The organism is Ruegeria sp. AH12 (assembly GCF_056541465.1).
In genome coordinates this window covers 57,131-169,676 of record NZ_JBQFYL010000004.1, presented here as the reverse complement: position 1 = coordinate 169,676, position 112,546 = coordinate 57,131, and the positions used below count along the sequence as shown (strand labels likewise).

108 protein-coding genes and 4 tRNA genes (1 of these 112 only partly in view) are annotated in these 112,546 nt (G+C 56.6%); 67 read left to right on the top strand and 45 right to left on the bottom strand.

Translation table 11 applies throughout. From position 1 onward, the window contains the following. A protein-coding gene (gene carB, locus ACR0EL_RS09650) for a carbamoyl-phosphate synthase large subunit (protein ID WP_480499631.1) crosses the window boundary here: on the bottom strand, window positions 1–2,520 show its 5' portion. The gene continues 825 nt to the left of window position 1, outside the view; only the first 2,520 of its 3,345 coding nucleotides appear in the window; its start codon is at window positions 2,518–2,520; its stop codon lies off the left edge, out of view. A 177-nt stretch (window positions 2,521–2,697) separates the two neighbouring features. On the opposite strand from carB, the gene ACR0EL_RS09645 reads away from it, so the two are divergent. From ACR0EL_RS09645 to aspS, 4 genes are all read left to right on the top strand, one after another. Further along, window positions 2,698–3,825: an aminodeoxychorismate synthase component I gene (locus ACR0EL_RS09645; RefSeq protein ID WP_480499739.1), complete on the top strand. Its 1,128-nt coding sequence runs from the start codon at window positions 2,698–2,700 to the stop codon at window positions 3,823–3,825. Next, complete coding sequence (locus tag ACR0EL_RS09640; RefSeq protein ID WP_480499629.1) at window positions 3,780–4,424, top strand: aminotransferase class IV family protein; 645 nt, start codon at window positions 3,780–3,782, stop codon at window positions 4,422–4,424. Before ACR0EL_RS09645 ends, ACR0EL_RS09640 begins: the two co-directional genes overlap by 46 nt. Further along, window positions 4,421–5,092, top strand: a complete 672-nt coding sequence (locus ACR0EL_RS09635) for a CPBP family intramembrane glutamic endopeptidase (protein ID WP_480499628.1) — start codon at window positions 4,421–4,423, stop codon at window positions 5,090–5,092. The genes ACR0EL_RS09640 and ACR0EL_RS09635 overlap by 4 nt, the downstream gene beginning before the upstream one ends. A gap of 79 nt (window positions 5,093–5,171) precedes the next feature. Beyond that, on the top strand, window positions 5,172–6,947 hold the full coding sequence (aspS, locus tag ACR0EL_RS09630; protein WP_480499627.1) for an aspartate--tRNA ligase: 1,776 nt from the start codon (window positions 5,172–5,174) through the stop codon (window positions 6,945–6,947). A 270-nt stretch (window positions 6,948–7,217) separates the two neighbouring features. On the opposite strand, the gene ACR0EL_RS09625 is transcribed toward aspS, so the two are convergent. Next, complete coding sequence (locus ACR0EL_RS09625) at window positions 7,218–7,937, bottom strand: response regulator (RefSeq protein WP_480499626.1); 720 nt, start codon at window positions 7,935–7,937, stop codon at window positions 7,218–7,220. Between the two features lie 135 nt (window positions 7,938–8,072). Here ACR0EL_RS09625 and mce point away from each other — a divergent pair, with 135 nt between their 5' ends. Together mce and ACR0EL_RS09615 are read left to right on the top strand one after the other, a co-directional pair. After that, window positions 8,073–8,477, top strand: coding sequence for a methylmalonyl-CoA epimerase (gene mce, locus ACR0EL_RS09620; RefSeq protein ID WP_480499625.1), 405 nt, complete (start codon window positions 8,073–8,075; stop codon window positions 8,475–8,477). Between the two features lie 22 nt (window positions 8,478–8,499). Continuing rightward, window positions 8,500–8,772 carry a DUF1467 family protein gene (locus tag ACR0EL_RS09615; RefSeq protein ID WP_170536310.1) on the top strand — a complete coding sequence of 91 codons (273 nt, stop codon included), beginning with the start codon at window positions 8,500–8,502 and terminating at the stop codon, window positions 8,770–8,772. A gap of 6 nt (window positions 8,773–8,778) precedes the next feature. Here the strand turns inward: ACR0EL_RS09615 and ACR0EL_RS09610 are convergent, their stop codons facing one another. The 3 genes from ACR0EL_RS09610 to ACR0EL_RS09600 all read right to left on the bottom strand — a co-directional run bounded on the left by ACR0EL_RS09610 (window position 8,779) and on the right by ACR0EL_RS09600 (window position 10,492). Beyond that, window positions 8,779–9,477 carry an EI24 domain-containing protein gene (locus ACR0EL_RS09610; protein WP_353010493.1) on the bottom strand — a complete coding sequence of 233 codons (699 nt, stop codon included), beginning with the start codon at window positions 9,475–9,477 and terminating at the stop codon, window positions 8,779–8,781. Continuing rightward, window positions 9,474–10,052 (bottom strand): nitroreductase family protein, encoded by a 579-nt coding sequence (locus ACR0EL_RS09605; RefSeq protein ID WP_480499624.1) that lies wholly within the window; start codon window positions 10,050–10,052, stop codon window positions 9,474–9,476. Before ACR0EL_RS09605 ends, ACR0EL_RS09610 begins: the two co-directional genes overlap by 4 nt. A gap of 191 nt (window positions 10,053–10,243) precedes the next feature. Continuing rightward, entirely contained in the window at window positions 10,244–10,492 is a 249-nt protein-coding gene (locus tag ACR0EL_RS09600) for a hypothetical protein (RefSeq protein WP_480499623.1), read from the bottom strand. Between the two features lie 121 nt (window positions 10,493–10,613). On the opposite strand from ACR0EL_RS09600, the gene ACR0EL_RS09595 reads away from it, so the two are divergent. From ACR0EL_RS09595 to ACR0EL_RS09575, 5 genes are all read left to right on the top strand, one after another. Then, complete coding sequence (locus tag ACR0EL_RS09595) at window positions 10,614–11,321, top strand: M48 family metallopeptidase (RefSeq protein WP_480499621.1); 708 nt, start codon at window positions 10,614–10,616, stop codon at window positions 11,319–11,321. Beyond that, complete coding sequence (locus ACR0EL_RS09590) at window positions 11,318–11,686, top strand: YigZ family protein (RefSeq protein ID WP_480499620.1); 369 nt, start codon at window positions 11,318–11,320, stop codon at window positions 11,684–11,686. Before ACR0EL_RS09595 ends, ACR0EL_RS09590 begins: the two co-directional genes overlap by 4 nt. A 69-nt stretch (window positions 11,687–11,755) precedes the next feature. Further along, complete coding sequence (locus ACR0EL_RS09585) at window positions 11,756–12,007, top strand: DUF6455 family protein (RefSeq protein WP_480499619.1); 252 nt, start codon at window positions 11,756–11,758, stop codon at window positions 12,005–12,007. A gap of 34 nt (window positions 12,008–12,041) precedes the next feature. After that, a complete protein-coding gene (locus ACR0EL_RS09580) occupies window positions 12,042–12,290 on the top strand; it encodes a DUF6455 family protein (RefSeq protein WP_353010505.1) in 249 nt (82 codons plus the stop codon). Continuing rightward, a complete protein-coding gene (locus ACR0EL_RS09575; protein WP_480499617.1) occupies window positions 12,290–12,568 on the top strand; it encodes a DUF6455 family protein in 279 nt (92 codons plus the stop codon). The genes ACR0EL_RS09580 and ACR0EL_RS09575 overlap by 1 nt, the downstream gene beginning before the upstream one ends. On the opposite strand, the gene ACR0EL_RS09570 is transcribed toward ACR0EL_RS09575, so the two are convergent. Further along, window positions 12,551–12,793 carry a CDGSH iron-sulfur domain-containing protein gene (locus tag ACR0EL_RS09570; RefSeq protein WP_480499616.1) on the bottom strand — a complete coding sequence of 81 codons (243 nt, stop codon included), beginning with the start codon at window positions 12,791–12,793 and terminating at the stop codon, window positions 12,551–12,553. The two genes, ACR0EL_RS09575 and ACR0EL_RS09570, sit on opposite strands and share 18 nt — an antisense overlap. A gap of 227 nt (window positions 12,794–13,020) precedes the next feature. Between ACR0EL_RS09570 and ACR0EL_RS09565 the strand changes: the two genes are divergently transcribed. After that, on the top strand, window positions 13,021–13,209 hold the full coding sequence (locus ACR0EL_RS09565; protein WP_170536329.1) for a hypothetical protein: 189 nt from the start codon (window positions 13,021–13,023) through the stop codon (window positions 13,207–13,209). Between the two features lie 123 nt (window positions 13,210–13,332). Here ACR0EL_RS09565 and rimO read toward each other — a convergent pair whose 3' ends face one another. Beyond that, on the bottom strand, window positions 13,333–14,721 hold the full coding sequence (gene rimO / locus ACR0EL_RS09560) for a 30S ribosomal protein S12 methylthiotransferase RimO (RefSeq protein WP_480499615.1): 1,389 nt from the start codon (window positions 14,719–14,721) through the stop codon (window positions 13,333–13,335). Window positions 14,722–14,815: 94 nt separating this feature from the next. On the opposite strand from rimO, the gene ACR0EL_RS09555 reads away from it, so the two are divergent. After that, window positions 14,816–16,768, top strand: coding sequence for an AsmA family protein (locus ACR0EL_RS09555; protein WP_480499614.1), 1,953 nt, complete (start codon window positions 14,816–14,818; stop codon window positions 16,766–16,768). Between the two features lie 34 nt (window positions 16,769–16,802). Here ACR0EL_RS09555 and ACR0EL_RS09550 read toward each other — a convergent pair whose 3' ends face one another. The 4 genes from ACR0EL_RS09550 to ACR0EL_RS09535 are packed head-to-tail and all read right to left on the bottom strand — an operon-like array spanning window position 16,803 to window position 21,377. Next, window positions 16,803–18,299 (bottom strand): phosphomannomutase/phosphoglucomutase, encoded by a 1,497-nt coding sequence (locus ACR0EL_RS09550; protein ID WP_480499613.1) that lies wholly within the window; start codon window positions 18,297–18,299, stop codon window positions 16,803–16,805. A gap of 15 nt (window positions 18,300–18,314) precedes the next feature. Then, on the bottom strand, window positions 18,315–19,148 hold the full coding sequence (kdsA, locus tag ACR0EL_RS09545) for a 3-deoxy-8-phosphooctulonate synthase (protein ID WP_480499612.1): 834 nt from the start codon (window positions 19,146–19,148) through the stop codon (window positions 18,315–18,317). Window positions 19,149–19,153: 5 nt separating this feature from the next. Next, window positions 19,154–20,740, bottom strand: a complete 1,587-nt coding sequence (locus ACR0EL_RS09540; protein ID WP_480499611.1) for a KpsE/RkpR family capsule polysaccharide export protein — start codon at window positions 20,738–20,740, stop codon at window positions 19,154–19,156. Continuing rightward, the gene (locus ACR0EL_RS09535) at window positions 20,718–21,377 is read right to left on the bottom strand and encodes an ABC transporter ATP-binding protein (protein ID WP_353010523.1); all 660 of its coding nucleotides are present in this window, start codon (window positions 21,375–21,377) and stop codon (window positions 20,718–20,720) included. Before ACR0EL_RS09535 ends, ACR0EL_RS09540 begins: the two co-directional genes overlap by 23 nt. Window positions 21,378–21,527: 150 nt before the next feature. Here ACR0EL_RS09535 and ACR0EL_RS09530 point away from each other — a divergent pair, with 150 nt between their 5' ends. Beyond that, window positions 21,528–22,115: a uracil-DNA glycosylase family protein gene (locus ACR0EL_RS09530; RefSeq protein ID WP_480499610.1), complete on the top strand. Its 588-nt coding sequence runs from the start codon at window positions 21,528–21,530 to the stop codon at window positions 22,113–22,115. Then, window positions 22,108–22,896 (top strand): SseB family protein, encoded by a 789-nt coding sequence (locus ACR0EL_RS09525; RefSeq protein ID WP_480499608.1) that lies wholly within the window; start codon window positions 22,108–22,110, stop codon window positions 22,894–22,896. Before ACR0EL_RS09530 ends, ACR0EL_RS09525 begins: the two co-directional genes overlap by 8 nt. 53 nt (window positions 22,897–22,949) lie before the next feature. On the opposite strand, the gene yghU is transcribed toward ACR0EL_RS09525, so the two are convergent. Beyond that, window positions 22,950–23,828 (bottom strand): glutathione-dependent disulfide-bond oxidoreductase, encoded by an 879-nt coding sequence (gene yghU / locus ACR0EL_RS09520; RefSeq protein ID WP_480499607.1) that lies wholly within the window; start codon window positions 23,826–23,828, stop codon window positions 22,950–22,952. A gap of 249 nt (window positions 23,829–24,077) precedes the next feature. Here yghU and ACR0EL_RS09515 point away from each other — a divergent pair, with 249 nt between their 5' ends. Next, window positions 24,078–24,596: a YHS domain-containing (seleno)protein gene (locus tag ACR0EL_RS09515; protein ID WP_480499605.1), complete on the top strand. Its 519-nt coding sequence runs from the start codon at window positions 24,078–24,080 to the stop codon at window positions 24,594–24,596. Between the two features lie 56 nt (window positions 24,597–24,652). On the opposite strand, the gene ACR0EL_RS09510 is transcribed toward ACR0EL_RS09515, so the two are convergent. Both ACR0EL_RS09510 and metF read right to left on the bottom strand, forming a co-directional pair. Further along, complete coding sequence (locus ACR0EL_RS09510; protein WP_480499604.1) at window positions 24,653–25,318, bottom strand: J domain-containing protein; 666 nt, start codon at window positions 25,316–25,318, stop codon at window positions 24,653–24,655. Window positions 25,319–25,552: 234 nt separating this feature from the next. Continuing rightward, complete coding sequence (gene metF, locus ACR0EL_RS09505) at window positions 25,553–26,419, bottom strand: methylenetetrahydrofolate reductase [NAD(P)H] (protein WP_480499603.1); 867 nt, start codon at window positions 26,417–26,419, stop codon at window positions 25,553–25,555. 94 nt (window positions 26,420–26,513) lie between these two features. Between metF and ACR0EL_RS09500 the strand changes: the two genes are divergently transcribed. Both ACR0EL_RS09500 and ACR0EL_RS09495 read left to right on the top strand, forming a co-directional pair. Then, window positions 26,514–27,419, top strand: a complete 906-nt coding sequence (locus ACR0EL_RS09500; RefSeq protein WP_480499602.1) for a LysR family transcriptional regulator — start codon at window positions 26,514–26,516, stop codon at window positions 27,417–27,419. A gap of 98 nt (window positions 27,420–27,517) precedes the next feature. Beyond that, window positions 27,518–28,303, top strand: a complete 786-nt coding sequence (locus ACR0EL_RS09495) for an inositol monophosphatase family protein (protein WP_353010537.1) — start codon at window positions 27,518–27,520, stop codon at window positions 28,301–28,303. A gap of 5 nt (window positions 28,304–28,308) precedes the next feature. On the opposite strand, the gene ACR0EL_RS09490 is transcribed toward ACR0EL_RS09495, so the two are convergent. Beyond that, the gene (locus ACR0EL_RS09490; RefSeq protein WP_480499600.1) at window positions 28,309–29,052 is read right to left on the bottom strand and encodes a rhomboid family intramembrane serine protease; all 744 of its coding nucleotides are present in this window, start codon (window positions 29,050–29,052) and stop codon (window positions 28,309–28,311) included. Between the two features lie 106 nt (window positions 29,053–29,158). Here ACR0EL_RS09490 and ACR0EL_RS09485 point away from each other — a divergent pair, with 106 nt between their 5' ends. Continuing rightward, window positions 29,159–29,725, top strand: coding sequence for a tetratricopeptide repeat protein (locus ACR0EL_RS09485; RefSeq protein ID WP_480499599.1), 567 nt, complete (start codon window positions 29,159–29,161; stop codon window positions 29,723–29,725). Window position 29,726: 1 nt separating this feature from the next. Here the strand turns inward: ACR0EL_RS09485 and ACR0EL_RS09480 are convergent, their stop codons facing one another. Then, window positions 29,727–30,542: an IclR family transcriptional regulator gene (locus ACR0EL_RS09480; RefSeq protein WP_480499598.1), complete on the bottom strand. Its 816-nt coding sequence runs from the start codon at window positions 30,540–30,542 to the stop codon at window positions 29,727–29,729. Window positions 30,543–30,841: 299 nt separating this feature from the next. Beyond that, entirely contained in the window at window positions 30,842–31,504 is a 663-nt protein-coding gene (gph, locus tag ACR0EL_RS09475) for a phosphoglycolate phosphatase (RefSeq protein WP_480499596.1), read from the bottom strand. 221 nt (window positions 31,505–31,725) lie between these two features. Between gph and hemP the strand changes: the two genes are divergently transcribed. Then, entirely contained in the window at window positions 31,726–31,893 is a 168-nt protein-coding gene (gene hemP, locus ACR0EL_RS09470) for a hemin uptake protein HemP (protein ID WP_170536364.1), read from the top strand. Beyond that, a complete protein-coding gene (locus ACR0EL_RS09465) occupies window positions 31,890–32,366 on the top strand; it encodes a hypothetical protein (protein ID WP_480499595.1) in 477 nt (158 codons plus the stop codon). The genes hemP and ACR0EL_RS09465 overlap by 4 nt, the downstream gene beginning before the upstream one ends. 4 nt (window positions 32,367–32,370) lie before the next feature. On the opposite strand, the gene ACR0EL_RS09460 is transcribed toward ACR0EL_RS09465, so the two are convergent. From ACR0EL_RS09460 to ACR0EL_RS09445, 4 genes are all read right to left on the bottom strand, one after another. Continuing rightward, entirely contained in the window at window positions 32,371–35,436 is a 3,066-nt protein-coding gene (locus ACR0EL_RS09460; RefSeq protein ID WP_480499593.1) for an aminotransferase class III-fold pyridoxal phosphate-dependent enzyme, read from the bottom strand. 109 nt (window positions 35,437–35,545) lie between these two features. Then, entirely contained in the window at window positions 35,546–36,418 is an 873-nt protein-coding gene (locus ACR0EL_RS09455) for an NAD(P)-dependent oxidoreductase (RefSeq protein ID WP_480499592.1), read from the bottom strand. Window positions 36,419–36,523: 105 nt separating this feature from the next. Continuing rightward, a complete protein-coding gene (gene cueR, locus ACR0EL_RS09450; RefSeq protein ID WP_353010549.1) occupies window positions 36,524–36,913 on the bottom strand; it encodes a Cu(I)-responsive transcriptional regulator in 390 nt (129 codons plus the stop codon). Beyond that, complete coding sequence (locus tag ACR0EL_RS09445) at window positions 36,910–39,378, bottom strand: heavy metal translocating P-type ATPase (RefSeq protein WP_480499591.1); 2,469 nt, start codon at window positions 39,376–39,378, stop codon at window positions 36,910–36,912. Before ACR0EL_RS09445 ends, cueR begins: the two co-directional genes overlap by 4 nt. A gap of 214 nt (window positions 39,379–39,592) precedes the next feature. Here ACR0EL_RS09445 and ACR0EL_RS09440 point away from each other — a divergent pair, with 214 nt between their 5' ends. Further along, complete coding sequence (locus ACR0EL_RS09440) at window positions 39,593–40,750, top strand: acyl-CoA dehydrogenase family protein (RefSeq protein ID WP_480499590.1); 1,158 nt, start codon at window positions 39,593–39,595, stop codon at window positions 40,748–40,750. Between the two features lie 209 nt (window positions 40,751–40,959). Then, window positions 40,960–42,231 carry an NAD(P)/FAD-dependent oxidoreductase gene (locus ACR0EL_RS09435; protein WP_480499589.1) on the top strand — a complete coding sequence of 424 codons (1,272 nt, stop codon included), beginning with the start codon at window positions 40,960–40,962 and terminating at the stop codon, window positions 42,229–42,231. A gap of 15 nt (window positions 42,232–42,246) precedes the next feature. Here the strand turns inward: ACR0EL_RS09435 and ACR0EL_RS09430 are convergent, their stop codons facing one another. Further along, window positions 42,247–43,149, bottom strand: a complete 903-nt coding sequence (locus ACR0EL_RS09430) for a LysR family transcriptional regulator (protein WP_480499588.1) — start codon at window positions 43,147–43,149, stop codon at window positions 42,247–42,249. 72 nt (window positions 43,150–43,221) lie between these two features. Here ACR0EL_RS09430 and ACR0EL_RS09425 point away from each other — a divergent pair, with 72 nt between their 5' ends. The 5 genes from ACR0EL_RS09425 (at window position 43,222) to ACR0EL_RS09405 (ending at window position 50,397) form a co-directional block, all read left to right on the top strand. After that, window positions 43,222–46,434 (top strand): reductive dehalogenase, encoded by a 3,213-nt coding sequence (locus ACR0EL_RS09425; protein WP_480499587.1) that lies wholly within the window; start codon window positions 43,222–43,224, stop codon window positions 46,432–46,434. A gap of 127 nt (window positions 46,435–46,561) precedes the next feature. Next, a complete protein-coding gene (locus tag ACR0EL_RS09420; protein WP_480499738.1) occupies window positions 46,562–47,428 on the top strand; it encodes an FAD binding domain-containing protein in 867 nt (288 codons plus the stop codon). Next, window positions 47,425–47,904 carry a (2Fe-2S)-binding protein gene (locus ACR0EL_RS09415; protein WP_353010563.1) on the top strand — a complete coding sequence of 160 codons (480 nt, stop codon included), beginning with the start codon at window positions 47,425–47,427 and terminating at the stop codon, window positions 47,902–47,904. Before ACR0EL_RS09420 ends, ACR0EL_RS09415 begins: the two co-directional genes overlap by 4 nt. Then, on the top strand, window positions 47,904–50,159 hold the full coding sequence (locus ACR0EL_RS09410) for a xanthine dehydrogenase family protein molybdopterin-binding subunit (RefSeq protein WP_480499585.1): 2,256 nt from the start codon (window positions 47,904–47,906) through the stop codon (window positions 50,157–50,159). The genes ACR0EL_RS09415 and ACR0EL_RS09410 overlap by 1 nt, the downstream gene beginning before the upstream one ends. Beyond that, window positions 50,152–50,397 carry a MoaD/ThiS family protein gene (locus ACR0EL_RS09405; RefSeq protein ID WP_480499584.1) on the top strand — a complete coding sequence of 82 codons (246 nt, stop codon included), beginning with the start codon at window positions 50,152–50,154 and terminating at the stop codon, window positions 50,395–50,397. Before ACR0EL_RS09410 ends, ACR0EL_RS09405 begins: the two co-directional genes overlap by 8 nt. Here the strand turns inward: ACR0EL_RS09405 and ACR0EL_RS09400 are convergent. After that, window positions 50,394–51,101 carry a lysophospholipid acyltransferase family protein gene (locus ACR0EL_RS09400; RefSeq protein ID WP_480499583.1) on the bottom strand — a complete coding sequence of 236 codons (708 nt, stop codon included), beginning with the start codon at window positions 51,099–51,101 and terminating at the stop codon, window positions 50,394–50,396. The two genes, ACR0EL_RS09405 and ACR0EL_RS09400, sit on opposite strands and share 4 nt — an antisense overlap. 142 nt (window positions 51,102–51,243) lie before the next feature. Between ACR0EL_RS09400 and ACR0EL_RS09395 the strand changes: the two genes are divergently transcribed. Beyond that, window positions 51,244–51,319, top strand: a tRNA-Trp gene (locus ACR0EL_RS09395). Window positions 51,320–51,345: 26 nt separating this feature from the next. Here ACR0EL_RS09395 and ACR0EL_RS09390 read toward each other — a convergent pair. Continuing rightward, window positions 51,346–52,272: an alpha/beta fold hydrolase gene (locus ACR0EL_RS09390; RefSeq protein WP_480499582.1), complete on the bottom strand. Its 927-nt coding sequence runs from the start codon at window positions 52,270–52,272 to the stop codon at window positions 51,346–51,348. Between the two features lie 171 nt (window positions 52,273–52,443). Between ACR0EL_RS09390 and lptF the strand changes: the two genes are divergently transcribed. Further along, window positions 52,444–53,583, top strand: a complete 1,140-nt coding sequence (gene lptF, locus ACR0EL_RS09385) for an LPS export ABC transporter permease LptF (RefSeq protein WP_480499581.1) — start codon at window positions 52,444–52,446, stop codon at window positions 53,581–53,583. A gap of 44 nt (window positions 53,584–53,627) precedes the next feature. Here the strand turns inward: lptF and speB are convergent, their stop codons facing one another. The 8 genes from speB to ACR0EL_RS09345 all read right to left on the bottom strand — a co-directional run bounded on the left by speB (window position 53,628) and on the right by ACR0EL_RS09345 (window position 64,129). Then, entirely contained in the window at window positions 53,628–54,470 is an 843-nt protein-coding gene (speB, locus tag ACR0EL_RS09380) for an agmatinase (RefSeq protein ID WP_480499580.1), read from the bottom strand. Next, a complete protein-coding gene (gene nspC / locus ACR0EL_RS09375) occupies window positions 54,467–55,636 on the bottom strand; it encodes a carboxynorspermidine decarboxylase (RefSeq protein ID WP_480499578.1) in 1,170 nt (389 codons plus the stop codon). The genes speB and nspC overlap by 4 nt, the downstream gene beginning before the upstream one ends. An 83-nt stretch (window positions 55,637–55,719) precedes the next feature. Continuing rightward, window positions 55,720–56,931, bottom strand: a complete 1,212-nt coding sequence (locus ACR0EL_RS09370; RefSeq protein ID WP_480499576.1) for a saccharopine dehydrogenase family protein — start codon at window positions 56,929–56,931, stop codon at window positions 55,720–55,722. Window positions 56,932–56,945: 14 nt separating this feature from the next. Next, window positions 56,946–58,835 carry a biosynthetic arginine decarboxylase gene (gene speA, locus ACR0EL_RS09365; RefSeq protein WP_480499575.1) on the bottom strand — a complete coding sequence of 630 codons (1,890 nt, stop codon included), beginning with the start codon at window positions 58,833–58,835 and terminating at the stop codon, window positions 56,946–56,948. Window positions 58,836–58,936: 101 nt separating this feature from the next. Further along, on the bottom strand, window positions 58,937–60,022 hold the full coding sequence (locus ACR0EL_RS09360; RefSeq protein WP_480499574.1) for a DUF1513 domain-containing protein: 1,086 nt from the start codon (window positions 60,020–60,022) through the stop codon (window positions 58,937–58,939). A gap of 4 nt (window positions 60,023–60,026) precedes the next feature. Continuing rightward, window positions 60,027–61,037 carry an imelysin family protein gene (locus ACR0EL_RS09355; RefSeq protein WP_480499572.1) on the bottom strand — a complete coding sequence of 337 codons (1,011 nt, stop codon included), beginning with the start codon at window positions 61,035–61,037 and terminating at the stop codon, window positions 60,027–60,029. Between the two features lie 3 nt (window positions 61,038–61,040). Further along, the gene (locus ACR0EL_RS09350) at window positions 61,041–62,657 is read right to left on the bottom strand and encodes a di-heme oxidoreductase family protein (RefSeq protein ID WP_480499571.1); all 1,617 of its coding nucleotides are present in this window, start codon (window positions 62,655–62,657) and stop codon (window positions 61,041–61,043) included. Window positions 62,658–62,857: 200 nt separating this feature from the next. Next, window positions 62,858–64,129 (bottom strand): imelysin family protein, encoded by a 1,272-nt coding sequence (locus ACR0EL_RS09345; protein ID WP_480499570.1) that lies wholly within the window; start codon window positions 64,127–64,129, stop codon window positions 62,858–62,860. Between the two features lie 252 nt (window positions 64,130–64,381). Here ACR0EL_RS09345 and ACR0EL_RS09340 point away from each other — a divergent pair, with 252 nt between their 5' ends. Both ACR0EL_RS09340 and ACR0EL_RS09335 read left to right on the top strand, forming a co-directional pair. Then, entirely contained in the window at window positions 64,382–64,936 is a 555-nt protein-coding gene (locus ACR0EL_RS09340; RefSeq protein ID WP_480499569.1) for a ZrgA family zinc uptake protein, read from the top strand. A gap of 292 nt (window positions 64,937–65,228) precedes the next feature. After that, window positions 65,229–65,861, top strand: coding sequence for a hypothetical protein (locus ACR0EL_RS09335; RefSeq protein ID WP_480499568.1), 633 nt, complete (start codon window positions 65,229–65,231; stop codon window positions 65,859–65,861). 63 nt (window positions 65,862–65,924) lie between these two features. On the opposite strand, the gene ACR0EL_RS09330 is transcribed toward ACR0EL_RS09335, so the two are convergent. The 6 genes from ACR0EL_RS09330 to ACR0EL_RS09305 form a co-directional block, all read right to left on the bottom strand. Continuing rightward, window positions 65,925–66,001: transfer RNA gene (locus ACR0EL_RS09330), tRNA-Met, on the bottom strand. An 85-nt stretch (window positions 66,002–66,086) separates the two neighbouring features. Further along, window positions 66,087–67,061, bottom strand: a complete 975-nt coding sequence (locus tag ACR0EL_RS09325) for an alpha/beta fold hydrolase (RefSeq protein WP_480499567.1) — start codon at window positions 67,059–67,061, stop codon at window positions 66,087–66,089. A 4-nt stretch (window positions 67,062–67,065) separates the two neighbouring features. Beyond that, window positions 67,066–68,535, bottom strand: a complete 1,470-nt coding sequence (locus ACR0EL_RS09320) for a flavin-containing monooxygenase (protein ID WP_480499566.1) — start codon at window positions 68,533–68,535, stop codon at window positions 67,066–67,068. Window positions 68,536–68,670: 135 nt separating this feature from the next. Beyond that, window positions 68,671–68,910: a hypothetical protein gene (locus ACR0EL_RS09315; RefSeq protein ID WP_480499565.1), complete on the bottom strand. Its 240-nt coding sequence runs from the start codon at window positions 68,908–68,910 to the stop codon at window positions 68,671–68,673. A 30-nt stretch (window positions 68,911–68,940) separates the two neighbouring features. Further along, window positions 68,941–70,095 carry an aromatic ring-hydroxylating oxygenase subunit alpha gene (locus ACR0EL_RS09310; protein ID WP_480499564.1) on the bottom strand — a complete coding sequence of 385 codons (1,155 nt, stop codon included), beginning with the start codon at window positions 70,093–70,095 and terminating at the stop codon, window positions 68,941–68,943. 96 nt (window positions 70,096–70,191) lie between these two features. Then, on the bottom strand, window positions 70,192–71,097 hold the full coding sequence (locus tag ACR0EL_RS09305; RefSeq protein WP_480499563.1) for a LysR substrate-binding domain-containing protein: 906 nt from the start codon (window positions 71,095–71,097) through the stop codon (window positions 70,192–70,194). Between the two features lie 464 nt (window positions 71,098–71,561). Here ACR0EL_RS09305 and ACR0EL_RS09300 point away from each other — a divergent pair, with 464 nt between their 5' ends. From ACR0EL_RS09300 to ACR0EL_RS09285, 4 genes are all read left to right on the top strand, one after another. Then, the gene (locus tag ACR0EL_RS09300) at window positions 71,562–73,388 is read left to right on the top strand and encodes a BCCT family transporter (protein WP_353010601.1); all 1,827 of its coding nucleotides are present in this window, start codon (window positions 71,562–71,564) and stop codon (window positions 73,386–73,388) included. A 149-nt stretch (window positions 73,389–73,537) separates the two neighbouring features. Next, window positions 73,538–75,079, top strand: a complete 1,542-nt coding sequence (locus ACR0EL_RS09295; RefSeq protein ID WP_480499562.1) for a trimethylamine methyltransferase family protein — start codon at window positions 73,538–73,540, stop codon at window positions 75,077–75,079. A 141-nt stretch (window positions 75,080–75,220) separates the two neighbouring features. Then, a complete protein-coding gene (locus tag ACR0EL_RS09290) occupies window positions 75,221–75,952 on the top strand; it encodes an SDR family NAD(P)-dependent oxidoreductase (protein WP_480499561.1) in 732 nt (243 codons plus the stop codon). After that, entirely contained in the window at window positions 75,949–76,683 is a 735-nt protein-coding gene (locus ACR0EL_RS09285; protein WP_480499560.1) for an SDR family NAD(P)-dependent oxidoreductase, read from the top strand. The genes ACR0EL_RS09290 and ACR0EL_RS09285 overlap by 4 nt, the downstream gene beginning before the upstream one ends. 4 nt (window positions 76,684–76,687) lie before the next feature. Here the strand turns inward: ACR0EL_RS09285 and ACR0EL_RS09280 are convergent, their stop codons facing one another. From ACR0EL_RS09280 to ACR0EL_RS09265, 4 genes are read right to left on the bottom strand one after another with little or no spacing between them, the layout of a single operon-like run. After that, complete coding sequence (locus ACR0EL_RS09280; RefSeq protein WP_480499558.1) at window positions 76,688–78,028, bottom strand: NAD(P)/FAD-dependent oxidoreductase; 1,341 nt, start codon at window positions 78,026–78,028, stop codon at window positions 76,688–76,690. After that, window positions 78,025–79,521: an aldehyde dehydrogenase gene (locus ACR0EL_RS09275; RefSeq protein ID WP_480499557.1), complete on the bottom strand. Its 1,497-nt coding sequence runs from the start codon at window positions 79,519–79,521 to the stop codon at window positions 78,025–78,027. Before ACR0EL_RS09275 ends, ACR0EL_RS09280 begins: the two co-directional genes overlap by 4 nt. Before the next feature lie 3 nt (window positions 79,522–79,524). Next, the gene (locus tag ACR0EL_RS09270; protein ID WP_480499555.1) at window positions 79,525–80,442 is read right to left on the bottom strand and encodes a dihydrodipicolinate synthase family protein; all 918 of its coding nucleotides are present in this window, start codon (window positions 80,440–80,442) and stop codon (window positions 79,525–79,527) included. Between the two features lie 7 nt (window positions 80,443–80,449). Further along, window positions 80,450–81,160, bottom strand: coding sequence for a GntR family transcriptional regulator (locus ACR0EL_RS09265; protein WP_480499554.1), 711 nt, complete (start codon window positions 81,158–81,160; stop codon window positions 80,450–80,452). Window positions 81,161–81,312: 152 nt separating this feature from the next. Here ACR0EL_RS09265 and ACR0EL_RS09260 point away from each other — a divergent pair, with 152 nt between their 5' ends. From ACR0EL_RS09260 to ACR0EL_RS09240, 5 genes are all read left to right on the top strand, one after another. Next, entirely contained in the window at window positions 81,313–82,263 is a 951-nt protein-coding gene (locus ACR0EL_RS09260; RefSeq protein ID WP_480499552.1) for a GlxA family transcriptional regulator, read from the top strand. Window positions 82,264–82,652: 389 nt separating this feature from the next. After that, complete coding sequence (locus ACR0EL_RS09255; protein WP_480499736.1) at window positions 82,653–83,630, top strand: glycosyltransferase family 2 protein; 978 nt, start codon at window positions 82,653–82,655, stop codon at window positions 83,628–83,630. A 49-nt stretch (window positions 83,631–83,679) separates the two neighbouring features. After that, the gene (locus ACR0EL_RS09250) at window positions 83,680–85,149 is read left to right on the top strand and encodes a hypothetical protein (RefSeq protein WP_480499550.1); all 1,470 of its coding nucleotides are present in this window, start codon (window positions 83,680–83,682) and stop codon (window positions 85,147–85,149) included. A gap of 7 nt (window positions 85,150–85,156) precedes the next feature. Continuing rightward, window positions 85,157–85,882 carry a class I SAM-dependent methyltransferase gene (locus ACR0EL_RS09245; protein WP_480499549.1) on the top strand — a complete coding sequence of 242 codons (726 nt, stop codon included), beginning with the start codon at window positions 85,157–85,159 and terminating at the stop codon, window positions 85,880–85,882. A gap of 4 nt (window positions 85,883–85,886) precedes the next feature. Next, on the top strand, window positions 85,887–86,780 hold the full coding sequence (locus ACR0EL_RS09240; protein ID WP_480499547.1) for a hypothetical protein: 894 nt from the start codon (window positions 85,887–85,889) through the stop codon (window positions 86,778–86,780). A 195-nt stretch (window positions 86,781–86,975) separates the two neighbouring features. On the opposite strand, the gene ACR0EL_RS09235 is transcribed toward ACR0EL_RS09240, so the two are convergent. Continuing rightward, window positions 86,976–87,050 (bottom strand) — tRNA-Thr (locus ACR0EL_RS09235). Window positions 87,051–87,133: 83 nt separating this feature from the next. Between ACR0EL_RS09235 and ACR0EL_RS09230 the strand changes: the two genes are divergently transcribed. The 26 genes from ACR0EL_RS09230 to ACR0EL_RS09105 all read left to right on the top strand — a co-directional run bounded on the left by ACR0EL_RS09230 (window position 87,134) and on the right by ACR0EL_RS09105 (window position 108,333). Continuing rightward, complete coding sequence (locus tag ACR0EL_RS09230) at window positions 87,134–87,289, top strand: hypothetical protein (RefSeq protein WP_353010619.1); 156 nt, start codon at window positions 87,134–87,136, stop codon at window positions 87,287–87,289. A gap of 6 nt (window positions 87,290–87,295) precedes the next feature. Continuing rightward, window positions 87,296–88,564: a UDP-N-acetylglucosamine 1-carboxyvinyltransferase gene (murA, locus tag ACR0EL_RS09225; protein WP_480499546.1), complete on the top strand. Its 1,269-nt coding sequence runs from the start codon at window positions 87,296–87,298 to the stop codon at window positions 88,562–88,564. Continuing rightward, on the top strand, window positions 88,561–89,037 hold the full coding sequence (locus ACR0EL_RS09220) for a DUF2948 family protein (RefSeq protein ID WP_480499544.1): 477 nt from the start codon (window positions 88,561–88,563) through the stop codon (window positions 89,035–89,037). Before murA ends, ACR0EL_RS09220 begins: the two co-directional genes overlap by 4 nt. Beyond that, a complete protein-coding gene (locus ACR0EL_RS09215) occupies window positions 89,038–89,559 on the top strand; it encodes a GNAT family N-acetyltransferase (RefSeq protein WP_480499543.1) in 522 nt (173 codons plus the stop codon). Between the two features lie 61 nt (window positions 89,560–89,620). Beyond that, window positions 89,621–90,922 (top strand): histidinol dehydrogenase, encoded by a 1,302-nt coding sequence (hisD, locus tag ACR0EL_RS09210; protein WP_480499542.1) that lies wholly within the window; start codon window positions 89,621–89,623, stop codon window positions 90,920–90,922. A gap of 98 nt (window positions 90,923–91,020) precedes the next feature. Beyond that, a complete protein-coding gene (locus ACR0EL_RS09205; protein WP_480499541.1) occupies window positions 91,021–91,500 on the top strand; it encodes a UPF0262 family protein in 480 nt (159 codons plus the stop codon). Window positions 91,501–91,503: 3 nt separating this feature from the next. Further along, window positions 91,504–91,956: an arsenate-mycothiol transferase ArsC gene (locus ACR0EL_RS09200; RefSeq protein WP_170536457.1), complete on the top strand. Its 453-nt coding sequence runs from the start codon at window positions 91,504–91,506 to the stop codon at window positions 91,954–91,956. A 3-nt stretch (window positions 91,957–91,959) separates the two neighbouring features. After that, window positions 91,960–92,358: a ketosteroid isomerase-related protein gene (locus tag ACR0EL_RS09195; RefSeq protein WP_480499540.1), complete on the top strand. Its 399-nt coding sequence runs from the start codon at window positions 91,960–91,962 to the stop codon at window positions 92,356–92,358. Continuing rightward, window positions 92,351–92,944 (top strand): GNAT family N-acetyltransferase, encoded by a 594-nt coding sequence (locus tag ACR0EL_RS09190; protein ID WP_480499539.1) that lies wholly within the window; start codon window positions 92,351–92,353, stop codon window positions 92,942–92,944. The genes ACR0EL_RS09195 and ACR0EL_RS09190 overlap by 8 nt, the downstream gene beginning before the upstream one ends. 319 nt (window positions 92,945–93,263) lie before the next feature. Then, a complete protein-coding gene (locus ACR0EL_RS09185) occupies window positions 93,264–94,139 on the top strand; it encodes a carbon-nitrogen hydrolase family protein (RefSeq protein WP_480499538.1) in 876 nt (291 codons plus the stop codon). Between the two features lie 90 nt (window positions 94,140–94,229). After that, window positions 94,230–94,448 (top strand): translation initiation factor IF-1, encoded by a 219-nt coding sequence (gene infA / locus ACR0EL_RS09180; RefSeq protein WP_005978431.1) that lies wholly within the window; start codon window positions 94,230–94,232, stop codon window positions 94,446–94,448. A gap of 11 nt (window positions 94,449–94,459) precedes the next feature. Then, window positions 94,460–95,038: a Maf family protein gene (locus ACR0EL_RS09175; RefSeq protein ID WP_480499537.1), complete on the top strand. Its 579-nt coding sequence runs from the start codon at window positions 94,460–94,462 to the stop codon at window positions 95,036–95,038. Further along, window positions 95,035–96,057 carry a ribonuclease E/G gene (locus ACR0EL_RS09170; protein ID WP_480499536.1) on the top strand — a complete coding sequence of 341 codons (1,023 nt, stop codon included), beginning with the start codon at window positions 95,035–95,037 and terminating at the stop codon, window positions 96,055–96,057. Before ACR0EL_RS09175 ends, ACR0EL_RS09170 begins: the two co-directional genes overlap by 4 nt. Further along, window positions 96,054–96,236 (top strand): DNA gyrase inhibitor YacG, encoded by a 183-nt coding sequence (locus tag ACR0EL_RS09165; RefSeq protein ID WP_480499535.1) that lies wholly within the window; start codon window positions 96,054–96,056, stop codon window positions 96,234–96,236. The genes ACR0EL_RS09170 and ACR0EL_RS09165 overlap by 4 nt, the downstream gene beginning before the upstream one ends. A 79-nt stretch (window positions 96,237–96,315) precedes the next feature. Then, window positions 96,316–96,390: transfer RNA gene (locus ACR0EL_RS09160), tRNA-Phe, on the top strand. Window positions 96,391–96,555: 165 nt separating this feature from the next. Beyond that, a complete protein-coding gene (locus ACR0EL_RS09155) occupies window positions 96,556–97,755 on the top strand; it encodes a tyrosine-type recombinase/integrase (protein ID WP_480499534.1) in 1,200 nt (399 codons plus the stop codon). A gap of 193 nt (window positions 97,756–97,948) precedes the next feature. Continuing rightward, on the top strand, window positions 97,949–98,512 hold the full coding sequence (locus ACR0EL_RS09150) for a hypothetical protein (protein ID WP_480499533.1): 564 nt from the start codon (window positions 97,949–97,951) through the stop codon (window positions 98,510–98,512). A gap of 114 nt (window positions 98,513–98,626) precedes the next feature. Beyond that, on the top strand, window positions 98,627–98,878 hold the full coding sequence (locus tag ACR0EL_RS09145) for a helix-turn-helix transcriptional regulator (protein WP_480499531.1): 252 nt from the start codon (window positions 98,627–98,629) through the stop codon (window positions 98,876–98,878). Beyond that, window positions 98,875–99,183, top strand: coding sequence for a hypothetical protein (locus ACR0EL_RS09140; RefSeq protein WP_480499530.1), 309 nt, complete (start codon window positions 98,875–98,877; stop codon window positions 99,181–99,183). Before ACR0EL_RS09145 ends, ACR0EL_RS09140 begins: the two co-directional genes overlap by 4 nt. A gap of 148 nt (window positions 99,184–99,331) precedes the next feature. Next, window positions 99,332–101,329: an AAA family ATPase gene (locus tag ACR0EL_RS09135; RefSeq protein ID WP_480499529.1), complete on the top strand. Its 1,998-nt coding sequence runs from the start codon at window positions 99,332–99,334 to the stop codon at window positions 101,327–101,329. A gap of 505 nt (window positions 101,330–101,834) precedes the next feature. Continuing rightward, window positions 101,835–103,094, top strand: a complete 1,260-nt coding sequence (dcm, locus tag ACR0EL_RS09130) for a DNA (cytosine-5-)-methyltransferase (protein WP_480499528.1) — start codon at window positions 101,835–101,837, stop codon at window positions 103,092–103,094. After that, complete coding sequence (locus ACR0EL_RS09125) at window positions 103,087–103,545, top strand: very short patch repair endonuclease (RefSeq protein WP_480499527.1); 459 nt, start codon at window positions 103,087–103,089, stop codon at window positions 103,543–103,545. The genes dcm and ACR0EL_RS09125 overlap by 8 nt, the downstream gene beginning before the upstream one ends. A gap of 78 nt (window positions 103,546–103,623) precedes the next feature. Then, on the top strand, window positions 103,624–105,267 hold the full coding sequence (locus tag ACR0EL_RS09120; protein WP_480499526.1) for an ATP-binding protein: 1,644 nt from the start codon (window positions 103,624–103,626) through the stop codon (window positions 105,265–105,267). Then, window positions 105,260–106,090 carry an HNH endonuclease gene (locus tag ACR0EL_RS09115; protein ID WP_480499525.1) on the top strand — a complete coding sequence of 277 codons (831 nt, stop codon included), beginning with the start codon at window positions 105,260–105,262 and terminating at the stop codon, window positions 106,088–106,090. The genes ACR0EL_RS09120 and ACR0EL_RS09115 overlap by 8 nt, the downstream gene beginning before the upstream one ends. Beyond that, window positions 106,077–107,912 (top strand): DEAD/DEAH box helicase, encoded by a 1,836-nt coding sequence (locus ACR0EL_RS09110; protein ID WP_480499523.1) that lies wholly within the window; start codon window positions 106,077–106,079, stop codon window positions 107,910–107,912. Before ACR0EL_RS09115 ends, ACR0EL_RS09110 begins: the two co-directional genes overlap by 14 nt. Further along, window positions 107,905–108,333 (top strand): EcoRII N-terminal effector-binding domain-containing protein, encoded by a 429-nt coding sequence (locus tag ACR0EL_RS09105; protein WP_480499522.1) that lies wholly within the window; start codon window positions 107,905–107,907, stop codon window positions 108,331–108,333. The genes ACR0EL_RS09110 and ACR0EL_RS09105 overlap by 8 nt, the downstream gene beginning before the upstream one ends. 65 nt (window positions 108,334–108,398) lie before the next feature. Here ACR0EL_RS09105 and ACR0EL_RS09100 read toward each other — a convergent pair whose 3' ends face one another. Together ACR0EL_RS09100 and ACR0EL_RS09095 are read right to left on the bottom strand one after the other, a co-directional pair. Further along, complete coding sequence (locus ACR0EL_RS09100) at window positions 108,399–109,553, bottom strand: RES family NAD+ phosphorylase (protein ID WP_480499521.1); 1,155 nt, start codon at window positions 109,551–109,553, stop codon at window positions 108,399–108,401. A gap of 412 nt (window positions 109,554–109,965) precedes the next feature. Beyond that, complete coding sequence (locus tag ACR0EL_RS09095; protein ID WP_480499519.1) at window positions 109,966–112,281, bottom strand: nSTAND3 domain-containing NTPase; 2,316 nt, start codon at window positions 112,279–112,281, stop codon at window positions 109,966–109,968. Between the last annotated feature and the right edge of the window lie 265 nt (window positions 112,282–112,546).

The window sequence follows — 112,546 nt, the reverse complement described above, 5'->3', positions numbered from 1 at the left end:
CGTCTGATCCTTGATCTGCGCGATGATCTCTTTCGATAGCGAATAGGGCGGCAGCGAACAAGCCGAGTCGCCTGAGTGCACTCCGGCCTCTTCGATATGCTGCATGATGCCCGCGACGTGAACGTCGGTACCATCACACAGGGCATCCACATCTAGCTCAACCGCACCTGCCAGGTAGCTGTCCAGCAGAACAGGGCTGTCACCCGAAACCACCACGGCCTCGTTGATGTAGCGTTTGAGCTGGTCCACATCACGAACGATTTCCATCGCGCGGCCACCCAGAACGTAAGAGGGGCGGATCACCAGTGGGAACCCGATCTCATCCGCAATGGCCAGCGCTTCGGCATCGGTCGAGGCAATGCCGTTCTTCGGCTGTTTCAGACCCAGATCGTTCACCAGAGCCTGGAACCGCTCGCGGTCTTCGGCCAGGTCAATTGCATCCGGGGTGGTGCCGAGGATCGGAATGCCTTCGGCCTCTAGCGCGTTGGCCAGTTTCAGCGGGGTCTGGCCGCCGAACTGAACGATGACGCCATGCAATGTGCCGTTTTCCTGTTCCTTCGTTAGAATTTCCATGACGTGCTCGAAGGTCAGCGGTTCAAAATACAGACGGTCCGAGGTGTCATAGTCGGTCGAGACCGTCTCGGGGTTGCAGTTGACCATGATGGTCTCATACCCCGTGTCGGTCAGCGCGAAACAGGCGTGGCAGCAGCAATAATCGAACTCGATCCCCTGACCGATCCGGTTCGGGCCGCCGCCAAGGATAACGACCTTCTTGCGGTCGCTGGGGCGTGCCTCGCACTCAACCTCGCCCATCATTGGCGCCTCATAGGTCGAATACATATAGGGCGTCTGCGCTTCGAATTCGGCGGCGCAGGTGTCGATGCGTTTGAAGACGGCGGTCACGCCCAGATTGCGACGGGCACGGCGGACATTGTCCTCATCCCGACCGGTCAGGTTACCCAGACGCGCATCGGTGAAGCCCAGCATCTTCAGCCTGCGAATGCCTTCTTCGGTTATCGGCAAGCCGTTTTTGCGGACCTCTTGCTCGGCCTCGACGATCTCGCGGATACGGGACAGGAACCAGGGGTCGAACTTGGTAACGCCGAAAATCTCGTCATCGCTCAGGCCGTGTCGCATCGCTTGTGCTATGGTACGCAGACGATCCGGAGTTTGCTGGCTGATCGCCTTGATCACGGCAGCCTTGTCGTCCGCTGCGTCCCAGACACCCACATTCAAACCGGGGATTTCGACCTCATCAAAACCGGTCAGGCCTGATTCCATAGAGGCCAGCGCCTTTTGCATCGATTCGTGGATGGTGCGGCCAATGGACATGGCCTCTCCCACCGATTTCATCGCGGTGGTCAGGTGGGGTTCAGAGCCGGGGAACTTTTCGAAGGCGAATTTTGGTATCTTGGTGACGACATAGTCGATGGTCGGCTCGAATGAGGCGGGCGTGACCTTGGTGATGTCATTGTCCAATTCATCTAGCGTGTAGCCCACGGCCAACTTTGCGGCGATCTTGGCAATCGGGAATCCGGTCGCTTTGGACGCCAGCGCCGAGGACCGCGATACACGCGGATTCATCTCGATCACGACCATCCGGCCATCAACAGGGTTGATCGCCCATTGCACGTTCGACCCGCCGGTTTCCACACCGATCTCGCGCAGCACTGCAATCGAGTGATTGCGCATGATCTGGTATTCTTTGTCGGTCAGCGTGAGCGCCGGGGCCACAGTGATCGAGTCACCGGTATGCACGCCCATCGGGTCGACGTTTTCGATGGAACACACGATGATGGCGTTGTCGGCGGTGTCGCGCACCACCTCCATCTCGTACTCTTTCCAGCCCAGCAGGCTCTCGTCGATCAGGATCTGACCCACGGGCGATGCATCCATGCCCGAGCGGCAAATATGGATATAATCCTCACGGTTATAGGCCACACCGCCGCCGGTGCCGCCCAGCGTAAAGGCCGGGCGGATGATGGCGGGAAGGCCGACCGTTTCAAGGGTCTCCAGGGCCAGCGCCACGCCGGCCTCCAGGTCTTTCTTGCCCTCTGCGTTCTTGGGGGCGGTCACGATCTCGGCCTTGGGGTTTTCGATTCCCAGCCGGTCCATCGCCTCGCGGAACAGTTTGCGGTCTTCGGCCATCTCGATCGCGTCGCGTTTCGCGCCGATCATCTCAACACCGAATTCTTCGAGCACGCCCATTTCTTCCAATGCGAGCGAGGTGTTCAGGCCGGTTTGTCCGCCCATCGTGGGCAGCAAGGCGTCGGGGCGTTCTTTTTCGATAATCTTGGCGACAACTTCGGGTGTGATCGGTTCGATATAGGTGGCATCGGCTAGACCGGGATCGGTCATGATCGTGGCGGGGTTCGAGTTTACCAGAATGACCCGATAGCCTTCTTCACGCAGCGCCTTACAGGCCTGTGCCCCGGAATAGTCAAACTCGCATGCCTGCCCGATAACAATGGGCCCCGCCCCGATGATCATAATCGACTGTATGTCGGTTCTTCTCGGCATGGCTTTGCCCCTTCACAATGTACGAGTCACCGGCACCGCCCCAGTGCCCAAATTGTCCTGCGTTATAGGGTTCGCGCCAAAAGGTGCAAGAGGTATCGGAAATCGAGGCCAAATTGCCGCTTTATTCTCTTTCCATTGGCGGCGTATTCTCTATATCGCGCAGCACTGTTGATGAGGATGCACTTGCGTATTCGTTTCGATCAGGGCCCTGCCGGTCCGGGAACCCGGTTTGACCGGCCATCCCACATCATCCGCGCCGACAGGGCGGATCAGGTGCCGCATGCGCTGGCGGCTTTGGATGAGGCGCGCGCATCTGGTGGGTGGCTGGCCGGCTATGCCAGCTATGAGCTTGGCTGCACGCTTGAGCCCCGTCTGGCTGCGCGTCTACCAGAGGGGCGAAAGCTGCCTTTGCTGTGTTTTGGTGTCTATGACCCGCCAAAGCAAAGCGAATTGCCCAAAGCCTCGGGCGGTATATCAAAGTTTCAGCCGCGTTGGGACGAGGCGCGATACAGCCGGGCGTTCAAATCCGTGCATGACGCAATCGGCGCGGGCGATATTTATCAGGCCAATCTGACATTCCCGATTGAACTGGAAATCGACGGCGACAGCGCCTCGCTTTATGCGGCGCTGACCTCGGGCCAGCCGGTCGGACACGGGGCGTTGGTTCAGCAAGACGGATTGCCCGATCTGCTCAGCCGCTCGCCCGAGTTGTTTTTCCGTACAGATGAGGCTGGGCAGATCGAAACGCGTCCGATGAAAGGCACACAGCCACGTAGCGAGGATATGGCCGAGGACGCCCGCCGCCGAAACTTCTTGTCCAGCGACGAAAAAAATCGGGCCGAGAACTTGATGATCGTTGATCTGCTGCGCAACGATATCAGCCGGGTTGCCCTGCCGGGGTCGGTTCATGTGCCTGAGCTGTTCAAAGTCGAAACCTACGCGACCGTGCACCAGATGGTTTCGCTGGTGCGGGCAAAATTGCAGATTGGTGCTGGGCTGTCGGACATCCTGACGGCTCTGTTCCCGTGTGGGTCTATCACCGGTGCCCCCAAAATCCGCGCGATGGAGATTTTGTCTGAGTTGGAGCCTTGGCCGCGCGACATCTATTGCGGCACAATTGGCTGGGCCGCGCCGGATGGCCGGTCCGAGTTCAACGTCGCCATCCGTACGCTTATGGCGGAGGGTGGCAAAGCGACCCTGAATGTCGGCGGCGGCGTGGTCTGGGACAGCACAGCCCCATCGGAATACGAGGAGGCATTATGGAAAGCCCGCTTTGTCCACCAGTTGAACCTGATTTCCGCCTGATCGAAACGCTGGGCTTTCAGCCCGGGCAAGGGTTCAAGCGGGAGGATCGGCACCTGAACCGTATGAGCCAAACAGCATCGGCTCTGGCCTTGCCTTTCGACCGTGAGGCGGCGCGGGGGATGTTGTCCGAGGTGGAGTGTGATGTCGCCCTTCGGTGCAGGCTAACGATGGATGTCGCTGGCCAGTTCGATCTGACAGCCGCCCCCCTGGCGGACAATCCCTCACTCTGGCGACTTGCCGTCTCTGACACCAAGTTGAGTTCCGATGACATCTGGCTCCGCCACAAAACAACCCGTCGTGTGATCTATGATACTGCGCGCGCGTCGATGCCCAGAGCTGTCGATGAGTTGTTGTTCCTGAACGAGCGGGGCGAGCTGTGCGAGGGGTCAATCACCAATCTGTTCCTTGAAACACGCGACGGTCGTCACTTAACTCCGAAACTATCGAGCGGGTTGTTGCCCGGTATCTTGCGCGAAGAGTTGCTGGAACAGGATTATGCTGAGGCAGTGCTGACGTTGAACGACTTGAAGGATGCGAAAGCGGTTTACATGGGGAATTCCCTGCGCGGTCTGATCCCGGCTGAGTTGGTGAGCTTGTGAATAGGAGCGCGGCATTAACAACCCCTCCGGTCGCGCTGACGCGCTTAAGGTTTGAGTTTTGCCTGTTTTTCATCGTAGCCCCTTTGGCCATCGCGGTTTTCCTGCCGCCCAACTGGATGTTTCCGGCGCTATTCGCCTTCATCGGTCTGGGTATCCTTCTGCTGCACGCGACACCGGGGTTTCGCTGGGCCGAACTAAGATACGGCTGGGCGAACTGGTCGCTGCGTGAACTGGCGCTGTTTGCAGGGGCGACCGCTGCGTTCTGTATCGCGCTGATCTATGTCACACGCCCGGACGCGGCTTTTGCGCTTCTACGGTACCGGCCCGAGTTGCTGGCCTTCATCTGGGTTGGCTATCCGTTGCTGTCTGCATTACCACAGGAGTTGCTGTTTCGGCCGCTATTCTTCCGCCGGTATCACGCCTTGCTACCCGAAGGGCGCCGGGCCGACTTGCTGAACGCAGCCATCTTTTCCTTCGCGCATCTGATGTATTGGAGCTGGATTGTAGCCATCATGACCTTTGTTGGTGGGCTGTTCTTTAGCTGGGCCTATCGCAAGCGCGGTTCGTTCTTCTACGCGGTTTTGCTGCACGCGATTGCGGGGAATATCATCTTTGCCGTGGGTCTGGGTGTGTATTTCTATTCAGGCAACGTGCAAAGGCCGTTTTGACGGGGCGACCTGCCTTGACTTTCCGGGCCTGACGGGGTGTATCGGCGCGACGAATTCTGCGCCCGAAGGGATATGATCGATGCACGCCTATCGCAGCCACACCTGCGCCGCTCTGACCGCCGCCAATGTTGGTGAAACCGTCCGCCTGTCCGGTTGGGTGCATCGTGTCCGAGATCACGGCGGCGTACTGTTCATCGACCTGCGCGACCATTTCGGTGTGACCCAGGTTTTGTGCGACGGCGATAGTGCGGCATTTGCTGAACTGGAAAAGGTACGGTCCGAGTGGTGCATCCGCATCGACGGCACTGTCAAAGCCCGCGACGCTGATCTCATTAACCCGAAATTGCCGACAGGCGAGATCGAGGTTTATGTGCGTGAGCTGGAGGTTCTTGGTGCTGCCGACGAATTGCCGTTGATGGTGTTCGGCGATCAGGAATACCCCGAGGAAACTCGCCTGCGCTATCGTTATCTGGACCTGCGCCGTGAGGCGATGCAGCAGAACATGACCCTGCGCTCGGACGTTGTGGCCTCGATGCGTCGCCGCATGTGGGATCAGGGCTTCCGTGAATATCAGACGCCGATCATCACGGCCTCGTCCCCCGAAGGCGCGCGCGACTTTCTGGTGCCCTCGCGTCTGCACCCCGGCAAATTCTACGCGCTTCCTCAGGCGCCTCAGCAGTTCAAACAGCTGATCATGGTGTCGGGTTTCGACAAGTACTTCCAGATTGCACCATGCTTCCGGGACGAAGACCCGCGCGCGGACCGGTCACCCACCGATTTCTACCAGCTTGACCTTGAGATGTCCTTTGTCGAGCAGCAGGACGTGTTCGACACGATCCAGCCCGTTCTGACCGGCGTGTTTGAAGAGTTCGGCGGTGGCCGTAAGGTCGATCAGGACTGGCCGCAGATTTCCTACAAGGATGCGGCCCTGTGGTATGGCAGCGACAAGCCCGACCTGCGGAACCCTATTAAAATGCAAGTGGTCTCCGACCACTTCCGCGGGTCTGGCTTCGCGATTTTCGCAAAGCTGCTGGAGCAGGAAGGCACCGAAATCCGCGCCATCCCAGCGCCGACCGGGGGTAGCCGCAAGTTCTGTGACCGCATGAACGCCTTTGCCCAGAAAGAGGGTCTGCCGGGGATGGGTTACATCTTCTGGCGGGATCAGGGCGAAGGGATGGAGGCCGCTGGCCCGCTGGCCAAAAACATCGGCCCCGAGCGGACCGAGGCGATCCGTCAGCAGCTGGGTCTAGGCGTCGGCGACGCGGCGTTCTTCCTGGGGGGCAAGCCGAAAGCCTTTGAGAAGGTCGCTGGCAAGGCGCGCGATGTCATCGGCGAAGAACTGAACCTGACGGAAAATGACCGTTTTGCCTTTGCCTGGATTGTGGATTTCCCGATCTATGAACAGGACGAGGAAACCGGCGCCATCGACTTTGAACATAACCCGTTCTCGATGCCGCAGGGCGGTATGGAGGCGCTGAACGGCAATCCCCTGGACGTGCGCGGCTATCAGTACGATCTGGCCTGTAACGGCTATGAGCTGGTCTCGGGCGCGATCCGGAACCACAAGCCGGAAATCATGCTGAAAGCCTTTGAGCTAGCGGGTTATGGCGAGGAAGAAGTCAAATCCCGCTTTGGCGCGTTGTTCAACGCGTTCCACTATGGTGCGCCGCCGCACGGGGGCTGCGCAGCGGGTATCGACCGGATCGTGATGCTGCTGGCCGATGAGGCCAATATCCGTGAGGTCATGATGTTCCCGATGAACCAACGCGCAGAAGACCTGATGATGGATGCCCCCTCTGATCCGAGCTCTGATCAGTTGATGGAACTGGGTCTGCGGATCATTCCGCAGGATTAGATCACCGTGGCCAGACTTTGCTCACGAGCTGGTGAAGCGCGAAACATCGGTCGATTTGCGGCTGAAAGGCCCCTCAATTTGCGATCCCTCCCTCCGCGCATAGCGGGGGAGTAGTGCGCGAGCGGGTAAAACACTTCGGAAACCCACTGCTAGTCGACGAGCTTTTCCAACCGTTCTCGGTTGACGCGAATGGAACGGGCGGTTTGGCGGGTGTGGCGGTACATCCAGACAAACAGCAATGATGCGGTGATAAAATACGCGGTTGCCATTTCAGATTGCCTCTCTCTGTTCCAGGCGGCTTTGAACAAGGCCCGCAACCTGCGCAGCCAGTGCAGTGATCGGGGTGCCTTGAACGCGCGAATGGGCAAGCTTGCGCGCGGCTTCTGCAAGGACAGTATCTTCGGCCTCACGCGCAACGCCCTGCAGAAACTGGGCGGCATAATCCAAGGTGCGTGGATCGGTGGGTCCGGCCAGAACATCTGCGATATGGGCCATGTCATCTTGATAAGCTAGGGGGTCGGGCTGGATCACTTCATCCCGGACCGAATGCAGGCCACTGGGGCGTCGATCCTCGGGCAGGCATTCGAGGATAGATTTCTGAAAATAAGACATGGATTTTAAAGGCTTGGGCAGGAAGCCATCCGCCCCGACGCTCTGAGCTACAGCCTGATTTCCATCATCGCCTGACATGCCCAGAATCACGCTGATCCGTGGGGAGGCCGCGCTGAGTTCAGCGATCAAATCTGCGCCCGAGCCGTCCGGCAATCCCATATCGACCAGAATGACAGACGGGCGATAGATCTGCAGATGACGGCGAGCGGATTTCAGACAGTCTGCGCGCCTGATCCTTGCCCCGCTGTGCAGGCACATCAAACGAATGGCATCGCAGGCGTAGCGACTGTCTTCGACGACCAAAATGGTTTGTCCCAGCAGCGGCCGCGTTGCCGTGGGCGCGGCGATGGTTGTGGCGAAGGGGACCGAATCGTCCATGTCAGCTCTCCTATCCAACAGATGGTTTACGCTAGGAACTTCTGGCTAACACAGGGTTAACGGGCGATTTGGCGCACTTGTTCTTTGCGGGGGCTACCCCCATAACCCATGTAACTCAAGCCATAGGAGACTAATATGATCGGACGCCTGAACCACGTCGCCATCGCCGTACCCGACCTAGAAGCTGCATCCGAGCAGTACCGTGCTGCGCTGGGCGCTAAGGTGGGTGCACCGCAGGATGAGCCGGATCATGGTGTCACGGTTGTGTTCATCGAGCTGCCCAATACCAAAATCGAACTTCTGTATCCGCTGGGCGATGATAGTCCGATCAACGGGTTCCTCGAAAAAAACCCCTCAGGGGGCATTCACCATGTGTGCTATGAGGTCGAAGATATCATCGCCGCCCGCGATCACCTGAAAGAAACCGGTGCGCGTGTGTTGGGCAGTGGCGAGCCAAAAACTGGCGCGCATGGCAAACCCGTTTTGTTCTTGCATCCCAAGGATTTCAACGGCTGCCTGGTCGAGCTAGAGCAGGTATAACGCAAAGCCCGGAGGGCCCGAAATGACCATCACCGCTGCGCTGGTGCTGTTTGCAGTCATCTGGTTTTTGACGCTGCTTGTAGTACTTCCCATTCGCATAAAAACGCAGGGCGATCTGGGCGATATCGTACCGGGCACCCATGCGGGCGCGCCAGAAGTGCACTACATGAAGAAAAAGATGTGGATCACGACCGGTATCACGTTCGTTCTGTGGGCGATCATCGCAGGGATCATCCTGTCCGGATGGATTTCGGTGCGGGATTTCGACTGGCTGAACCAGCTGGAACCCCGCTGATTGGCGTTAGGCTGTGCGGGCCGACACAGCGTGATAGATGTGGGTGAACGTCGCGGCCCCGATAATTGGGATCACCAAATTCACCAGCGGGACCGAGAGCGGGATAGCCATGAGTGTACCTGCAAGCCAGATCGTGGAGGCATGCTTCGCACGCAACTGACGCGCCCCGTCGCGCCCCAACCGGCGCATGGCTGCCAAGGTAAAGTACTCGCGCCCTAGCAGGAAGCCGTTCATTGCCCAGAAGATGAAAGGCGCGAATGGGGGGAACATGGCATAGAGGATCAGCGCCAGAAGGTTTGCCAGAATCAACACACCCATAAAGCTGAGACCGTCCATCACCGCTTCGCTGAACGGGATGCGAGGGACGGGCGGCAGGTGGGTATAGTGCTTGTCTTCAACCGCTTGCGCCACCTCCTCCAGAAAGATCGAGGTGATGGCCGAGGCCACGGGCACCATCAGGAATACGGGCAATATCATCACTAAAAAGATGCCCGAGTAGTTGAGCACATCGTTCAGCCAAGACACCTCGCCGACAAAAGGCAGCGAGATTTCACTGCCGGATAAGGAATTGATGAACCAGATCGCGCCCGCACAGGCAAGAAAGAGCAAAAGGATCGTCAGGCCGATCCCACGCAGCAAAACCGACCGGAACTTGGGGTCGCCAATCTGACCGAGCGCTGCAAAAAACGCGTTGAGGATGATCATTCAGAAACCCAGTCGGTCAGTGCATCAATGTCAGGGCGAGGGCGTTCAGGCGGGATGGCCCCTTCGGTGGCGATATGGATCAGCCCGGCCAGACGTTCGTTACCGGCCAACCCGAACGCTGCTTTACAGAATGCGGGGTCATGAGATTGCCAGCCAGACAACCAGTTCGCACCCCAGCCCGCGGCCAATGCGGCGTTCAGCAAGGCAAGGCAAACAGCCCCGGCAGAATAGGTCTGTTCAATCGCCGGGATTTTTTCCGAAGGTTTTTGAACCTCGACAACAGCGACGGCCAGATGTCCAAAGTCAAACTGACTGCGGGCCTTGGCAATGTCTTCCGGGGTTTTCCCAAGCGACTGGCCACATGTCTCGGTCAACTCCGCCAGACGAGCCATCGCGCCATTTTCGATCACGATAAAGCGCCAGGGCTCCAGCTTACCATGATCCGGGCTGCGCGCAGCGGCGGTCAGCAAAGGCACTAGCTGATCCCGCGTCGGGGCCGGAGCGACCAGCGTCTTTGCAGGCCGAGACCGGCGCGACAACAAAAACTCCAAAGCAGCAGGGTTTTTCAGGGACATATGTTAACTTCCTTTACATCAGCTCTGCCTATCTTGGGCGCTGTGGCTGGCGTTTCAAGGGCGTGCTTATGTATTTGGCGGATCAATTTCACCTCAACCTGTGCTGTGCAAGTGGAATAGCGCACAAAAAACCGGCTGCGCCGCCTGAACGCGGCGCGGGTTTTTAGGGCTGGGCAGATTGGTTCGAGGGTTTATTCACGCTGATCCAGTGTTTCTCGGATCTGATAAACACCTTCGGGCAAATCCAGGGCCGCCGCCAGATCACGCACCTGTTCGGGCGACAGGGTAATCTTCTGAATTTGCTCGGTCCGGGGGTCCAGTTGTTCCAGAGTCACACATTCGGCGAAACTGTTGATGACCACATCCTCTTGCAAAGGCTTGGGGCCTTCATCCACCAGAGTAATGACGGTCGAGTCGAATTCATGCTCAATCGAAAACATGATGTCAGAGTGCAGTCCAGAGCCTCTCAATGCAACCCGCAACTGATCGAAACCGCAGTGGTACTGACCGCCAGGTATGACTATGTTGGGCTGAAAGCCTGATTGGCAAAAGGAACAATCCATGCATCGCTTTGCTCTGCTTATGTCGGCCGTGTTTCTTGCGGCGTGCTCAACAGGCGAGTTGCGTTTGGTTCCTGCTGAGGATTGGCGCGGGCTGAAGCCCGACGAGGCTGCTAGTGCTGCGGCCTTTCGGACCGTGAGTCGAGAAGTTGGTCAGGAGGCGCGTACGCAATGCAAGCGGTCCGCCAGCGCAGAGAATTGTGATTTCGGCATTTTTGTCGATTTGAATCCGTCTGCCCCACCAAATGCATTTCAGACTTTGGATGATCAGAAGCAGCCTGCCATCATCTTTACACGTTCAATGATCGAATCGACCCGGAACACTGATGAACTGGCCTTCGTGATGGGACATGAAGCGGCGCACCACGTGCTGAACCACATTGCCCGACAAAGTAAGAACGCCAGCATAGGTGCTGCGAAATTTGGTGAGGCGGAACGTATACGAGGTAAGGGGGACGCCGCTGTGGAGCGGGCGCAGAAGCTGGGGGCGAAGGTCGGGGTGCAGGCCTATGTGCAGGACTTTGAGCTTGAAGCAGACCAACTGGGAACGATCATAACCTTCAACGCTGGTTACAACCCGTTGGTTGGCGCAAAGTACTTTGATCGCATCCCAGATCCCGGAGACAGCTTTCTGGGAACTCACCCGCCGAATGCCGAGCGGGTTCAGATCGTTCTGGAAACCTCTCGCAAACTGGGCCTGTCGCCGTGACCGAACTGGTGCGGCTGGGTGTGATCCTGACGGATCGCGGATCAAAATACGCGGTGTCAGGTGCGGCGGTATCGTCACGTGCACAGGTCGATGCGGTACTGACCGCGTTGAAACGTGATAAGTCCTACGCCAAAGCCACTCACAATATCTGGGCCGCGACCCTACCGACGGGGTCACTCAAAGCCGATGACGGGGAAAGCGGCGCGGGCATGGTCATCCTACGGATGATGGAGCGCGAAGAGCTGCAGAATCACGTGATCATCGTCACCCGTTGGTACGGCGGGAAAAAGCTGGGCGGTGATCGTTTTCGGCGTGTTCAAGATGCAACGCGCGCCTATTTTAACCATATCGCGGCCTCTGCTTGACCTGAATCAAGGTTTTACTTTGGCCAGCAGATACCTTTCCCTCATGGCGCGACAGGGAAAGGACAGGACATGCCCAGCCGAGAGACTTTGCGATTGCACGCCGGATTGGTCGACGACATGGCGCGGATGCTGGATATTGACCTGCAGGAAACAGCGATCGAAGGCAGGATATCGATTGATCAGATTTCGGATGCTGTTGTTCGGTGTGCCGATTGCCCGAACCCGAAACACTGCCAACACCTGTTGCAGCATGCCGATGCGCTGGATCGTGCGCCGGAATATTGCCGCAACCAAGATTTGCTGCACAAGCTAAGACGCTAACTACGGTGATCTGATGCCACTGCTCGGAGATATCATGACCCACCTCCGTCTGGTCCTGCGGATGGGGCAGGCGACCGGCACCGATCTCGTTACCGCGCATCGCACAGGTCATCTCAGTCAGGAAGACTGGGCCGAGATGATCCGGTGTTGCCGTGGTTGTATGTGGGCAAAGCAATGCCCTGAATGGCTGAACGAGCGCGAAGTCGCTGCAGCCGCCCCCAACAGATGTCCAAATCGAGCACGATTTGCGGCGCTGAAACGCGCGCAGATGGAAGACGCCTGATGCCCCGTCAAATGCTGGGCCAGATTGAAAAGCACTTCTGGTTGACACGTTCTGTAGCGCGTTCAATGGGTATTTCTTTCACCGAAGTGATGGCCGAAGGGCGACTTTCCGCCGAAGGATATGCGGCATTGGTGACGCGTTGCAGGGCAGCGGGTTGCAGCAAGGAATGCGCGATCTGGTTGGCTAAAAACCGGGGCCTCACAACGTCGGCGCCCGAGTTCTGTGCAAATGCCGATCAGCTTGCTGCCTTGCGCCAACGGTCAAATCTTCGAATGTGATCCATCGCACAAAGGTGCTTTCTGGCTGTGCTTGCAGCAGCAGAAGAACACCTTTTTGTTGGATTCAGCCGTGTATTTCAGGGGTTCAAAGTCCGTACCCTTGTGCGATCCATCGCAAAATGGCTGCTTCGCTGATCGGCCGCACGCGCACCAGAAATAGGTCTTGCCCTCGACAACATCGATGGGAACGGGTTCCTTTTTGGCAATGATTGGTGCGTCTGACATGTGGCTACTCCGTTATTGGCTAATGTCACCTGAAAGAGTAAGGCAATGCCTCAGAAAGGGTAGAGCAAATGCAAATCGCTTGCAGATAAGCGGTTCCACAGGCATAGGTTCGCTGCCGGTCACCGGTTCGTGATCGATTCTGTTGCCAGAGTGTTTTTCTGACTTTATCCTGATGATGGCCCCGAAAAACTGGGCAATATCAGAAAAGTAATAGAGGAAAGACGGACATGAAACTGAAACTCGCTGCTGTTGGCGCCTTCGCACTGATCCTGACTGCCTGCGCGCAGCAGGAAGAACCTACGCCTGTCTACGTTCAGCCAAGCTATGACAAGGCTGGCACACCAAGCTGCCCGGGCGGGTATGACCTGGCGACAACCGAAGCAGGTGAGACCGTCTGTAATCCGGTTACACAATAAGCTTTCTGCAGGCGGTCCGGTCTGGGCCGCCTGTCCCCCAAGCGAATGAAGCCGCCTGACAGGCGGTTTTTTGTTTTGTGCTGAACATGGACATACGAGCGGCCCGGTCACGAATGACGCTGCTCAGCTGATCTTTCCCCACAGGTCATATTCACCGGCTTCGTCAACCGTTACCTGGACAATGTCGCCTGGTTTAAGGTCTTCGAACCTCTCGTCAATGAACAGGTTCCCATCAATCTCTGGTGCATCCGCTTTGGTGCGGCAGGTGGCAGCCTCGGCATCCACTTCGTCTACGATCACCTGGATCGTTTGCCCGACCTTGGCCTGAAGCTTCGCCTCGGAAATCGCCTGTGCTTTCTCCATAAAGCGCTCCCACCGGTTTTGTTTGATTTCGTCGGGAACATGATCCGGCAGGTCGTTCGAGCGTGCGCCAGCGACGTTTTCGTATTGAAAACAGCCAACGCGATCTAGCTGCGCCTCATCCATCCAGTCCAGCAACGTTTGAAACTCGGCCTCTGTCTCGCCCGGGTAGCCAACGATAAATGTCGAGCGCAGGGTTATGTCAGGGCATATGGCGCGCCAGGCCCGGATTTCATCCAGGGTTTTTGCGGCTGCCGCAGGGCGCGCCATGCGTTTCAGAACATCCGGGTGCGCGTGTTGGAACGGGATATCCAGGTAAGGCAGCACGTTGCACCCGGCATCCGCCATCAACGGGATCAACTCGCGTACATGCGGATAGGGGTAGACATAGTGCAGGCGCACCCAGGCATCGAGCTCTCCCAACTCACGCGCCAGATCGGTGATATGGCTGCGGACCTCGCGACCTTTCCAAGGATTCACATCGTATTTCCGATCCAAACCATAGGCCGAGGTATCCTGCGAGATCACCAGCAACTCGCGCACACCGTTATCGACTAGTTTTTCTGCCTCGCGCAGCACCGCATGGGCCGGACGGCTGGCCAGCTTCCCACGCATGTCGGGGATGATGCAGAACTTGCATTTGTGGTTACAGCCTTCCGAAATTTTCAAATAGCTGTAGTGGCGCGGGGTTAGTTGCACGCTGCTGGCAGGTAGCAGGTCGACGAACGGGTCCGGGTCCGGCGGAACCGCCGAATGTACCGCATCCAGAACCTGTTCGTATTGATGGGGTCCGGTGACTGCCATAATGCGCGGGTGATGTTCGCGGATATAATCCGGTTCCGCCCCAAGGCAGCCGGTGACGATCACTTTGCCGTTTTCAACCAGTGCTTCGCCAATCGCATCCAGGGACTCGGCCTTGGCACTGTCCAGAAACCCGCAGGTGTTCACGATCACGGCATCGGCCCCTGAATAGTCGGGTGAGATGCCGTACCCTTCGGCCCTCAGACGGGTCAGGATACGCTCACTATCAACCAGCGCTTTCGGGCATCCCAACGACACCATGCCAATGGTTGGCTGGTTTGAACGGGAGGTCTCAGGCATCCGGGCGGTGGGCGCCAGGTCGGGGCGCAGATTTGGCGGGTTCGTGGTCATGGCGCGGCATATAGTGGGGAAAGCTTCCCCTTGCAAATGTCGCGATGCATTTGGATGATGAAATCAAACAGGCCAGCAGGTGGAGAGCAGACACATGAAATGGCTAATACGCATCTTGTTCATTCTTGTCGCTGTTGTTGGGCTGGTCATTGGCGCCTTACTGCTGATGCCTGGCGACAAGCTTGCGGCAATCCTGTCCGAACAGGTGAAGGCCCAAACAGGCCGTGATCTGACCCTGACAGGTGACGTAAACCTGTCGTTCTGGCCGGTTTTGGGGATGGAGACCGGTCCGGTGACATTCGGCAACGCCTCTTGGGCCGGTCCCGAACCGATGCTAAGCGCGCAAAGCCTTGCAGTGGGTGTTGATGCCGCCGCTCTGCTGGCGGGGGATTTAAAGATCAAACGTGTCTTTGCGGATAATCCCGTTCTGCGCCTCGAACTGTCGGAGGGGCGGGGAAACTGGGTGTTGGGCGCGCCTTCTTCTGCATCGTCCGGAGGTGGCAGCACCTCTGGCACAGCACCAACCGAATCGAGTGCAGCGGTGACGCTGGAACGGTTAGAGCTTACGGATGCGCGCCTCATCTACATTGAAAACGGCGAAACCCAGATGGATTTCTCGGGTGTGACGCTGTCGGCCAGCTGGCCTGATGTGTCGGCCCCTATGGTCATGCAGGCCAACATGGGTGTGCCGGGCGGTGCGGTGCAGGTGGACCTGAAGATCCCCGATCTTCCCGCGTTTTCCGCTGGTGAGGTGACGCCCCTAGAACTGTCATTGAAAGCGCCTGGTGGCGAGATAGGGTTCGACGGTCGGGTCAACCTGTCCGGAGAGATGGACGGAAAGACGCAAATCACCACCCAAAGCACTGAAAAGATGTTAGCCGCTTTTGGGCAGGGAGGTGTCGGCGTTCCCTATGGCTTGGGCCAGACGGCGGATATCTCGACCCAGATGACCTACACAAAAGACGGCAAGGTGTCGTTGCGCGATATGGTGGCCCAGCTTGACAACAACCGTTTTGCGGGCGAAGCCGATATCACGATTGCCACGACGCCGAACATCGTCGCCCGGTTGGACGCGGGGGCGTTGGATCTCACCAAAGCAACTGGTGCGGTGGAGGGATCGGATGGGGGCTCGGCGCCCTCGGCCAGCGAAGGCTGGTCCAAAGACCCGATTGATGCATCGGCCTTGTCTCTGGCGAATGGCCAAATTCGCCTGACCGCGAAGTCTATTGCGGTTCCGGGGATGGAGTTTGGCGCGTCGGACCTTACACTTAATCTGGATCGCGCGCGCGCGGTGTTGGAAATGCACCCCGCGACGTTGTTTTCCGGTCAGCTTAACGGGCAGGTGGTCGCGAACAATCGAAACGGCTTGTCCGTGGGCGGCAACCTGAAAGCCAGTGGCCTCAATCTGCAACAGGCGTTAACGACACTGGCGGGGGTAGAACGCCTGTCCGGTACCGCATCAGGGGCGGTCGAGTTTCTGGGGGTGGGGCAGACCGAAGATCAGATCATGCGCTCACTTAGTGGCAAGGGCAACGTAGATGTTGAGACTGGTGTGATCTCAGGCTTTGATCTGGATCGGCTTATGGGCCGCGGCACAGGATCAGGCGGCACAACGGTGTTTAACAGCCTGACCGCCAGCTATGTGATCGACAAAGGTGTACTGACCAATGATGACCTGTTGATGTCGCTTAAGAATTTCCGCGCCGATGGCAAAGGCAGCGTCAATCTGGGTGCTCGTAGCATCGACTATCTGTTCACACCAACCGCGCTGCGGGCCAATTCTGGCGATGGTATTTCGGTGCCGGTGCGTATTGAGGGGCCGTGGAGCAACCCCTCGATCAAACCCGATCTGACGAAAGTCATCGAGGCTGCGGCTGAAGGGAAGGTCAAGGAACTGGAAGACAGCGCCAAACAGAAGGTATTTGACAAGGTTGGGCAAGAGCTGGACACAACAGTCACCGATAGCGATCAGATTGAAGATGCCCTGAAGAACAAGCTGGAGGAAGAGGCCAAGAAAGGCCTGCTGAAATTGTTCGGCGGTGATTGAGAGCTAACGGGTAGGGGCTTTGCCCCCAACACCCTCAAATGGTCTGATCGTAGTCGCCGACACCGGGTTCTGATCGGATGACAGCATCGATATCCGCGAAGATGGCGCGCATTTCGGCCTCGCTTTTGCTGCTTTCGCAAACAACCACCAAGTTGGGTGTGTTCGAAGACGCACGCACCAATCCCCAGCTACCATTATCCAGAATGACGCGGGCACCGTTGACGGTCACCACCTCTTTGATCGCGCGGCCCGCAAGGCTTTCGCCCGCTTCTGCTTTGGCGACCAGCTTGTCGACCAGCCGGTTCAGAATATCGTATTTTTCGGTATCCGACGCGTAGGGCGACATGGTTGGTGTGGACCATGTCTTGGGCAAGGCCTTGCGCAGGTCCGACATGCTTTGGTCCGGGTTGCGATCCATCAGCTTGCAGATCTCAACAGCGACGCGCATGCCGCAGTCGTAACCACGCCCGACCGGTTCGGCCAGAAAGTAATGCCCGGATTTCTCAAACCCTGCTAAAGCGCCAATCTCTTTGACGCGCCGTTTCATGTGGCTGTGCCCGGTTTTCCAATAGTCGGCTTTGACCCCCATGGCCTGTAGTTCTGGGTCGCTGGCGAACAGGCCAGTGGATTTCACATCCGCAACAAAGGTCGCACCTGGATGTAGTTTGGCAAGATCACGGGCCATGATGACACCGACCTTGTCGGCGAAAATCTCTTCGCCTTCGTCATCGACAACACCGCAGCGATCGCCGTCCCCGTCAAAGCCAAGCGCCAGATCGGCACTGCTTGATTTAACGGTATCGGCCATGTCGTGCAGCATCTCCATGGCTTCTGGATTGGGGTTGTAGTTGGGGAATGTGTAGTCCAGCCGGGTGTGGCTGGGCACGACTTCAACCCCGATCCGTTCAAGGACTTCGGGCGCGAATGCTGAGGCTGTGCCGTTGCCGGTGGCGCAGACCACTTTCAGCGGGCGGGTCATTTTGAAATCACCGACAAGATCATCGATATAGGCGTCTTTCACGCCATCGACGAATTCATATGATCCACCTGATTGGGGCTGCCCTTCGCCGCTCAGAACGATGTCACGCAGTTCGGCCATCTCATCCGGGCCGTGAGTCAGCGGACGCTCGAACCCCATTTTCACACCGGTCCAGCCGTTTGGATTGTGGCTAGCCGTAACCATGGCTACGGCCGGAACATCCAGGTGGAACTGCGCGAAATAGGCCATTGGGCTAAGCGCGGGGCCAATATCCTTGACCTGAATGCCCGCCTGCATCAGCCCCAGGATCAGTGCGTTTTTGATCGATAGGGAGTAGTCGCGGTAGTCGTTTCCAACCGCTATGACAGGCTCGATCCCGCGCCGCTGAATTTGTGTGCCCAAACCCAGGCCAAGCGCCGTCATCCCGGGCAGGTTGATCTCTTCGGGATATTTCCAGCGCGCGTCGTATTCCCGAAATCCTGTGGGCTTGATCATCGCGTCGCGCAGAAAGCGCCAGGTGTTTGGGGACACCTTGGGGATGGGTTTGGTCACAACAGTACTCAATCGTTAAATCTGGATGGGGTTCGCTTTGGCAAGCGCATCGAAACGCATCAATGTGTCGATGAGTTTTGGCATTTGGTCCAGATAAATCATGTTCGGACCATCGCAAGGCGCATTGTCCGGATCCTGGTGCGTTTCCATGAAAACTGCCGCTGCGCCGACTGCCACCGCTGCGCGCGCCATCACGGGCGCGAATTCACGCTGGCCGCCAGATGACCCGCCTTGGCCGCCTGGTTGCTGCACCGAGTGAGTTGCATCCATGACGACGGGGTAACCGGTCTGAGCCATTTGAGGCAGCGAGCGCATATCGGCCACCAAGGTATTGTAGCCAAAGGATGTGCCACGCTCGGTCAACAAGATGTTCTGATTGCCGGTGCTTTCGATCTTCGAGATGATGTTCGGCATTTCCCAAGGGGCCAGAAACTGCCCCTTTTTAACGTTGATCACAGCGCCCGTATTTCCTGCAGCCAACAGCATATCCGTTTGGCGGCACAGGAAGGCCGGGATCTGCAATACATCCACCGCCTCTGCTGCGATGGCGCATTGGGCTTCGGTGTGGACGTCTGTCAACACCGGCACACCGATGGTTTTGCGAATGCCGTCCAGAACCTTCAGCCCCGCATCAATACCCATGCCACGTTTGCCCGACAGCGAGGTCCGGTTGGCCTTGTCATAAGAGGCTTTGAACACGTATTGCGCGCCCGCGGCGTCGCAGGCTTCTTTCATCTTGCCCGCAATCATCTGGGCATGATCGGCTGTTTCAAGCTGGCACGGACCGGCAATAATGGTCAGCGGAAGATCGTTGCCGACCGTCAGGTCGGAGATTTTGACATGTTTCATGTGTTTTACGAGGATACCTGTTCACGAAGGACCGACGCGGTAAGCGAGATCATCAGGTAGATACCAGCAAACAACAGGAAAGCCAAAATCGTATTTTCGAACTTGCGCGGATAGCTGGGATCTTGGCTTGGTACGGGATTGACCGAGACGGTCAGATACCGCACCTGCCGGTTGGCCTCGGTTCGTGTGGTTTCCATGTACTGCATCGCGGTTTGCAGCAACATATCCCGTGCGACCAAATCAGCCTGTGCCATTTGAATCCGAACGCTGAGGCGGGCTAGCGAGTTTTCGCCTGCCGAGACATCCAGCATCTCGGCATTCAGCTCGTCAAGTACGTTTTCCAGCCGGGCGATATCGCCGTTCACTCCGTCGACCTTGGCCTGGTTGGGGCGCAGATTGTCCAGCAGGGCGGCCAGCTCAAGGCGTTTGTCCTGCAGCAAAATCTCGATCTCGTTAATCCGACCACGCAGACCTGCAAGAACGTTTTCGGGGTCAAGAACCGCGCCTTGAAGCTGTAGTTCGATCAGGTCTTCCTGGGCTTGCCTGCGCGCCTCTTGCGCGGCCTCGAAACTTTCAAGCGCATCGCGCATTTGGTCATCACGCTTTTCACCAGACAGCGTGTTCACACGACTTTCTGCGTAGGAAATCAGGCGCTCAGAAAACTCGGTCGAGGTTTGCGGGTCCGGGGCGATGATTTCCATCCGGATAATTCCGTCGGTAGGATCGTATCCGATCGTTACGATGCGCTTATAAAGCTTATATGCCTCTTCAAGTGTCGCGTCTGGGGCCAGACGTTGGACCGGATCGATCCAATCCTGCTTGAACACTTCAGTGAACCCCGCATCCCGGTCCAACAGCAGCAAAGCTTCTTTTGATTCCAGAAAATCCTGCACTGAAACCGAATCCTGTGCCGTGGCGAATTGTGTGCCCGACAGCAGGCCGCCTACAGAGCCGCCCGCAGCATCCGCTTGCAGGATCGAGAACGAGGAGTTGCTGGCATACATCGGCGTCGCGATGCGGTAGAAATAGAACCCTACGACAAAGGTAGGCAGCAGAACAAACGCGGCCAATCTGGCGAATAGGGTGAACAGCTTGATGCGCCGCCTGCGCGCGATCTCTTTCTGAATTTGCCCGATTTCCAGGTTGCGCCGCTCGGCCGGGCTCATTTCAGGGCCCGGAACACTGTACTGTTTTTCCTGCGTGGTTTGGGGCAGCTGAACCCGGACCTTGTCTTTGGGCCTGCCGGGATTTGCGTCTGCACCCGGCTCTTTTGCGGCGGCAAGTTCGAGCAGATTGGTCCGCTCGAACGGATCAATGCCCTTTTTGCGCAGCAGGCGCACAGCGTCATAGTCCGAGGACGCTGCAAGCCCGTGCTTTTGGGCAAGACGTCGTGCGATGCGCAATTGGCGCCCGGTCAGACCTTCGCGCTTTATGTCGTCCAGTTCTGTTCCGGGCTGGGATTCATTGGCGGCGGCGGGGCTTTGTGTGGCGTTTCGAATGCGCGCAATAGCGTCCGCGCGCGCCTCGGCCGAGGCATCGACCTGCCGCTTGCGGCCCAGATTGTACTTTCTAACCTTGGGTTTCGTAGTCATATAGCTGTTTTGCCTCTTCCAAGGTTTCAAACATGTAAAGCTGCCCGTCCAACAGAACCGCTGCCTGTTGGGCAAACTTCTCTAGTGTTTCGGGGCTGTGCGATACAATCACCAAGGTCGTCGTGCGCAGACGCTCCTGTAAGATGTCCCCGGCTTTTTTGTTGAACTCAACATCCGTGGAGGAGGGCATCCCCTCATCAATCAGATACATGTCGAAATCCAGCGCCAGCAGCAGCGAAAAGGTGAATCGCGCCCGCATCCCCGAGGAATAGGTCGCAAGCGGTTGGTTAAAGTATTCACCCAAACCGCAAAGCCAACTGCAATAGGCCTCAACATAATCGGGGTCCATGCCGTAGATTTTGGCGATGTAGCGCGCGTTTTCTAACGCCGACATTTTGCTGGACACACCGCCAGTAAATCCCATTGGAAAGGACACTTTGCAGTCACGGCGAATGACCCCTTCATCCGGCTTTTCCAACCCGGCCATCATATTGATAAGTGTGGTTTTTCCGGTTCCATTGGGGGCGAGGACACCAAGCGATTTTCCCAGCTCAACCCGGAATGAGACCTGATCCAGGATCACCTTTCGGCTGGTCCCGGTCCAGAAGGATTTGCTGACATTCTCGAACTCAAGCATCTGCTCTCTGCTGCTCAATCCAGTATTGTGTCGCTCTTATCACATGGCGATGAGGTGCATTTCCTATCGGTCCATGTTGGCTACATTATGTCGAATTATGAAACAAATCATCAATATGCGCCAGCGGTTGGAAGGGACAGGTTACATTCCATGGTCAATCTGATCGATGAGATTCAAGCTTGCCGCCTTTGCGCCGATCAATTTGCGCAAACCGAGACGGCCCATTCGCCGCGACCGGTCGTTTGGTTTAAGCCGGGTACACCTATCCTGATAGCGGGGCAGGCGCCTGGCGCCCGCGTACACGAGTCGGGCCGCCCGTTCACGGATCCCTCTGGGGATCGATTACGCGCTTGGTTGGGCATTGATGATTCCGTCTTCTACGACCGGGCCAAGCTGTCCATTGTGCCCATGGCCCTTTGTTTTCCGGGCTATGACGCCAAGGGCGCGGATTTGCCGCCTCCTGCGATTTGCCAAAAGACATGGCATGATCGCGTGGTCGAGACGCTTGGCAAGGTCCCGCTAACGGTTCTTGTAGGTGGCCATGCCCATAAGTACCACCTTGGTGCGCGTAGTTCCGTCACAGATACGGTCAAAGATTGGAAGTCCCACGCACCACATGTCTTCCCCTTGCCTCATCCGTCCTGGCGCAATACGGCATGGTTAAAGAAAAACCCGTGGTTCGAAGCCGAGCTGCTGCCAGTTTTGCGGGCCAGGGTGCAAGAGGTACTGGATGACTGAAACAACGGCATTGGATACGGCCCACGCCGCGATGCACGCCGCCCCGAACGATGACAAAGCCCGGCTGAGGTTTTTTGAGCGTTTGGCAGATAGTGAACTGTTCCTGATGCTGACCGAAGAGGCCCAGGGCGACAACATCTCACCCGAGGTGTTCGACGTAGCGGACGGGCAATTTGTGCTGGCGTTTGATCGCGAAGACAGGCTGGCACAGTTTGCGGATCGTCCGGTGCCCTATGTTGCGTTGTCCGGTCGGGCGCTGTCATCGATGCTTGCGGGGCAGGGGATCGGCCTGGGCCTGAACCTGGAGTTGGCCCCGTCATCGATGTTGATCCCGGCCCAGGCGCTGGGCTGGTTGGCGACGACCTTGCAGCACGGCCCGGAAGAAGTGCAGGAGAGGATTGCTGAGTTTCTGCCACCCAAAGGGCTGCCCGACAATCTGCTGACCGCACTGGATACAAAGCTGGCCACCGCCGGTGGGTTGGCCCAGTCGGCCTATCTGGTCGCGACGAAATCAGAACACGGTGCAACAGGGCATTTGCTGGGGTTCGTAGGCGCGATTGAGGGGGCGGAGGCGGCTCTGGCAAAGGCCGCATCCGAGGCATTGACCTTTTCAGGTGTCGAGGCGGGTGCGATGGATGTTGGGTTCTTCGCCATGGATGACGTCGCGGCTGGGCTGCTGGCAAAAACAGGCTTGCGGTTCGACCTGCCACAGCCGGAACAACCGGATACTATACGCCCCGCCCCGGGGAGTGACCCCGAAAAGCCGCCAATCCTGAAGTAACGGGCTACGTCTTACGCGGCGCTGTGACAGCACCGCGTAAGACGTGATCTGTTTTATTCGGACGCTGCTTCCAGCTTGTCCTGCGTGCGTGTTTCGAAATCGCTGGCCTCATGCCGTTCATGCAATTGGGTATGCGGCTCACCAAACGGGCGGTTGACCATGCGGCCTCTTTGAACCGCCGGACGCGCGTCAATCGCTTTGGCCCAACGCATGACGTTTTTGTAGGATTCGACATCCAGAAACTCTGCAGCGTCATAGAGGCGGCCCAGAACAAGTTGCCCATACCAGGGCCAGATGGCCATGTCGGCGATGGTGTAATCTTCGCCCGCGATATAGGTTTTTTCTGCCAGTTCCCGGTCCAGAACGTCCAGTTGGCGCTTGGTTTCCATTGCGAACCGGTCGATCGGGTATTCCCATTTTTCAGGCGCATAAGCGTAGAAATGGCCAAAACCGCCGCCCAGATATGGCGCACTGCCCATCTGCCAGAACACCCAGTTCATCACCTCGGTCCGTTCCGGGCCGGACTTGGGCAGGAAGGCGTCGAACTTCTCGGCCAGATGAAACAGGATCGAGGCGCTTTCGAAAACGCGGAGCGGTTCGTCGCCGGAGCGATCCCAAAGCGCAGGGATTTTCGAGTTCGGGTTGGCCCCAACAAATCCCGAGCTGAACTGATCACCCTCTCCGATATTGATCAACCAGGCATTATATTCGGCACCTTCGTGACCCAGCGCCAACAGCTCTTCCAGCATCACGGTAACTTTGACGCCATTTGGCGTGGCCAGCGAATACAGCTGCAAAGGATGGCGTCCAACGGGAAGATCCTTGTCATGGGTCGCGCCCGCGATAGGCCGGTTGATGTTAGCAAATCGCCCGCCGCTTTCGCTGTCCCATGTCCAGACCTTGGGGGGAGTATATGTGGATTGATCGCTCATCTGGTGCCTTTCTTACCAAATCCGGGTGCCCGCGCGCCCGATCCTCCTACAGCTAATGTTGCAATCTTCCGAGTCCAACCCCGCCTATCGGTGCTTCCTGTAATATTCCCCGGCGAACATCTCACGATTTCTCGTTCTGGGTCACAGCGGCGCGAGCAGGGCTACGACGGGAAACAAATTCGCTTATTGTTAGCGCAGTCCCGCCAACACGGCGCCCTTGGGCACATGACCTAGAAAAGGAATGACCATATGAAACGCTTTGCTTTGAATTTCGCTGCGGCCATGACACTGGCTGTTCCGGCCTTCGCCGGCCCGCAATACGTTGACGGCACCGGATTTGCCGTCTCGGGCTATGACGTGGTTGCCTATCGCAACCTGGATCAGGTTCCTGTTGGCCAAAGTCAGCCATCAGGCGTTCGTGGAAACGCGGATATTACAGCTGAATATAACGGTGCGACCTGGGCGTTTTCCACCGAAGAGAACCGCGACAAGTTTCTGGAAAACCCGGCCTACTATGCGCCCCAGTATGATGGCCACTGCGCTTATGGCGTTTCAAAAGGCGGCAAGGTCCCGGCGAACCCGAACCTGTGGCGCATCGTTGATGACAAACTGTATCTGAACATCACGGATGTTGTGGTCGGCTTCTGGGAAGAAGATGTGCCGGGCAATATCAATCTGGCCGAAGGCAACTGGCCGGGCATTGAAACCGGTGATGCGTCGACCAGTGTTATCCCCAAATTCACCTCGGAAGGTCCGGTTAGCAACTAAACGACCACTCACGAAACAAGGCCCGGCTTACCCCCACAAGCCGGGCCTTATGCTGATCAGCTGGCAAGCCAGTATTCGTTCCGGATCGCCTGATCAGCTTCGAACCGAATGCGCACGCTTTTCGCGCCGGGGAATTTGCTTTCGCAGATCGTATCCGGAATGACGACCTCACCAGCGCCTTGGTCGTTTGACTGAAAGCTCAGAACCTCGGTTTCGCTGTTTCTCGATGAGCTTAGAACCGAGGTCGGCAGAGCAATACGATTTGCGCCTTCACACACTGGCGTTGGCACAAAATAAGTCAGATTGCGCCCATAGTATCCAACTGCGTCAGGGACATGATCCGATTCCGCAAGCGTGGCCGCGTCAGGGTCAGTGGCACTATGCGATTCCGCACTTGGCAAGGCACGGCTCGGGTCCAACATGGCCACACAATTGGCGATATCTTCGGGCTCCAGCTCGATAATGCGCCGCCGCAGACGTGGTCGCCGCGGTTGGCTGGGCCCGTTGTTGGCGCCTTTGACGGTCAAGCCTTCTTTGCGCAGATAATCATAGGCCGCTTTGGCCCGTGCGAAGTTTGCAGAATCCCCACCCGTGTGATCGGGATGGGCGTGAAAGGCGATGCGCCGCCACGCATCCCGGATATCATCCGGAGCGGCATTGGGGTCCAACCCGAGGTCCGCGAGTGCGTCCCTGCGCGCCTTTACCTTATCAGTCTGTTCCATACTCAATACACTCTTTACAAACACATGATCCGAGTTTCAGGATCGTCACATTTTTGTCAATTTTTACAGAGTATTGGGCTGTTCAGGAATGACAATACGTGCATGGTTTGTGGATTGTTTTGAATTCAGCGCTAGCCTTGGGCAGAGCCACAATGCGGCAGCAACTGAGCCTTAGAATACAAAAAGCCCAGACCGCGATGCGGCCCGGGCAGAAATCCAAAAGAAACGGGTTTGTTAGGCGACGTTTTGAAGCTCGGTTTTCGGGTTGATCCCCAATGCAAAGCAGACATCGCGGGTCAGTTCCGGACGGTTCAGCGTGTAGAAATGCAGCTTGTCCACGCCGCCTTCAATTAGGTCAGAACACAGCTCGGTGCACAGTGCAGTGGCCAGCAGATCTTCGCGGTCATCGCGCAGGGCTTTTTCGAAAGCGTTTTCGACCCATTCCGGGATATGCGCGCCGCAGCGCTGGGCGAAACTGCGTGCGCCCTTCCAGTTTTCAATCGGCAGGATGCCCGGCACGATGGGCTTGTCGATCCCGGCCTTCTCACACGCATCGCGGAAGCGGAAGAAGGTCTCGGCCTCAAAGAAGAACTGGGTCAGCGCCTCATCTGCACCAGCATCCAGCTTTGCCTTTAGCCAGTCGATATCAGCCGCGAAATCCCTGGCCTCGGGATGTTTGTCGGGATAGGCTCCAACGCGGATGCTGAACATCTCGGTCTCGGCCAGCGCTTCGATCAGTTCGACAGAATGGGCGAAGCCGTCGGGATGAGGGACGAACTTGTTCTGCCCTTTTGGTGGATCACCGCGCAAGGCCACAATGTTCTCGACGCCCGCGCGGGCGAACCTGTCTGCGATCTCCAGCGTTTCCTGACGCGACGCATCAACGCAAGTCAGATGCGCCGCAACCGGCAAGCCAGACGACTTGTGCAACGTCGCAACTGCATCCCGCGTCAGCTCTCGTGTGGTGCCACCGGCGCCATAGGTGACTGAGATAAAGCGAGGCTCTAACGGGGCCAGTGTCTGCACCGTGTCCCAAAGACGAAATGACGCCTCAAGTGTTTTCGGCGGAAAGAACTCAAATGAAATTTCAGGTCTGGTCATCACGGCCTCGTAGGATCAATTGAACCTCTTGTGCCATGTGAAGCGATGTGAGACAAATTCATATTCTTCAAGAACAACATGAGTTGCGCGACATATGCATATCGAGTTCCGGCACCTGCGGACCATCAAAGCCATCCATGAATGCGGTGGCCTGGCGCGTGCGGCCGACCAGCTGAACATCACACAATCTGCGCTGAGCCATCAGATCAAAGGGTTGGAGGATCAGGCCGGGGTCGAGCTGTTCCTGCGCCGGTCGAAGCCGATGAAACTGTCTGCTGCCGGTCTGCGCCTGTTGCGGTTGGCCGAACAGATCCTGCCGCAGGTCGAAGCCGCGCAGCAGGAATTCACGTCGCTGCGTGATGGGCGCACAGGTCGCATGCATATCGCGATCGAGTGCCATGCCTGTTTCGAATGGCTGTTTCCGGTGCTGGAATCGTTTCGGAAATCCTGGGGCGATGTTGATGTGGACATTCGCCCCGGTCTGGCCTTTGACGCCTTGCCCGCTTTGCAGAAGGAAGAGGTTGATCTGGTCGTCTCTTCCGACCCCGAAGATCTGCCGGGTGTCGAATTTGTCGAACTCTTTGATTACAATGCTGTATTTGTCGCCGCCTCGTCGCATCCGCTGGCCGATAAGGACTATATCGAGGCTGAGGATTTTCGGGGTCAGACCCTGATTACTTATCCGGTCGAACGCACACGTCTGGACGTTTTCAGCCAGTTGCTGATCCCAGCGCGGGTCGAACCGGCCACCATCAGGCAGGTCGAGCTGACCGCTGTAATCCTACTGCTGGTCGCCTCGAACAGGGGCATTTCCGTCCTGCCGGATTGGGTCGTGCGCGAGGTCAAATACAACTCGGACTACGTTACCCGGCCATTGACGAAAGAGGGGATCACCCGCCGTCTGTATGCCGCTGTCCGCTCGGAAGACCTTGAAAAACCCTTCGTGCAGGAATTGGTCAAATTGGCGCGGGACGAGGCGCGGAAGTTGCAGGCTCAGTAGCAGCATTTTCGGCGGGGCTGCTATGCGCATCATTCCTCTTGGCAAGGGCGCATTGCATCAGTATACGCGCGGTTTGACCGGACAGGAGCCTTTTCACAATGGTTGGCAGTGCAAATCTCAACATCATGATCAAAGCCGCGCGCAAGGCGGGGCGGTCTCTGGTCAAGGATTTCCGAGAAGTCGAGAACCTGCAGGTGTCGATGAAGGGCGCGGGCGATTTTGTGTCCAAGGCCGATATCGCTGCTGAAGCCATTCTGAAAGAGGAACTGCTGGGCGCGCGTCCGACCTATGGCTGGCTGGCCGAAGAAGGCGGTTCGATAGATGGTGAAGATCCGACTCGCCGCTGGATCGTCGATCCGCTGGACGGTACAACCAACTTTCTGCACGGGCTGCCGCATTGGGCGGTCTCGATCGCGCTGGAGCACAAAGGCAAGATCGTTGCCGGTGTGATCTACGACGCCGCCAAGGACGAGATGTTCTTCGCCGAAAAAGGCGAGGGCGCCTGGATGAACGACATGCGGATTCGCGTCTCCGGCCGTCATCGCATGATTGAATCGATCTTCTCGACAGGTTTGCCTTTCGGTGGCCGGTCCGACTTGCCGGCGACCCTGCAAGACCTTGCGCGCCTGATGCCCGCTTGTGCCGGTGTGCGCCGTTGGGGCGCTGCTGCGCTCGATATGGCCTATGTGGCCGCCGGTCGCTACGAAGGCTTCTGGGAGCGCCGCCTGAACGCATGGGATCTGGCCGCAGGCATCATCATCGTGAAAGAGGCCGGTGGATTTGTTCAACCTCTGAACCCCGAGGGCAGCGTTCTGGACGATGGCGAAGTGATCTGCGCCAACGAGCCGATCTTTGACAGCTTTGCCAAGGTGATCCGGGGCTAAACCTCTTACCTGCGCGGTATACGCGGGATGCGGGATTGTGACAGTTTGTATTTCGCTTCGGGATGCGGCGGATGGCCATGCGTGCGATCCCAATATGCCGCGCCACCGCGTTTCAACCATAGTGGAATGCACAGGATCAGCCCGACAAAGAACCCTCCAGTATGGGCCCAATAGGCAACGCCGCCTTCGTCGGGGTTGCTGTTCAGGCTGCCCATAAATTGCATTCCCAACCAGACACCTAGCATTACAAAGGCCGGGATCGAAAACACGCGGAAATACACGATCAGGATCAGCAGGATGTCGACGCGGGCCTTTGGGAACAGCAGAAGATAGCCACCCATCACCCCGGCAATTGCGCCAGACGCGCCGATCGTTGGCACCACCGAATCTGGCGCGGTGATGACATGGATCAACCCGGCGCCGACTCCGGTCACAAGGTAGAACAGGAGAAAGGGAAGATGACCCATCTCATCTTCCAGATTGTCGCCGAAAATCCATAGAAACAGCATGTTGCCCGCCAGGTGCATCCAACCGCCATGCAGAAACATGGATGTTAAAAAGGTTTCGAATGCATAGCCATCCGCGATCCGCGCGGGAATGATCGCGTAGTCGTAGTACAACCGGTTGATCAGCGGCGCGTCATTCATGATCCCCACATAGCTAACAAAGATAAGGATATTGGCGGCCATGAGTGTGTAGACGACATAGGGTGTACGCCCCGAGGGGTTATGATCGCGGATCGGAAACATGGCGCGACGCTGGGCTTTTCCAGGCCCAACGTCAAGAACAGCTTATGCCGCACCGGGTCATTTCCCTGCAACTTGACAGAACGCGGAACAGGGCCATCCTTGCTATATGACACAGATGGTCCACAGCCTGATCATTGGCGCCGCCCTGACAACATCCGCAGCCGCGCAAACCTGCCCGGATGCTCCGGATCATACGCAGGGGGTGAGCGATCTGATTTCACAGCTTCAACAAGCCGAGTCTGAGGTTTTGGCGCGTACGTATTCCAACCAGATGTGGGAGCTTTGGACAGATGCGCCTGACGCAAAGTCACAGACCCTGCTGGATCGTGGTATGGCACGGCGCGAGGCATGGGATCTGGTCGGAGCTTTGGAGGAACTGAATCAGCTGGTTGAATACTGCCCGGAATTTGCCGAAGGCTACAACCAGCGGGCCTTTGTGAACTACCTCAGGCAGGATTTCGGATCGGCCTTGCAAGACCTTGATGTGGCCATTGAATTGTCGCCGAACCATGTTGCCGCAATCAGTGGGCGGGCGTTGTCTTTGATGGGTTTGAAACGGCTGGACGAGGCCAGGGCCACACTGAAACAAGCGCTGGAGCTTAATCCATGGCTGTCAGAACGCGCCTTGTTGCAGCCGGGTGGTTTGCTGGACCCTCCAGGGCAGGACATCTGAACTATCGGGGGCGCCCGCCGACCGCCAAGGTAATATCGCGCGCGGCTTCGGCAACCAGCCTGCCAAGGTTCTCAAATGTATCAGGGTTGAAGCGGACCGTCGGACCAGAGACTGAAATCCCGGCGCATGGACTGTTCTGTTCGTTGAAGATCACCGCGCCGATGCAGGACATCCCTACATAGCGTTCTTCTATGTCATAGGACCACCCACGCTGCCGTGTGGTTTCAAGATCAGCCATCAGCGCCTTGGGATCACTTAGCGTTCGGTTGGTAAAAGTCTTGGGTTCACTCGCCGCTAATACCCTTGAAACGGCCTCAGGCTCCATCGCTGACAGGATGGCCTTGCCGATGCCCGAGGCATACATTGGTGACCGTGCACCGGGCGGAAAGAACGCGCGGATCGGGTTTTTGGTTTCGATCTGGCCGACAAATACAACGTCACTCGCATCGGGTACTGCCAGATTTGCCGTTTCTCCGGTATCGTTCATCAGTCGGTGCATGATGGGCTGCGACACCTCGATCACGCTATTGCGCTTGAGGAACGAAGCCCCGGCGCGATAGGCTTCGATCCCAATCATCCATTCCTGGCGCATATCGTCGAACCGGACAAAGCTGTGCTTGGCCAGCGTGGTCAGGATGCGGTGAGTGGTTGCGGTGGGTATTCCCGTTTCGCGGCTGAGATCGCTGAGGGTGCAGCGTTCAAGCCGGGCGAGGGTGCTGAGCGCCTCCAACGCGCGATCCAGAGATTGCAGCGTCCCAGCGGAACTTTCCTTGAATAGCGATTTGGGCCTGCCGCGCGGTCGTTTCTGAATGTCCAAATTCGGGCCCTCCTTCATCTTTCGCGAACGGTACGTGGAATTCAGGATTTTTCATATGGCGAAAAATATTTTTAGTAGCTTCGCGGATGTACGATGAAATGGAATTTAGGCCCTGACACGGCGCCCCAATCCAACATTTTTTATGTTTTTTGTTTCCCTACGGGAAACCCCCAATATCGCGTCAGTTTGTGATGCTGTATCAAGGTGAAGTCTATCAGGTCCTACGCGACCAAATAGTTTTTCCCCGATGAGGGGCTGGCCTATACCCCCTTCTGGCCGGCCCCTCACTTAGTTTGGGGTCACTTCACCTCAAGCAGTTGGGCGACCCGCGATGGCAACTCTGCTGCGTGATCATAGGCCGCTGTGTGTGGAATCTTTACAACGGGTGTTTTTCGATAGCCCTGCGTGAACAATAGAAACGGAACGTCAGCACGGACTGCTGTTTCTGCATCAACCTCGCTGTCGCCGACAAACAGGCGCGGCCCTGCGCTGTCTAAGGCGTCAAAGCTGGCCAGCAGATGCCGAGGATTCGGTTTGCGCATAGCCATGCTGTCTCCGCCCAGGACCACACCGAAGAATCGCGACAGACCCAGCGCATCTAGAATGTGGCGTGCAGGGGCTTCGGGTTTGTTCGTGCAGACCCCGAAGGTATGGCCCTCGGCCTGCAACTCTTCTAGCGCATCAGGGATGCCCGGGTAAGGAACTGTCGTGCTGCTGGCAGCGGCGTCGTAATGGGCGCGCATGCGTTTGTTCAATTCGGTGTGTCTTTCTGCAGGAAGTCCCACATGCCGGATCATACGTTCTACCAGTTTGGGCAGGCCATTGCCTACGAAAGAGGCAATGACTTCTTTCGGTATCGGCGGAAAATCGATGTCCTCCAGCGTACGGTTGGTCGCTGTTGCGATATCTCCAAGGCTGTCGACAAGCGTTCCATCAAGGTCGAAAATGATTGCCGCTGCCATAGGTCAAATTCCTTCATTGCCGTTTGATTTGCTGTTTAGCGCGCCGGTTCTTGGGCGGTAAACCATCAATCTTTGGCGTTGTGAGATTGGGTGCTTGACATACCTTACTAAATTAATCAGATTAATGAGCAAGACAGAGAGCCAACCCGGTTTCGGGTCAGCCAGAACCTGAGAAACGCGAACAGACCAGACGTTTGCCTTGAACCTTCTGGAGTTGACCGATGAACGTGCAGAACCCGAATCCTAGCCAGTCTTATTCAATGTCCATCTTGCCATCCTACAAAGCCGATGATCTGACCAAAGGCGGCAATCTTGCGCATATCGAGCTGGGGGACCAACTGTATACGCTGCGGATCACCCGCGCGGGTAAGCTGATCCTTACGAAATGAACGGCGCATCACCTCGGGGCGGTGCAGCTGTTGGCAGGCTGTCCGACCTGAGCCCAATCGAAGCAGGTGCGGTGATGTATTTGCGGCTGTGGGGTGATGGCCCTGCAGGCCGTGCAGACGCCGCAAGCGACTTTGATATTGCGCTGGGCGCGGATCAGGGACAGGCCGCGATGCTGACGCTGGACAGGCTATGTTCGCTATGCGCCAATCACGGTCGCCGCCCTCTGGTGCGGCATGGCCTTGGATGCGCTTGCCTTGGTGCTGATGAGAGCTGTTTCGCGCAGATGATCGGGGCGGCGGCTGATGGTGCACGCGAGGATGCCATGATGATGGCGTCTTTGATCGTGCGTCCGGATTTTGCCCCCGCTTTGGCGTCATTGTCCGAGGATTTGGGGTTTGCCCTGCGCCGGATGACGAAATCTGTACCGCTGCCAAGCACCGGTCATCAGACACCGTCAACCGTTTTGCACTAGTCCACTAACAACACCCGCATCCGGCGTGATGGTGATCATGATCGCACGCCGGTGCAGGAGTATAATCTCCAACCTCTGACAAGACATCCCGCAGAGCCCATAGGATCATATCCACATCTTCGGCCTCGATTGTGAGAGGGGGGCGAATTTTCAGGATGTTGTCCTTGGGCCCCTCGCTGCCGATCAGGATGCGGTGATCACGCATCCGGTTTTTGACATATTGGCAGATCTCTGTGCTTTCCGAGCCATCAGGGTTGATCAATTCAACCCCCAGGAACAGCCCCATTCCGCGTACATCCCCGACGGAGGCGAAATCAGATTCGATTTGTTTCAGCCCTGCGATCAACCGTGCGCCCATGTCCCGTGCGTTGCCCTGCAGGCCTTCGTCATCGACGATATCCAACACTTCTTTGCCGATCCGACAGGATAGGGTTGAGCCGCCGAAGGTCGAAAAGAACTCGATGCCGTTGTCGAAGCTTCGGGCGATCTCTTTTGTGGTGACCACAACGCCTAGGGGGTGGCCATTGCCAATGGGTTTGCCTAACACGACGATATCGGGCAAAGCCCTCTGATGTTCGAAGCCGAAGTAGTATTCCCCCAAACGGCCAAGTCCCGTTTGCACCTCATCGGCGATACAAACGCCCCCGGCGGCGCGGATTTTCTCGTAAACCGCAGGCAGATATCCTTTCGGAGGGATGATTTGCCCCCCAACCGAGGGGAAGGTTTCAGCGATAAAGCCGGCTATCCCATGGTCTCTGTCACGCAGTGCGGCAATGGCTGGGTCCACAAGCGCGGCGAATTTTGAGGCGCGGTCGGGGTCGTCTCGTTTGAAAGATCCGCGAAAGTCGTCAGCCACCTCAACCAGTTCGACCCAATCGGCCTGCCCAACACCGCCGGGTTTGTTGAACTTGTAAGCGGAAATCGCCACCGCTGCATTGGTGTTGCCGTGATATCCATGATTCGGTGTCACGATCCCTTTGGCGCCGGTATGGGCACGGGCCAGTCGCAGGGCAAGCTCATTGGCTTCGGTGCCGGAATTGACGAAGAAACAGACCTGCAAATGATCGGGCAGTTTGGACAATATCTTATCTGCAAACTCCGTTTGTGCCGGATGCAGATAGCGCGTGTTTGAATTCATCCGTTTCAGCTGATCCGCAGCAACGGCCTGTATCCGCGGATGCGCATGCCCCACATGCGGGACGTTGTTGTACGCGTCCAGATAGGGGCGGCCCCATTCGTCGAATAGATGATGTTTCCAGCCCCGCACCAGCATGACCGGGTCATCGTAAGTCAGGCTGAGGTTGCCGCCGAAATGATCATGCCGACCCTGCAAAACAGTGCTTTTGTCGGTTGGCTGATAGAAGACCTTATCGTCCGGCAGATTCAGCAGCGCCGCTGGATTTGGGCAGAGCTTATGCCATAGGAACATTTCGTCGGGATCACCAACGCCGGGCCAATCGCTCTCCATCCCGTCCGTGGTCAGCGCCAGCTGGAAATGGACATGCGGGGCCCATCCGCCATTCTGGCTGGCATCCCCAAGCTGGGCAAAAGCGGCCCCTTGTGCCACCGGGTCGCCGGGCTGCAGCCGCTCACAAATCTCAGGGTCCAGATGACCGTAGAGCGTGTAAAACGGATCGCCCTCGGGTGTTTCATGACGCAGGATTACAACGCCGCCATAGTCCAGATGCATGTCGCGGTTCTCTGCGACCTCAACCCGCCCGCTCAGTGGCGCATGCAGCGCAGCACCGGCCGGGGCGAATACATCCACGGCCAGATGCACGGTCCGCCGGTCCGAGGCTTTCCAAGGACCCTTGCGAAACCCTGGCTCTGCATAGATCAGACGCGGTTCGTTATAGTAGCCCAGCCAAAGCCCATTCCCGAACTCCTCCCCCACGCGCGCCGCTTCTTCCAGCGGCATATGGAACGGGTTCTGTGGCCAGACCGAGTTTTCAACCGACAAGGACCCCATAGAGGCGTCGCTCAGATCTTCCCCGAACATCGGGGCGAACCCGCCGCGATGTTCGGCAAGGAAGGCCAGAACACGATCGGCCCCGTCGGTCACGGGCAGGTCGCAGGCTGCGCGCAGGCGTGCAGACATCAGGCCGCCATTGACGGATGCGTTCTCCAAGAACCGCCATGCGGGCGCTTGCGAAATCGTGACATAAGGGTCGTCCGGATTCTCGGCGGCCATCAGGGTCGAGTTTACGACCGACACCGCCAGACGCATGCGCAGCAGCGGCCAGATCAGATCGATCTCCTGAGTGCTCAGGCGGTTTGCGGCATGGTATCCGCGCACCAATGCGGTCAGCGCGCGTTCGGGTTTGGGGTGGTCCAGAACGACATAGGCACCCGCAATCGCCAGATCGCAAACCCGAGGGGCCGCACACATATCGCCCAGATCGATCAGGCCCGAAACCGTATGACGTTGCCCAAAATCGCCATCGATCAGAATATTGTAGTCATTTGCGTCATTGTGAATGGCCTGCTTTGGCAAGCGGACAAGCTGATCAGAAAGCGCCTTGAACCGCTGTGTTATCTCGGCGAGCAACCCACGCCGATCCGGGTCTGAAATAGCATCCAGATGCGCTTCAATCCAACCCGCTTGCATGAGGTCCCATTTGAAATCCGGTCGCTCCAAGGCTTCATGTGTGAACCCCTCCAACGCACGATCTGTCGCGCCCAGAACACGCCCCAGTTTTAGGATCAGCTCCTCGCTCTTGGGCGCGGTCTTGGCGTAGCATTGACCGGGCAAGCGCTCCAGCAACCAAACAAGCCGGGGGGTGCCTGCTTCGTCCTGAATTTCGGGCAAAAGGTCCCCATTCAGATCGGCAAATACCTTTGGAAAGGGCAGCCCTGGCGCGGCGGCGGCAATATGCGCCAATGCCTTGATTTGCAGTTCCACAAGGCCGGTTTCACATCCTGCACGCATGATCTTGAGCACATAATCCTGCCCGTTCTTGGCCTCGACCAGAAAGTTCAGATCATACTCGCCATCCAAGCGCGTCAAACGCGCCTCAAGCCCCCATTGCACGCGCAAGGCCGAAGTCCAGAAAGCACCTATGTCGCTCATATCTTATCCTTCTGACCGAAGGATCCATCCTTCATCTGGCCAAAAAATATCTTCGGGGGGAGACGCGCCAACAGGCGCGGCCGGGGGGTAGACAGCCCCCCCCTCCGCGTCAATCCAAGGCGCGTAAACGTTTGAACAGAGAAGACGTATCCCACCGTCCACCGCCCAGCTTTTGCACATCCTTGTAGAATTGATCAACCAAAGCCGTTACAGGCAACGACGCCCCGGTTTCGTTGGCGGTATCCAGGCAGATTCCCAGATCTTTACGCATCCAATCCACGGCGAATCCGTGATCAAAATGATCGTCAAGCATGGTTTCATACCGGTTGGCCATCTGCCAGCTGCCCGCCGCGCCCTGGCTGATCACCTCGACCACCGAACGGCCGTCCAGCCCGGCCTTTTCGGCAAAATGCAGCGCTTCGCTGAGGCCCTGAACCAGACCGGCGATGGCGATTTGATTGCACATCTTGGTCATCTGTCCTGCGCCACTGTCACCGATCCGACGGCAGATTTTCGAATAGACCTGCATGATGGGTTCGGCAGCTTCGTAAGCGGTCTGATCCCCGCCACACATGATGGACAGAACGCCATTCTCGGCGCCGGCCTGACCGCCCGAGATTGGGGCATCCACAAAGGCGATGCCCTTGCCTTGACCCGCCGCATACAGCTCGCGGGTCACTTTAGTAGAAACCGTGGTGTGATCGACAAACGTTGTGCCTGAGGCCATACCGTGAAAGGCCCCATCATCGCCTGTGCAGACCATACGCAGGTCATCATCATTGCCGACACAGGCCATGACAAACTCGGCCCCCTGCGCGGCAGCTTGCGGAGTGGTCGCCATTGACCCACCATGTTGGTCCACCCAGGCTTGGGCCTTTGTAGCGGTGCGATTGTAGACGGTTACGTCATGACCGGCAGCCTGCAAATGCCCAGCCATGGGGTATCCCATGACACCCAGGCCTAGAAAAGCGACTTTTGCCATTTTGAAAAACCTCTCTGATATCGGGCCTGGAGGCCGGCGACGTTCCGCAGGCAAGACCAGTTGGGCAGAGACAAAGCAAAGCTGCGCACAAAGGGCAACCCCGTGTCAGGATTTGCCGCCAAGATCCTGCAAGATCGGACAATCGGGCCGATCATCCCCAGCACAGGCATCGATCAGATGGCCTAGCGTATCCCGCATGGCTTTGAGATCCGCGATTTTCGCATCGATCTGCGCCAGATGATCTCGGGCGACGTGTTTCACGTCTGCGCTCGCGCGGGTCTCATCCTCATACAAGGCAAGCAGGGTCCGGCAATCCTCAATCGTGAAACCCAACGCGCGGGCACGTCCGAGGAAATTCAGCTTATGCAAATCCTGCGCGCGAAAAACACGATAGCCATTGTCGTCGCGCAGCGGTTTGATCAGATCGATCTCTTCGTAATAACGGATGGTCTTCGCGGGCAGACCTGTGCGGGTGGCGACATCTCCAATATTCATGCGGTTGCCTCTTTCGATGTGCTGGTCCTGACATAGGGTAAATCAGCCCTGACCCGGCGAAGGCGCAGGGCATTGGAAACGACAAAGACGCTCGACAGGGCCATGGCCCCGGCGGCCAATGCCGGTGACAGTAGAGGCCCCCCAAAGGGATAGAGGACACCCGCAGCGACAGGGATCAGCAGAATGTTATACCCGAATGCCCAACCCAGATTCTGGCGAATGTTGCGCAATGTCTGGCGGCTGATTTCGACAGCGTTCGCAACTCCGCGCAGATCGCCAGACATCAGGACCACATCAGCGGTTTCGATTGCCACATCCGTACCGGTCCCAATCGCCACGCCGATGTCTGCGGCTGCGAGGGCGGGGGCATCGTTGATACCATCGCCGACAAAAGCCACCGTGCCAAACTTGTCACGCAACTCTTCAATCGCGCCTCTTTTTCCGTCGGGCAGAACCTCCGCCGTGACGTGATTGATGCCCAAACGATCCGCCAGTGCCTGAGCCGTGCGCGCGTTGTCGCCCGTGACCATGGCCAGGGTCACACCTGTTTCGCGCAAGCGCGCCAGCGCCTCGGGCGTGCCGGGTTTGATCGGGTCCGAGACATAAATCGCTGCCGCCAACTGCCCGTTAATGGCCATGTACAAGGGTGTTGCGCCTTCGGCGGCACGGGTATCGGCCTCTGGCTGCAGGTCACCTACCGAAATCCCAAGCTGATCCATGAGTGATTGCGAGCCAATTGAAACGGATTGACCTTCGACCCGCCCCTGCAGGCCAAGGCCGGTGAGCGACTGAACCTCTGAGGCCTCGGGTAAATTGGCGGGGCCAGCGCGAGTGATTGCGGTTGCAATAGGGTGTTCAGACCGCGCCTCCAAAGCCGCGGCAATCCGCAGAACATCAGACGAGGCAAATCCATTGACTGGGGTCACGCTGTCCAGTTCGGGACGTCCAAGGGTCAGCGTCCCGGTTTTGTCCAAAGCAATCACCTTTGCCTGCTGCAATTGCTGCAAGGCGTCGCCTTTGCGGAACAGCGCGCCCAGTTCAGCCGCGCGGCCCGTTCCCACCATGATCGAGGTTGGTGTGGCCAGACCCATGGCGCAGGGGCAGGCGATAATCAGAACCGAAACCCCCGCGACCAGAGCGTGTGATAAGGAAGATGCCGGGCCGAATAACAGCCACGTAGTCACCGTCAGTAACGCAATGACCATAACTGCAGGAACAAACCGATAGGTGATTTGGTCGACCAAACCCTGAATTGGCAGTTTGGCCCCCTGCGCCTGTTCTACCATTCGAATGACCTGCGCCAATACGGTGTCAGCCCCCACATGTGTGGACTCAACTCTCAATGCTCCGGTTCCGTTGACGGTTCCGCCGACAACAGGATCACCGGCAGTTTTGCCCACAGGGATGGGCTCGCCCGTGATCATGCTCTCGTCGACATAGGTGCTGCCTTCCAGTATCTGCCCGTCGACCGGAATGCGCTCTCCCGGGCGGATGTGCAGGATATCACCGGCGGCTATCTCAGCAATTGGGAGGTCTTGGGTCTCGCCCTCAATCTCGACACGAGCGGTTTTGGGCTGCAACCCGACCAGCCTGCGAATTGCAGCGCCGGTCTTGCCTTTTGCTCGCGCCTCTAGCCAGCGACCGAGAAGGATCAACACCACGATCACGGCGGCAGACTCGAAATAGATATTGGCTGACCCCTGAGGCAACAGCCCAGGCGCAAAAACGGCCGTGACCGAATACAGATAGGCAGCACCCGTTCCCAACGCGACCAAGGCATTCATGTCTGGCGCGCCGCGCAGCAGCGCTGGAATACCCTTTTGATAGAATATGCGCCCCGGTCCGATCAGCAGGGCAGAGGTTAGTGCAAACTGAATTAGCTGGCTGGTCTGTACCCCGATTGTTCCGTGAACCAAATGATGAAAGGCGGGGACCAAGTGACCACCCATTTCAAGGATAAACACCGGTAGGGCTAGGACTGCCGCAAGAAGCGTCGCACGGCGCAGGTCGGTCGCCTCAGTCGTGTTCGAACTGTTATTCGCCTCTGACGAGTTCGCCTGTGTGGGATAGCCTATATCGGTAACGATCCCTGCAAGAATGGCGGGCGTGGTACTTCCCTCGGCATAGGTTACAAGCGCTGTCTGGGTGGCCAGATTGACATCGGCGCGAACAACGCCCGACGCTTTGGCCAGCGACCGTTCGATCTTGGAAACGCATGACGCGCAGTTCATGCCGTCAATCTTTAGAACGCTGTCTGCGAGGACGGCAGGATACCCGGCCTGTTCCAATGCGTCACTCAATACAGACATAGCTGTATTGCCGGTCACCTGCGCTGACTGTGTCGCAAAATTGACCGTGGCGGTTTCGACACCTTCGCTGCCGGATAACGCGGCTTCGACCCGCGCAACGCAGGAGGCGCAGTTCATTCCTGTAATTTTTATCTTTATCTGTTGAGCGTCCGCCATCCGACTCATCCCAATCCTACGCTAATGCCTAGATGAGGGTTCCAGTGACAGGAAGGTCAAGAGGCGCGTGGTATTTCTTTGTAAACACGACGCGTTCCCGCTTGGTTTCTGCAAGAACGCAACGTTGAAACCGCCAGAAACGCCGCGTCACATGGATTGGCGGGACGCACGCAGACCTGTAGCCTTGGGATAACCACTTATCGGAGAGCTTAAGATGTCGCTTTTTTCCTCATCCGCCGCCTGGGTCACTGACGAACACCGCATGTTTGCCGATATGGCAGGCCGTTTCATGGACGATGAACTTGTTCCCAATATCGAAACCTGGGTCGACAATGGCGTGGTAGATCGCGCGTTCTGGCACAAAGCAGGGCAAGCGGGCCTGATGGCTGGTGCAATCCCCGAGGAATATGGTGGCGTTGGCGGTGGTATGGGGTTTGATGCCGTTACCATCTACGAACAAACCGCAAGGGGTGATGCGGGTTGGGGCTATGGCATCCAATCCATTGTGACGCACTACATCACGGCCTATGGCAGCGAAGACCAGAAACAAAAGTGGCTGCCTAAACTGGCATCAGGAGAGATGGTTGGGGCCCTTGCCATGACAGAACCCAGCACCGGGTCTGATGTTCAGGCCGTGCGGACGTTGGCAGAGAAGGACGGCAATTCCTACAAGCTCAATGGCTCAAAAATCTTTATCACCAATGGTCAGTCGGCGGATCTGGTGATCGTCGCGGCGAAGACGGATAAATCTCTGGGTGCCAAGGGTGTTTCTCTGATCGCGGTTGAGACAGAAGGGGCCGAAGGGTTCCGCCGCGGTCGGAACCTCAAGAAACTCGGTATGAAGGGCAACGATACCGCCGAGCTGTTCTTTGAAGACGTCAAGGTGCCAATGACCAATCTGCTGGGTGCGGAAGAAGGTCAGGGGTTCTATCAGCTGATGAAGCAGTTGCCGTGGGAGCGGTTGACGATTGGTTTGATGGCCTTGGGTGCGATCGACTTCGCCATCGCTGAAACAGTGAAATATGTGCAAGAGCGCAAAGCCTTTGGGCAGCGCGTCATGGATTTCCAGAACACACGCTTCAAGCTGGCAGAGTGTAAGACCAAAGCCGAAGTGCTGCGCAGTTTCGTAAACGACTGCATCGCCAAGCTGGAAGCTGGTGAGTTGGACGCTGCCACGGCTTCGATGGTCAAATATTGGGGCTCGGAGGTGCAGAACGAGATCATGCACGAATGCCTTCAGCTGTTTGGCGGCTATGGTTTCATGATGGAGTATCCGATTGCGCGCCTCTATGCCGATGCGCGTGTGCAAATGATCTATGGCGGCACCAATGAGGTCATGAAGGAACTCATTGCACGGTCTTTGGATGTGTAGGGAAGGCTTCCACCCATCTTCGCTGTTTCTAGCGAAACGACTGTTATGGTTGGGCCGGGCCGGTGTGGGCAATGCCCGCGCCGGCCCGGCCCCTGCCGTCCGCAGGACGCAAGGCCGAAGGCCGCGCAGATTTTCGATCAGGTTTGATCTTTGATTGGTAACGGTCGCATGGACGCGCTAAGGCTGCGCAGAATGATTGAAAGCGCGCCATGACCAATCCCGATGAACCTCTTTGGCGAACCACCTGCCGTGAAACTGTCACGGCGGCACCGTTGTCGTCTAACATAAGTGTAGACCTTGCGATCGTAGGAGGTGGCTATACGGGCTGTTCGGCGGCCTTATATGCGGCGCAGCAAGGTGCATCTGTTTGTCTGCTCGAAGCAAAGAGCATCGGGCATGGCGGCTCTGGGCGCAATGTGGGGCTGGTCAATGCAGGCCTTTGGCTACCGCCTGACGATATCCGCAATCATCTTGGGCAGGAAACCGGTGACCGACTGATCGATCTGTTGGCGCAGGCACCTGCGGATGTCTTCGATCTGATCGATCAAAATGGGATCGATTGTGAACCGGTACGGCAGGGCACGCTTCACTGTGCACATTCCGGGGTAGGGCGCCGCGATCTGCAGAAACGACATGCGCAGTTGGTTGCCAGCGGTGCGCCAGTTGAGTTGCTAACAGCGCAGGATGCATCACAAAGAACCGGCAGCACAGCGTTCCAAGGAGCGCTATACGATCCGCGAGCGGGAACCATCCAGCCGATGGCATACGTCATGGGCCTGGCGCGGGTGGCCGCAGAGTCAGGAGCGCACATCTATACGGAAAGTCCGGTCCGAAGTCTGCGCCGCGAAGGCAAGGAATGGTTACTTGAGACACCTCAAGGGAATGTGCGGGCGCGGGCTGTCATTCAGGCCACCAATGCGTATCATCAGGGCCCTGAAGAAACTGCACCTGACTATGTCCCTGTCTACTACTTCCAATATGCGACCACCCCCCTGTCACACAATCTGCGCGCCAGCATTTTACCAGCTGGTGAGGGGTGCTGGGATACGGGTCTGATCATGACATCGTTCCGTCTGGATGGCGACGGGCGGATGATCATCGGTGGCATGGGTGATTTGGGTCATGCCGGGTGCGGAATACACTCAGCTTGGGTAAGACGAAAACTGGATCGGATATATCCGCAACTCTCAGATCAGCCCCTTGTCGAAGGGTGGCACGGTCGCATTGCCATGACGTCTGATCATATCCCGAAGATCACGCAAATTGGCCCCAATGCCTTGTCGGCGCATGGGTTTTCTGGTCGGGGTATCGGACCCGGTACGGTGTTTGGACGTCTGATGGCGCAAAGTCTTCTGACGGGTGATCCATCCTGCCTGCCTGTTCCAGTGGTGCCCGAACACCACGAGCGATGGCCTCGCCTGCGTCGGGTCTATTTTGAAACGGGTGCTGCACTGACACATCTGATCAAAGCGCGGTTCTGACGGGGTGCTTGACGATCAGCTTCGCAGCCGAGCGACAATCTCTTCGATCCGTTTGCGCAGCCAACGATGGGCAGGGTCGTTGGCCATCCGTTGATGCCAAACCATGTAGATCGACACAGGCTCGCACTCAAAGGGTAATGGCGCGCAGTCCAGCTCGGATAGTGGGCCTTGTTTCATCAACGCCGTATCGGTCGATATGAGGGGGCTGCCCTTCACGAATGAGGGAATGGCGTTGAAATGGGGCAGGGTCACGACGGGTGGTCGGATTTGGTTCTGGTCGACCCCACGCATCACGGCGCGCGCGCTGCGGCCATCGGGGAAGCGCACTTCGATATGGTCGCTTTCGCAGTAGCCTTCCCAACTGTTGGGCGCATCGCGCTGGGTTCCATCAAAAAATACCATCAAAGGGCTTTGCATCAGGCGTTTCTGCAGAATATCCGGCCCGTCCGGGGGCAGCGGAGTCAGCATCAATTGGCACCTGTCACTGCGCAGCACGTCTGGGTCTGGCACGCCTGACGCGATGAAGTCGATCCTCAGCTGAACCCCCTCGGCGCGGGTTTCGCGCAGGAGGTCGGGAAAGATCAACTCGCGCGGCAGATCATTGGTTGCGATGGAAATCTCGATCTCTTCTGACTGAGGATCAAATGGGCGTTCATCGGTCAGCGCACGCATGCCGTCGAGGACGGCCTGTACCGGTTCTTTCAGTGACAAAGCGCGTTCTGTCGGCGTCAGCCCCTGTCCCGATCGCACTAAGAGCGGGTCCCCAAGCACTTGGCGTAGCTTGCCCAATGTGTGGCTGATCGCGGATTGGGTTACGCCCAATCGGTCGGCAGCTTTCGAGACGGAACTCTCCTCGAGGATCGTCAGAAACGCGCGGAGAACCTTACCATCAAGGTCAGAAAAATCGATTTTCTTCATATGATTTATGATTAGGCATGAATGGATTTGCTGTCCACCGGGCGCTAGACAGAATTCAGGCGGGGAGGCTTCATGGGCATTCGTTTTTTCTCGGACAAGAACCGACCAGTGCATATGGGTCCATATCCGCTGGAACGTCTGGCGCGCCAAAGCACCATTCCCGACCTATCAATACTGCCTGAAATGCCGCAGCTAAGCTTTCACCGGAATAGACAGCCCGAAAGCATTGTCAATGCGATGGGTGAATTTCAAGCGATGCTGGATACGATCCGCGATGGTCTGGTGAACCCGACCGTCTCGGATATTCCGGCTGATCCTGAGACCCGCGCGAACCATCTGAAAGCGTTTGGATATTTTAACGACGCGTCAATGATGGGTTGCGGGCCTTTGCCGCGCGATGCCTTCTTGGAGCAGCCCCGCCGTAACCCGGATATCGACCGTTTGGCGCAAGCTCTGCGCAGTCGTCAGACAAAGACGCTTGCCTCGGGCATTGATGTGATCATGGCGGACCTGAAAGACAGCGTCGAAGCGACGCCCGGTCCGATTGATAACCATCGCCACGCCATCGTCTTTCTGTACGAGTACAACCGCGATCCTGATCCAGATGAACCCGGCGCGGATTGGATCATGGATGCGCAGGACCACCGTGCTTGCCTTCTGGCGACTGAAAACGCGACGGTTATTGCGAACTACATCCGATTGCTTGGCTTTGATGCACGAGCGCATTCGGCCATGTCGTCTGAGGTTGATTTGGGCAAGCTGGCGGTGGCCGCAGGATTGGCGACGGTTGAAAACTCTGTGTTGTTGGCCCCTTGGCTGGGGCGGCGTTTTGGTCTGGCTGCGGTCACGACCGAGATGGAGATTGCCCATGATCTGCCCTTGGTCCCAATGGCAGAACAACCCTGGTTTCGCACGCAGGGTCCCGCCTGGTGGCTGGGGGCTGGGTTTGCCAAGAATGCAATGAACCGCGACCCATATGCCAAACGGCGCTATGTGGACGGCGCTCATCCGTTTGAGACGCTGAAACGGGTCGAAACGCCAACCACCTATATCGACGAAGAAAATGTCGCCCGCGTTCCTAAACGCGCGGACATGTTCGCTCGCGCCCAGTTCGGGGATATGGGCAAACATCTGCAAGATGCCGCAAAGGGTGGATACTACGTGCGCAAATCCGCCCCGAGTTTTGCCCAACGCCGGGCCCTTGGTGCATTTGTTCTTTTGCAGGATGGCGACAGTGCAGATGTGCCCAAACCCTCGGACGCCGCGCGCAACGCGGCCAACATCAAGGCGGCTAGCTACTTTCTGGGCGTTGATGCGGTTGGCCTGAGCCGCTGCCCGTGCTGGAGTTGGTATTCCCACGACGCGACAGGCGAAGAAATTGACCCGCCCCATGATCAGGCCGTTAGCATGATCATCGATCAAGGCTATGAAACGATGGAAGGCGCAAGCGGCGATGACTGGATCAGCGTCGCGCAATCTATGCGGGCCTATCTGCGGTTTTCGCTGCTGGGTGGGGTGATCGCGCAGCAGATCAGGAACCTGGGCTACAAGGCCAAGGCGCATACGGTGATGGATGGCGAGGTGCTGCAACCACCGTTGTTGTTGCTGTCCGGATTGGGTGAGGTCAGCCGCATCGGGGAGGTCATCTTGAACCCCTACTTGGGTCCGCGTCTGAAATCAGGGGTGGTGACGACCGATATGCCGGTCGATCACGACAAGCCCATCGATTTTGGCCTGCAGACCTTTTGCGAATCCTGCAACAAATGCGCGCGTGAATGCCCCTCGGGTGCAATCACCGCCGGACCTAAATTGATGTTCAACGGCTATGAAATCTGGAAGTCCGACAGCCAGAAATGTGCAACTTACCGGATCACCACACCCGGCGGGTCAATGTGTGGGCGCTGTATGAAAACCTGCCCCTGGAACCTTGAAGGCATCTTCAAGGAACGCCCCTTTCGCTGGGCTGCGATGAACATTCCGCAAGCGGCCCCCGCATTGGCCAGACTGGATGACGCAGTTGGAAATGGCGGGCTGAATGACACCAAGAAATGGTGGTGGGACATCGAGTTGCAGGGCGATGGGTCTTATCGACCCTCAACCCATCCACTTAACCGCCGTGATTTGCAACGGGACCTTGACCTAAAGTACGAGGATCAGACTTTGGCGGTGTACCCCGCCAATCTGGCCCCACACCCGTGGCCTTATCCCTTTGCCATGGACCGAGAGGCCGGGATCGCCGCGTATCAGGCGATGGTTTCGGCAGACGAATACAAATCCCGCAAGGCTGAGGGGGATCGATCTGTTGTACATCGCTATCAGATCGCTGGCGACGCACCTGTGATGCGGGTTGCGGTGACCAAGGTCGACAAGATGACAGCGGATGTTACCAAATACGAGTTCGCATCGCTGGACGGTGCGCCCCTGCCGGGATGGACAGCGGGCGCACATCTGGACGTGCTGGTCGCGCCCGAATTCCTGAGGCAATACTCGATGTCGGGCAATCCATCGGATCGGGCAACCTATCAGATCGGCGTGCTGCGCGAGGATGAGGGGCGCGGCGGGTCCGCTCTGTTGCACCGGATCTTCAACGAAGGGCGCAAGGTTTTCATCTCAAAACCGATCAACCATTTCGAACTGGACGAGACGGCGACCAAGACCTTCCTGATGGGTGGCGGCATCGGGATCACGCCGATGATTGCCTTTGCCCACCGCCTATATACGCTGGGCCGAGAATTCGAGTTGCACTACTCTGCCAGCGCACGCGACAGCGCCGGGTACCTTGAAGACCTGGCCACAGCCCCTTGGGCAGATCGCGTTTACAATCATTTCTCGGACGAAGGAACCCGTGCCGATCTGGATGCTATCCTTTCGGGCTATCACGAGGGATGGCACGTCTATAGCTGTGGGCCGGATCGCTACATGGACGGGGTGATGCAAGCGGCCGTTCGACAAGGTTTCCCTGATAATGCGCGGCATCTGGAGTATTTCTCAGCTCCGGAAACGCCCGAATATGAAAATCACCCCTTCCGCCTCAAGCTTGCGCGTTCGGGTCAGGTTTTGTCTGTCCCCGCAGACAAGGATGCGGCTCAGGTCCTGAACGAGGCCGGCTTTCACGTGGATGTGAAGTGTTCGGACGGGATTTGCGGGGTTTGCAAATGCGGCGTTCTGACGGGTAAAGTTGACCACCGTGATTTCGTTCTGTCAGCGAAACAACGCGAAAACGCGATGATCCTGTGCCAAAGCCGCGCGGCAGATCCGGACGGCGTGATTGAGATCGACTTTTGACTACGGTCTGAAAGCGACATGGTTTGACATCAAAATAGGTCGTGCGGGCCATGGACGCCGGAGGATGGCTGAACTAACGTCCATCCGAACCCCAGTGAATCCTGACCCACAGGCGCGAGGTAAAATCATGGATTATCACAGCCCTGCCAGCTTTGCCGAAGCTTCGGCTCTGGCCGCAAAAGCAACGGGCATCACACGGTTTCTGGCTGGCGGCACCGATGTCTTGGTGCAGCTGCGCTCGGAACTGGTGACACCCGACACGCTGATCGATATCAAGAAAATCAACGGTGTACACGACATCACCCGCAACGCCGATGGCAGTTGGACCCTTGGCGTCGCCACCACCGGTGCCGAGATGAGCGAGCATCCCGAGCTTGGACGTGATTGGCCCGGTGTGGTCGAGGCGATGGACTTGATCGGATCGACTCAGGTGCAGGGGCGCGCAACGCTGACTGGGAACCTCTGCAACGGCTCTCCGGCGGCTGATTCTGTGCCTGCCATGGTTGCCGCTGGCGTGACCGTTTCGGTCACCGGACCGGATGGTTCGCGCGAAGTGGCGGTCGAAGAAATCCCGACCGGCCCGGGTAAGACCTCGCTGGCGAAGGGGGAGGTGATTTCTGCGGTCAACATCCCGGCGCGGGGCGAGAATGCGGGCGACGCCTATCTGCGGTTTATTCCTCGAACCGAGATGGATATCGCGGTTGTCGGCGTGGGGGTGAGCCTGCATCTGGATGGGGACACGGTCTCCGACGCCCGCGTATCACTGGGGGCCGTCGCCCCAACCGTTTTGCTGGTAGAAGACTGTGCGAACGCGATCATTGGCAGCACGCTGGATGATGCGGCGTTGGATGCGCTGGGCGCGGCGGCCTGTGCCGCCTGCAACCCGATTGACGACAAGCGCGGTACCATTGCGTTCCGTACCGAAGTGGCCGGTGTTTTGACCAAACGTGCCGCAAAAATCGCCTATGCCCGCGCAAGGGGAGAAAACGTATGAGCAAGCTCCACGTATCAACCACCGTCAATGGGGACGCGGTCGATTATCTGTGCGACCCGCGTGAAACTCTGCTGGATTGTCTGCGCGACAAGCTGAACCTGACCGGCGCGAAAGAAGGCTGCGGCACCGGCGATTGTGGCGCCTGTTCCGTCACGGTCGATGGTCGTCTGGTGTGTTCTTGCCTGATGCTGGGTGTCGAAGCAGAGGGCAAGCAGATCGAGACGGTCGAAGGCATCGCGGACGGGGATGTTCTGCACCCGTTGCAGAAAAAGATGATTGAATATGCCGCCCTGCAATGCGGCATCTGCACTCCGGGCATTCTGGTCGCGGCCAAGTCGCTGCTGGAAAAGAACCCCAACCCGACCGAAGAAGAAACCCGATATTGGTTGGCGGGCAATCTGTGCCGCTGTACCGGCTATGACAAAATCATTCGCGCTGTGATGGACACGGCGGCTGAGATGCGGGAGGCGTCATAATGGCTCTGGACGATCGCAAATCTGAATTCACTTTTGTTGGGACGCGACCAAATCGCCCGGACGGTCTGGATAAGGTGACAGGCCGCGCCAAGTTTGGTGCGGATATCACCGCGCCCGGCATGCTACACGGCGCGATCCTGCGTTCTCCCCATGCCCATGCGCGGATCATCAAGATCGATGCGTCCAAGGCCGAGGCGCATAAGGACGTCAAAGCCGTCATCACCCGCGCCGATTTCGCCGATGTCCCGTTCAAGCCCGGTCTGGAAGGCGAATTCTGGAACGTTTTGGAAAACGTCATGGCGGGCGAAAAGGCGCTCTATGATGGTCACGCAGTGGCAGCTGTGGCGGCGACCTCTGCCCTCGCGGCGCGTGATGCGTTGAAACTGATCGAGGTTGAATACGAGGTCCTGCCCCATGTCACCGATGTGGACAAGGCGATGGCACCCGACGCGCCGGTCATCCGGGAAGGAGCGGCGGATTACTCCGTACCCGACGGGATGCACCCCAACGTAGTGCGCTACCACGAAAGCGGCCATGGTGATGTCGAGGTAGGCTTTGCCGAGGCTGATCTGGTGATCGAAGACAGCTTTGGTACCGAGGCGACCCATCAGGGCTACATTGAACCGCACGCCTGTCTGGGCATGCTGGGCAATGATGGCAAAGGTGAGTTGTGGTGCACCACCCAAGGTCACTGGATCGCGCAGAAAACCTGTGCCGCACTGTTGGGGATCGAAACCTCGCAACTGCGGGTGACGGCCTCGGAAATCGGCGGCGGCTTTGGTGGCAAGACCACCGTCTTCATTGAACCTGTCTCGCTCGCACTGAGCCGCAAAGCCAACCGTCCGGTCAAGATCGTGATGACCCGGTCAGAGGTGTTCCGCGCTACGGGGCCGACGGCCTCGGCGTCGATGGATATCAAGATTGGGATGAAGAAGGACGGTACGATTTCGGCAGCGCAGGGTGTGTTCCGCCTACAAGGTGGCGCTTTCCCGGGTGCGCCGGGTGACATGACCGCCATGTGCGCCTTTGCGCCTTATAACCTGACCAACGTCAAGCAGATCGGGTATGACGTGATGGCCAACCGCCCGAAACAGGCGGCCTATCGCGCGCCGGGCGCCCCAATGGGGGCCTTTGCCGTCGAGTCGGTGATTGATGAGCTGTGTAAAAAGCTTGGTCTCGACCCCGTCGATGTGCGCCTAAAGAACGCAGCCCACGAGGGGACCAAGGCCAGCTATGGCCCGACCTACGAACGCATTGGTCTGGTCGAAACGCTGGAGGCCGCCAAGGCGCACCCGCACTATTCGGCACCGCTGAAGCCGGGGCAGGGGCGCGGGATTTCTTGCGGGTTCTGGTTCAACCATGGCGGTGAAACTTCGGTGTCGCTCGCACTGTCCGAGGATGGCTCGGCCCAGCTGATGGTTGGAACGCCTGATATCGGTGGCTCGCGCGCGTCGATGGCGCTGATGGCGGCCGAGGTTTTGGGTATTCCCTACGAGAACATCCGTGTAACCATCGCGGATACCGCAACACTTGGCTACAACGACGTCAGCCACGGCTCGCGTGTGACCTACGCGTCGGGTCTGGCGACGATCAAGGCGGCCAAGCACGCGGTTGAAAAGCTCTGCGAACGCGCGGCAGCCAAGTGGGGTATCCCGGTTGAGGCGGTGAAATGGGAAGACGGTTGCGCCGTGCCCTCAGGCCCCAATGCCGGTGATTTCGAACCGCTGGCCCTGTCCGACATCACGGCGGATATGGGGCGCACCGGTGGCCCGATCTCGGGCCATTTCGAGGCAACTCCAGAAGGTGCGGGTGTGTCCTTCGGTACCCATATCGTCGATGCCGAGGTCGACCCGGAAACCGGCAAGACCAGCGTGACCCGCTACACAGTCATTCAGGACGCCGGCAAGGCGATCCACCCGACATATGTCGAAGGCCAGTTCCAAGGCGGTGCCGCGCAAGGTATCGGCTGGGCGCTGAACGAGGAATATATCTACGGCGAAGACGGGCGGCTACAGAACTCGATCTTCCTCGACTATCGCATCCCCGTCGCAAGTGACCTGCCGATGATCGACACGGTGATTGTCGAAGTGCCCAACCCCGGCCACCCGTTTGGCGTGCGTGGTGTGGGCGAAACCGGCATCGTTCCGCCCCTGGCCGCCATCGCCAACGCGGTGTCAAACGCGGCTGGTGTTCGGATGAAGCAATTGCCAATGTCTCCGCCGCGCATTCTGGCGGCGCTTAAGGATAATGGTTGAGGTCCACCTTTGGTCCGGCCTCCGGTCACTGACTGGGGGCCAACAGGTGGTTGAGGTCGACGCCAAGACCACCGGAGAGCTTCTGCAAGCTTTGGTCGCCGCTCACCCTCAGTTGCAGGCGCCGATTGATGCAGGCGTTTCTATTGCTGTCGACGGGCGCGTCATTGCCACGGGGCTAACCGAACCCATCCCTGAAGGCAGTGAAATCTACCTGATGCAACGCTTAAGGGGCGGCTAGGCCTCGGGCGACCATGGCGTGCGCCCGACCATCCGGTCGGCCTCGGCCGTGATATCGTTCATATGTTGCTCAAGGCTCAGCCGCAGTGCCTCGATTTCTTCTTCACTGGCCTTGCGCGGTACCGTTTTGGTCCACTCGCGGCACAGAAACACGCCCTCATTGCGCCAAGGGCGAGGCATCAGCAGGCGGTCCCAGGTGCCGGCCTCTCGCCCGTGTTTGGCAGAGAAGGTAATGCCAAAAACCCGCTTGCCCGAAGTGCGCGCCCAGACCAGAGGCACGGTCGACAACACCCGTTCCGGGCCCCGGGGGCCATCGGCTGCGATCCCAATGGAAATGCCCCGTTTGATCTTGCCGATCACTTCGCGCGACACCGCGATATTGTTCGCGTTCTTGCTGGTCATGGCGATCGTGTCCATGCCAAACAGTTTCTGCACTCTGCCCACCATGCTGCCCGCGCGTGCCGAGGATGTGATCGAACAGATTTCTCCCTTGTCCAGTGGGAAAAAATAGGGCGATTGGGCCAGTCTTTGGTGCCAAAGTACGACGATGACCGGCTCACCCTGTTCGGCCAGTTGATCCAGCGCGTCATATCCGATGCGCTGCCAACGCGTGTTGCGGTTGACCAACCGGATATAACTGGCGATCCGCCGTGCAGCCCAATTCAACAAAGCTTCGCTGTCGGCGATTTTCGTGCGGAGGCTCAAACTGGGTTCCCTTTGTTGCCCGACCCTTGTCTTACCGCACTGCGCGCGCCGCGCAACTTGTTTGTCTGGTGAAGAACTAACGAGGATTGCAAAAAAGCCTCTTGAGTCCGTCGCGCGGCTAGCATATCTGGTGGCGCACCACAGGGGTATAGCTCAGTTGGTAGAGCGACGGTCTCCAAAACCGTAGGTCGCGGGTTCGAACCCTGCTGCCCCTGCCAATTCAACAAAATGTAGCGACGCTGATTCAGGCCAATAACAACTGGTCTCCGATATTTGTCTTGTGCCGGGTCGGCATAGTTTTGGCATCCCGCCCGTCGATCGTTAGAGCCAGATCTTTGTAGAACCCCTTGCTATCGAACCACCAGCGATGGGATTTGGCCATCTTGCGCTGCCCTTTTGGGACGTCGCGCTTGTATTGTTCCTCGCAATAGATGTCCCAATGCCCTTTTGAGGTTAGCTTGGGCATTCCAACGCGGCCGACACGTTCCCTGCCACCGTTCACAAGGCCGCCGGACAGCGCCAGAACCTTGTCCTTGCCACTGTAATAGTTGGTAAACCGCTTGCTGCGCTTTTTCAGGACCAGATCGCCCCAGGCGCCTTTTTCCAGCCATTCCGCATCCACATCACCCGAGGCGAAGGTGACCTGATCCGCCGACCAGATTTTATTGCCGGGTCCTGCGGAATCACCGAAGTCAGAGAAGGCGCGCAAGACCACCAAAGCCCCCATGGAGTGGGCCAGAATGTGCACTTTGGGCTTTGGCGACATGCCGAGAAGTGGCAACATGCCATCCCCAACCAAATGCGGGGCCACAGCTTTGGCATCTGCGCGGTCGCTGTCATAGGTATGCAGCGACCCGTCGCTGGGCCAGTCAAAGGCGACAACCGTGCCCTTAAATCCATTGGCCCGGACACCCTTCTCAATCTTGTCCAACCGATCCAGCATATCCTTCTGGCTGGTATTGAAGCCGTGAACATAGATCAAAACGGCAGAGTCTCCGCCTTGCTGCCGCACGAGCTCCAGCCATTTCGCCTTTTTGATGATACCGCCTTTGCGGATGCGCCCGTCGGCGGTCTTCTGAGTGATATGGACGTAGCGCGTTTTTGCTGCGGGCTTTAAGGTGAATTTCTTTTTCTGGGCGTTGTAGGTGCGCCGTGAGAAAAATAAGGCCATTTGTTAAACTCCTTTATTCATAATCTGCTGAGTGTCGCACGAACTTGAGAGTTCACAAAACGCAATCTCGCAAGGATTGGAATGGGCGAAGCATAAGGAAGGGCGACAGGTTCCCTCTGCCAATCGAATGGCCTATGGTCAGGCCCGGTAGACACAGACACACGAGGACCCATGTCGCGCTTTGATGGATATTTCCTGCGGCAGTTGCTGATTCTGTTTGGCTTTTTCACTTTGGTCCTTGTCGGGGTATTCTGGATCACCCGATCCGTCAGCCTATTTGATCGGGTCATCAGCGGCGGGCAATCGGCGATGGTGTTTCTGGAGTTCACTGCCCTGACACTGCCAACCCTGATCCGCACGGTGATGCCCATGGCTGTGTTTGCGGCGGCGGTTTACGTCACCAACCGATTGAGCCGGGAAAGCGAGTTGACAGTGATGCTGGCGACCGGGTCCAGCCCCTGGAGGTTGGCGCGCGCTGTGGTTCTGTTTGGCCTTATCACGGGTCTGATGATGGCGATCATCAGTGTCTTCCTGCGCCCGGCCTCGGTCGAGCAGCTTGAGATCAGACAAGCCGAGGTTGCCGGGGATGTGACGGCGCAGCTGTTGAACGAAGGCGAATTTATGCACCCGGCCGAAAATGTAACAGTCTATATCGGGGGCATTGATCTGGATGGAACACTGCAAGAGGTGTTTGTGTCCGACCGGCGTGATCCAGAGAATGCAGTCAGCTATTCCAGCGCCACGGCCTATCTGGTGAACAACAGCACCGGTATTCATCTGGTGATGGTCGATGGCGTGGCTTTGCGGCTGAATGCCGAAGGGCGGACGCTGTCCTCGACCTTGTTTCAAGACGCATCCTACGACATCTCGGAACTGGCCAATACAGGCGGCATGACCCGGCGCAGCCTCGAGGCGATTTCAACGGTCGAATTGCTCTATTCCATGAAGACTATCGAGGAAACGGAATTGCACAGCCGTGGGCACCTGATCGAAGAATTGCATCAGCGCTTCTCGTGGGTAGCGATCTGTATTGCGGTGTCGCTGGCGGGGTATGCAACGCTCATGCTTGGCAGCTTCTCTCGTTTTGGGCTATGGCCACAGATCCTGGGGGCCTTCACGATACTGGTGCTGTTGGAAGGAGTTAGAGGGTTCGTGTCACCGGTTGTGATCGAAGATCCACGGCTTTGGGGATTGCTTTATCTGCCAGCGGTGATCGGGATACTCATTTCGGTCTTATTTCTGCTTGTCGCGGGTCGACCGGTGTTGAAAAAACGCGCCAGACCAGAGGGGGCTTTGGCCTCTCCGGCATGAGCACGTTTACCAAGCGGGTCCAAGCTTGGCGGGGCGCTCGAAATCTAGCAGGATGCCATAAGTCGATAGACGATCTGTGCGGCGGTGAAATCCCATGCAGCGTTGCCATCAGGTGCCAGTTCGACCACGTCAAAGCCAACGCACTTACGGCCTTTGAGCGCGTGTTCAACAAGGTACAGTGCCTGGTAATACCCCAAGCCGCCCGGGACAGGCGTGCCGGTCGAGGGCATTTGTGAAGGGTCCAGGCCGTCGACATCAAAGCTGACATAGATCAGCTTAGGGAAGTCCTCGGGCAAGTCGACGGCGTGGATGTTGCCGGTCACCAACTCTTCGGCATCCACGTGGAAGATTTTGTTCGTTAGGCGGCTTTGCGTCTCTTCGGTCGAGAAGGCGCGGACACCGAACTGGGCCAGTCGGACGCCTTCTTCGGCCAGCAGATGCATCACCGAGGCGTGGGAGTGTTTCTCGCCCTGATAGGCATTGCGCAAGTCGGCATGTGCGTCGATCTGGACGATCCCGACGGGTTGGTTCAGCGCCCGCGCCACACCCATCACCGCGCCGTAGCTGAGGGAATGTTCTCCGCCCAGTGTCACAGGCACCTTGCCCGCGCGAATGGCGGCCTCGGTCCGTTGGGCGAGGCGTTCCATAACCTCTGGTAAGGGGCCGTCACAATCCAGCGGCGTTTCGGTAAAAATACCTTCGACGCAGGGTTCTGCATGGCCAGTGATGCGTTCCAGCTCATTGCTGGCCTTGATGATCGCGTCAGGGCCCTTCGCTGTACCTGATCCGTAGGAAACGGTACGTTCCAGCGGCACTGGGATCACACGGAACCGGGCGTCCTCGCTGCGTTCGGCCTCAGTCAATTCACTGTCGAGGAAAATGCTCATGAGAGGCGGTCCTTAAAGTCGTCATAGCCGAATCGTTTGATGATCTTCAGCTCGTCCGTTTCGCTGTTCCACAGGGCAATGGTCGGCAAAGGAACACCGTTGAACGTGTTGGTTTTGACCATGGAATAATGCGCCTGATCGAGGAAGGCAAAGCGTTGCCCGATCTCCAGCGGCTGATCCCATGTGTAGTCGCCGATCACATCGCCCGCGAGGCATGATGGTCCGCCCAGACGGTAGGTATGGCCCGCCTCGGCCTCGTCCATCAGGGCGGGGCGATAGGGGGCCTCGATTACGTCGGGCATGTGGCAGGTGGCCGAGATATCGGTGATGGCGAGGGTCATGCCATTGGTGGGCAGGTCGAGGATTTCCCCGACCAGAATGCCCGCGTCCAACGCGACGGCCTCGCCGGGTTCGAGATAAACGTCGACATCGTATTTCGCGCGGATGGATTTAATGAATTCCACCAGCCCGTCACGGTCGTAGTCATCGCGGGTGATATGGTGACCGCCGCCGAAATTCAGCCATTTGAGTTGCCCAAGGAAGGGTTTGAGTCTTGGTTCAACGGAAGCCCACGTGCGTTGCAGCGGTTCGAACCCTTGTTCGCAGAGCGTGTGCATGTGCAACCCGTCCACGCCGATCAGAGTGTCTTCGGATAGTTGGCTGACGGGTGTTCCGAGGCGTGAGCAGGGTGCGCAGGGATCATATTTGGGAATCTCGCCTTCGGAATGTTCTGGATTGATGCGTAGGCCGATCTGCACATTGGCCGCTTGGGCTCTGGCGAGGAACCGGTCTTTTTGAGCGGGCGAGTTGGAGATGATGTGGTCGGAGAGCGACAGGATTTCATCGATATCCGCATCCTTGTACCCGGCGCAGAACGTGGCAACTTCGCCGCCATATTCCTCGCGGCCCAGTCGCGCCTCATAGATGCCGGACGCGCAGGTGCCGCCGAGATGTTGGCGTACAAGTGGGGCAAGTGAGAACATTGAAAACGCCTTGAGCGCGCTCAGTACATGCGCGCCGGAGCGGTTGCCGATCTCGGAAAGGATGGTCAGGTTCCGTTCGACCGCTTTTTCATCGACCACAAAGCAGGGTGTGGGGACGCGGCTGAGGTCGAAGTTGCGGAAGGCGCCGGCGTCACCGGCTTGGGTCGTCATCATGTCGGACATGTCCGGCGTCTCCGATTTTGGAGAGGCCGGGGGCGCTGCCCCCGGAACCCCCGGGATATTTATGGCCAGATGAAGTTCTGGATCTAGAATTCTACGGGACCGTCGAGTTCGTGGACTTGCCATGGCAGACCGTGGGTGTTCAGCATGTCCATGAAGTCGTCGGGATCCAGCTGTTCCATGTTCCACACGCCCGGCTCGCGCCAGTTGCCTTTCAGCACCTGTGCTGCGCCGATCATGGCGGGGACGCCGGTGGTGTAGCTCACGGCCTGTGAACCAACCTCAGCGTAGCATTCCTCGTGGTCGCAGACGTTGTAGATGTAGAAGGTCTTCTCGCCTGAGCCGTCCTTGGCCTGACCCGTGGCGATGTCGCCGATGCAGGCTTTGCCTTTGGTTTCCGCGCCCAGATCGCCGGGGTCGGGCAGCAGGGTTTTCAGGAACTGGATCGGGATGATTTCCTTGCCGTCATGCATCACCGGGTCGATGCGGGTCATACCGACGTTTTCCAGCACTTTGGCGTGGGTGATATAAGCGTCGCCGAAGGTCATCCAAAAGCGGGCGCGTTCGATCTCGGGGAAGTGGGTGCTGAGCGACTCCAGTTCCTCGTGATACATCAGGTACATGCTCTTGGGGCCGATGGCAGGAAAATCGAACTCAACCTTGTGGGTCATCGCCGGGCTATGCTGCCACGCCCCGTCTTCCCAGTGGCGGACCTCGGCCAGCACTTCACGCAGGTTGATTTCCGGGTTGAAGTTGGTGGCGAATTCCTGATCGTTACTGCCGCCATTTGCGTCCAGCACATCGATCTGCCGGATGGTGTCCAGCTTGTGTTTTTTGAGCCATTTGGCGAAGACGGATGTCACGCCCGGATCAAAGCCAGAGCCGAGAATTGCGGTCAGGCCTGCCGCTTTGAACCGCTCTTGATAGGCCCATTGCCAGTGGTATTCGAACTTGGCCTCATCTTCGGGCTCGTAGTTTGCGGTGTCGAGGTAGTGGATACCGGCCTCAAGGCAGGCATCCATCAGGACCAGATCCTGATAGGGCAGGGCCAGGTTTACGAGGATTTCCGCGCCGGTTTCTTTGATCTGCTTAACTGTGTCTTCGACCTTGTAGGCATCCAGTTCTGCGGTCGCGATATCCACGCCGACACGCTCCTTCACGGCCTTGGCGATGGCATCGCATTTTGATTTCGTGCGGCTGGCCAGTGTGATCTCGGTGAAGACATCCGAGTTCATCGCCATCTTGTGTACAGCCGCGTGGGATACGCCGCCTGCGCCGACAACCAGTGTTTTGCCCATGGTCTGTCTCCTTCTTATTCGTAATAGGTGTAGCCGTTGATCGAGTCGCGATAGGCGCTCATCAGGGTTTTGCGGTCCTTGGCTTGCAGAGTACCGGTCGAGATCGCCTCGTCCACCATTTTGCGGAAGGCGGCGACGCAATCCTGTGGATCGAATTCCACGTAAGACAGGACCTGGCTGATCGTGTCGCCCTCTTGCTCATGCAGCAGGTCGAACCCGCCATCGGCGCGCAGGTCGATGGTAACGACGTTGGTGTCGCCAAAAAGATTGTGCAGGTCGCCCAGCGTTTCCTGATAGGCGCCGACAAAGAAGACGCCCATGAAGTACTCACCCTCATCCGGCAGCGAATGCACTGGCAGGCTGGGTGAGACCCCGTCGGCCAGAATGAACTGGTCGATCTTGCCGTCGCTGTCGCAGGTTATGTCAGACAGCACGGCGCGGCGGTCGGGCGTTTCATTCAGACCTTGCAGCGGTACGATCGGGTGCAGCTGATCGATGGCCCAGACATCGGGCAGGGATTGAAACAGCGAGAAGTTGCAGTGGTAGATATCCGCCACTTTCTCAAGCTGGTCATCCACATCCGTTTCCAGATCATCACTGGCGGCCAAAGCCTTGAGGCGGGCCATCAGCGACAGATAAATACGTTCGGCGCGAGCCATCTGGCGCAGGTCGACATAGCCCCGGCGGAACAGGGCGCGCAGTTCGTTGCGGTAGAATGTGGCGTCGTTCCAGCATTCCTGCAGGCGGTCTTTGCTCAGGTAGCCGTGTACGGCGGCAAGGTCCGAGACCAGATGGTTGTCATCGGGCTCCACATCCGGTGCGGTGGGCGCATCGTAGAGCGTGGTTTCCAGCACGTTGAACACCAACATGGATGAAGTCGCCACCACGGCTCGGCCGCTTTCGGTGACCAATGTCGGGTGGGTGATTTCGGCCTCGTCCATTGCATAGGCCACGGTTTCAACCACGTTGCTGCAATATTCCTCGACTGTGTAGTTGATCGAGTTCTCGGCAGCCTTCTTCTCGCCTGTATAGTCCACGCCCATACCGCCGCCGAGGTCCAGATGGGTCAGCGGCACGCCTTCGCGCGTGAGTTCGGTGTAGTAGCGACAGGCCTCACCCACGGCGCGGCGCACATCGTTCACGTCCTGCACTTGGCTGCCCAGATGCGAGTGCTGCAGTTTCAGGCAATGCAACAGGCCAGCCGCTTTCAGCTTGTCGACCGTCGCGACAAGCTGGTCCGTGTTCATGCCAAAGGCGGATCGGTCGCCCGAGCTTTCTTCCCATTTGCCGCTGATCTGGTTGGTCAACTTGACGCGCACGCCGATCAGAGGTTCGATACCGAGCTCTTTGTAGACCTCGATCACCGTATCCGCCTCTTTCGGGCTTTCCAGCACGATGACGGTGTTGAACCCGATCTTGCGGGACAGGATCGCCAGTTGGATGAACTCGGCATCCTTGACGCCGTTGCAGACGATCAGCGCCTCAGGGGCCAGACGATGCGCAAGAGCTACGACCAATTCGGGCTTTGATCCGGCCTCGAGGCCATAGTTGTATTTCTTACCGAACTCGGCGATGCGGTCGACCACCTGCGCTTGCTGGTTCACCTTGATCGGAAACACGCCACGATAGGGGCTTTTGTAGCCCACCCGCGCGATCGCGTCGGCGAAGCTCTCGTTCAGCTGAGCGATCTCATGTTCCAGATAGGACGTGACGCGCAAAACCATCGGCGCCTTGATCCCACGGTCATCCAGATCGCTGAGGATACCGGGAAGGCTGATCGCCGCCGTGTACGGTGCCATCGGATTGCGCAGACCGACCTCGCCCTGCTCCGTCACCTCGATGAGGCCTTTGCCCCATTTCTCAACCCCGTAGATGGAATGCGGTGCGTCGGGCGTCTGTTTCAATCAGGTCGATCCTTAACATAAGCGTGCCAGTTTCGCGCCCGCCAATACGGCAGCAGTTTGATTCTTCCAAGTGTAAACTATGTGAAGGGGATTGCCGAATTTCACGCGAAGGTACGGATCGGGATCAGATGGTTGTCCCATTGGCAATCCGAACGCGTCAGAACCTTTGGTTCTGCTTGATTTAATGCGCCAAATAGCCCGGTTCCAGTTGTGAAGATCAACCCATCGGGGCCTGCGCCAAGCCCGCAAACGTCTTGCAGTGCTGAGGCATCCTCGAAATTGGCGGACTGCACATCGAACCGGTGCAGCGCATTGCCGCGCGGGCAGGTGATGGCGATCGTTGCGCCATCGGTCGAGAAGGCAATGCTGCCTGCATAACCCTGTAGATGGCGTTGGTTTGCAGCTGGGGCGGACAGCAAGACAGGGTCTCGGCCCATTCGGTGCAGACCCAGTAGCGGCGGATGCTCGGTCCGGTTGCCTTGCCACTGCATGGCAAATCCGACTAGGCCATCGCCGCGCACGGCCAGATGCCGGATCGAGTTCTTGTGCAATGCGCTGGGCAACTCCATCTGCTCTAGCAGCCCGCCCTTCAGGCTCACGTAGCTAAGGTTCGGGCGCATCACTGGCAGATTCAGCTTGGTACGACCGGTCTCGGGGTGGGTTTCAATACCGCCATTGGCTATCACGAGGGTCTGCCCATCCGGCATCACGTGCATGTCGTGGGGGCCAATGCCACCTGATGAGAATTCTCCGAGTCGTTCAAAGGTTTTTGCATCCCAGACACTGATGCGGCCTTCTCCGGTTTCGAAGTTGTTTTCGGTTGCGAAGAACTTGGAACCATCTGCTGAGAACGTGCCATGCCCATAGAAATGATGGCCTTCAGGCGCCTGAAGCCGGATCCGTTCTGTACCACCGGCGCAATCGATGACGACTGCAAAGGTTCCGGGGCGGCGCGCGAAGGCCACGGCCAGCGGCTCCGTCGGATGCGCGGCGGCGGCGTGACCTCGGGCGGGTAGGGGCAGGGTGAACAGGATATCGCCTTCAACGCTTAGGCCCGCCAGTCGAAAAGACCCATCCGGGAACAGCCCTGCCGCCAGATAGTCTGGTGCACCTGCCGCGGCCCATCCCCGGATCGGGGCGATGCTGGCGGCGGCGAGACCGGCAAGGAATTGCCTGCGGCTGGTCAAGGGCTCAGTCTCCGTCCAAAGAGTTGAAGCCGGCACTGATTCCAAGTGTCGGGCCAAGTTCAGTCGCTGCAATCTGGCGGATATCATTTATCGACTGTTGCAGCGCTTCGATCCGAAAGCGGCCTTGGGGATCCGCAACACCGGCCAGAGCCGGGTCGTCGATAGACCGAGCACTTTCGATCGCGCGGTTAAAAACTGTTTCCAGATCGGCGGCGATTTCCGGGTGTTCGGCAGACAGGCGCGCCGCAAGATCGCGCGTGGAGACAAGTGAAAGTTCAACATGGCGTAAGGACCGTTCGGAACGGCGCGCCTCGGCCCGTTTGGGGCGCGGTCGGTCATATGTACCCAGTGGACGACCCAAGCGTGTCTCGGATGTGAACTGCAGCCCGCTCGACAATGCCTTGAACAATTCCTGCAAGGCCTCATCTTGCGTGCGATAGAGGCCATCTGCCCCCGGTTGCGTCAGTTCAGGCACATAGGTTTGCCAGTCGGCCACCATAGCATCGGCATTTGCATCAATATCAGCGCTGATCGCCTGGATCAGAGTGCATCGATATGCAGCGCTGCCTTGCTGGGCAAACTCAAGGTCATATAGCATCCGTTCCAGTGCAAAGAACCCGCGCCCGGCGATCGAGGTTTCGGCATAGGCATCAGGTGAGGCGACGGCGCTATCTTCGACTGCAATGTGTTTTGATAGGGCCTTGGGCGTAAAGCCCTTGGTGTCCGGCCAGAAAGCCATCGCAAAGGCGCGATCATCGGTTTCGGTAGGCCCAAATCGTAGGTGGCTGGCCGAAATCCACGCGTCGAATGCGGTGCCGTAAGCGGTCCGCAGGTCTTGCGATTCTGGGGCACAATCCTCCTGCGCGGTCGCATTCAGAACCTCTGTCGCTTCGGCAAGCATAGTGAAGCGAGGCAGGATGTGGTTTTCGGTCACGTCGATCAGTGTGGGCGTGTGGTCCTGCGCCGCTGAGGACAGCGGAAAAACCAAGGCTGCGATCAGGGCGAGTTTATGCATGTGTCACAGGCTCTCCAAAAAACGGATAAGGGCGTCCCGGTCGGATTTGGGCATAGAAACGACCTCGTCTCGGGCACCCTGAGCTTCACCGCCATGCCAAAGGATGGCCTCTAGCAAATTGCGCGCGCGACCATCGTGAAGGAATTCTGTATGGCCCGAGACGCGTTCAGTCAGGCCAATGCCCCACAGCGGAGGCGTCCGCCACTCGCGGCCTGTTGCGCGCGCTTCGGGGCGGTTGTCGGCCAGACCTTCGCCCATATCATGTAGCAGAAGGTCGGTGTAGGGCCAGATCAACTGGAAACTATGTTCTTCGCGGTCTTCCATGCGGTGTGTGACATAAGACGGTGTGTGGCACGAAACACATCCAGAGCTATGAAACACTTCTTTTCCGCGCAACACCTCTGGATCATCTACATCGCGACGACCGGGTACGCCCAGGTTACGGCTGTAGAAAGCCACCAGATCCATCCCGACCTGATCAATCTCAAAACCTCTGTCGTCATCATCGCCGTGGGGCGCTTGCACGCAATCGATCTGTGTATCGGTGCAATCCCCGTAAGGTGTAGGGAACAGAGGACTGGCGATGCCAATATCGCCCGCAAAGGCCGCTGCAGATTGTTCCATGACGGTTGGCATCCCGGCCTTATGGCCAAACCGCCCCATCATCGGCGCGTCATATTCCGCAGACCAAACGATGTTCGGGCGGCCTGATATCCCATCCCCATCCGTGTCGTCCGGATCGGCCTTGGCCAGCAGGTCGGCGACCGGGATTGCCTCCAGCAATCCTAGGCCGATCATCTGCGGCGCGAGCCGGGGGCTGAGCATGGCATCCGGGTGCAAGGGACCATAGCCCAGATCGGCGGCTTGGTAGGTTGGGCTGCGCAGTGACGCGGTTTCGCCCTCCGAGAGCGTGATGGGAATCTCTTCATATGTGATATCCAGCCGGTATTCTGCCGGATGCCCCGCCAGTGCGAAGTCCTGCATCTGACCGCCATAGGTAGGCTCAGGTAAGGTTGCGATATAATCCGCGATCTCGGCATAGCCGTCTTCCGCCGCGCCGGGGATGGAAACCCGCAGAAACATCGAAATCGCGGTGTCATCCGGCCCGTTCGGTGTATGCCCGCGTCCGTCCTTGATATGACAGCGCTGGCAAGAGCGCGCGTTGTAGAGCGGCCCCAACCCATCTGAGGCGAGCGTCGAGGAGGGTGACGAAACCCAGATTTTCCTGAACAACCCGTTTCCGACTTTGAAATCCAGCTCCTGTTCAAAGCTCAGATTGCGCGAGGGCTGGGAAAATGCGTTGGCATCATTGCGCACACGAACCGTCGCAGCCCCTCCGGGCAGGTCTTCAAAGCGTTGCGGAGCGGAAAAATCCAGCGGTGGCGTAGTAACTTTGGAAATGCGATCCTGTTCTTCGGCGGTGCGAGGAATGACGTTCAGGTGCAGATCTTGCAGTTGGTTTGGCACTGCGGGAGTGGCGACCAGTGTGCAGAGGGTCAGCACGATAACGCTGGGCGCCTTTGCCCAATTCTGCGGTATTGAGTTGTGCGTAGATGGCTGTGCTGTGCCGCTCAGGCAGATCAGTTGGCGTTTCCAAAGCATCGATGTGACTTTCTTCATCAGCGATCAATTGTTTGATCAGCACCTTACAGATGGGATCGATTGCGTTCGTCCGCCAATCGCATATCCACGCGAAAGGCTTTTGTAGTGATCTCATTTGGTCGCAGCGTAGGATTCGAGATCAAGATCAACGACTTGGCACATAGCAGCGCCAACTTGACCAGAGACGCGTTTTTGCGTCTCTGGTCCCGGGGTTAAGCTTATTGGAAAACCGCGTCCGGGTTGTCCAGGCTGTCCGATCCTTCGAATTCAATATTCTCCAACTCAAGCGCGGTAACGATACGTTCGATCGTTTTGGTCTGGTCGATCAGGCCGTTCACACCCCCCATGATCAACGCTTCGCCACCGGCATTGCCCCGTTCCAACATCTGGTCATAGGCGAACCCGGCTTCGGCGGTGGATTTCATCACGCCCAGAGCAAGCATGGTATTCGCCAGTTTGGCTTTCATCTCGGTATCCAGCGCAGGGTCGGTTGCGATGACCAAATCGGACAATGACGCACCATTGACCGGGGTGCCATCGATCCGTGTGTAGCTGCCCAGATAGACGTTCTGGATGCCAACGCCATTATAGTAGTGGTCGTTATGAGTGTTGTCGGCAAAGCAGGAATGCTCTTCCTCTGGGTCGTTCAGCATCACGCCAAGACGCATCCGCTCACCTGCGGTTTCACCATAAGACAGCGACCCCATGCCGGTCAGGATCGCACTGATACCGGCATCTTCGTTCTGGGTCAGTGCGACGCGGGCGTCACCACCCCCGGCCCATTGTGCGGTTATCCATTCCAGATCGCTAACCAACAAGTCTGTTGCGACGCTCAGGTACTGGACGCGACGGTCGCAGTTTCCATTGGTACATTCGTCCCCTTGTGCAAAGTCAGTCCAAGGGCGGTTGCCAGCGCCGGCGCCGTGGCCGTTCAGGTCCTGACCCCACAGCAGGAATTCAACCGCATGGTAGCCGGTTGCTACATTGGCTTCGATCCCATCAGCTTCGTGCAGGGTTTCTGCCAGCAGTTCAGGGGTGATTTCAGAGGCATCAATCGCATTGCCAGACAGCTCAAAGCTGGGGTTTGCGATGACGTTCAGAGCGGCAAACTCATTCTCGTCGCTTGGGCCACCGTAGGACGCGTCAACATAGTCAATCAGACCTTCATCCAGCGGCCAGGCGTTCACCTTGCCTTCCCAGTCATCGACGATGGCATTGCCAAAACGGTAAACCTCACTTTGCTGATAAGGTACGCGCGCGGCAAGCCAGGCGGCACGGGCCGCGTTCAGGGTGGCATCCGATGGCGCGGCGATCAGAGCGTTCACGGCCGCTTGCAGTGACTTGGCAGCGATCAGGCTATCGTCATACTTGGCTTCAGCAATATTCGCGTAGGTGTTCAAGACATCTGCTTTCGCAGGAGCATCGGCAGCCGATGCGGTGGTTGCGGCGCAGAGGGCCAGGACGCTGGCAGCGGCAATAGATTTGGACATGTGGTTTGATCTTTCCTGTCAACAAAAGGCGGTGCGGGCTGAGTGGCCACACTATTTTTACACCCAAAAAGTTGAGTGAATAAGTCAGAAATGTCAACCTGAGTTTTATTGTCAGATATACGCTCGCGCTTGGGCAAACTGCCGCACATCCCCATATCTGGCGATACTTGCCGTAGCGACCTGCGTTGCGCACCTTGCGATTCGGGTTAAACTCGGCGTCGTGATTCTATTTTTGGTGGTACGTGGTTGATGATGCGCCTGTTTCTTTTCTTGTCTTTGTTGTCGACGGGCGTGATGGCCCATGCAACACAGCAGGACAACCAACACAAACATGGCACTGGGCAGTTGAGCATGGTGTTCTCAGGGGCGGAATTCTCACTGTCACTAACCGCTCCCAGCGCGGATATTGTCGGGTTTGAAAGCCATGCCGAGACAGATGAGGATCGCGCTAAGGTTGCGGTCGCGATTTCGGATTTATCTAAGCCATTGGAGTTATTCGTCCTTGCCGAAGACGCGGGCTGTTTTACCGCATCGGCCAATGTGGCGCTGACATCAGAGGGGATCGTTGATCAAACACAGGTTGCTGAATCCAGCGACGCGCCGGATGAAGATGCCGAACATTCAGAGTTTCGGGCCGACTATGTAATCCAATGTCAGGACATCGCAGCACTGACGACCATCGAGTTTGCATATTTCAGCCGCTTTGAACGTGCTCAGAGCCTTGAGATCAGCATTAACCTGCCCGATAGCTCGCACGAGTTTGAGGTAACGCGCGCGACCCCGTTGATCGATTTGACGGGTCTTTAGAGACAATACCGGATATCTTCTGGCCATTGTTTGCAATTGGTCATCGCTTGGGGTCTTTATCAGTCGCTCACAAATGTGTTTCAGGCCCAGTAGAGTTTGGCTTCTCAGGCCGTTGTGCAGTGCAGACTAGGGTGCTGGCATGAGGGTGGTTATTCATCAGGGTTTTCACAAAACTGGAACCAGAACCTTTCAATCGATGCTTTTCCGAAACCGGGAGCTTCTAAAAAAACGCGTTAACATCCTTCTGCCGCGTGATCTGAAAGAGGCCGGGTTTTCGGCGCGCCGATACGCCGTGCTGCCGCAAGACCGCGTACTCCAGGGTTTTCGCACAAAACTGCGCGCGGCGCTTGAACCCTTTGTAGATCAGGAAGATAATCCCCTGCTGATCAGTAGCGAAGAATTCGCAGGCATGATCCCGGGGCGTAAGAATGTCTGGTCATATACACAAACCCATGTCCTTGCTCAGGTTCTCTTGGAAGAAGTGCGACTGTTCGCCGGCGGCAAAGCCCGTGTGACCTTTTTCTACACAACCAGAAACCCATCTGACTGGATCAAAAGTGTTTATTGGCAAAACATTCAATCCAACAGAATTCTGGAGGACCTTTCAGATTATACCCAACAGCTCAAACCTGCATCCGATCTGGATGCCGTTGTGAGCAGGGTTGAACAGAAGGTTTCTGCGCAAGCGCGTGTCGCACGGATCAATGTCTCAGACACCGACGACCGTTTCCTGGCACTTACCAAGGTGCTGTCCGTCATAAATGTGCGGTCGGATGATCTGATTCCTGTCAAGAATGCGAATGTCCAACCCTCTGGGGCTGCTGCATATTTTCTTGAGCTCAACCGGTCAGATTTAAGTGACGAAGAGGTCCAGATCGAAAAACGAGCTTATCTGGATGGTTTGAAGGTACATAAAGTGGGTTGATAGCAGCATAATTGCGCAGCTGCGTATGGATCTTTACTTCATCAATCGATGTTGTTGGGGATCTGGTAGCGGAGGAGGGACTTGAACCCCCGACACGCGGATTATGATTCCGCTGCTCTAACCAACTGAGCTACTCCGCCATGAGTGAGTGGCGATGTAAGCGAGCCGTTGGAGAGGGTCAAGGGGGAAATGGTCGGTTCGACAGGGAATTTTTCTGATCTAGCCTCAACCGATATCAGTTGATGTATTGTCTGCCTTCGCAGCGTTTTGGATCACCTTGCGTATGAAATCGGCGCATGCTTCTGGCACGGTGATGGGCGTCATATGACCCAGGCCGTCAACCTCTTGATACGTCAGTCCGAACTGCTGCATTTGCGGCCCATGCATTGCAGGGGACAGGATCGTATCCTGCGCCCCGTACAAAACGCCTCCGGGTGTTTTCAGCTCGGGATAGCGCGCGCTTTGGGCTGCGATGCTGTCATCTACCCCGACAAGATCCTGGGATGCGGTGATAAAGGCTGATGGGCGCAAGCCAAGCGCGCCACCAGCACGTTCCAGGAAATCATCAGGGGCTGTTTCGGGGTCAAAGGCCACCTGTAAGACATGGGGTGCGGTTTTGGACGCAATGGGAACAGCCAGGGTGTTCCCGATCAGGTGACGTATCCAAGCCGTGCGGATTTCGAGGGACTTAAACACCTCTGGTGGCTTTGGCATTTGATGGGTCAAGGGCGCAAGCAAGGCCAGGCTAGACACGCGGTCCGGATAGTCCAGAGCGATGGCAAGCGAGACCGCCCCGCCCAGTGAATGCCCGACCAGTACGGCGTCAGTGACGCCCTTGGCATCGAGGAACTCGGTGATCATGCGGGCCTGTTCCGGCAAACGGCCCATCTCGGCCGCGTCGCGGGTGGAATATCCACAACCTGATCGATCCAAGGCGATCACGTGATACTCATCCGCAAGCTGGTCCATCAATCCATAGGTGAAGTGCTGCAATTGCCCGGCCAGCCCGTGGATCATCACAATCGTTTGTGCGTTGGGGTCGCCTTTTTCGACGTAGTGAATACTACCGCCTGAGACCGGGATGATCTGGCCCAATTGAGGAACGGTCTGAAGGCCAACCTTGGTCAGATGCCGTGTCCAAAGGTGCATGCCCAAAAGAAAGACCACGAGAAGTGCCAGCAAGCTTAGAACAATTGTCATCTCATCAGTCTCCTTTTGCGTCGGGCAAGGGTGTATAGTGTTCGATGCCCGCAGCGGCCATGCGTCTCTGGAACTCAGCAGCGGTTCCGGGCCACAGGGCTGTATTGTGGCCTTTGGCATCCTGATACCACGATGTGCAACCACCGTCTTGCCAAACAGCGCCTGCGTGCCGGTCTTGCATTTCCTGTGTAAATGCGGCCTGCTTTTCTGCATGCGGGTTGATCGTGCGAAGGCCTTGATCCGACATCGACGTGAGCACTTCGCCGATATGGCGCACCTGAGCCTCGATCATCAAAATGACCGAGTTGTGGGCCAGCGTTGTATGCGGTCCCAAAAGGATGAAAAAGTTCGGGAACCCTGCGACTGCAGTGCCCAGATGGGCTTGCATCCCATCTAACCAGGCGTCGCGCAGCGTCAGATCGTCTGCGCCTGTAATGTCCAGACGTTCCGCAATATCGGTTACGTGAAAACCGGTCCCCCAGACCAGGACATCGGCCTGTACTTTTGTCCCGTCGCTGGCCGTGATCGTATCACCCTCAATCGACGCAACGCCGGATGGGATGACATCGACATTGTCGCGCATTAGGGCTGGATACCAATCATTCGAACTTAGGATCCGTTTGCATCCGATTTGGTAGTTGGGTGTCAGCTTCTCCCGCTCTGCCGGGTCCGAAACTGCAGAGTGTAACGCCTTATGCCAAAGGTGCATGGCGTATTTCACCATTAGCCTCTCGCGTCGGAGCACGCGGTGGCGGAATTCGAAATAGGCAAAGATCAGGCTTCGCCTTATCCGCGCCAGCAGCGGAACCCGCCGATACAGCCGTCTGACCCATGGCGCGACCGGTCCATCCATGCGCGGCAGCACGTAAGGGGCGCTGCGTTGGAAGACTGTTACCTGCTTCGCGATCTTGGCTATTTCCGGGACGAACTGGATGGCTGAGGCACCGGTGCCAACAACAGCTATATTTGCGTCAGTCAGATCGACATCGTGATCCCACTGGGCGGAATGAAAGCTGGGTCCTGTAAAACTGTCGGCGCCCGGAATTTTGGGGATTTTGGGAATGTGCAACGCTCCGATGGCCGAAACCAGAAACTGAGCGGTCCAGCTCTGCCCTTCATCGGTTTCAACGTACCAATGATCGCCGCGCCATTCAGCGGATTTCAGGCGCTGGTTGAATTGGCAGAGGTCATACAGCTTTTCTTTTTGTGCAATGTCTCGCAGATAAGCCTGTATTTCGGCTCCTCCTGCATAAACCTGGCTCCACTCCGGGTTAGGATGAGATGCCATGCTGTAAAGGTGCGACGGCACATCGCAGGCAACACCGGGATATGTGTTTTCGCGCCATGTCCCACCGATATCATCGGCCTTTTCCAGAATGGTGATGTCGCGGATGCCCAGTTTGCGCGCCTCAAGCGCCATGGTCATCCCGGCGATGCCGGCGCCTATGATCAACATATCCGTTTTTTGATCCAAGCCCTCGCCCCTTAGCACAACCATATGGTGATCATCCCAGCATAGATAAGGATGCTGAGGTAAGAAGCAAGCTGTCGTTTGTTCGGGCTAAAACGCCGGGCGTATCTCAAAGTGCGGCGGGCGGCGGCGCGGATATCAAAGCTTCAGGCGATCAGCCCGACCATGGCGCACCAGACGCTGATTGAGACCGTCGGCCTCGGGCGCGCCATGCTCAAGCGCGAAAACAAAGGCGTGGGTCAGGAAAAAACAGGCCGCATCGATGTCACCTGCGGCTTCGCGCTCATCTGCGGCCATCGTGTAATATGTGACAAGGGCAGCTGGATCATTGCGCGCATGCGCGTCCAGCAACAAGTCATCCAGCGTTGCCCTGTCCATTTTCATAAAGCTCCGCTTTCGAATTCGCGTCTATTCAGAGCGTCCGTTCTCAATTTGTGTCGCCACCCAGTGGTGGAAGTTGTGCGTTGGACCATCCATCGCGGGCGAGAACCGACCGCCGTCAAACAGCATACCATGACGACCCTTTTGCATGCCTTCGACGACAAAGACGTCCTCTTCGAAAACCGTTTTCCAAAGTTGTGCATTCGAGGCGCGCAGCCCGTCATGCTCGGGGGTCTCGGCCTCGCTTTTGGCATAGTAAAGCTCGATATGCTCGACGGTATTGCCTTGATCGACAGGTTCCAGGATGATTGCAAAGCTGTGATCGCGCTGAACGCCCAGCAAGACGTTCGGGTATAGCGCGATGTATTCCGCGCCTTCATCCCATTTGCCGCTGAGGCCCGGAAAATCGGGCATTGTTGCGCCATCCTGATCGGTCAATTGCCGATAGACCAACGTGCCCTGACCCGAATAATGCCCGCGCTTTTCGATGTTGTAGTGATCTTCCAGCCGGGAATAGCTGTTAAGCCCCGGATGGACCCACGGCAAGTGATAGCTTTCGCAATAGTTTTCAACCGCCAGCTTCCAGTTGGTTTTGACCTCAAGCTTGAACGAGGATTCATCGCCGCCATGGAACAGTGGAGTTTCGAATTCTTTCCAGCGTTCCAGCAATTCTCCATGCGCATCCTCAAAGGCCGGGGCATTGCCGTCGACATTCACAAAGATCACATCGCGCCAGACATGCGAACGGATACGCACCAGCCCAAGGTCTTCGTTTTTGACATCTTCATGTTTGTTCTGGCCAGGGCCGCCGACATGGGGTGTCGCACGCAGCTCGCCTTTCAGGCTGTAACACCAGCTGTGATATGGGCAGCGAATAGCGCCGCCGATTTTCTTCGGTGCATCCACAAGGATCATCCCGCGGTGGCGGCAGGTGTTTTGAAACACACCAATTTCACCGTCGCGGTCGCGGACGATCAGCAGGGGCATGCCTAGAAAATCCACCGGTTTTGCATCTCCGGATTCCGGGACATCTTTGCCGAATCCGATGCCGGACCAGTTTGCATAAAGAACCGATTGCCGTTCCTCGGCGAAAACGCCGGGGTCGACGTAGTGTTCGTTTGGCAGACCGTTGGCTGTGTTCACATCGGCCAGAACCGACGAAAGCGGGCTATGTTTATTCATCAGGCTCTCCTGCGGCTGGATTGCATTGCAAATCCTATTGGCGGACAGAATGGGTTTTCATCAATATCAGAAAACCTCATCACAGGTTGAGTTGAATTAAACCGTGCCTTCGCGTACCTCTTGAATGATCCAATCTTTGAGCGCTCGGGCGTTCTCGGACAGCTCATCATCTGGCCGCCCGACAAGATAAAACTGGTTGGGTGCCGTCAGATAATGTGAGCCGATGGGAACAAGTTTGCCCGACTGCAACATAGGCTGAATCAACCGCTGCCACCCCAGAACCAGACCTGCCCCCTTGCGGGCCAGCTGCAAAGCGACCGAATAGCTGTTGACCCGCGCCTCGGATGTCAGCCGTTCCTCGTAGCCCAGTTCGCGGAACCAATCTGGCCATGTGGTCCAGCTGTTGTCTTCGGAATCAAGATGTATCAGGCGTTGGGCTGCAATATCTCTTAACCCTGTTCGGTTCAGGCGCTCGGCCAGTTCCGGGCTGCCGACCGGGATCAGGTTGTCACGATATAGCGGGGTGTGGTCCAGGCTGGGATCGCTGTCGCGCCCGTAGCGGATAAAGAAATCCAGGTCAGGACGATCCCGAAAAGGCCTGTCCTGCGAGATCTGGTCAACGCTGATCTCGGGCGCGTCTCGCCAGAACCTGATCACCGATGGGGACAGCCAAAGGGCTGCAACGGCAGTGGTTGAGCCCACGGTCACTTTTCCGCCAAGCGAGCGATCCCGTATGGTAGACAGGGTCTTTGAGATGCGGGCGAATGAGGTCGACAGCGCCTCGTACAATGCTTTGCCATCATCGGTCAGATCAACGCTGCGGTGTTTGCGCTGGAACAGCGGTGCCTCCAGATAGCCTTCGAGTGCTTTGATCTGATGGCTGACCGCGCCGGGCGTCACCGAAAGCTCTTCGGCGGCGTTTTTAAAGCTGAGGTGGCGCGCGGCAGCTTCGAAAGCCGCAAGGGTGGTCAGGGGCGGCAGTTTGTAGTGGCGTCGGGACATCAGGACCTGGCTGATTACGGATTAGTCTTGTTCGCGTGACTATGAAAATTTTTGCCATTGAAAGAAAGCAATTGATGCATCGAGAATACTGTAAATTGCCGGAACCGCGACCCAGGGGTCGTCTAAATCTGTAAAAAGGTCGGTTTTGGTGCGACAATTTGGCAAGGGGCGCTTTACGCAGACAAATGAACTTGGATCACATTCGGCAGACAACTCGAAACACATTCGCCGAAACTGTGGGCCGCCTCACCAAAGACCCGAAGAGTGCGGGTCTGAATTGTCGCGATAGCGAATCAAGGAACGGTGAAGCCTCGTGGGCGTATTCCAGGAAAATAAGAATTGTTTGCGCGTCTGAGCACACGGCTTGGGAAGCAGTAAGCAAACCATAACCTAAAGAATAATGAGAGGGCATCGCTCCTGCGGCAGCTCTCCGCCCCCTCGGATCGACAACACGGAGGAGAGATATGTCGGTACCTGAACCATTCACGGATCTTGAGATAGAAACGGCAGATGCCGGTTTCTATGAAAATTACAGCGTGCCGATCGCGCTGATCAGTAAGGGCATCATGGTGGCCCTTGTGCTGTGGGCGCTGGTTTTTCCCGCGAATGCCAACAGCACACTGGGCAGCTGGAACGGCCGCTTGCTGGAAAGCTTCAATAGTTTTTATGTGATTATTGTTGGCCTGTTCTTCTTCTTCCTGGCGATCGTCGCCATTATTCCATCAACCGGTAAGCGGATCATGGGTACACCGGGTGAAAAGCCCGAGTTCTCAAACTTCTCATGGTTTTCGATGATGTTCGGCGCCGGTTTGGGCGTCGGGCTGATGGTCTTTGCAACGGCTGAACCGCTGGGTCTGTGGGGATCGAACCCTGTTGTTGTCTCGGGCGCGGTCGAGGGTAACAGCCCCGAAGCGCTGCAGTCGGCTTATCGCTTCACCTACCTGCATTATGGTTTCCATGCCTGGGCCATTTACGTGGTGACCGGCCTCTCGCTGGCTTACTACGCCTATACCCGCAACATGCCACTGACCATCCGGTCGGCGCTGACACCCTTGTTCGGTCGCCTGATGAACGGGTTCCTGGGTCATGTGGTCGACGTTCTGGGGGTTGTGGCGACAATCCTCGGCGTTTCAGTGACGATTGGATATGGCGTCAGCCAATTCATCGATGGGGTATACGCGATCACCGGCATGCAATGGGTGATGGACCTGGGTGGCGAAGTCCCGACCCCAAGCAAAGTGGGTCTGATCTCGGGTCTGCTGGTCATCATGAGCTTGTCGATCATCTCGGCGGTTTCAGGTGTTGGGCGCGGGGTTAAGTACCTGTCGAACCTCAACCTGGTTCTGTCGATCATCCTGTTGGGAACATTCGTTGTGTTTGGGTCGTTCGTCTTCGCGATGACCACCTATGGTACGGCGATGGTGGACTACATCCTGCACTTCCTGTCGCTGAGCTTCGGCGCCTACGGTCCGATGTCTGCAGAAACTTTCGCAGCGGCGTTGCCAGCTGAAGCGCAAGCCCATGCAAACGACCTGTTCGGCGGTGCCACCAACGCCTGGGGCAGCTTTGATGGCTTCAAAAGCGGTCTGGAAGGTGCTGCGGCCGAGTTGGACGAGGCCACTTTGACCGCGGCATATGCTGCTGGTGAGCAGGGCCGTCAGTTCGGATGGCAAGCAGGTTGGACCACGTTCTACTGGGCCTGGTGGATTGCGTTCTCGCCCTTTGTTGGCCTGTTCCTGGCGCGTATCTCCAAGGGTCGTTCAGTGCGTGAGTTCATCCTGGGCTGTGTTTTCGCACCGGCGCTGGTGTGCTTTGCATGGATGACCGTTCTGGGTGGCACAGCGATTGATCTGGAACTGGCAGGCGCTGCTGAAGGTGCGATCATTGGTGCATCGAACACCAACAAGCTGTTTGTGACGCTGTCTTACATGATCGATGGTGGGCTGCTGTCCATGCTGAACGTCATGTGCGTGATCCTGATCATGACCTTCCTCGTGACCTCGGCAGACTCGGGCATTTTGGTGATGAACACCATCATGTCGGGTGGCAGCCAGGAAACCGGGATCAAGCATCGTATCATCTGGGGTGTCATCCTGACGGCCGTAATCGGTGCGCTGATCCTGGCCGCAGGTGACAACAATCCGATGGACGCTTTGCGTAATGCTATGATCATCGGCGCGCTTCCGTTCACCATGGTGATGGGGCTGATGTGCATCTCGCTGGCCAAGGCACTGTTCCGCGACGGTCAACGCGACAAACACGAAGCTGCAAACACGCAGGCCGCTGAATAAGCTTTAAGCCTGATATGTAAAACCAGAACGCCGCCCCTTTGGGCGGCGTTTTTCGTGTCGCTTCCTGCAATCACATATCGCAATCAGAGAGGTAATCCGCGATCGACCCCGCCAAAGTAAGCGGGAAGAAGGAGGATTGCCCTGTGAACATGCGTACAACTACACGCGCCGGTGGGCGCTCGGCCCGCCGTGCCATACGTACCGCTCCAAATTTCGAGATGCTGCCAGGACTGACCCGCGGCATCCCTCTGTGCGAAGTGATGGACGGAAGCCAAGTTGAGCGCATCGATAGTGCATCGATGGATATCCTTGAAAACGTAGGCGTGCAGTTCCGCGACCCGATTGCCCTGGAAGACTGGAAGCGGGCAGGGGCCAAGGTCGAGGGTGAGTTTGTCTATCTGGATCGCGGCCTGGTGCGCGAGTTGATCGCAACCATCCCGTCGGATTTCACATATCACGCGCGTGATCCGAATAAGAACGTGCGGCTGGGGGGAAGGAACTCGATCTTTGTGCCTATGACCGGTGCACCGTTCCTGCGCGATCTGGACGATGTGCGAAGGAATCCAACGCTGGACGACTTGGCAATGTTTCACAAACTCAGCCACATGATGCCCGCGCTGCATTCCTCGGCGCATCACATCGTGGAGCCTTACGATCACCCGATCAGCCAGCGGCATCTGCGTATCACCTATTCGTCGATGAAGCATTCGGACAAGACGTTCATGGGCATGACGACCAGCCCCAAAAACGCCGAGGATGTGATGGACATGTGCGCGATCCTGTTTGGCGAGGATTTTCTTGAGGATCACCCTGTCACCACCGGCAATTGCAACGGCAACTCGCCGTTGGTCTGGGATGAGACGATGCTGGGGGCAATGCGAGCCTTCTGTCGTCGCAATCAACCGGTTTTATGCTCTCCGTTCGTTCTGGGCGGGGCCAACACGCCTGCCTCCGTTCCCGCCACGGTTGCGCAGCTAAATGCCGAGGCGCTGAGTGCGTTGGCTTACACGCAAGTGATCCGCAAAGGGGCTCCGGCGATCTATGGCCATTATCTGTCGACCGTGTCCATGAAGTCCGGCGCACCGATGGCTGGCACGCCGGAAATCAGCCTGATGAACTTCATGATCGGTCAGATGGCGCGATACTACGACGTGCCTTGGCGTACATCGAACACTTTGGGCGGGGCCAAAACCTTTGATGCGCAGGCGGGGTATGAGTCGGCCACAACGCTGAGCGCGGTCATTCATGCGGGCGCGAACTATATCTGGCACAGCGCCGGGTGGAACGAGGCCGGGATGCACTGTTCCGTTGCCAAATTCATTGTCGATGCCGAGCAATGCGCGATGGCCTATCGCATGGCCGAGGGGCCAAAATGGGGTGATTTCGACGACGCAATTACCGCTGTTCCCGATGTCGGACCCGGCGGGCACTATCTGGGCCATCCGCATACGCAGGACAATTTCCAGACGGCGTTCTTCATGCCCGAGATGTTTGACAACAACTCGATCGAACAATGGGTGGCCGAAGGTGAAGTTGAGACTACCGAACGTGCCCTGAACCATGCGCGTAAGTTGTTGGCCGAGTATCAGGAACCGACGCTGGATATCGCCAAGAATGAGGAGTTGTTGGACTATGTTGCACGGCGCGAGCGAGAGATACCGGCAGCGGATGAACTGAATCAAAGCTACTAAGCGATCTCCCCGATCTGGCCCGCCTGTATATTGGCGGGCTCTTTTTCAATCAGGTCTTAGCGGCAGATGTGAAGCTTGCAGAAGCTGAAAAAGACCGGAGCGGCCCATGGTTAACATTGGCCTGATGCATTGGATGAAAATATGGAACTGATCGGAAAATCGGCGCTTGTAACGGGTGCTGCGGGTGGAATCGGCATGGCCTTGGTGCAGCGTTTGCGCGACGCGGGCGCTCGTATCGCAGTGGCGGATCGAGATGTCGACGGGATCGGTGCCGAAGCGCATTTGCCGGGGGATCTTTTGGATCCCGATTATGCGGATGGTCTGCCAAGTGCGGCGGCTTCGGCTTTGGGCGGTTTGGACATCGTCATCAACAATGCCGGTGTCATCACGCGCGGACCCGTAACTGAGACGTCAGACAATGACTGGTCTTTGTCGCTGGGTGTAAATGTCGAGGCCCCGTTTCGCATCTGCCGCGCCGCAATCCCGATCTTGGCCAATGCCGGGGGCGGAGCTATCGTCAACACGGCCTCATGCTGGGGTTTGCGTCCGGGGCCTAACCATGCGGTCTATTGCATGACCAAGGCAGCCATTGCGTCCTTGACCCAATGTATGGGGATGGATCACGCGCATCAGGGCATACGCATCAATGCGGTTTGTCCAAACGAAGTGAATACGCCCATGCTGCGCTCTGGCTTTGAAAAACGGGGGTTTGATCCGGACACTGCGGTGGCTGAACTAGGGCAAACCGTACCATTGGGTCGGATCGCCGAGCCCGAAGACATCGCCGATGTTGTCATGTTCCTTGTATCAGACGCGTCGCGCTATGTGTGCGGCACGTTGGTCGAAGTGAACGGAGGCAAACCTGTTTCATGATGCGATTTGAAGGTAAAACTGCGCTGGTTACAGGCGGTCGCAGCGGCATTGGCCGCGCTGTCGCGATACGGTTGCAACACGAAGGCGCGCGCGTTTTTACGGCACAACGCGGGGCGGATGATGATTTTGAAGGGATCACAGCGGACTTTACCGATCCTGATACGCCGCAGCGCGTTATTGACGCGGTCATGGCCAAGGCCGGACGTCTGGACGTTCTGGTCAACAATGCTGGCATGATGCAGGAGGCGTCGGTTGAAGAGATGAGCTTGCAAGACTGGCAGCGCACGCTGTCTGTCAACCTGACGGCGCCTTTCATGATGATCAAAGCCGCGCTGCCGCATCTGCGCAAAACGCAAGGTTCGATTGTGAATACCGGATCGATTGAGGGGCTGGGCAGCAATCCGGGTCATGCCGCCTATTGCGCGTCAAAGGCAGGGTTGCATGGCCTGACCCGTGCGGTTGCTGTCGATCATGGGAAGGATGGTATCCGATGCAACGCGATCGCGCCCGGTTGGATCGATACCGATCTGAATCTGGACTATATTGACTCGATGCCTGATCCCGATGCGTTTCGTAGCAACATAGGCGGTATTCATCCGGTCGGTCGCACAGGACGGCCCGAAGAGGTTGCGGCCTTGGTTGCGTTTTTGGCGTCAGACGATGCGTCTTTTATCACTGGGCAGGTTTATACAGTGGATGGGGGTAGGATGGCCAAGCTGAGCTTGCCTTGACGGGCTATTCTTTGCCCGAGCGCCACTCTTTCCACTTGAGGTAGCTGTTTGCGCCAATTGACGCGAAGGGTTCCGGCGGTAGGCGTGGGGGCGTGGGCTGTGCGGTGAAATGACCGGCGATTTCGGATCTTCCCTGCAGGATTGTCTCGGCAACGCCCATGCCCTGTAACGTTCCGCGTGCTATGCCCAGCCCGTTCTGACAGCAGGCCGAATAGACACCACTTTCAAGCTCTCCAAACGCAGCGGACCCGTTCCGGCTGAGGCACAACATCCCGGCCCAACGATGCTCCATCTGCAGATCGGGTAAGTACGGGAACCGTTCGCGGAACTTACGATCATGCACGCGGCCAGCCTTGCGCAGCCGCGCTTCAGATGTCTCAAGATCAGGATGAAAGCTGGAGCATGTGCGTACCAAAATACGGTCGCCATAGCTGCCTGAAACGCGCCTGACCGATGTACCCATTGGGTTCGCAGGTGTAACAGACCAGCGTGATTGTCCGCCAAGCGTTTTGATCTGTTCGGGCGTCATCTGTTCCGTCAGTGACGCGTAGAGACAGATATGCATCAGGCGCCGCGCATAGAATCCGAAGCTTTCGAGATGGCCATTATTGGCCAGAATAATGCTGCCGGTGGTGACCTTTGCCTTGGGCGTCCGAACAAGCCACCCGTTACCTTGCCTCTCGAACGCAATGACCGGCGAACGTTCGAATATCCGCACCAGTTCCGATAACGTCTTAGCCAAAGCGCGCACATAGGCTGCCGGTTGGATCATCACGGTTCCAGGCGCGTAGAGCGCTGAGGTGTAATGAGGGCTGCCGGTGATCTCGCCGATCTGCTGGCGATCATACAGCGTATGTGGCTCGCCCAGCTTTTTCAGATGCGCGGCGAACTCCAGGTTATGGGCGTCACCGCCGGGTGTTGCGGCTGCATTGAACTTGCCGCATGGATCAAAGGCTTCCTGCGGCAGATCGCATTCGGTGGCAACATGGGTCGCAAAGTCGATGGCTTTACGGTTCAGCGCAATGGCAGCGCGATCCGATTCCAACGCATCGCCTGCATAATTATCCGAGGCCAGATCATGCGGCAGATCGATCATGAACCCTGAATTGCGACCAGCGGACCCTTCGGCAATATGCCCGGCCTCAAGCAAGACAACCCTGAGCGACGGGTCGATCTGATGCAGACGCCGCGCCGCGCTGAGGCCCGCGAAGCCACCACCAACGATGGTGACATCAGCACTCAGGTCCTCGCTTAGCGTTGGCAGAGCCGTCCGACGGGGCAGAATAGCATTCCACCCCGCCGGACCTGTTTGCCGAGGAAGCCGTTTGGCCTCGAACCGCGTCAATCCACGGCCTCGTCCGCATCATCCGCCAGATCAATCCAGATGGTCTTTAGTTGGGTGTACTGATCGTGGGCATGAACCGAGTTGTCGCGCCCGCCAAAGCCCGATTGCTTGTAGCCACCAAAGGGTGTGGTGATATCACCTTCACCAAAACTGTTCACGGTAACCGTACCCGCACGGATTGCCCGCGCGCCGCGAATGGCGCGTTTGGCGTTGGCTGTGAAGATTGAAGCGCAGAGGCCATAGTCCGTGTCATTGGCGATCTTGATCGCCTCATCGAAGCTAGACACCTCGATCACCGACAGGATGGGGCCAAAGATTTCCTCGCGCGCCAAGGTGGCATCGTTTCCGGGAACCTCGACCACGGTGGCCTCGACAAAGCCATTTGCAGCTTTGCCACCGATCGCCATATTCTCGGCCTGATCCAAATACCCGCAAACCTTGGTGTAGTGCCCTTCACTGACCAATGCGCCCATCCGTGTTTCCGGATCCAGCGGGTCGCCGATATTCCACTGCTTGGCGTGATGTGCGACGCGTTCCAGCAGTTCGTCCTTCACGTCCTTGTGCACGATCAGACGAGACGAAGCCGAACAGTTCTCGCCCATGTTCCAGAATGCGCCGTTAACCACATGCGCCGCCACACGGTCGAGGTTTTCAGCGTCATCCATGACGATGGCGGGGTTCTTGCCACCCATCTCAAGCACCACCTCTTTGGCGTTGCTTTCGGCCGAATAGGTCAGGAACTGTTTGCCCGTCACGGTCGAACCGGTGAAGGAGACCATGTCGATATCCATGTGCCGCCCGATGGGTTCTCCAACATCTACGCCACCGCCTGGAACGATGTTCAGAACGCCGCGCGGAAGGCCCGCTTCCATCGCCAACTCGGCCAGGCGCAGGGCCGTCAGCGTTGTTTCAGTTGCTGGTTTCACCACTACCGAACAGCCTGCTGCCAAAGCAGGTCCGATCTTCCACGCCAGCATAAGCAAAGGGAAGTTCCAAGGCAGTACCAGCCCCACAACGCCAATCGGTTCACGCACCACCATGGCAATGTGGTCATCACTGGCGGGCGAGACCTGATCGTAGATCTTGTCAATCGCTTCGGCATGCCATTTCAGGCAATGGATTGATTCGGGAAGGTCCACGGTTTCGCAATCGTAGATGGTCTTACCGCTGTCGATGCTTTCCATCACCGCCAGTTCCCGCGCATTGCGTGTCATTAGTTTGCAAAGCCGGATCAACACATCCTTGCGGTCGGACGGGTGCAGTTTGGACCACCGCCCATCGTCAAATGACTCACGCGCCTTTTCAACGGCAAAGTCCACATCCGCCGCCCCGCAGGCGGCGATGTCGGTCAGCTTGTCGCTTGTGGCGGGATTGACAGTCTCAAACGTCTTGCCCGAGATCGCTGGGCGGTAAGCACCGTCAATGAAAGCGCCGGTGGGCAATGCCAGGCCTGCAGCGATGGATTTGTATTCATCCTTAGTAAGTAATCCCATGCCTTAGCCCTCCGCCACGATATCTGCGATTGTCTTTTTCAGCACGCGTGTCACCTGTTCCAGCGCGCGCTTGTCGTCCTTGTTCAGACCTTTCAGCGGAGGCCGTATCGCGCCCGCGTCGATCCCGTTCATGGTCACGCCATGTTTGATGGTCTGGATGAACTTGCCGCCCTGTTCCAGCACCCGCATCAGCGGCATCATGGCGGACATGATCCGCCGGCCCTTGGCAAAGTTGCCTTCGATCACACAGGCCTGATACAGCGCCACATGTTCCGCAGGCAGAAAGTTCGATCCGCCGCACACCCAGAACGGCGCGCCCCAGGCGAAGAACTCCAGTGCCTGATCATCCATGCCGCAACCCAGCTGAATATGCGGGTAGTCCCGCGCCAGCAGATGCACCCTGTTGATATCGCCCGAGCTTTCCTTGATGCCGCAAAAATTCCGACTGCGCCCGATGCGGTCCAGAAACTCTTCGCCCATCATCGTGCCGGTCCGATGGGGATAGTTGTACAGCATCACGGGCAAGTCAGCAGCCTTGTCTATGGCCAGCGCATTCAGCGCATTTTCACGATCTGTAGGCACCGAGTAGGGAGGGCTGGCCAACAAAATCGCATCAGCGCCGATTTCGCGCGCACCCGTCGCCAAAGCTATTGAGTCCGGCGTCAGCATCGCACCGGTCCCAACGACCAGCGGCAAACGGCCTTTCAGTCGATCATGCGTGAACCGCGCCAGTTCCAGCCGTTCCTCGACAGTCTGCGCATAGTTCTCACCGGTCGACCCGCCCGAGATCAGACCGTGCACGCCGTTCTCAATCAGGTATTCGATCACCTGCGCCAGCGCGTCCCAATTCACGCTGCCATTGTCGTGGTAGGGCGTGACCACCGGGGTATAGATCCCCTCAAACTTGAAAATCGGGTTCATTCGGTCCTCATGCGGGTTTCGAAAGCGGGGACAGGCCCAATGGCACATCCAAGGCGTCTGGCATCACAAACAGTTCGATCTGATCGCGCGACAGGTTCCAGTGTTCTTCGGCCAGCTGCGCAGCCGCCGCCTCATCGTTCGCCTCGATGGCGGAGATTATGGCGTCATGCTGGGTGCTGGCATCCGCCAGATTTTCGGTCATTTTTGCGGTTTGCGGTCGGTAGAACGTCATCCCGATCCGTGCGTGATCAATCAGCAATCTGTTGAAGGATGGCAGCAGGTAAACATTGCCTGACATCTCTCCCGTCAGTTCATGAAACCGATTGTTGGCGAGTGCGCGATCCGCTGCTGAACCAGAGCGGAGGGCTGATTTAAACGCCAGCTGCGCCGCTTTCAGGTCCTCGATTTGGGCAGGCGTCGCGTTGCGGGCAGCCAGACGCAGCACCGCGCCATAGATCATTGGGGCCGCCAGAAAAAAATCGCGCAAGGTGGTGTGGGACATCTCGGACACCCGCGCGCTGCGATTGGTGCGCAGGTCCAGATAGCCTTCGCCCCCCAATTGCCTGAACACTTCGCGCAAAGGGGTTCTGGACAGGCCAAACTCATCTGACAGCAGCGCCTCATCCAAGTCCGTACCCGGCTGAAAGCGCAATGTCAGGATCGACACTTTCAAATACTCCATCAAATCGGTCTTCCGAGATTTGGGATCGTCTTTCATCTGACCTCCGAGGCGTCGCTACATTCGAATCGCGGGTTCGGTGCTTCAGATATGTATGCGAACAAAATACAACTTGTATACAGTAAAAAATAATGCAGCATGAACCACCGTTAGTAGTTCCGGCCGGAATCGGCCTTCGAGTGGAAACCCCAATGCGTCAGACGCGGCACATCACCTTCATTTTGGTCGAGGAGTTTTCCCACCTTGCGTTTTCATGCGCTGTCGAACCGCTGCGCATTGCCAATTGGGTCAGTGAAGAGCAGCTTTATGATTGGTCTATGATTTCCGAAGACGGTGAGCGCGCGGTCTGTTCAAATGGGCTGGTTACGTTGGTTCATGGCGGTCTGGATGACATACCAAAAACAGACCAGCTGTTTGTTCTGTCTGGCATTCACATGCGCAATCACGTCACGCGGCCTTTGCTGGCAACTCTCAGGCGCGAGCGGGCGCAGGGCACACCCATTGGTGCTTTGTGCTCGGGCGCATGGGTGCTGGCCAAAGCAGGGTTTTTGGACGGGATGCAAGCCGCGATTCACTGGGAGTACCACGATGCCTTTATGGAGGCCTTTCCCGAAGTCAATCTGGTGCGCAGTGTTTTTGTAGCGGATGAGAAGCATATCACCGCCTCGGGCGGCACCGCGACCGCTGATTTGATGCTGCATCTGATCGAACGCGACCATGGGGCCGAGCTGGCCGTCGCGGTGGCCGATCAGATGGTTTACAATGCGGTGCGCAATGCGACCGCGAAGCAACGCGTCTCGCTGCAATCACGCAATGGTATGCGCAACGCCCATCTCGCTAGGTCGATAGAGATCATGCGCGACAGTATCGAAACACCGGTCTCGCCGTCTGAGATTGCGGAGAGGCTGGGAATCTCAACGCGCCAGCTGGAGCGATTGTTTGGAAAATACCTGAACACCTCACCCAAGAAATACCTGATGGAGATGCGGCTGGAGCGTGCACAAAAGCTGCTATTGCAGACCGAAGCCTCGATCACGGAAGTTGCTTTTGCCTGCGGATTTGAAAACCCAGGCCATTTCTCGCGCGTTTACAGATCGAGCTTTGGTGTGACACCGCATTCTCAGAGAAACAAATTGGATTGATCTCACCGTAGTGCGGTGGGGTGAGCATGACAGTCGCAAAATAGGGACGTAACACGCCCACCCCGTTGGCCGACCTTGAACCCCCTCGTTAAAATCTGACTAGTAAACTGATCGATCGGATAAGGCTGAACTACACAGCGAAACTGGCAGAACTATTACAATATCATGACAGTTTTGGACGCGATTGTGACACAATGATTAATGTGCTGCCCTCTTTGTTAACGTAACCTGTACTTCGTGGACTTGGCTAAGGCCCTCGCGTCATCGGCAGTGCAATCAGGTCGCAGTTGGGTTTCGGCTTCTTGGGCCGATGGTGACAACTCAGAGAAAATGGACAACACTCACCAGGCGATCGCAGAATGTCGTGTTGGGCAGGTAGAGTGAACAAAATGACGCTAAAGGCGCTTCCCAAACTGGTGGTTCAGATTCCATGTCTGAACGAAGAAGAAACCTTACCTGCCGTTATTCGCGACATCCCGCGCGACATCTCCGGCGTGGGTAAGGTCGAGCTTCAGGTCATTGATGACGGATCAACGGATCGCACCAGTGAGATCGCAAAGGAACTTGGAGTTGAGCATGTTGTTCGCAACCGCGGCAACAAAGGGCTTGCCCGTTCGTTTCAGATCGGGATCGACAACGCCTTGGCTCAGGGGGCGGATATCATCGTCAACACGGATGGTGACAACCAGTATTCCGGTGCATCCATCCCTGATCTGATTGCACCCATTCTGGCCAGGAAGGCTGACGTGGTCGTCGGAGATCGGAAGCCCGGCGAAAACCAATCGTTCTCGCCCGTTAAGCGGATATTGCAACGGGTTGGCAGCCGCGTTGTTTCGGGCTTTGCGGGGCTAGAGGTGAACGATGCCGTTTCGGGGTTTCGCGCCTATTCGCGCGATGCGGCGTTGCATATCAACGTCATGACCAAATTCAGCTATACAACCGAAACACTTATCCATGCTGGACAGACGGGCTTGAGCGTCGTGACCGTCCCTATTGAGGTCAATCAGGTCGAACGACCATCGCGTCTGTTCAAATCCATGCGGTCCTTCATCTCGCGGCAGATGGGGACCATCTTGCGCAGTTACGTTATGTACCGCCCGCTCAAAGCCTTTGCTACAATCGGTCTGGTGCTGCTGCTGATCGGGATCATACCGATCGCGCGGTTCGTGTTTTTCTACCTCATCGGGGATGGCGACGGCAAAATTCAATCGCTTGTCCTGGGCGGTGCGTTTGTGGTGATGGGGTATTTCACGATCATTATTGCGATCCTGTCGGAAACGATTGCCACAAACCGGCGCTTGCTCGAAGCGACGTTGCGCCGGGTTCGCGAGTTGGAACAAAGGGCGGAGCATGCAGATCGTGCATAACGCTTCGCAAACGGGACTTGTGGCATATTGGGCAAGAAGACCATTTGCGATGGTTGCCCTTATCGGAGCAGCCTACCTCGCGGTTTTATGCTGGCTTGCACCGGGCCTTTCCCCTGATCCGTTTTTCGGGGGCGCAATCTACGATGGTTACTACTACGCCATCCTGAACGGGCATTTCGATCTGCCACCCCGACTATTGCGGTTCGAAGGACATTATACACCCGACGCGCAAGGTTATCTTTATCACGGGGCGGGGCCGTTGCTTCTGCGCTTTTTGTTCGGTTGGGCTTGGCCGTTCGAGTCGATCCCGATGGCCGGGTTTTCGATCTGGTTTTGGACCGTACTTGGAACCTTGGGTTATCAGGTGGCGCTGAAAGATCTGATTGCTCATACCGCGACACGCGCACAAAGGGATGCGCAGGGTTGGGCAGTCTTTTTTGCAGCGGCTTTGTGGGTTTGCGGGCCTGCGACCCTGCTCGTGGTCAATCAATCGCTCTATCACGAACCTATCGCGCTGGCATATGGCGCGGCGGGTGCCTTTGTGGCGGTTTGGGTGCGCTTTGGTCAGGACAAGTTGCATCCTCTGCTGGCGTTTTCTGTATTGGCTTTGTGTGCAGCTATCACGGTGCATGCTCGCCCGAACCTGGCGATCGGACTGTATGTGGCTTTAACCGCCCTGTGCGGTTGGAGCGTAATTAAACAGGGTGTGCGAATGCTGCTACCTGCGTTGCTCGCAGGTGCAATCCTGGGGGCCGGGGGACTGCTCTATCTGGGTTTGAACACCCTCAGATTCGGCGGGGCCGCTGAGGTCCATGGCTCGTTCGAGGCAAGCGAAACCCAATATGGTACGGTTTTCTGGGGGATAGAGCCTCAGGATTCCCCACGCGCACAGGCCTTTACCGAACATGGCCGATTTAATGTTCAGCGTATTCCACCGAATGCAGGGTTGTATGCATTTGACCTGCCTGCTCTGGAACTGACGCACGGCCCGTCGATGGCGATGTACAACCTATTCCAACGGGCGACAGAAGACCGTCTGGGATATATCAGGGTCGAAGGGCCACGTTACGGGCTTTTGTGGCTTTGGTTGATTTGGGTTGGGTTCGCAGCCATCGGTTTGACGCAGGTCAGGCGTGCAGAACATCTGGTGCTGGCTGCCGGTTTGTTGGTTGGCGTTCTGGTCACGCTGTCCTATGGGACGATTACGCTGAGATACCGTTTTGATCTGTGGCCACTGGTAGCATTTCTAAGCTTTCTTGGGATACCCCGCGTTTTGGCGGGTGTTTCGAACGGTCATCAGCCCGGCAACTTCAAACGACTGGTCCTTGCCGTGGCGCTGATTGGAACAACAGTCACGACGATGGCCGCGTTTCAATACACGGGTATGTTCCGTGAGATCGAGGGCAGCTTCTTTGCACCCTGGAGCAACGGCTACTGCATCGATTTGGCCGAAGGCGCAGGGTTTTCGTCCGACCAGATGCCCGTGATCTGCCGAGCACCGACTGAGTTGAAGGGATAAGATTGGGATGCGTCTGCTCAAATCCATTTATGTCAACCTAATGCGCATCTTGGCGGCTATGGCCCGGGCAACAGGTTTTGCCGGGTTTCTCGAGCGGCGGCGCGCCAAAGGGCGCGGCTGGCATTGGATGTCCAGCCTGTTCGCGATCTACGACATCGATGCTATGGTCGGCCTCGACGTGCCATGGTGGACCTACGACGCCATAGAGCAGGTGGATGCATTCCTGGATTCACGCCCGGCGCGCGTCTTCGAATATGGATCGGGTGCCAGCACAGTTTGGCTGGCGCGCCGCGCGTCATCTGTTACCAGCGTTGAACATGACACGCCTTGGTACAAGGATGTGACAGCCAAGATTCCGATGATCGAGGGCTTATGCCCCACCGAGGTCAAGTTGTTTGAGGCAAGTAGTGCTTCGCCCACTGACGCTCTGTATCTATCAGAAAAAGCCAATGGTTCTCGGGTAAATTTTGCGGCCTATGCCAGTGCAATAGATGCCGAAGACGGTGTGTTTGATCTGATCGTCGTGGATGGCCGCGCGCGTCCAGCCTGCTTGAAACATGCAATCCCCAAGCTGGCACCGGATGGGATTATCGTGTTCGACAATTCTCATCGCGCGCGCTACCGCCAATCGATCAACGATTGCGGGTTGTCCGAAACCAGGTTGCGCGGGCTGGTTCCGACCTTGCCTTATCCAGATCAGACCTCGCTCCTGCGCGCCGAACCGGCGGGATAGGCCGATGCCGGCGGCACATCTGCTCAAGGATGAGGTGCTACGTCGAAGACTGGCGCGCGGGATTGGCCTGCTGGTTCTGGCGCTGTCCGTCATTTTCATCGGACGCGAGATTGCACGCAATTGGGACGCGCTGATCAACTTCGATCCACCCGAGGGGTTCTTTCTACGTTGCGCAGCGATGGTTGCCCTCTATTCAGCGTTGCTATTTGTGCTGGCCGAGATGTGGCACCGCATCGTGCAACTATTCGGACCCGAGCCGCGCCGCCGGACGTATCGGTCATTCACCCTCTCTCAAATCGCGCGATACGTTCCCGGCAATGTTGTCCACCTTGTGGGACGCGCTGTCTTGCTGCGCGGTGGATCTTTGAGCGACAAGCAATTGGCGGCTGCAACTATCGTCGAACTGATTTGCCTACCCGTTGCCGCTTTGGTGATCTTGGCAACTGGTGCCTGGTTCGTGCCGGCTGACCTTCTGCCGTTCGATACCATCGGGCCTATCTGGCTTGCGTTGACGATTTCAATCGTGGTTTTGCTGGTCTTGGTATTAGTTTGGTTTGCGGCCAAGCAGGACCTACCATTCTCTGCTTTGCTCTTGATTGCGTTTCTTGCGATCGTATTTCTTCTGGGCATGAGCTCGGTCGCCGCTTCGGTCTTGAGTGCAATCGACGATGTACCTATTGGCGTTGTGGCCCTCGCCGGTGTTGTTTCTTGGTTGGTAGGGTACGCAACGCCTGGTGCGCCAGGCGGTTTAGGCCCTCGCGAAGCCGCGTTCATCGCAGTCTTAAGTGGCGCTACGACACCCGGTTCAGCCCTGATCGCTGCTGCTGTTTTCCGGCTGATTACCGTCGCTGGGGACGTTGTGTGCTTTGCGATAGGGGTTGCCCTTTTTAGGCGTTAGCGCGGGTATTTGGATGACCTGTGTCGAATTTCTCTCCGTTTTACCTATCGAAGGCAGGAAGAGGTAAGTTGGGCTATTTGGCAGGTGCAAAGACACGCGGAATAGAGAACTATCGCATGTAAGTTATCAAGCAAACGTGGGCTAAACCGGTCAAATACACCGATCTTGTGGCTGCTGAACTATCGTGGATTCTGATGGTGCTGCTGGAGAGAATTGAACTCTCGACCTCTCCCTTACCAAGGGAGTGCTCTACCTCTGAGCTACAGCAGCATCGTGGGCGGGTGATTAGACTTAAACGAAACGCGGCGCAAGGGTATCTGGACGGTTTTTTTCGCCTCCTGTAGAGAAAGACCATGGCAGAGAAAAATGCACAAAAAAATCACGGCAAATCCGGGAATGCGCGCGAAGAACGCCTGAAGGCCGCGTTAAAGGCGAATATGGCGCGGCGTAAGGCGCAGGCTAAGGCGCGGGCCGCTTCCGGAAATAAAGCTGACAAAGACGAGGGATAAGAGCAGATGGATTCGATTCTGGTGACGGGCAACGGCCCGCTGAACGGACAAATTCCGATTGCGGGGGCTAAAAATGCGTGTTTGACGCTTATGCCCGCAACGCTTCTCAGTGAAGACCCGCTGACGCTGACCAATGCGCCGCGGCTGAGCGACATCAAGACCATGACCGCCCTGCTGCAATCGCTGGGGGCCGAGGTGTCTTCGTTGCAAGACGGGCAGGTGATCGCGATGTCGAGCCACAACCTGACGAGCCAGACAGCCGACTATGACATTGTGCGCAAAATGCGAGCGTCCAATCTGGTGCTGGGCCCGCTTTTGGCGCGGTTTGGGCAGGCGGTTGTGTCCTTGCCGGGCGGATGCGCGATTGGTGCGCGCCCCATGGATCTGCATGTCGAAGGGCTTGAGGCTCTGGGCGCTGAGATTGAGCTGAAAGATGGGTACCTGCACGCCAAGGCCTCGGGCGGGTTGAAGGGTGCTGTGCATGAGATGCGATTTGCATCCGTTGGGGCCACCGAGAACATCGTCATGGCTGCAACGCTGGCCAAGGGCTCAACGGTTCTGAAAAACGCGGCACGCGAGCCTGAGATCGTCGATCTAGTCGAGTGTCTGCGCAAGATGGGCGCTCAGATCTCGGGCGAGGGGACATCGACCATTGAAATCCAGGGCGTGGATCGGCTGCACGGGGCGACCCATCAGGTTGTGACCGACCGGATCGAGTTGGGCACATATATGCTGGCCCCGGCCATCTGTGGTGGCGAGGTTGAATTGCTGGGCGGGCGAATGTCCCTGGTCGAATCATTCGCGGCCAAACTGGACGCGGCGGGTGTAAGCGTTGACGAAACAGATAAGGGCCTGAAAGTTGCGCGCAAATACGGGTGCGTGACGGCTGTGGATGTGGTCACCGAACCTTTCCCGGGCTTCCCTACTGACCTTCAGGCCCAGATGATGGCGCTGATGTGCACGGCCGAGGGGACCTCGGTGCTGGAAGAGCGTATCTTCGAGAACCGCTTTATGCATGCGCCTGAGCTGGTTCGCATGGGAGCCCAGATCGAGGTGCATGGCGGAACGGCAACCGTGACGGGTGTTGAACGTTTGAAGGGCGCGCCTGTCATGGCGACAGACCTGCGCGCTTCGGTTTCGCTGATCCTGGCAGGGCTTGCCGCCGAAGGTGAGACCACGGTAAGCCGGGTCTACCATTTGGATCGCGGCTATGAACATGTGGTGCGCAAGTTGGAAGGCGTGGGCGCAAAAATCGAACGGATCAAGGGCGAATGACGGACGCAAGTTTTGAAGACGGGCGCGAAGCCCCGCTGAATCTGGGGGCTGAGGATGCAGATGACCTGAAGGTGATCTCGACCCTCGTGCAGGATGCGGTTTTTCCCGTGACCGAGATGAAATGGCAACAGTCGAAGCGCCGCTTTGGCCTGTTGCTGAACCGCTTTCGCTGGGAAGACAGGGATGCCGCCGCCCGCCGTGACCGCCCGTTTGAACGGGTGCAGTCGGTGCTGGTCTTCGATTCCGTTCTGTCCGTGGCCAGTCAGGGCATTGATCGCAGCGAAAAGGACATGGTCATGTCGCTGCTGTCCGTCGAATTCGAACCCGGCGAGGATGGCGCGGGCCAGGTCTTGCTGACCCTGGCGGGAGACGGCGCGATCCGCCTGAAGGTCGAGGCGTTGGATGCCACGCTCAAGGACGTCACACGCCCATATCGCGCCCCATCCGGCCGGGCGCCGCAGCACCCCGAATAGATGCAGAACAAGCGCGGCATTTCTCAGGCGTTTTCAAATGTGCCCGAGGGTATTGCCCTGCGTCCGGCGACGGTGTTCGATGTATTCGACATCAGCCGCGTGCTGATCCGGTCGATCACGCAGCTTTGTGTGGCCGATCACAACAATGATCCCGACCATCTGAAACAATGGACCGCAAACAAGGACCCGGCGACCATCCGGGGCTGGTTCAAGCCGGGATCACAGATCTGGCTGGCCCAGCGTGAAGGGCAGGTGGCCGCAGTCGGTGGGTTGTTCGAAACCGGCAAGATCACCTTGCTCTATGTTGACCCGGATCACGTCAGCAGCGGGGTGGGGGCCGCGTTGCTCAACCGGCTGGAACGGCAGCTGGCCGCGTGCGGCTGTACCGAGGTGCATCTGGACGCCACCCAAACCGCACGGGAATTCTACTTGAAACAAGGGTGGCACCGGGAAAACACGACAGGCGACTGGAACGGCATTCCGCAATATCCCATGCGCAAATCGCTGCACCCCGAGGGCTGAGGGTTGAGGCCGCGCCCCGTCGGCGATATGTCCCGTGGCGCAACGCTCGGAGTGCCAGATCATGCCCGTTTTCCTTGACGCCACATCACCCGATTTCGAAACCGCCTTTCAGGCCCTGCTGTCCGCCAAGCGCGAGGACAGCCCGGATGTGGACGCGGTCGTGGCGCAGATCATCGACGATGTCCGCAACCGGGGCGACGCGGCGGTGATCGAACTGACCGCGAAATTCGACCGGCTGGAGCTGACGCCCGAAACACTTGCCTTCAGCGCGCAGGAGATCGCAGACGCGGTGGCGCAGGTCGGGGCCGAAGACCGCGCGGCGCTGGAACTGGCCGCCGCCCGCATCCGGGCCTATCACGAACGTCAGATGCCCAACGACCACAGCTGGACGGATGAGGCCGGGGCCACCCTTGGCTGGCGCTGGTCGGCGGTCTCGGCCGCCGGGCTTTATGTGCCGGGCGGGCTGGCTTCTTACCCGTCTTCGGTTCTGATGAATGCTATCCCGGCCAAGGTGGCGGGGGTTGAACGGCTGGCCATTGTTGTGCCCACGCCGGACGGGCAGGTGAATCCACTGGTTCTGCTGGCCGCGCAACTGTCGGGCGTGGACGAGGTTTATCGCATCGGCGGCGCGCAGGCGGTTGCAGCGCTGGCTTACGGTACCGGCACCATCGCGCCGGTCGACAAGATCACGGGCCCGGGCAACGCCTTTGTGGCGGCGGCCAAACGGCGGGTGTTCGGCAAGGTCGGCATCGACATGATTGCGGGCCCTTCGGAAATCCTGGTCATCGCTGACAAGGACAACGATCCCGACTGGATCGCGCTGGATCTGCTCAGCCAGGCCGAACACGACGAAAGCGCGCAGTCGATCCTGATCACGGATGATACCGCTTTTGGCCAAAGCGTCGCGAAGGCGGTCGAAAAGCGCCTCGAAACCCTGCAACGCCGCGCCATCGCCGGGGCCAGCTGGCGCGACTTCGGCGCCATCATCACCGTTCGTAATCTGGATCAGGCTGCGATCCTGTCGAACCGTATCGCCCCGGAACATCTGGAGCTGTGCGTCGCGGACCCGGTGGCGCTGAGCGAAAAAACCATCCACGCCGGGGCCATCTTTCTGGGCCAGTACACGCCCGAAGCCATCGGCGACTATGTCGGCGGCCCCAACCACGTGCTTCCGACGGCCCGGTCCGCCCGGTTCTCGTCCGGGCTCAGCGTGATGGATTTCCTCAAACGCACCACGCTCAGCCAGATGACCCCCGAGGCCCTGCGCGCCATCGGCCCTGCGGCTGAACAGCTGGCGCAATCGGAAAGCCTCGAGGCGCACGGCCTGTCAGTCACGGCGCGTCTGAACCGCCTGAATGGCTGAAATGACGCAAAGATCGGACATTTATGGCGCTTCTCTGCGTTGCCGACGGGATTCCGTTGATATAGGTCTGTGCTGACACAAGGATTGTGACCGTAAAGATGACCCGTATTTCGCGTATCGAACTGGATGACCGAAACCTGCCACCGCCGACCCCCGAGATCGAGCAGGAACGCAAGGTTGCCATCTATGATCTGCTGGAAGACAACAGCTTTTCGCTGCCCAAACGGGATGACCGCGTCATTCCTGATGGGCCTTACCACGTGCAACTGTCGATCCGCGACAAACGGCTGGTCTTTGATATCGCGACGGAACAGGCTGAAAAAGCTGCCGAATTTCACCTGTCGCTCGGCCCGTTCCGGCAGGTGGTCAAGGATTACTTCCAGATCTGCGAAAGCTATTTCGACGCGGTTAAGACCTTGCCACCAAGCCAGATCGAGACCATCGACATGGCCCGGCGCGGTATCCACAACGAAGGCAGCCGCGTTTTGCAGGAACGGCTTGAGGGTAAGGCCGATGTGGATACCGACACTGCCCGTCGCCTGTTCACGCTGATCTGCGTGCTGCATTTCGGGGGGTAACGCGTGAAGCCTCTGCCGCAGTCGGTCCTCTTCTGTTGCGACCACAACTCGGTTCGGTCCCCGATGGCCGAAGGCATCATGAAGAAATTTTACGGCACCGGCACATACGTGCAATCCGCTGGGGTCTACAATGATCTGGAAATCGACGGGTTCTGCATCTCGGTCTGTCATGAGATCGATGTTGAGCTGTCGCGCCATCGCTCGCGGTCGTTTGATGAGATGCAGGAATGGGGTGATGACCTCAGTTCCTTTGATCTGATTGTCGCGCTGTCGCCCGCAAGCCAGCGCAAAGCACTGGAACTAACGCGGGTTTTTCATCTGGATGTCGATTATTGGCCAATAATGGACCCTACCGGGATGGGTGAGACGCGCGAAACCAAGCTACACCACTACCGACAGACCCGCGATCAGATCATCAAGCATCTGAAAGACCGCTGGGGCGAACCTACGGAGTGACCCATGAACCAGACCGTTCAAACCTATTTCGATGCCTTCAACGCCGGGGATGTGGGCGGCATGCTGGCCTGTTTGTCCGATGATGTGGCCCATCACGTAAACGAAGGCCAGATCCGTGTGGGCAAAGAAAAGTTTGCGGCCTTCTGCGCCCATATGAATCGCTGCTACAAGGAAAACCTGACCGATATCGTGGTCTTCGAGGCCGAAGGCGGCACGCGCGCGGCGGCAGAGTTCATCGTAAACGGCACCTATCTGGAAACTGACGAAGGGTTGCCGGATGCCCACGGTCAAACGTATCGCCTGCCGGCCGGGTCGTTCTTCGATCTGAAAGACGGTAAAATCACGCGCGTCACTACTTTCTACAACCTTGCGGATTGGACCAAGCAGGTCTCGAATGGCTGAGGTCACCGCGGTCCGCGCCCTGACCGGGGCGGCGCTCGAAGCTGCTCTGGATGACGTGGCACGCCTGCGGATCGAGGTGTTTCGAGCTTGGCCGTATTTGTACGACGGTGATCTGGAGTATGAGCGGACGTATCTGCAATCCTACCGCGACAGCGACAAAGCCATTGTTGTTGGCGCGTTTGATGGGGATCGTCTGGTTGGTGCTTCGACTGGCGCACCGCTGATGGATCACGCCGACGATTTCGCAGCGGCCTTTGATGGCACAGGTCTGGACTTGTCGCAGATCTTCTATTGTGCGGAATCTGTCCTGTTGCCTGACTATCGCGGGCAGGGCGTCGGGCATAAGTTCTTTGATTTGCGCGAAGCTCATGCCCGGGAACTGGGCTTCGCCAAATGCGCCTTTTGTGGTGTGCAACGCCCAGCGGACCATCCGCTGAGACCCGAAAGCCACCGACCGCTAGATGGGTTCTGGCGAGCGCGAGGATATGAGCCCTTGCAGGGTGTCACTGCGCAGTTCTCGTGGAGAGACATCGGGGAAAAGGGCGAAACGCTCAAGCCGTTGCAGTTTTGGATCAGAAGTCTTTGAAACGATTTTGGATCACGTTTGAGTTCTCGGATGAAGATACTCCACCGCCCGGCGTAAATTTGGGCGTAGGGGTTACGGCGACATCTCAGAAAGAGGCTCTTGCGATCATCCAGAACGAGATATTCAACAGGGGAGACTTGCCGAAAGTTGAGAAAATCGTCGTGGACGTGGATATGTCAAATTTAGACGCCAGGCACATCAAGCCCAATATGGGCATACCTGTATCGCCCGGTATCTGGTTTCCTTAGGCTATGAGTGACAAAGCCTATAGTGAGCCTGTCTCAGGTTCTTTGTCGTGTCTTTGCGCGAGAGGTTCGTAATGAAAGTCGCCACCGCTGCCTATAACCTTGATTGGCTCGATAGCTGGGCGCAATACGAGGATAAGCTGGATCGTTGGGTTTCGGACGCCGCTGAGCAGGGTGCTGAGTTGCTGGTGTTCCCGGAATACGGCGCGATGGAGCTGTCTACGCTGGAGGGCGCGGACGTGGCCGGCGACCTCGAACGGTCAATCCTAGCGGTCTCGGACCGGATGCAAGACGTGCAGGCCCTGCATCAACGTCTCTCTCAGGCTTACGATACATACATCCTGGGCGCGTCAGCGCCGGTTTGGAATGATGTGGGCCGACCCGTAAACCGCGCGGCGCTTTATACCCCGAACGGTCGGCAGGATCATCAGGATAAGCAAATCATGACCCGGTTCGAGCGCGAACACTGGGACATAGCCCCCGGTGGACCGCTCAAACTGTTCGATACAGCACTGGGCAAGATCGGCATTCTGATCTGCTACGACAGTGAGTTTCCTTTGCTGGGCCGCGCCCTGAATGAAGCGGATATCATACTGGTCCCGTCCTGCACCGAGGCACTTTCAGGCTATTGGCGGGTTCGCATCGGGGCGATGTCGCGTGCATTGGAAAACCAATGCGTGACGGTGATGGCCTCGTTGGTTGGTAACAATGACTGGTCCGAAGCAGTGGATATGAACACCGGCACAGGCGGCATCTTCAGCCCGCCCGACAAAGGGTTTCCGCAGACCGGCGTACTGGCCGAGGGTACTCTGAACCAGCCCGGCTGGACCTACGCCGACATCGATCTGAGCGCCATCGCCAACGTCCGCGACGATGGGCATGTCCTAAATCGCGCGCATTGGGACGAGCAAAACCCCCGAGTCGAAACGGTCACAATCTCAACGCTTTAGTGATTCTGGCCTTGAAATAAGGCCGAAATAGGCTCATTTAGGCGCACATCCTCGCAGATTCTGCGAGTGCAACCTAACGATGGAGACAACATGGCCAAGGAAGATACGCTCGAATTTCCCGGTGTCGTGAAGGAACTCCTGCCTAATGCGACGTTTCGGGTCGAGCTGGAAAACGGCCATGAGATCATCGCACATACGGCAGGCAAGATGCGCAAGAACCGCATCCGTGTTCTGGCTGGCGACAAGGTTCAGGTCGAGATGACCCCTTATGATCTGACCAAGGGTCGGATCAATTATCGCTTCAAGTAACGCTCTAACTAATGGCGTTTATCCTTGGATCGGGCAGCCCAAGGCGGCTGGACCTGCTGGCGCAGCTTGGCGTACAGCCTGATGCGGTCAGACCTCCGGATATCGATGAAACGCCGCTTAAGGGGGAACTACCTGTTCCCTATTGCCACCGCATCGCCCAGGAAAAGGTCAACGCGGTTGCGGCGGGTGATGATGATGTCGTGCTGTGCGCTGACACAACTGTCGCCCTGGGCCGTCGCATTCTAGGCAAGCCAGAGGATGCTGGCGAGGCTGCGGCGTTTTTATATGCCCTGTCCGGTCGACGCCACCGTGTGATCACTTCTGTTGCTGTAAGGCGCGGGGATCGCGTTCTGCAACGCGATGTGGTCTCGCAGGTGCGGCTCAAGCGCCTGTCGGATATTGAAGTGAACGCCTACCTGAATACCGGAGATTGGCAAGGCAAAGCCGGTGCCTATGCCATTCAGGGACCCGCAGGTGCGTTCATCCCGTGGATTTCGGGATCGTTCACTGGCATTGTTGGACTGCCCTTGGCCGAGACATCGGGATTGTTGCAAGCCATCGGATACCCGCTTTATCGAGGAACGCCATGAAGGGTCGTACGATTGTTTTGGACCATATCGAGGGTCGCGAAGCTGCGGCCTTGATGGTGGATGGTAAGCTGGATGACTTTCTGATCGCAGGGGATGCCCCGCCACCCGGCACGATCTACCGTGCCAAGGCAGATCGCCCTGTCAAAGGGCAGGGTGGTATGTTCCTTACAACCCCCGATGGACCTGCTTTTCTACGACAGGCAAAAGGGCTGGCCCCGGGCGCTTTGCTGCTGGTTCAGGTCACCGGATACGCAGAAGAAGGTAAGGCACTTCCGGTTACTGATAGGGTCTTGTTCAAAAGCCGATATGCAATTGTTACGCCGGATGCGCCGGGCCTGAACATTTCGCGCAGTATCCGGGATGAAGACGCGCGGGACCGGCTACTGGAAATCGCCCATGACATGATGGGCGACAGCCCCTATGGACTGATCCTACGCTCCTGCTGTGCCGGTGCGGATGCCGAAGAGATTGCCGAAGACATCAGTGCGATGCTGGCGCAGGCCGAGCAGATTTTGGATGATCCGAGCACTGAACCCGAAACACTGAGCGAAGGCGACAGCCCCCATGTGCTGGCCTGGCGTGATTGGACCGACCCGGCGGACGTTTTCACTGAGCCTCGAGGGTTTGAAACCCACGGTGTTCTGGATGTGCTTGACATCGCGCGCGGCATTCAGGAACCGTTGGCGGGCGGAGGGTATCTGTTCATCGAGCCGACGCGGGCTTTGGTCGCCGTAGACGTCAATACGGGCGCCGACACATCGCTGGCAGCTGGCACGAAGGCGAACTTTGCCTGCGCCAAACAGTTGGCCCGCGCGTTGCGGGTACGGGGCCTGGGGGGGCAGATCACGCTGGACCTTGCCCCAATGCCCAAGAAAGACCGTCGGGGTTTTGAACAAGCCCTGCGCGCAGCTTTCCGGCATGACCCGGTGGAAACAACACTGGCTGGTTGGACACCATTGGGCCATTTCGAGTTGCAGCGGAAAAGAGCGCGTATCCCATTGAAAGAGGTGCTGAAATGAGCTGCCCGATCTGCGGGGAAGATACGGTAATCAAGTTCCGCCCGTTCTGTTCGAAGCGTTGTGCAAATATCGATCTTGCTAAATGGCTGAACGGCTCCTACGCCGTGCCGTCGCAACGGGAAGAGGATGTTGAGGCGGACGAATCCGATACCAGCCAGATCGGGCAGCGGCCGCACTGAAAAAATGTGAAAAAGCCTCTGGACAGTCCCTGACGCAAGTCATAGAACGCCTCCACCCAACGGCAAGCGCCGTTCCCGTGCCCGGGTAGCTCAGGGGTAGAGCAGTGGATTGAAAATCCTCGTGTCGGTGGTTCGATTCCGCCCCCGGGCACCATTTATACTTTCAGCAGCATCCAGCACTGTCCGATATTTTCGGTAACGCCATGATTTTGCTGCATTCTGAGTCCAGCGTCGTTCAGGTGATTCCGGGGGCAGCCAGACAATCTGGGGGTATTTCCGGGGGTATTTTCAAAACCACATTAATTCGATTCCTGTTCCCATGCCGTTGACCGATACAGCCATCCGAAACACCGCAAGCCGCGAAAAACCTTACAAAATATTCGATGGGGGCGGTCTGCACCTGCTGATCAATCCGTGCGGGTCCAGGCTCTGGCGGCTCAAGTACCGGTTTGGGGGTAGAGAAAAGCTCCTTTCTCTGGGTCCTTACCCGCTCGTCAGCCTCAGACTTGCACGCGAAAAACGTGATGCCGCGAAGTTGCTTTTGCTGGAAGACAAAGACCCGGGAGAGGAGCGGAAACTGGCACGGATTGAGGCCGAACGGGAACGCGCAGTGACCTTTGGCGTCGTGGCCCGGGAGTATGTCGCAAAGCTGGAAAAAGAAGGGCGGGCGCCTGCTACTCTGAAGAAGCTGAACTGGCTCATCAGTCAGACTGAGCCGATGCTTTCAGAACGCCCTGTTGCGCAGATAGAGACCCCGGATGTTCTGCGCCTGCTGCGGCAGGTTGAGAGCAAAGGAACCTATGAAACAACCAGCCGGCTCAGGAGCACGATCGGGTCAGTGTTCCGCTATGCAATTGCGACCGGGCGCGCGCATAAGGATCCTACAGAGGCACTTAAGGGCGCGCTTGTCCGTCCGCAGGTGCGTTCCAGATCAGCGATTCTTGATCCGAAAGAGCTTGGCCTGCTTCTGAACCGGATCGATGCTTTCTCGGGTCAGCCTGCGACAAAACATGCGCTGCATCTCCTTGCCCTTCTGGCCCCGCGCCCCGGAGAGCTCAGACTGGCGACATGGGATGAATTTGAGTGTCAGGAGGCGACATGGCGTGTCCCGGCGGAACGAATGAAAATGCGCCGCCCTCACCGTGTTCCGTTGCCACGGCAGGCGCTGGATCAGCTGAAAGAGTTGCACCGGCATACGGGAACAAGTGATTATCTTTTCCCCTCCGCGCGCTCCTGGAAGAAACCCATGTCGGAAAACACTCTGAACGCTGCACTCCGGCGAATGGGGTACTCGTCCGATCAGATAACCGCACATGGGTTCAGAGCAACGTTCAGTACCTTCGCAAACGAGAGTGGCCTGTGGGCTGCAGACGCGGTCGAACGCGCTCTGGCCCATGTTGAAGGCAACGATGTGCGGCGCGCCTATGTTCGGGGAGAACACTGGGAGGAGCGTATTCGGATGGCGGATTGGTGGGCTGAAAAACTCGATCAGCTTCGAACTGATGCAAAGGGGCAGTGACGTGGTTCTGATTGCAGATCTGATTACGGCCGATAACTGGATCACAGGCGAGGCTTTTGAGCGCATTCTGGAAAAGACCTGCGAAATCGTGAGGCATCGGCGTCGGTCTGCAAGGGAAGTCTTTCCTGCCTCGTTTGGTGCTCAGGTGTCAGAAAGTGCGCTGCGCGCTCTTAACGAAACCGTTGCGATTTCGATGCAGGGGCAGTTCAGACAGGCTTTGGGTCTCAATGAGAAAAAGTTCTGTGCAGATGCCACCGCCGCCCTCAGATACTTTGATTTGATCGACAGATTGAACAAGTTTGGTTTCGAGTACAGGACTGCTGACTATGACCTCAGACAGCAACTCGAAGAGACAATCGCAAGGTTAAAAAGTTCAGAAGAAGTGAACGGAAAGCTTCCGCACAAGTGGTGGGAGGCGAACTTTTTTCCGGAGATTCTGGGCTTGTATGCGGCTTTGTTTCGGGAAAAACCTACGGCGACGTTCAATCGGGATTCAAACACGCTGCCCGGTGCAGCCTTCGTGTTTGTGAGAGAAATCATATACGAAGTCAAACTGTCGAGGAATGCGGGGACCCTGTTCTTTGTCTCTGAGATTGATGGGTTGGACATGGAAGAATGGCAGTTTCATTCCGAGGAAGCGCTCCGCAACAAGATAAACAGCTGGCTAAAAAACAAAGTCTCGGGCAACAACGAGTTGAACCTGTGGGAGGAGAACTCAAAGTTTTATGAGTCCCTGCTTTGGCAAGGCTGTCAATAAACACCAAATTTCGAAAATCTTTGAACCCGGTGATTTTTTTAGTTCGCACGTTCCTGCACAATGATCTCCACAGCTGACCGGAGTGCCCCGGTCCTGAACAACAGGAGACAAATAATGCAGATCAGTTCCCCCGACACTATCCAGCCCTGGAGCAACGTTGCGCCAAGCGGTAAAATGCTTCGCCCACAGGAGGTTGTGTCGCGCGTTGGGCTTTCCCGGAGCCAGATTTATCAGATGATTTCCGAAGGGCGGTTTCCGCCGTTTATAAAACTCAGTGAACGTGCTGCCGCGTTGCCAGAGTCTTGGTTGGGTGCATTCGTGGAACATTGTGCAAGGAACGCTATCGGGCAAGGGCACAAGAAATGAGCCGCATAGTCCCGATGCATCCCGATGACATGGAAAAACTGTATTTCAATACCCTCGAAGACCTTCGCTGGGCGAGGATAGTAGAATTGACCGGCAACGGCGCAGATGAGCGGAGTGCGGACCTGTTCGCGCGACTGGAAATCGAAAAAAAGAAGCAGCTCTCGAGGATTGTTGGTCCTCAGCGAGCCTTACTCTCAAATCTTGTTCACGAATTTGAAGGAAAGCGTAGTTGGTACTGTTCTGTCCGGTATGACCCACCACCCGAAGGGTTTTGGGGCAAAATGTTCGGTGGTTTTCGAAACTGAGACGTTGGCATAGAAAGGCCGGGGCCGACTTGCTTCGGCCTCTCGGTGCTTTTTCTTCAAATTGTGCTTTTGGACAATGGTGGCAGTCGAATTCGGCCACCCGATTGCGGTTCGCGTTTATGTCCGGAGAATTAGACAGGAAAGACAAATGCAGGGATCCACAGTTAGTTCTGCAGGCCGAACACGATCCGCCAATAAAAAAGCTGCGTTACAGCTTGCTGAGTCTGGATACAAAATATTCCCGTGCAACCCTAACAATAAGGCTCCGAAATACGGCGTGAAATGGAAACAGGTTGCCACTTCTGACGTGAGACAGATTGAGGCCTGGTGGGCAAAATGGCCTGAGGCACTTCCCGGACTGCCTACCGGATCAGTCAATGGAGTGGCCGTCGTCGACCTCGACGTGCGGGAGCACAAAGACGGAGTCGCCGCATATCTGGATCTTGGTCTTGATCCCGAAGACGCAGCAATGGTTGTTCGGACCGCTGGCGGAGGTAAGCATCTCTATTTCGAAAACGCGGATGGTATCCGAAACTCGACGACCAGCGCCGGGATAGATGTTCGTGGAGAGGGGGGCTACGTCATAGCTCCGGGCGCAGTCAGCAAAACCGGTTCTTATATGGTTGAAAAAGGTGATCCGGGGGTCGCCCAACTGCTCCTGACTGCCTTCCCACAGGCGCTCACACGGTCTTTCAGCAGTTCTCAGAGCAGTAGTCATTGTCAGTACAAGCTGGCTGAGCTTGCAGACGCACTCTTCAAGATCCCGAATGACTTACCGTATGCGCAGTGGGTAAGAATTCTAATGGCTGTTCATCACGCCACTGCCGGATCTAAGCCAGGTCTCAGCCTCGTACAGGCCTGGAGTGCTGACTACACCGGCTACGACTCTAAGGAAGTGGCAAGGAAGTGGCGTAGTTTCGGAAACATCGATACTGCTGCTGTGACTGCTGATACACTGTTTGCAGAAGCTAGGACTTTTGGCTGGCTGGCAGTTTCGCCAAACGATTTCGATGACGACCCGGAAGCGTTGCCAAGTATCGAATTCCTCCTCGGTGAGGAGGCCTCCAAATCAGCTGATACTGGTGGGCTGACGTTTCTCACCCCTGACCAATGTGCTGATCTGCCCATCCGTGACTACGTAATCAAGATGTTGATCGCACCCGGGCAGATAGGATGCATCTTTGGTGAGCCCGGGGCGGGCAAGTCACTGTTTGCTCCGCGGCTCGGCTACGCTGTCGCTCGTGGTGAGGATGTCTTTGGTTTGCGAACTAAGCAGGGACCGGTGTTCTACATCGCTTGCGAGGATGAAGATGGTATGGCCGGACGCGTAGCGGCTCTCTGTGGTGATCTTGGCGTAACAGATTGCTTCCAACTGGTTCAGGGTTGCGGAGATCTGTTTTCGCGAGGTCAGGTGGAGGGAAAGGGCAGCCCTGAGCTGGAGGCTCTGGCGAAACAGGTCAGGTTGGTCCGGCCTTCCCTTATTGTGATCGACACTCTTGCAATGGCAATGCCCGGACTGGAGGAGAATGACGCGGCAGGTATGAACCGCGTTGTGCAGATTGGAAAACGCCTTGCACAAACTGGGGCGGCGGTCATCTTTGTTCATCACGGAACCAAAGCTGAGGGCAATACACCCAGGGGGCACTCAGTATTTAACGGAGCACTGGACTTTTCAATAATGGTTAGGACTGCCGACCGGAACGGAATTGTTCGGGGCAAAATTCGCAAGAACCGAAACGGATCACCTGACCTCGATTTTGCTTTCAGAATCGGCTCTCGTCACCTTGGCTACGACGTAGACAGCGAACCCGTGGAAGCGCCGATCTGTCTGCCGTGCAGCCCGGGGGATCCAGAGGACAATCCGATGCTCACGTCCGCTGAGACAGCGGCTTACAAGCTTTACATGGAAATGTCGGAAGGGGTTGAGCTGAACGTAACTGACTGGCGAAAGGCCGCTACAGATGGTTTCACCGTTTCAGGCAGTGACAACCGCGCCAGCAGACAAAAGGCGGTATCCAGAGCTCTTTCAGGGCTTTTGAAGAAAGGGAGGATTGCTGTCGAGAACGGTTTGATGTTCGTTCCACGTAATCTGGAAAATGATGACTGGGATGACATCGAAGAGGATCAGGATAGTGCAGGAGACTGAGCGGACAGAAAGACAAAGTCTGCCGATTGTCCTGTCTGTCTTCAGTTAGCCGGCTCCTCGCATGACGGACAGACAGGACACCCCCCTTTAGGGGTGTCCCTGTTGTCAGGTCTGCGGGGCGTCCACAGGACAGGTTTGCGACGGAGTTATCGCTCAACAAACGGGTCCCTTCGGTCGTGTTACGCTCACCGTGGTCTGCGCGGAGCTCGGCTTTTGAGAGTTTTTCTTCTGGCCTAAGAGACACCCGTTTGAAGGTGTTTCGCTGACATCTCCCTGGTGTCGCCTGACTGCATTATAAGATGTCCGTTCAGGTAACGTCCCGGACCTGTTCTGAATTGCAGTAGCGTGCTATTTCTGACGGGAAGTTCGCATACGACGGCAATAGAAATGTGCTGTGGCAAAGCACAGGCAATTGGTGGTAAAAACCTGGATCAGGTGTGCGTTAACGAGAAATCTACCAAATGTGCTCATAATGTTCTTGCGGCTAGGGTAGCTCCCAGCCATAATGACAGAAAAATTCCCAGCGAAGCGAGCAGCGATGACGGACTTTGAGATCCTTCTCAGGAAGGCGGGCTATTCGGTACCCCAGGCAGCAGAACACCTCGACTATTCTGAGAGCCACATTTATCGCTGGGTCAGAGGTGAGGAAAAACCCAGGGACGGCGTCATTCGTTTGCTGGAGTTGGAAGTCGATCGACGGAGCCCACCGAAAAACAAAGGTGGCTTCACCTTTATCGATCTGTTTGCAGGGATTGGTGGCTTGCGCAAAGCTATGGAGGGCGCAGGTGGGCGATGTGTGTTTACCTCCGAATGGGATAAATTCGCCCAACAGACCTATCTTGCGAACTTTCCTGACAACCGGCCGATCGCGGGCGATATCCGGGAGGTGGATGCAGCAGCAATCCCTGAGCATGACGTCCTGGTGGCGGGTTTCCCCTGTCAGCCTTTTTCAATTGCAGGTGTTTCAAAGAAGAATGCGCTTGGCCGGCGACACGGCTTTGATGACGAGACACAGGGCACGTTATTTTTTGACGTTCTAAGAATCCTGATGGCGCACCGCCCGGCAGCTTTCCTGTTGGAAAACGTCAAGAATCTCAGAAGCCACGATCGGGGCCGGACGTTTGAGGTGATCAAGCGCAAGTTAGAGGATGAGCTTGGGTACAAGCTTCAGACACGGGTAATTGATGCGGCACACTATGTGCCCCAGCATCGCGAGCGGATCGTAATGGTCGGGTTCCGGGAAGACGTGCCATTCTCGTTTGATGATATTGCCCTGCCAAGACGGGGTCGTTTTGTGATGGGGGACATTCTTCATCCGGAGAATGGGCTGGAGGTACCGGAGCGTCACTACACGGTGGGTGCCAAGGCTGTCGTCAGCGATAAATATACCCTGAGCGACAAGCTTTGGCAGTACTTGCAAAATTATGCGGCTAAGCACCGCGCAAAAGGTAACGGGTTTGGGTTTGGTTTGGTGCAGGGAGACAGCATCTCTCGGACCCTATCCGCTCGCTACTACAAGGATGGCTCAGAGATTCTTGTCAATAGGGGCGAGGGCCGGAATCCGAGGCGCCTGACGCCACGGGAATGTGCCCGCCTGATGGGATACGACGAAGACTTTCGGATTCCGGTGTCAGACACTCAGGCTTACAAGCAGTTCGGAAACTCTGTGGCCGTGCCGGTATTCTCAGATGTTGCGCGCCTTATGAGGCCACATATCCTGAGTTTGACGAATTACAGGGCGGAAGCGGTTATCCAAGTTGGTTGACATTCATGACATCAAGACGCGTAGCCGGAACATGGCGGCGATACGTGGGTCAGATACGAAACCGGAAATGATAATTCGCCGTGCACTTCATGCACGCGGCTTCCGTTTCCGGCTGCATAACAAAAGCCTTTCCGGAAAGCCTGACTTGACTTTACGCAAACATCGCGCGGTCATCTTTGTGAACGGGTGTTTTTGGCACGGGCATGGATGCAACCTTTTCAAGTGGCCTGGGACTCGGGAAGAGTTCTGGAGAAAAAAAATCTCTGGGAATATGGAACGAGATCGCAAAACGTATTCAGCACTAGGTGAGGCTGGGTGGCGCATTGCGCTGGTCTGGGAATGTGCGGTTAAAGGAAAACGGCGACTGCCCCTGGAGGAAACAATGGATCGTCTGGTTCAATGGCTGCAATCGGAGAAAGAAATGTTAAGCATCAGCGGAGAGGAAACATGACGCTGATCCGATTGCGGGTATACCCTTCATAGTTGTAGCTTCGAATTGTCAATTATTTCCGCAAGGTTAGAATAACAGATGATAGATCTGACAAACCCACCTGATGCTCCTCGCCTGATACACGGCCTGCGAGACACGGGCTATGATTTCAATACCGCTGCGGCCGACATCGTGGATAACTCGATCGCAGCGCACGCTTCGAACATTAACATCGAAGTGGTGCTCACTCCTGAAGGCAGGAAGTTCGTTTACTTCGGGGATGATGGCGATGGTATGAACTTCGAAGAGCTTTATGATGCTATGCGTTATGGTGCGAAAGCACGACCGAACCTCGCCAGCCTCGGAAAGTTCGGGCTGGGTCTGAAGACAGCATCAAGCTCGGTCTGCTTGCGGTTTACAGTTATATCGAGGCGTAATCCTGCAGACGAGCTGGCGAAGCTGACCTGGGATCTTCTCCATGTTTCTGAAGTGAACTCCTGGGATATGTTAAAGGAAGACATTACCGCGGAAGAGCATGAAGCATTTGAAGAATATTGCGGCGATACTGGTACGCTGGTGATTTGGTCGAATTGCGATCGACTGCTGCAAAGAAACTACGAAGAACCGGGGGGAGCGAAAGAGAAGGCTGCGGTGAAGCGTGTAACAGAAAATCTCGCTTCTCATCTGTCGCTGGTTCACCATCGTTTTCTGGATCCTGACGATGCAACGGTTCCGAATGTGTCGATCTTTGTAAATGGTGACAACCTCGAAGGATGGAACCCGTTTTATCCTGAAGGGTCCGAGCAGGTTCTTGGGCCAAAGCAGCAAAAACTGGAGTGCATTCTGGAAGATGGCTCCGTTGAAACAGCAATACTGAAAGCCTGGATTCTACCCCACAGCAGCGATTGCACCGACGAGCAAAAAAGAAAAATCCGGCATTCTAACAAGGGTCAGGGTTTTTACGTCTTCAGAGAAAACCGGCTGATACAAACCGGCGGGTGGCTTGGAATTCATGGCTGGAGCGCGATGGAGCCACACATGTCTTTGCTTCGGGTAGAACTCGACTTCTCCCATGAGCTCGATGAAGCGTTCAGAGTAGATGTGAAAAAGTCTCGTATTTTGCTTGATCCTGCTCTTGAGACACGGGTCAAATTACTGATCACTCCGGTCAGAAGAGAAGCCGATGCCAGAAACCGCAGGATTTCAAAGGCGGCTACTGCAAAACGCGGGATCGACCACTCCAGTTCAAACAAGAGTGTTCAGAAAACCCCTAATGTTAAAAAACCATCAGTGGTTTCTGCAAACGTCGAAGGCGGTACCGCAGTCGTATCCAACACGTTTGGTCCGACAATCAAGTTGAAAGCTCCGGTTCAGAACGATGTAAACGCGGAGAGCGTCTACATTGAAGCAGTAGAGGATATGCACTCTGGCGGGTTGTGGGAGCCGGCACTGAGAAGTTCAACGGACAAAGACCACGTCGTCTCGGTCAGGATCAATAAGTTCCACGACTTTTATCAGAAGATTTATCTCAGGGCTAAAGACTCCGGCTACTCCGTTGAAGGTATGGACTTGCTGTTGTGGGCTCTGGCCACGGCTGAGCTGGATCACAAAAACCCAGAGCTCGAAGCTGTTTTCGAAGACTTTCGCGAAGAAGTTGCACTTAATCTGAAGCGGTTACTAAGAGAAGTGTCATTGCCGGCGGATCACGAATTGGGCGACGCGCAATCAGAACTAGATGTTTAACGACAAAGCAGAACTCGTCCGAAGAACTCTGGCCGTCGGGACCGGTGCTGAAATCAGCTTAAAGTCTGACAAGTCAGGACTTCAGACATCTCTCCAGATCTGGTTTGCGGACCTGGGCCGGCGTAATGGGCCAGTTGTGTCATTGGGGCCCTCTGGCTTGCGCCGGCACCGTGTTGTGCTGAGCTTCGGATCTGCATCTGAGGCAGTTATTTTGCAGATGAATCAAGCGGATAACGAAGCCAAAAAACTTGCATTCAGCCTGACGGGAAGTATCGGATCAGAAATTGATCTCTATTTTCCGGAAGGGATGACCTCAGAGAACTGGGCGGTTGATGATATCAGCTTTTCAATTACGGCTGAGAGACGAGGGATAAACTCCGTCGTTGACGATGGAGAGGTCTCCCGAACCTGTGAAGAAATTGTTGTGCCCATATTGGCCGCAGTAGCTGAACTAATTGGATATGATGAGGTGCCTCCGGACGTTGAGCGCGGCGACACCGAAATCTTCGAAGGCGCAGTATCTCTGAGTACCGTCAAACGAAGAGAGCGCAATCCAAGAAACCGTCTTCTGGCAATTCGTCTTCATGGGCATCGTTGCGGAATATGTGGCATGGATCCGCGAGAAATCTACGGTGAGGCAGGTGAGGTCATTGAAGTGCACCACCTTCAGCCATTGGCGAGCCTGGATAAGCCAAGTCCTTACGATCCGGTATCGGACCTGATCCCATTGTGTCCGACATGTCATCGCGTCGTGCACACACGTCGTCCGGTTCCCTGGACCCCAAGTGAGGTTTCGGAGATGATGTCCAATGAAGAAGACTGACGTATCAGCATTTCCGAATGACTTCTTTGCCCTGAAAGAAAATTCTCCGGCCGGGTTCACTTTGTCCGAACGTGTCGGAGACCCGACTTTGCTAATTGAAAAGTCGGGGATTAGCTACAAAGCTAGCCTCCTGGGCCGGCGTAAGGTGAAAGGAGAAATTGTCTCCGGACTTGCGCCTTCGCTCAAGCATAACTGGTATTTTGAAGGAAGTGTTATTCGGCCTCTACCTCACGACCTGGCAGAGACCATTGAGCGCCTTTTTTCCGGTTATGATCTCGAGAATCTTTCGTTCCCTGAAGTTCTGGCTTTGCGGCGGTTTTCTCAGGATCTCATCTCGGTAGAGCTCGAAGACGAAGTTCTCAAACCTGCTCGCGATCAGGCTGGAGCGTATCCTGTTGCAGCGTCGATCCCGGGCTTAGATGCGACGTTGTTCGGATACCAGGCCACTGGAGTAGCGTGGATGAGGGAAACGCTTTCCCACACCGGTGGGTTGATCCTTGCAGACGAAATGGGCCTGGGCAAAACAATACAGATTATTTCACTTCTGTTGCTCGACCCGCCTACAGAGACCGCACCGGCTCTAATTGTGTGTCCAACGAGCCTAATTGCAAACTGGCGCAGAGAAATCCATACATTCGCACCGGAGTTGTCCGTTATGGTCCACAGGGGGGCTCATCGGGCGGGGATTTTTCGAGATCTTCAGGTGGCGCAGGTTGTGATCACTACCTATGAAACTGCGGTGAACGACATCTCAATTATCAGCGCTTTTGAGTGGGGTTGGGTGATTTGCGATGAGGCACAGGCTCTTAAGAATCCGGCATCGGCCCGAAGGAGCGAGCTGGCGTCAGTTCCGCGTAAGCGGTGTATCCCAATGACCGGAACGCCGGTTGAGAATAGCCTTTTAGATCTCTGGTCGATTGCCGACTTCGCAATACCTGGACTACTTGGGACGCAGTCAGAATTTGAAGTGGAATTTCCGGATGGGGTGGCCGCGGCTAAGGAGCTCAAAAAAATCACTGAACCAATAATATTGAGAAGACTTGTAGGCGACGTTGCAGGTGACCTGCCTGAGCGCGTGGACATTGATCTTCCGATAGAATTAGGTAATTCACTTGCTGCCGAGTATGAACGTATCAGGTCCGAGACACTTGAAAAATATCCGTCTGCCGGCGCTCTTGTTGCCACGGGTCAGCTTCAGATGTTTTGTGCTCACCCCTGGTTGCGATCGCAGACTTCATTTGCCGAGCTATACGAGGAAAACGCACAGATCGACTGGAGCAGTTCCGAAGCTCTTGTCACACCGAAGATGGAGCGAACTGTCGCACTGATACAGGAGGCGTTCTCCAACGGTCGCAAGGTTTTGGTTTTCGCTTCTTTCAACCGGTGTGGAGACCTGATCAGGCAAGCTCTCCAACCTGCATCCGAAGTGTTCTGGTCCGCAATTAATGGCTCAACATTGCAAGAGGATCGTCAGATTATTGTTGACGACTACACTGCTCACGATGGCCCTGCTTGCCTCATTCTGAATCCGAAAGCTGCCGGCGCAGGCTTAAACATCACTGCTGCAACTGTAGTTATACATTATACGCAAGTTTGGAATCCCGCCTTAGAAGCTCAGGCAAGTGCCAGAGCGCATAGACGAGGACAAACCGAACCGGTGACAGTGTACCGGTTATACTATGAGGACACAGTTGAAGCTGTGATGTTGGATCGTTCGAGGTGGAAGAGGGAACTGGGGAATGAAGCTATACCGGTAGCAACACGAGACGATTTGGACCTGAAGCACGCGCTGGAAATTACACCGGACAGAACAAATGACTGAAAAAACATTCACCAAACAACTGACTGCAAATGACACTGGGGAGTCAGGTGCCCATCAGGCGGGCATTCACGTTCCCAAAGGAGAAAAGGAACTGATTGCATTTCTTCCCAAGTTAGACCCGAGTGTAAAAAACCCGGACGCTTGGCTCAGCTGCGTTGACGTGGATGGTGGGGAATGGTCGTTCAGGTATGTATTTTATAACAACAAATTTCATGATCCGAATGGCACGCGTGATGAGTATCGAATAACGCACATGACAAAGTTCTTTGAGGCATTTGGAGCTACTGAAGGTGACTTCTTTAGGATTGCCACCCAAGGTGGAGATCCTCGTTACAAAATAGAAGTCGTGTCTTCAACTTTGGAAGATGAGACAGGCCAATTGGGGAAGATCAAGCTTACAGGTTGGAAGCGTTTGCACTAGAGGCTTCGCGGGTATCGCAGTTTACGTGCATGAAGCCTTGTTGTACGCACCTAAATGGGGAAAAATTATGGCTGTTTCCCTGTTTGGACGTCAGAGGAGTCATAGATTATTCTGTCTATTTTTCTGACGGTCGAAGTGCTTTCGTCAAATTCAAAGTTATTTGGGTTGAAACTGCAAAGGTTCTCGCCATTCTCAACAGAGCTTCGGTAAATAACACCATCAAAACCACGCCGAATTAGGACGTCAGAAAGGAGCTGAGTCGCGGAGTAAAGGTGCCGCTCTTCAGGGATGATCTGAGCGCTCAGCAAAGAATCGATGTGATAAATCAGCGCGTAGAGTTCAAGTCGGGTGTCCGAGCTAGCGAAACGACCAATTGGGAGATCAAAGCGGGCAACTCGGAGATCTTGAGACGCTCGAAATCCTCCGATGGAGACTAGATGACTCGGGTGAGGTCTTATTTCAGCCACCGCAGTATCAATTTCAGAAGCGAGGTATAAAACAGAGACGCCGTCGCGATTAGTGCGACCCGCTGACGCTCGCGTGGGAGGTAAAGCACCTATGTCCGGGCCCGTGTAAGGTTTGGCGACTCGAGTAACGCTGTCCCACCCATAATGAACAGTCATATCCTCAATGCCAATCCTGCCTCGATACCAAAGAGTCCCCGCTTGAACTGTAGACTTTACGTCACCTTCGATCTTATCGACCATCTTCTCCATGGCAGCTTCAACCGCGTGGAAGTTTTCAAGCTTTAGACGTCGCTCAACACCTCGCAAGTCTTTGTTAGTAGTCTTCGGAATGGAAAATTGATGGTAGCGCAAACCGTCTTCGTCGTGGCCAGCAAACAAACAGATTCCTTTGTCCGGATCGGGATAAATTTCTCCCTCCCAAGTTACCCGATGAATAAAGTCGTCGTTGAATTCTGAAGATTTTGCCACTTCCAAGATCTGGTTTTCTTCGCCGAGAAGGATATGATCAATCGACGAACCACCCCAATGATGATTGTAGTCTTTTTCATCGAAGTGAAGGCGTATCAATGCCCTTATCAAATCTCTTAAAGGAGCAAATCTTTTTGGATTGAAAACATGTCCTTGAGTTCCAGCACAAACGCCGCAGACTCCATCACCTAGATCACTCAGAACCAAAGCTCTTACTTCGGGGTGCTTAGCGCATGCGCCACAAAGGCTTACCTCTTCAGTCGTCCAGATTTGCTCGTCGTTCATTTAACCTGTCCCTTTGGTTTTGCTTTTCGTTTAACTTTTAAGTCCGTGCTTTGAGCCCACACATGGGGAGGCTGTGTGAACGCTATGTGGGGGAGTCCAGTATTCCCGGCAACGATTTTCAGCGAAGGCTAGATAATTGGTTGCAGACGAAGGGCGTTGTTAGGATAGAAACCGATATGCATAGGTGAGCCCAAAATGGCCACTACTGCGATTGCCAAGTGCGGTAGCTGTGCTCAGAAAGCGGACTTTACAAAGTCGAAGGCGAAAACCTCTGCAACCAAAGAGAATTACCCCAAAGCGGACGTCTTGAGGAGACACCGGATGCTGAGGTGCAACCTCAAAAAAAGAGACCTACGCCAATGCTAATTTACTAGGAATGTGGCATAAGCGTTGCATACACTAGCTCTCAAGTTCATTTCTTTAGTGATGAAAACATGTCGCCCAAGTCTGCGTTGGAAAATCCACCTAAAGCCCTTCCCAAACGACTGGATTGTATATCAGAGCCCGACGCAGAATCTACGCTGTGAGAAGAACGCCGCAAGCCTCCACCGTCTTTGAATTCCTGCATCTGCTGATCATGCAGTTGTTGTATATTCCACATGTCCTCTTCAAGTTCTTGGCGCTTCCAGCCACCGATGGGTCCCCCTAGATAATGCTCAATTTTATCCATCTCTTCCAACCAAGAGCCAATTGCTGCCTCTCGATCCTCGTGGCCTGATATGCCGGAAACCTCCAAGCTATCGATACTCTCGGTAACCGCCTCTTCAAACTGTTCTTGCAAGCATTCCGGCAGGTCATCTCTATACATGGGGAGATTATCAGCAAGTCTACCCAACTCTTCTATTTCCAAGACGTAACCTCTATTTGACAGGTACCTATAAAGTTGAAGCCGAAGCAGCCTCCCGAAAGCGCGTGCACCCTGCAATTCACTATACTTCCCAAACATCAGGTCATCTATGAGATTGGGTAGTTCCACCTCATTGATCCAATAGTTGGTCGATAGTCCACCTCTACGCAAAAAAACGATGAAGTCGGTCTGCTGAGATTTGGAAATTAGGTCACCAATAAACGGACCTAGGTCTTCTAGAGCTCGTCGGCCACCCACTTCTCCAGACTGTATCTGAGAAAGGATAACAGCTGCTGTTTCAGATAATTTGGAAGGGTTTCCATCGAAAAACTCAGAAGTTGCTTTCCACAAGTCTTCTGCATTTTCGAGAGTGTTAACTGATCGGGCCAGCTGCTCTATAATTCTCGCATCTTTCACTTGCCTGGCCAAAAAGTCCTGCACCGACGGATTAATGAAATTAACCTTCCCACCTTGGAGCACAATGAACGAAGATTTGATCTCACGAAGTGCATCTTCAAATCGATTTTCAGAAACGCTGCTGTCGCTCTTGATATCAAATGCAACTAACGCCCTTTCGAAAAACCTTCGCAATTTTTCTGCGATGATACCTCTGTTAGGGAAGCCCTCATGTCTCGAAAAATACATGCAGTAGAGCAACAAACGCGCTTCCTGACTGATGTGTTGCCTAAAGGGTTTTTCCCAAACCTTTTCAGGGTTATCAAGGGCATTCAGAAACGAACGTGGGTAGTCTTCAGGTGCGGTATCTCTAAATCGAATATGGTCCGTCATCCATTGCACGATGCGTGGCATGTAGTGCGGATGGTCAACTATGCGAGCAACGTGATCCCCCACCAAAAGCGCCGCAATAGCGCTCTCCTCAAGTCCAGAATGGTATAGGTGATTGTATAAAATTCTAGCTTTGATCTCTCTAGTGTAAATGTCGAGATCAAGAATCATTTCAGTTAGTTCTACTTGCTCATCATCAAGTGCTTCAGATGCAGTTCGCGCGGTTTCAAAAATGTACTTGCGTGTAGTTAGGATGAAACGTTTTGTATTCCTACCCGAGACGAGCCGCATAAATTCAGCGATCTTTGCGTCATCTTTGGCCAGTGATTTTACATCGAGTTTGATTTTTCCGAGGAAGTCATCGAAGAAAAAAACCTGTCTATTTTTGGGGTGAAAGGCTTCAAAGCCTTCTTCAATGCTACTTATCGCGACAAGCTCCCAGTCGTCTTCGCAGTATTCGGCAGCCAACACTTGCGCCAACGTTGTCTTACCTACGCCGGGCGGACCTGAGATTATCAAGCAGTGTTGTCTTTTCAGGATGTCGGCGGCCTTGGGCAAGCTTGGATTGGCAACAAAAACCTTCAGTATCCGCTCAATGCCTTCTTTAGTTGCTTCAGTAAAAACGGCTATGTCATTTGTTAGTAGTCTCTGAAGCACTGCCGCGCTTGAAAGCCATAGTTTGATGTTGCGCTTTTCGACTTCACCATGCCTTCTCAGAAGAGCATTAATTTCAGCTCGGCCAAGAATTTTTGACGCTGCGACAGAAGGGTGATTTAGCAGAGTTTCGAGAGTCTCTTTTCTAGCAGGTGTCAACTTTTGCGATGTTAGGAAGTAGTACTTGCTAGGCTTAAGCTTATGAATTTTTGGAGACTCTTTTTTTGCTGAGGTCTTCAAGTCAGCCCATGTGCTGTTTCTATAATGTTTGGCCTGAAGAATTACATCGCCTGCCGCGCTGCTATGACGTGCATCTATTCCACCATCCGCGCCTTCCGAAAATGTTTCGAACCTTACCCCGCATTCCGCGCTCATAAGATCTGCTACGAGAGCTTCAAATTCGATAGGTGATAGGTTTCCAAAATCGTATTGCTCTGGCATCAAAAGTCTCAACTTAGTCCTTTACTACAACAGCAGTTAGCTTACGTGCAGTTTAAATTGAAGGCACATATGTTGTTTCATCTAAAGATTGCATCCCTTGACGGTAGAGGTCGCAGGACTCAGCGGACGCTGCTGGACGCGAGCCCAGCGAACTTCGGCCTTCCCTCCATCCCTTCGGGAAGGATCGAATGCTGCAGCAGAACATCTCATGCCTCCTTTGGGTCGAGAGCCTACATTGACTGCTCGACATCCAACGGAGGCATTT

What these genes read in the sequence shown, in the direction of transcription:
- ACR0EL_RS09645 (WP_480499739.1), top strand. Translation starts at nt 2,698, where the DNA reads ATGCACTTGCGTATTCGTTTCGATCAGGGCCCTGCCGGTCCGGGAACC.
- ACR0EL_RS09640 (WP_480499629.1), top strand. Translation starts at nt 3,780, where the DNA reads ATGGAAAGCCCGCTTTGTCCACCAGTTGAACCTGATTTCCGCCTGATC.
- aspS (WP_480499627.1), top strand. Translation starts at nt 5,172, where the DNA reads ATGCACGCCTATCGCAGCCACACCTGCGCCGCTCTGACCGCCGCCAAT.
- ACR0EL_RS09625 (WP_480499626.1), bottom strand. Translation starts at nt 7,937, where the DNA reads ATGGACGATTCGGTCCCCTTCGCCACAACCATCGCCGCGCCCACGGCA.
- mce (WP_480499625.1), top strand. Translation starts at nt 8,073, where the DNA reads ATGATCGGACGCCTGAACCACGTCGCCATCGCCGTACCCGACCTAGAA.
- ACR0EL_RS09615 (WP_170536310.1), top strand. Translation starts at nt 8,500, where the DNA reads ATGACCATCACCGCTGCGCTGGTGCTGTTTGCAGTCATCTGGTTTTTG.
- ACR0EL_RS09610 (WP_353010493.1), bottom strand. Translation starts at nt 9,477, where the DNA reads ATGATCATCCTCAACGCGTTTTTTGCAGCGCTCGGTCAGATTGGCGAC.
- ACR0EL_RS09605 (WP_480499624.1), bottom strand. Translation starts at nt 10,052, where the DNA reads ATGTCCCTGAAAAACCCTGCTGCTTTGGAGTTTTTGTTGTCGCGCCGG.
- ACR0EL_RS09600 (WP_480499623.1), bottom strand. Translation starts at nt 10,492, where the DNA reads ATGTTTTCGATTGAGCATGAATTCGACTCGACCGTCATTACTCTGGTG.
- ACR0EL_RS09595 (WP_480499621.1), top strand. Translation starts at nt 10,614, where the DNA reads ATGCATCGCTTTGCTCTGCTTATGTCGGCCGTGTTTCTTGCGGCGTGC.
- ACR0EL_RS09585 (WP_480499619.1), top strand. Translation starts at nt 11,756, where the DNA reads ATGCCCAGCCGAGAGACTTTGCGATTGCACGCCGGATTGGTCGACGAC.
- ACR0EL_RS09580 (WP_353010505.1), top strand. Translation starts at nt 12,042, where the DNA reads ATGACCCACCTCCGTCTGGTCCTGCGGATGGGGCAGGCGACCGGCACC.
- ACR0EL_RS09575 (WP_480499617.1), top strand. Translation starts at nt 12,290, where the DNA reads ATGCCCCGTCAAATGCTGGGCCAGATTGAAAAGCACTTCTGGTTGACA.
- ACR0EL_RS09570 (WP_480499616.1), bottom strand. Translation starts at nt 12,793, where the DNA reads ATGTCAGACGCACCAATCATTGCCAAAAAGGAACCCGTTCCCATCGAT.
- ACR0EL_RS09565 (WP_170536329.1), top strand. Translation starts at nt 13,021, where the DNA reads ATGAAACTGAAACTCGCTGCTGTTGGCGCCTTCGCACTGATCCTGACT.
- rimO (WP_480499615.1), bottom strand. Translation starts at nt 14,721, where the DNA reads ATGACCACGAACCCGCCAAATCTGCGCCCCGACCTGGCGCCCACCGCC.
- ACR0EL_RS09555 (WP_480499614.1), top strand. Translation starts at nt 14,816, where the DNA reads ATGAAATGGCTAATACGCATCTTGTTCATTCTTGTCGCTGTTGTTGGG.
- kdsA (WP_480499612.1), bottom strand. Translation starts at nt 19,148, where the DNA reads ATGAAACATGTCAAAATCTCCGACCTGACGGTCGGCAACGATCTTCCG.
- ACR0EL_RS09540 (WP_480499611.1), bottom strand. Translation starts at nt 20,740, where the DNA reads ATGACTACGAAACCCAAGGTTAGAAAGTACAATCTGGGCCGCAAGCGG.
- ACR0EL_RS09535 (WP_353010523.1), bottom strand. Translation starts at nt 21,377, where the DNA reads ATGCTTGAGTTCGAGAATGTCAGCAAATCCTTCTGGACCGGGACCAGC.
- ACR0EL_RS09530 (WP_480499610.1), top strand. Translation starts at nt 21,528, where the DNA reads ATGGTCAATCTGATCGATGAGATTCAAGCTTGCCGCCTTTGCGCCGAT.
- ACR0EL_RS09525 (WP_480499608.1), top strand. Translation starts at nt 22,108, where the DNA reads ATGACTGAAACAACGGCATTGGATACGGCCCACGCCGCGATGCACGCC.
- yghU (WP_480499607.1), bottom strand. Translation starts at nt 23,828, where the DNA reads ATGAGCGATCAATCCACATATACTCCCCCCAAGGTCTGGACATGGGAC.
- ACR0EL_RS09515 (WP_480499605.1), top strand. Translation starts at nt 24,078, where the DNA reads ATGAAACGCTTTGCTTTGAATTTCGCTGCGGCCATGACACTGGCTGTT.
- ACR0EL_RS09510 (WP_480499604.1), bottom strand. Translation starts at nt 25,318, where the DNA reads ATGGAACAGACTGATAAGGTAAAGGCGCGCAGGGACGCACTCGCGGAC.
- metF (WP_480499603.1), bottom strand. Translation starts at nt 26,419, where the DNA reads ATGACCAGACCTGAAATTTCATTTGAGTTCTTTCCGCCGAAAACACTT.
- ACR0EL_RS09500 (WP_480499602.1), top strand. Translation starts at nt 26,514, where the DNA reads ATGCATATCGAGTTCCGGCACCTGCGGACCATCAAAGCCATCCATGAA.
- ACR0EL_RS09495 (WP_353010537.1), top strand. Translation starts at nt 27,518, where the DNA reads ATGGTTGGCAGTGCAAATCTCAACATCATGATCAAAGCCGCGCGCAAG.
- ACR0EL_RS09490 (WP_480499600.1), bottom strand. Translation starts at nt 29,052, where the DNA reads ATGTTTCCGATCCGCGATCATAACCCCTCGGGGCGTACACCCTATGTC.
- ACR0EL_RS09485 (WP_480499599.1), top strand. Translation starts at nt 29,159, where the DNA reads ATGACACAGATGGTCCACAGCCTGATCATTGGCGCCGCCCTGACAACA.
- gph (WP_480499596.1), bottom strand. Translation starts at nt 31,504, where the DNA reads ATGGCAGCGGCAATCATTTTCGACCTTGATGGAACGCTTGTCGACAGC.
- hemP (WP_170536364.1), top strand. Translation starts at nt 31,726, where the DNA reads ATGAACGTGCAGAACCCGAATCCTAGCCAGTCTTATTCAATGTCCATC.
- ACR0EL_RS09465 (WP_480499595.1), top strand. Translation starts at nt 31,890, where the DNA reads ATGAACGGCGCATCACCTCGGGGCGGTGCAGCTGTTGGCAGGCTGTCC.
- ACR0EL_RS09460 (WP_480499593.1), bottom strand. Translation starts at nt 35,436, where the DNA reads ATGAGCGACATAGGTGCTTTCTGGACTTCGGCCTTGCGCGTGCAATGG.
- ACR0EL_RS09455 (WP_480499592.1), bottom strand. Translation starts at nt 36,418, where the DNA reads ATGGCAAAAGTCGCTTTTCTAGGCCTGGGTGTCATGGGATACCCCATG.
- cueR (WP_353010549.1), bottom strand. Translation starts at nt 36,913, where the DNA reads ATGAATATTGGAGATGTCGCCACCCGCACAGGTCTGCCCGCGAAGACC.
- ACR0EL_RS09445 (WP_480499591.1), bottom strand. Translation starts at nt 39,378, where the DNA reads ATGGCGGACGCTCAACAGATAAAGATAAAAATTACAGGAATGAACTGC.
- ACR0EL_RS09440 (WP_480499590.1), top strand. Translation starts at nt 39,593, where the DNA reads ATGTCGCTTTTTTCCTCATCCGCCGCCTGGGTCACTGACGAACACCGC.
- ACR0EL_RS09435 (WP_480499589.1), top strand. Translation starts at nt 40,960, where the DNA reads ATGACCAATCCCGATGAACCTCTTTGGCGAACCACCTGCCGTGAAACT.
- ACR0EL_RS09430 (WP_480499588.1), bottom strand. Translation starts at nt 43,149, where the DNA reads ATGAAGAAAATCGATTTTTCTGACCTTGATGGTAAGGTTCTCCGCGCG.
- ACR0EL_RS09425 (WP_480499587.1), top strand. Translation starts at nt 43,222, where the DNA reads ATGGGCATTCGTTTTTTCTCGGACAAGAACCGACCAGTGCATATGGGT.
- ACR0EL_RS09420 (WP_480499738.1), top strand. Translation starts at nt 46,562, where the DNA reads ATGGATTATCACAGCCCTGCCAGCTTTGCCGAAGCTTCGGCTCTGGCC.
- ACR0EL_RS09415 (WP_353010563.1), top strand. Translation starts at nt 47,425, where the DNA reads ATGAGCAAGCTCCACGTATCAACCACCGTCAATGGGGACGCGGTCGAT.
- ACR0EL_RS09410 (WP_480499585.1), top strand. Translation starts at nt 47,904, where the DNA reads ATGGCTCTGGACGATCGCAAATCTGAATTCACTTTTGTTGGGACGCGA.
- ACR0EL_RS09405 (WP_480499584.1), top strand. Translation starts at nt 50,152, where the DNA reads ATGGTTGAGGTCCACCTTTGGTCCGGCCTCCGGTCACTGACTGGGGGC.
- ACR0EL_RS09390 (WP_480499582.1), bottom strand. Translation starts at nt 52,272, where the DNA reads ATGGCCTTATTTTTCTCACGGCGCACCTACAACGCCCAGAAAAAGAAA.
- lptF (WP_480499581.1), top strand. Translation starts at nt 52,444, where the DNA reads ATGTCGCGCTTTGATGGATATTTCCTGCGGCAGTTGCTGATTCTGTTT.
- speB (WP_480499580.1), bottom strand. Translation starts at nt 54,470, where the DNA reads ATGAGCATTTTCCTCGACAGTGAATTGACTGAGGCCGAACGCAGCGAG.
- nspC (WP_480499578.1), bottom strand. Translation starts at nt 55,636, where the DNA reads ATGTCCGACATGATGACGACCCAAGCCGGTGACGCCGGCGCCTTCCGC.
- ACR0EL_RS09370 (WP_480499576.1), bottom strand. Translation starts at nt 56,931, where the DNA reads ATGGGCAAAACACTGGTTGTCGGCGCAGGCGGCGTATCCCACGCGGCT.
- ACR0EL_RS09355 (WP_480499572.1), bottom strand. Translation starts at nt 61,037, where the DNA reads ATGCATAAACTCGCCCTGATCGCAGCCTTGGTTTTTCCGCTGTCCTCA.
- ACR0EL_RS09350 (WP_480499571.1), bottom strand. Translation starts at nt 62,657, where the DNA reads ATGAAGAAAGTCACATCGATGCTTTGGAAACGCCAACTGATCTGCCTG.
- ACR0EL_RS09345 (WP_480499570.1), bottom strand. Translation starts at nt 64,129, where the DNA reads ATGTCCAAATCTATTGCCGCTGCCAGCGTCCTGGCCCTCTGCGCCGCA.
- ACR0EL_RS09340 (WP_480499569.1), top strand. Translation starts at nt 64,382, where the DNA reads ATGCGCCTGTTTCTTTTCTTGTCTTTGTTGTCGACGGGCGTGATGGCC.
- ACR0EL_RS09325 (WP_480499567.1), bottom strand. Translation starts at nt 67,061, where the DNA reads ATGACAATTGTTCTAAGCTTGCTGGCACTTCTCGTGGTCTTTCTTTTG.
- ACR0EL_RS09315 (WP_480499565.1), bottom strand. Translation starts at nt 68,910, where the DNA reads ATGGACAGGGCAACGCTGGATGACTTGTTGCTGGACGCGCATGCGCGC.
- ACR0EL_RS09310 (WP_480499564.1), bottom strand. Translation starts at nt 70,095, where the DNA reads ATGAATAAACATAGCCCGCTTTCGTCGGTTCTGGCCGATGTGAACACA.
- ACR0EL_RS09305 (WP_480499563.1), bottom strand. Translation starts at nt 71,097, where the DNA reads ATGTCCCGACGCCACTACAAACTGCCGCCCCTGACCACCCTTGCGGCT.
- ACR0EL_RS09300 (WP_353010601.1), top strand. Translation starts at nt 71,562, where the DNA reads ATGTCGGTACCTGAACCATTCACGGATCTTGAGATAGAAACGGCAGAT.
- ACR0EL_RS09295 (WP_480499562.1), top strand. Translation starts at nt 73,538, where the DNA reads ATGCGTACAACTACACGCGCCGGTGGGCGCTCGGCCCGCCGTGCCATA.
- ACR0EL_RS09290 (WP_480499561.1), top strand. Translation starts at nt 75,221, where the DNA reads ATGGAACTGATCGGAAAATCGGCGCTTGTAACGGGTGCTGCGGGTGGA.
- ACR0EL_RS09285 (WP_480499560.1), top strand. Translation starts at nt 75,949, where the DNA reads ATGATGCGATTTGAAGGTAAAACTGCGCTGGTTACAGGCGGTCGCAGC.
- ACR0EL_RS09275 (WP_480499557.1), bottom strand. Translation starts at nt 79,521, where the DNA reads ATGGGATTACTTACTAAGGATGAATACAAATCCATCGCTGCAGGCCTG.
- ACR0EL_RS09270 (WP_480499555.1), bottom strand. Translation starts at nt 80,442, where the DNA reads ATGAACCCGATTTTCAAGTTTGAGGGGATCTATACCCCGGTGGTCACG.
- ACR0EL_RS09265 (WP_480499554.1), bottom strand. Translation starts at nt 81,160, where the DNA reads ATGAAAGACGATCCCAAATCTCGGAAGACCGATTTGATGGAGTATTTG.
- ACR0EL_RS09260 (WP_480499552.1), top strand. Translation starts at nt 81,313, where the DNA reads ATGCGTCAGACGCGGCACATCACCTTCATTTTGGTCGAGGAGTTTTCC.
- ACR0EL_RS09255 (WP_480499736.1), top strand. Translation starts at nt 82,653, where the DNA reads ATGACGCTAAAGGCGCTTCCCAAACTGGTGGTTCAGATTCCATGTCTG.
- ACR0EL_RS09250 (WP_480499550.1), top strand. Translation starts at nt 83,680, where the DNA reads ATGGTTGCCCTTATCGGAGCAGCCTACCTCGCGGTTTTATGCTGGCTT.
- ACR0EL_RS09245 (WP_480499549.1), top strand. Translation starts at nt 85,157, where the DNA reads ATGCGTCTGCTCAAATCCATTTATGTCAACCTAATGCGCATCTTGGCG.
- ACR0EL_RS09240 (WP_480499547.1), top strand. Translation starts at nt 85,887, where the DNA reads ATGCCGGCGGCACATCTGCTCAAGGATGAGGTGCTACGTCGAAGACTG.
- ACR0EL_RS09230 (WP_353010619.1), top strand. Translation starts at nt 87,134, where the DNA reads ATGGCAGAGAAAAATGCACAAAAAAATCACGGCAAATCCGGGAATGCG.
- murA (WP_480499546.1), top strand. Translation starts at nt 87,296, where the DNA reads ATGGATTCGATTCTGGTGACGGGCAACGGCCCGCTGAACGGACAAATT.
- ACR0EL_RS09220 (WP_480499544.1), top strand. Translation starts at nt 88,561, where the DNA reads ATGACGGACGCAAGTTTTGAAGACGGGCGCGAAGCCCCGCTGAATCTG.
- ACR0EL_RS09215 (WP_480499543.1), top strand. Translation starts at nt 89,038, where the DNA reads ATGCAGAACAAGCGCGGCATTTCTCAGGCGTTTTCAAATGTGCCCGAG.
- hisD (WP_480499542.1), top strand. Translation starts at nt 89,621, where the DNA reads ATGCCCGTTTTCCTTGACGCCACATCACCCGATTTCGAAACCGCCTTT.
- ACR0EL_RS09205 (WP_480499541.1), top strand. Translation starts at nt 91,021, where the DNA reads ATGACCCGTATTTCGCGTATCGAACTGGATGACCGAAACCTGCCACCG.
- ACR0EL_RS09195 (WP_480499540.1), top strand. Translation starts at nt 91,960, where the DNA reads ATGAACCAGACCGTTCAAACCTATTTCGATGCCTTCAACGCCGGGGAT.
- ACR0EL_RS09190 (WP_480499539.1), top strand. Translation starts at nt 92,351, where the DNA reads ATGGCTGAGGTCACCGCGGTCCGCGCCCTGACCGGGGCGGCGCTCGAA.
- ACR0EL_RS09185 (WP_480499538.1), top strand. Translation starts at nt 93,264, where the DNA reads ATGAAAGTCGCCACCGCTGCCTATAACCTTGATTGGCTCGATAGCTGG.
- infA (WP_005978431.1), top strand. Translation starts at nt 94,230, where the DNA reads ATGGCCAAGGAAGATACGCTCGAATTTCCCGGTGTCGTGAAGGAACTC.
- ACR0EL_RS09175 (WP_480499537.1), top strand. Translation starts at nt 94,460, where the DNA reads ATGGCGTTTATCCTTGGATCGGGCAGCCCAAGGCGGCTGGACCTGCTG.
- ACR0EL_RS09170 (WP_480499536.1), top strand. Translation starts at nt 95,035, where the DNA reads ATGAAGGGTCGTACGATTGTTTTGGACCATATCGAGGGTCGCGAAGCT.
- ACR0EL_RS09165 (WP_480499535.1), top strand. Translation starts at nt 96,054, where the DNA reads ATGAGCTGCCCGATCTGCGGGGAAGATACGGTAATCAAGTTCCGCCCG.
- ACR0EL_RS09155 (WP_480499534.1), top strand. Translation starts at nt 96,556, where the DNA reads ATGCCGTTGACCGATACAGCCATCCGAAACACCGCAAGCCGCGAAAAA.
- ACR0EL_RS09150 (WP_480499533.1), top strand. Translation starts at nt 97,949, where the DNA reads ATGCAGGGGCAGTTCAGACAGGCTTTGGGTCTCAATGAGAAAAAGTTC.
- ACR0EL_RS09145 (WP_480499531.1), top strand. Translation starts at nt 98,627, where the DNA reads ATGCAGATCAGTTCCCCCGACACTATCCAGCCCTGGAGCAACGTTGCG.
- ACR0EL_RS09140 (WP_480499530.1), top strand. Translation starts at nt 98,875, where the DNA reads ATGAGCCGCATAGTCCCGATGCATCCCGATGACATGGAAAAACTGTAT.
- ACR0EL_RS09135 (WP_480499529.1), top strand. Translation starts at nt 99,332, where the DNA reads ATGCAGGGATCCACAGTTAGTTCTGCAGGCCGAACACGATCCGCCAAT.
- dcm (WP_480499528.1), top strand. Translation starts at nt 101,835, where the DNA reads ATGACAGAAAAATTCCCAGCGAAGCGAGCAGCGATGACGGACTTTGAG.
- ACR0EL_RS09120 (WP_480499526.1), top strand. Translation starts at nt 103,624, where the DNA reads ATGATAGATCTGACAAACCCACCTGATGCTCCTCGCCTGATACACGGC.
- ACR0EL_RS09115 (WP_480499525.1), top strand. Translation starts at nt 105,260, where the DNA reads ATGTTTAACGACAAAGCAGAACTCGTCCGAAGAACTCTGGCCGTCGGG.
- ACR0EL_RS09110 (WP_480499523.1), top strand. Translation starts at nt 106,077, where the DNA reads ATGAAGAAGACTGACGTATCAGCATTTCCGAATGACTTCTTTGCCCTG.
- ACR0EL_RS09105 (WP_480499522.1), top strand. Translation starts at nt 107,905, where the DNA reads ATGACTGAAAAAACATTCACCAAACAACTGACTGCAAATGACACTGGG.
- ACR0EL_RS09100 (WP_480499521.1), bottom strand. Translation starts at nt 109,553, where the DNA reads ATGAACGACGAGCAAATCTGGACGACTGAAGAGGTAAGCCTTTGTGGC.
- ACR0EL_RS09095 (WP_480499519.1), bottom strand. Translation starts at nt 112,281, where the DNA reads ATGCCAGAGCAATACGATTTTGGAAACCTATCACCTATCGAATTTGAA.